The sequence below is a fragment of the Variovorax sp. RCC_210 genome (assembly GCF_041355175.1).
Classification (GTDB): domain Bacteria; phylum Pseudomonadota; class Gammaproteobacteria; order Burkholderiales; family Burkholderiaceae_C; genus Variovorax.
Window position 1 is genome coordinate 171,284 of sequence record NZ_JBFUPJ010000011.1, and the last position, 105,587, is coordinate 276,870.

Here is a 105,587-nt window from a genome sequence, read left to right on the forward strand (position 1 = left end):
CGGCCACGGCGCGCAGCGCCAGCAGGTAGCCGCCCACGCCGAGCCCGCAGATCACGCCCGTGGCCGCCAGCGAGACCAGCGAGTGCCGGTACTGCGGCTCGCGCCGGTGGATGTTGGTGATGTGCACTTCCACCACGGGCCGGCGAACCAGCTTCACCGCGTCGAGCACGGGAATGGAGCCGAACGAGAAGCCCGCGGGGTTGATGATCACCGCAGCATCGCGCTCGAAGGCCTCCTGCAGCCATTCGATCAGCTGGCACTCGCTGTTGGTCTGGCGAAACACGCACTGCAGGCCGAGTTCGGCGGCCAGCGCCTCGGTGCGCTGCTGCACTTCGGCCAGCGTGGTGGTGCCGTACAGGTGGGGCTCGCGTTTGCCGAGCATGTTGAGGTTCGATCCGTTGAGGACGAAGACGGTGCGCATTCTTGTTTCCTGGAAGGTGGGGAGTCGGCGGGCCGCGGGCCGGGCGCCGCTCAGCGCGGGCCGCCCACCGCGCTCGCCGGGTCGACCCGGTTCATGTCGATGCCGCGCGTTTCCGGGCTCGTGAGGATCATGGCCAGCGAGATCACGTTGAGCACCGCGCACACCGCCACCACGCCCCAGGGCGAGCCGTGGAACACGCTGACCAGCCACACGGCCACCAGCGGCATCGGCCCGCCGGTGAGCAGGTTGGCGCCGGTGTAGGCCAGGGCGGAGCCCGAGTAGCGCACGTTGGTCGGGAAGGCTTCCGCGAACCACACCGGGTGGATGCCGCTCTGGAACTGCGTGAAGCCCAGGAAGAGGCCCATGATCGCGAGCATCGGGAAGAAGCTCCTGGTGGCGAGCACGCCGAAGTACACGAACAGGATCACCAGCGTGCAGATGGAGCCCAGCGCCAGCGCCTTGCGCCGGCCGATGCGGTCGCTCAGCATGCCGCCAAGCAGCGCGCCCACGATGGCGCACACGTTGGCGCCCATCAGCAGCATGAAGCCGGTCTGCTTGGGCACGCCGAGGTCCTTGGTGATGTAGCTCAGCGAGAACACCACGATCAGGTAGAACAGCGCCGCCGGCCCGCAGAAGAAGAACATCAGCCGCAGGATGGTGCGGTGGTGCAGCCGCACCGCATCGCGCAGCGGGCTGCCGGCCTGCGCCACCTGGGTCTTCTGCAGCTGCACGAAGGCCGGCGTCTCGTTGACCTTCAGGCGGATGTACACCCCGACGATCACCAGTACGAAGCTGATGATGAACGGCAGGCGCCAGCCGTAGCGCTCGAAGGCCTCCGGCGTGAGCACCGACGACAGCAGCAGCAACACGGCGTTGGCCAGTATCTGGCTCAGCGGCGAGCACAGCCCCAGCAGCCCCGAGTACTTGCCGCGCCGCGCGGGGTCGGCGTGCTCCAGCGCCATGAGCTGCGCCCCGGTCGACTCGCCCCCCAGCGCGAAGCCCTGCACGATGCGCAGCAGCACGAGCAGCACCGGCGCCCAGATGCCGATCTGCGCGTAGGTCGGCAGCAGCCCCATGAGCACCGAGGCCAGCCCCATCACGCTGACGGTGCCGAGCATCAGGTTGCGCCGCCCGAGCTTGTCGCCCAGGTGGCCGCAGATGATGGCGCCCAGCGGCCGAGCCGCCAGCCCGACCCCGAAGGTGGCCAGCGAGGCGAGCAGCGCCGAGGTCGGGTCCATGGAAGGGAAGAACAGCTTGGGCAGGATGGTGGCCGCGACCGTGCCGTAGAGCGTGAAGTCGAACCACTCGAGGGCGGTGCCGATGGTGGCCGCGGTGACGGCGCGCGTGGCCATCGCGTCGCCAGGCTCGGCGCGGGGCGGGCTTGCCGCATAGCCCTGCGCGGCAGTGTGTGGGGTCATGTACGTGTCTCTGTTGTGTGTGGTTCTTGGGACAATCGCCCCGCGTCACCGCAGGACGGAAGCGATTGTTGGGCTTGCGAGCGCACGCCATTCCAGGTTGGAATTGGCTTTCATATCGCAGGATGGGGCACACCGATGAGCACGGCACTGGACCGGGGATTGCAGATTCTTGAACTGCTGGGCCACGGCGCGAACGGCATGCCGCTGGCATCGATCGCCGATGCGCTGGAGCTCCCCCGCAGCGCCTGCCACCGGCTGCTCGACGACCTGGTGGCGCGCGGCTACGTGCGCCAGGTTCGCGAGCGCGGCGACTACGTCATGACCACCAAGCTGCCCGCGCTGGGGCTGAGCTTTTTGAGCAGCTCGGGCCTGGTCGACATCGCGCAGCCGATGATCGAGACGCTGGCCGAGCGCTCGGGCGAGCTGGCGCGCCTGTCCATCGTCGACCAGGACCGCCTGACCTGGGTCGCGAAGGCCGAAGGCAACCGCAAGGGCTTTCGCTACGACCCCGACATGGGCATGAACGCGCGGCTGTCGTGCACCTCGTCGGGCCACGCCTGGCTGATGACGCTGTCGGACGAACACGCGATGGCGCTGGTCTCGAAGCAGGGCTTCGGCACGCCGGAAGAATACGGACCGAAGGCACCGGTCACGGTGAAGGCCCTGCTGGGCTTTCTGCACGCGGCGCGCGTGCGCGGCTACGCCATGATCGACGAGGTGTTCGCGCCCGGCATGTCGGCCGTGGCGGCGCCGGTGCGCCGCAGCCCCCAGCATGCGGCGCTGGGCGTGATCAGCCTCGCGGGGCCGCGCAGCCGCCTGGGGCTGCAGCGCATGAACGCCCTCGGCCCGGTGCTGCTGGAAACGGCGCGCGAGCTCGCGACCATGAGCAGCTCGTCGGGCCTGTTCTCCAGGCCGCCGCTGGGCAAGGCCTGAGCTAGCGCCACGCCGGCTTCAGCGTGCGCAGGCGATCGACTTCGCTTCGCTGCATCGCCCCACCCGGCAGCCTGCGCAGCGGCCCTCGCAGCCGCCCCGTGAACCGCGCGCCGACCCGCCGGGCGTCCATCACTTCCGGCCGCGCGCCGGTGCGTCGCTGCGCCCGCATCAGAACTTGCCGAGCACGTTCAGGAACCAGCCCTTGCTGCGGTAGCTCATGTCCGTGAGGTTGTCGGAGTAGTCGGTGAAGTTGTAGCCCACGCCCACCTTCAGGTTCTCGTTGACGTGGTAGTACGCGGCGGTGACCCAGCCGTTCTTGCGGTCCTTGAGCTCGCGTGCGCGCAGGGTACGCCACTCGACCATCCAGTCCCAGTTGCGCACCAGCTTCCAGTCCACGCGCAGCACCGCGAGCTCGGCCGAGCTCTTGAACCACGGCGCGCTGCTGTCGCGGCTCGCGCGCAGTTCGCCGCGCCGCCAGGCGTACTTGCCGCCCAGCGTCCAGCGCTCGTTCAGGTCCCAGGTGGCGTCGATGGCGAACACATGGCTGCGCTGCTGGTAGTCGATGCCGGTGGTCGAGACGGTGCCCAGGCTGGAGTCGATGCCGCCCGACACCACCTGCCCCGGCGAGGACAGGTCGTACAGGTAGGTGTACTTGAACAGCAGGTTGAGCCGGTCGTTGAAGGCCGGGCGCAGCGCGTAGCCCAGCATGGCCTCGGTGTACTTGGCCGCGGCCAGCGTGCCGGTGGTGCTGTCGCTGTCGGCCCAGTTGAACTTGCCGACCCAGCGCGCGTCGTCGTCCACCTTCCAGGCGAAGGAGTTCTTCACCAGCCAGCTGGTGCGGGTCTCGGCCGTGGTGCGGTCCTTGCGGTATTCGAGGCCGCCGCTGTACTTCAGCTGCTCGCTCGAATAGCCGGTGGTGAAGGCCACGGCCTCGCGGCGCGTGGCGCCCAGCGTCTCGGCGCCGACCCAGCCGTTCTCGAAGTTCACGCCGAAGGTCCAGCGCGTGTCGGGCGCGTACTGCACGCCGTAGGCATGCGTGAGGCCCGGCTGCGTGCCGGTGGCCTGGCGGTGCTCGGTGAACAGCGTGAGGCCGTCGCCCACGCGCGAGCGCACGCCCGTCACCAGGCTGCCACCGCGGCCGATGAGGTTCTCGTCGGTGCGGCCGGTGTCGGCCACGTAGGTCATGTAGAGGTTGGAGCGGTCGTCGTACTGGTAGTCGACGCCGGCCTTGCCGGCCAGCCCGCCGTCGCCGGTGGAAAGCTCGCCGCGCAGCGCGAGCTTGTCGTTCACGCGGTAGCGCCCGCCGAAGCCCAGCCGGTCGTTCTCCAGCCGCGTGCCGGTGCGCCGCAGCGTCTTCTGCGCGAAGCCGTAGGCGCTCCAGGTGTCGCTGCCGGTGTACTCCAGCTGCACCGCGGCGTCGGCGCGCTCGCCCGTCACGGCCTGCGTGGTGGGCAGCGACGGGCTGGTGATGAGCGCGTCGCCGGTCTTGTCGTCGTAGCGCATGCCCAGGCCCAGCTTCCAGTGGGGCGACAGGGCCACGGCGTACTGCGCGTCGAGCACGCTGGCGTTGTAGCCGTCGCGCTCGTCGCGGCGGTCGGCCTTCAGGCGCAGCTCGCCGTTCTCGCCCTTTTCTCCGAACGGCACCGTGCCCTGCACGCCGACCTGGCGCGTGGCGTTGCTCGCGTACTGGCCCGGCGCGGAGAAGCCCGCGTCGCGCGACTGCGCATAGGCGCTCACGCGGCCGCCGCCGCGGATCTCGTAGTCGCCCAGGTCGGCCTGGCCTTCGAGGCGCCAGGCGTTGGCGTTGCCGGTGGGGCCATTGCCGAGCGAGTTGCCGAGCGACCCGTTGCGCCCGGTGAAGCTGAAGCCCCCGTCCAGCGAATCGAGCTGGCTGGTGCCCGGCCCCTTGCTGCGCGCGAACTCGCCCTTGACGTAGGTGTTCTCGGTCTTGCGCAGCGTGATGTCGGCGCCGGCCAGGCGCTGGTCGCCGCCGATCTGGTCCTGCCGCGACGCGGTCACGCCCACGCCCACGTGGTCGTTGGCCCACCACGACACGCGCCCGCCCACGGCCAGCGTGTCCAGCGAGGTGGCCAGCGGCGTGTATTCGTAGTCCACCACCAGGTAGGCCGGCATGCCGGTGAAGCCGCCGGCGCGCACCAGCGCACCGTCGTCCGACAGGCTGGGCAGCGGCGCGGACAGCAGCACGCGGCCCTGCAGGTAGTCGATCTCGTAGTCGGAGCTGGGCACCAGCGGCGTGCGCTTGAGCACGAAGCCGGAGTCGCGGTCGCGAATCTCGAGCGTCACGCGCTCGGCGCCGCGCGTGATGTCCTGGTTGCGCAGGTAGTACAGCGAGCCGCCGGTGCCGCGGAATTCCTCGCGCGCGGCCAGCGTGCCCGGCTCGGCCGCGAAGGCGTCGATCTTCAGGCGCGCCTCGCCGAAGGCGGTCGATTCCTCCCCCAGATAGCGGCCATGAAAGCCGTACAGCGCGCGGCTCACGCGCGTGAGCTCGGTGTCGCCGAAGTTGAGCTTGAAGTTGCCCCACATGGCCTGCGAGCGGCCGTCGTCCACGCGCAGGTAGAAGCGGCCCTGCGTGGGCGCGTCCTCGATGGTGGTGGAGTCGTCGCCGAAGGTGCTCCACGAGTCCTCGGGGTCGAAGCGCCTGAACAGCGAGGTCGGGTCCTTGCGGTCGAGGTTGCGGAACAGCTCCTTCAGCGGGCGCTCCTCGGTGTCCACGCTGGCGGTGAGCGTCCAGCGGTCGTTCAGCTGGCCCTTGGCGTAGCCGGCGATGCGGCCTTCGCTCCAGCCGCCGCCGCCGTAGCGGTTCTTGTCGTTGGTCATGATCGCGGCCGGCCCGCTCACGCTGTTGCTGCCCACGGTGAGGTCGGCCTGGCCCACGAAGAACCAGTCGCTGGCGGGCAGCTCGAAGTCGCGGCGGTAGGCGCGCGTGGCGCCCTGCGCGTCGGTGACGGCGATCTCGCCGGTCTGCACGCGGCGCGGCACCAGCTGCTGGAACACGAAGCGGCCGTTGTCGTCCACCGGCACCGCGAAGCCCAGCGCGCGCACGCTCTCGCCGGGGCGAATGGCCGCGCCGCTGGCGGTGACGGTGCCCGCGCTCAACGGAATGTTGGCAATGGCGATGTTGTTGTTGCCGTAGCCGCGCAGCAGCTCGCGCGCGGGGTCCGGCGGCAGGCCGGTCTCCGGCTTGTGGCGCTTCGCGAGCGTGAGCGACAGGTCGTCGGTTTCGTCGAAGCGGCCCTGGCGGTCGTACACGCGCACGCGGTAGTAGAGCTTGGCGGTGGCGTCGGCTGCCCCCTCGCCCAGTCCGCCCAGGCGCTCGGCCAGCGCCTCGGGCACCTGCCACTCGCCGTGCAGGCCGGCGTCCAGCGGCACGGTCGCGACCAGGCGGCGCTGCATCACGTCGTTGGCGCTGAACACGCGCAGCTCGGCCTTGCCGGTGAACAACAGGTAGTTGCTGTAGCCGGCAAAGCGCACGGTGTCGCCCGCCACCACGGTGGTGGGCCAGGCGCTGGCGCTCAGGCGCCGCGGCTGCGAGAGGTTGTCGTACTGCAGGCGCAGCTGGTTGCGCTCGAGCTGCACGTCGACGCAGCGCTGGCGATCGGCACTCGTGGTGCCCTCGCCCGCGGGCAGCTTGCCGTCGGCCGACAGCAGCTGGCCGTCCACGCTCAGGCGCAGCGGCGCGTCGTCGGTGCCGAAGGCGGTGAAGGTGCGGCACACGCCGGGGTCGGCCGGTGCGGGCGCGGGTGGGGCCACCGCCACGACGGCGTCGCGCCAGTACACGCGCACTTCCACGCGTCGGTTGGCGGCCCAGTTGGCGGGGTCGGCGGCCGGCGTGGCCACGGGCGCGTCGGGGCCGCGCGAGCTGGCCGACGCGGCGGCCTCGGGCAGGCCCAGGCGCTGCGTGAGGTAGCGGCCCACCTGCTGCGCGCGGGCCAGGCCCAGCGCCTGGTTGTCGGCGAAGCGCTCGCGCGACTTCGCGCTCAGGCGCTGCGTGTCGGTGTGGCCGACGATTTCGAAGCGCAGGCCGTCGCGGCCCTTCACCTGCGCGGCAATGCGCTCGAGCTGCGCGCGGTCGGCGTCCGACAGCGCATCGACGCCCGAATCGAAATGCGGCGTGCCGCTGTCGTTGCGTTCGGCGGGCGTCGCAGGCAGGGCGACGGGCAAGGCTTGAACAGCCTCCGGCGCGCGCTCGTCGCCGAGCACGAAGGTGGCCTTGGGCAGCTCGCGCTCGCTGCTGCGCGGCGGGCGGCGCGCGCCGTCGATCTCCACGGCGCGCGGGTCGGCGCCGGCGTGGTCGAGCATGCGGCCGCGCACGGCCGTGTCCTGCGCGGCGGCCAGGCCCATGCTCAGGCAGGCGGCGGCAACGGCGCCGGCCAGGGTCATGCGCTTCGGAAGCTGTCTTCTCATGTCGGCTCGCTGGATCGGGTTCGGGGTCTGGGGGCGGGTCATGGCGGGGGTGCGTGCGCGCGTCATGGCTTCGCCGCGTCCGGGGCGGTGCCAGCCGCCGTGGCGGGCACCCGCTCGACCTCGATGTCCAGGTTGAAAAGCGGCTCGTTGCCGTTGCTGTTGCCCTGTTCGGCGCGCTGCTTGCCCAGCGCCTTCCAGCGCGCCAGCACCGCGGCCTTCATCGCATCCACGCGCTGGCGGCCCAGCGATTCGGGCTCGCCCGGGGCGGCCTTGTAGGCCAGGCGCAGCACCGAGGGCTTCTCGGACAGCACCTGCACCGTGCGCTCGAGCTCGCCCGCGAAGGCGGCGCGCAGCGTGGCCGCGCCGTCGTCGAAGGCTGCGCCCTGCAGCGCCAGGCGAACCACGCGGTGCACGGTGGCGCCGAAGTTCACCTTCAGCACCTTGCCGCGCGTGGCGCGCTCGGCCGCCGGGTTCTCGCTGGTGGTGCGGTAGCCCGAGGGCAGCGTGCGCTCGTCGAGCTTGAGCACCAGGTTGCTGCCGGTGCCTTCCTTCGGAATGGCGGCGCAGGCGATGTGGTATCGGCCCTGCGCGTCGGTGGTCACCAGCACGCCGTTGACGGTGGCGATGCGCACGTTGGCCAGGCCGGGTTCGCCCTCGTCCTGGTAGCCGTTGGCGTTCTTGTCGTCGTAGACCTTGCCGATCACGTCGGTGCAGTCGAACAGCGCGTCGGGCACCACGCGCACGGTGGCGGTGGCCAGGTTCGACAGGGTGCGTCCGCCCACGCCCTGCAGCGCGACGACCTGGTTGACGAACTCGCCCTCGCCCACGCCGACCCCCACGCCCGCGACCATCAGGTATTCCTTGGTCTCGTTGGGCGCGAAGTTCTGCCCGGGCACCACGAGCTGGCGTCCGTTCACCTGCGGCACCACCGGCAGCGCCGCGCCGCCGGGCAGCGTGCGCACGCTGAGCGAGCCCTGGATGTAGCGAAAGCCCGGCGGCAGCGTGTCGACCACGGCCACGCCCGGCACGGGGTTGCCGCGCGTGTTGCGCGCCGTGATGCGGTACGGCAGCAGCTCGCCCTTCTTCACCGTGAGCTTGGAGGTGGTCTTGCGCAGCTCGATGAGCGTGGCGTCCGACGGGTCCAGCGGAATGTTGTTGGCCACCACGTGCTGGCCGCCGCCGGCCGGCATCTGGAACGACAGGTAGTAGCCCGCGCCCGGCACCAGGGCCGCGCCGGGGCTCACCACGCAGGGGTTGCTCTGCGCGGGCGCCGGGCCGTTGGCCGGCGCCGCGCACGACTGCGTGCCCAGCGCGCCGGCCGCGGCCGGGTAGATGGACGACGGCAGGTAGGCACCCGGCGGCGTCACCGCCAGGCGGTACTCGCCGGCCGGCGCGCCCGGCAGCAGGAAGAAGTCGTAGTAGCCGTTGGGACCGGTGGTGTAGGTGTCGCGCCCGTCGAACAGGTGCTGCGCGGGGTCGAAGCCGCTCGGGCCCACCAGGCGCACCACGGCGCCGGGCACGGGGGTGCCGCTGACGCTGTCGTACACCACGCCGCCCGGGTCGTACGGCAGGTCCTGCTTCTGCACGTTGGCGCCCGCGCTCACGCGCACCTTGATGCTGAAGCGAGGGTCGCTGGCGGCCGGCGTCGGGTACGGGCCGCTGGCGCCGTTCTGCGCGGCGTCGGTCGGCCACACGCCGCCCACCACGCGGCCGTCGGGCGAGCGGAAGCGCACGCGGTATTCGCCGGGCACCAGGTCGCCGAAGCGGTAGCCGCCGTCGGCGCCGGTGGTCACGGTGTAGACCACGGTGGCGGTGTTCTCGCTGCAGGCGTTGCCGCCGTCGGCGCAGCGCAGCAGCTCCACCGTCCAGCCTTCGCCCTGGCCTTCGCCCGATTCGCGGCTGCGGTTGTGGTTCTGGTCGAACCACACGGTGCCGCTGAGCGAGGCGGGCTGGTTGCTGTGCTCGTTGAAGTCGTAGCCGGTGCCGTGCGCGTCCAGGCCGGTGAAGTTCACGCGGATCTGGTTCGGGCCCTGCGCGGTGCCGCCCAGGGTGCCGGGCACGGCAATGCCTTCGTCGTAGCCCGCGGGCTGCGTCTCGGTGATGGTGTAGCCGCCGGTGCCGGGCAGCGGCAGGCCGGGCAGCTCGTAGCGGCCGTTGGCGTCGGTGACGGCGGTGCGCGTCACCGGCTGGCCCGCGGCGTCGGTGCCGGTGAGCGTGAGGGTCACGCCCGCGATCGGCAGGTCTTGCGCCTCGCGCGTGCCGTTGCGGTTGGCGTCGTTGTAGACGGTGCCCGCCAGCGACGCGCCGCGCTCGCCGAAGTTGTAGTTGTCGCCGTTGCCGCCGCGGTAGGCGATGGCGCTGACCACGTCGTTGCCCAGCGTGCCGCTGGCCGTGCCCTCGAGCGTGCCCACGGCGTCCAGGCCGTCGGCGTAGGTCGGGGGCTGCGTCTCGCGAAGGGTGTAGCCCGCGGCGTCCGCCGGCAGCAGGCCGGTGAACACGTAGCGCCCGCTGGCGTCGGTGACCGCGGTGGCGTTCACCACCAGGCCGCTGGCCGAGCGGCCGGTGAGCGTGAGCGTCACGCCGGCGATGCCGGCCTCGGTGGGCTGGCGGATGCCGTCGTTGTTGGCGTCCACGTACACCCAGCCTGCGATCTGGCCGCCGCGCTCGCCGAAGTTGTAGTCGATGCCCACGTCTTCCGACACCAGCGCCAGGCCGCCGAAGCGGTCGTTGGTGCCGCCGGGGTTGGCGCTGCCGCGCGGCGCGCCGCCCACGGTGCCCAGCGACTCGGCGCCGTCGGCCACGCCGGCGGGTTGCGTCTCGTCGATCTGGTAGGTGCCGGGCGTGAGCGCGTCCACCAGGTAGCGTCCGTCGGCGGCGGTCTGCACCGTGCGCTCGACCGCGTTGCCCAGGAAGTCGGTGCCGCTCACGCGCACCGTGGTGCCGGCAATGCCGGGCTCGCCGCTGTCCTTGGTGCCGTTGGACGGCGCCACGTCGGCGTACACATAGCCCGAGAGGCTGGCCGGCTTCACGGCCGAGAAGTTGTTGCCGGCCGAGCCCGCGCCCACCGCGCCGAGCACGATGTTCTGGATGACGTTGGCCGTCGAGCCGTTGGGCCCGCTGGTCACGCCGCTGCCGGCGGTGGGCACGGCGCCGGGCGTGCTGCCCGCGCCGCTGACGTTGCCGGCGCGCGTGATGCCGGGCTGGTAGCCCGCGGGGCGCGTCTCGGTCACGGTGTAGCTGCCCGGCGCGAGGTTGGGAAAGCTGTAGTCGCCGTTGCCGTCGGTGGTGGTGGTGCGCGACACGGGCTGGCCGTTCACGTCGGTGCCGGTGAGCGTGATGGCCACGCCCGCCAGGCCCGGCTCGGTGGCCGGCGCGCCCTGCGCGCCGCTGCCGTCGCGGTCGTAGTACACGCGCCCCGAGATGCCGCCGGGCAGCAGCTCGCCGAAGTAGTAGTCGCCCTGCACCAGCGGCACGTTGGTGCCCGCCACGGTCACGCCGGTGATGGCGTTGCCGCCGCCCTGCGGCGTGCCGGGCTGGCCGTTGTTGTTGGCCTTGCCGGGCGCGTAGTTGGCCGGCTGGGTCTCGGTGATGGTGTAGCCGCCCGCGTTCGACGGCGGCACGTTGCGGAACTCGTAGCCGCCGGGCGTGCCCGTGGCCACCGCGGCGATGTTCACCGGGTTGCCCGCGGCGTCGGTGCCCGTGAGGCGCAGCACGACGTTGTCGATGCCGGTGTCGCCGGCCTGCGGCACGCCGTCGTTGTTGGCGTCCACGAACACGCGCACCGGAATGCGCGTGAGCAGCTCGCCGAAGTCGTAGCCGGTGCCGCTCACGTTGGAGCGCAGCGCAATGGCGCTCACCACGTCGTTGCCCACGGTGCCGCCGGCGGTGCCGGCCGCGTCGCTGCCGTCGGCAAAGGCCGCGGGCTGCGTTTCGGTCAGCGTGTAGCTGCCGGGCACCAGGTTGGCGAAGGCGTAGGCGCCGGTGCCGGTGGCCGTGGTGGTGGTCTTGCTGACGGCGTTGCCGAACATGTCGGTGCCGCTGAGCGTGACGGTGACGCCCGCGATGCCGGGGTCGCCCGCGCTGGCGGCGCCGTTGTAGTCGGCGTCCTGGTACACGCGCCCGGCCAGGCTGGCCGCGCGCACTTCGCCGAAGTTGTTGGCCGCGGAGCTGCCGCCGGTGCCCAGCACGATGTTGTCGATGCGGTTGGCGTTGGAGCCGACGGGCCCGTTGGTGATGCCCGCGCCCGCCGTGGGCACGGTGCCCGGCGTGCTGCCCACGCCGCTGGCGCTGCCGGCCTTGGTGATGCCGGGCAGGTAGGCCGCCGGCTGGACCTCGACCACGCTGTAGGTGCCCGCGGGCACGGTGAAGGCCCAGTTGCCGTTGGCGTCGGTGGTGGTGGTGCGCGTGACCGCGTTGCCCGTGCTGTCGGTGCCCGAGAGTTGCATGGTGACGCCCGCGATGCCGGGCTCGCCGCCGTCGATCAGGCCGTTGCCGTTCAGGTCTTCGTACACGCGGCCCGACAGCGCGCTGTTCTGCACGGTGACCTTGCCTTCGTTGAAGTTGTTGCCGGCATCGGGGTCGGCGCCGCCGTTGGTGTCGCCCGAGCCGGTGGTGACGATGTGCGCACGGTTGGTGATGTCGGTGCCGTTGGCCGGCGCGGCGCCGCTGAAGCGCACCGGAATGCGCACGGTGGCCGTGCCGTTGGCCGGCATGGAGGTGATCGCGCAGCTCACGGCGCTGCCGCCGGCCGTGCCGGTGCAGCTCGGGGCGGCGGGCACGAAGGTGCCGCCGGTGACCGTGAAGACCGGCGTGCCGGCGAGCACCAAGGGCGCGGGCAGCGTGTCGGTGAAGCTGGTGGTTTCCGCGCTGTCGGGGCCGTTGTTGCGCAGCTGCACGAGCCAGTCGAAGGTCTGCGTGGACGACACGGTGGTCAGCGCCGTGGCGCTGCCGGTGGCCACGGCCGCCTTGGAGACCACCTGCACGTCGGCCTTGAAGCGGAAGGTGGTGTTCTCGGCCACCGTGTTGTTGCCCTGCACGGTGTCGTACACGTTGCGCGCGGCGTCGAAGAAATCGACCCTGGCGTTGTTCTGGAAGGTGCCGCGCGAAACGCCCTTGAGCACCACGCGGAACTGCAGCGTGTTGGGCTCGCCGGTGGACGTGGCGCCCGCGCCGCCGAGCTTGGGAATGGTGAACACGATCTGCCCGCCGGAGGCGCCGAGCGCCGCGCCGTTGGCCAGCGCGAAGGTGGTGCCCGCGGGCGCCGTCACCGACACCAGCGAGGGCGGTGCCTCGCCGAGCGGACCGGGCAGCGGCAGCAGGTCGACCAGGCGCACGTCTTCCGCGGTCGACGCGCTGTTGTTCGACACGGTGATGGTGTAGCCCACGTCGTCGCCCACGTTCACCGGGTCGACGTCGTCGCGCTTGGTGACCACCAGGTCGTACACCGGCGGCGTGATGGTCGCGGGCGCCGAGGCGCTGTTGTTGGTCGTGTCGTTCTCGGGCGTGACGGTGCTGACCTGCACGTTGTTGGTCACGACGGCGCCGTTGAGCGCGTAGAGCGGGCGCACGCGCACCGTCACGGTCTGCTGCACGGTGCGGTCCAGCGCGCCCAGCGCGCACACGAGCTGGTCGTTGCCCGGCCCGGTGGGCTGGGTGGTGGAAGGTTGCGTGGCGCAGCTGCCCGTCGAGGGCGTGGCCGAGATGAACATCAGGTTGGCCGGCAGCGTGTCGCTCACGCGCACGTCGTACGCGCGGCTGCGGCTGCCCTGCGCCAGGGTCTGGTTGCGGGCCGTGAGCGTGTAGGTGAGCAGCTGTCCCACGGGCACCGAGTTCGGGCTTGCCGACTTGGTGACCGTGACGTCGGTGCGCGCGACCAGGTAGGCCGTGGCGGCGCCGTTGTTGTTGGCCAGGTCGGGGTCGGCCGGCGTGAGCGCGACGGCGCGCGCGGTGTTGTTGATTTCAAAGCCGTCGTCGGTGGCCGAGCGGCCGTCGCCGTAGTGCGTGGCAACGACGCGCACCACCGGGCACAGCGGCAAGGCGCTGGGCGCGTCGGTGCTGGCGCGGCACACCGGCAGCACCGACAGGGTGCAGCCCGTGAGCGCGACGGTGCCACCGCCCGTGGTGGGCAGCGCGCAGGTGCCCGCGAAGGTGCCGCCGTTGGGGGTCTGCGTGACGGTGCTGGTGCCCACGACCTGCGCGAAGCTGTCGGTGACGGGCACGCTCTGCGCCTCGGACGGGCCGGTGTTGACCACCTCGATCTCCCAGGTCACGGGCAGGCCCGCGACCTGGCGGTTGCCGGCGCTGTCGCCGATGCCCACCACGCGCTTGAGCACCTTCACGTCGGCCGCGGTGGCGCTGGCGTCCGCGCCGGTGCCCAGGTCGACGCAGTCGTTGCCGGTGTTGGCGTCGGGGTCGGTGCCCGTGGCGAGCGCCACGTTCACGCACATGTGGTTGACCACCAGCCCGCCGGGCGGCAGCGCCGGGATGGTGACGTTCACCAGCACGTAGCCGCCGTTGCGCGCGGTGGTGGAGGTGTCCACGCCGATGTCGGCGGTGAGCGTGCGCGTGCAGTTCAGCTCGGCGGGGCCGGCCACCGGCGCGGCCGGCGTCGGGTTGACGGGGGCGCCGCCCTGGGTGAGCGTGCAGCTGTAGCCGTCGCGCTGCGTCACGCTGTTGATCAGCACGCCCGAGGGCAACTGGTCGAACAGTTTGAGGGTGCTGCCCGCCAGCAGGCGCGTGGGGCCGAGGTTGGTGGAGCCCACCTGGTAGTCGAAGGCCTGGCCCAGCGGCACGTTGTTCTGCGGCCAGCCGCGGCGCTTGTCGGCCTTGAAGTCGGTCTCGGACACGGCCACGTCGGCCGGCACGCTGCCGGTGGCGGAGGCCACGATGGGGCCGGTGGCGCTCACGGTGGCCTGGTTGACCACGCCGGCGCCGGCGCTGGTCGCAACCACCGGGATCACGATGTCGCCCAGCGCCACGTTGGCGCCGCCGGTGACGATGTTGCTGCGCGTGCAGTTCACCGTTTGCCCGGCGACCGAGCAGCTCCAGCCCGCGGGCGGGACTATGGGCGCCTGGATGGCGAAGTTGGCCGGCACCGTGTCGCTCAGCGTGACGCCCGTGGGCGCGCTGCCGCTGAAGCTGGGCTTGAGCGTGAAGTTGAAGCGCTGCCCCACCAGCAGCTGGCCGCCGTCGTGGCTCTTGGCCAGCGCCAGCACGTAGCCCGCGGTCACGCCGGTGTTGGCGGTGGCGGTGTTGTTGGTGGAAACGCCGTCGCCCACCGTGCCCGCCGGCGCCACGGCCGTCTGGTGCGTGATGGTCGAGCCCGTGCCCGCGGTGACCACGCCGTTGATGGTGAAGGTGCGCGTGTTGTTGCCGGTGGTGGCTGGCGTGACCGGTACGTTGCAGGTCAGCAGGCTGCCGCTGACCGAGCAGCCCGAGGGCAGGCCCGAGCCCGAGACCGACAGCCCGGTGGGAATCGGGTAGGTCAGCGCGGAGCCGGTGCTGTCGTCGGGGCCGTTGTTGGTGACGGTGAACACGATGGGCACCGTGGCGCCGCTGGGGGCGGTGGCGGGCGCGCTGATGGCCACGGCCATGTCGGCGCCGCGGTTCACGGTGATGGCCTTGGTCTCGCTGGAGCCGCCGCCGCTGGGCGTGGCCTTGACGCTGAGCGTGCCCTGGGTGAGCGTGCGCAGCAGCACCTCGAAGCTGCGCAGCTGGTTCGCGCCCAGCGTGATGCCCGTGCAGGTGAGCGTGCCGGAGCCGGCCGCGCCCACGGCCACGTCGGCCGTGCAGCTGCCCACGGGCACCGCGCCGGTGCCCATGTAGACCGAGTTCGGGGGAATCGTGTACGTGAACGAGGCGCCGGGCGCCGTGATCGGCAGGCTGTCGGTCTCGGCGATGGTCACGGTGCTGGTGACGGTGCCGCCGGCGGGAAGGATGTCGGGCGCGTGCACCAGGCTGGAAACCTGCGGCACGGCGTGGGCGGTGGCCGCCAGCAGCAGGCCGGCGGCCAGGCCCGCCAGGCTGGCAAGCAGGCGGGGCCGGCGGCGAACCGGTGCGGGCGCCGCATGGGTAGACACGTCGCGGCACGCCAGGGCGGCGGCCGACAGATTCGTTGGGGTGCTGGACATCCCGTCCCTCGTGATGGCTCTGATGGACCGGGCACCGTTCGTCGGTGTCGCCACAGGGCGTGGCGGGGTGCTCCGGAAAGAGCGGGAGTCTTGGGCCGGCCCGACTGGCGCACCTTTGCGATTCCGGACAAAAGGTTTGCTTGAGATGACTTTTGTTTACAAATGCAACGTAACGTGAAATTAATCACGCTGCTTTTCGGCACTGCGCGCCTACCCTCCACGGCATGTCCTACTGGTCGACCACGCCGCCCCGCCGCGCACACATCCTTCTCATCGACGACAACATCGAAGAGCTGCAGCTGCTGCTGGGCGTGCTGCGCGAGGCGGGGCACCGCATCAGCCTGGCCTTCGACGCCATGCAGGGCTACCGCCGCGTGACGGCGCTGCAGCCCGACCTGGTGCTGCTGGACGTGCGCATGGGCGGCAACGACGGCTTCACCACCTGCCGGCTGCTGAAGGCCGACCCCGCGACGGCGCGCATCCCGGTGATCTTCGTGACCTCGTCGAGCACGGTGGAAGAACGGCTCACCGGGCTGCGCGAGGGGGCGGTCGACTACATCCTGAAGCCCTTCGAGCCGGCGGAAGTGCTGGCGCGCGTGGCGGTGCACCTGGCGCTCTCGGGCAGCCAGCAGCAGGCGCGCGCCTGCATGGCCGAGGCAGAAAGCGCGCTGGAGAACGCGGCCCGCGGCGAGCGCACCGACCGCGTGATCGCGCAGGCGGTGGAGCGGCTGGTGCGCGCCGACCTGGCGCAGGTGCCCGCGCTGCCCGAGCTGGCGGCGCGCGTGGGCACGCACGAAAAGCGGCTGTCGCGCGCATTCCGCGAGCAGACCGGGCGCACGGTGTTCGAGTTCGTGCGCGACGCGCGGCTGGCCGAGGCGCAGCGTTTGCTGGGCACTTCGGCGCTCAGCGTCGAAGAAGTGGCTCTGGCAGTGGGTTTTTCGGGTGCGGCCAATTTCTCGACGGCGTTTCGCGAGCGCTTCGGGTGCACGCCGACGGCGTTTCGCCAGGCGCCCCTGTCGTGCACCGCGGCACAGTTCGCGCGGCCGGCATGACCACTGACCTTGCCACCGACCTTGCCATCGACGTGACCGCTGTCATGCGCCGGCGGTGACCGCCCCGCGCGGGTTCGGCGCCCTGCTGCTGTGCGTCGTCTTCTGGCTGGCTGGCGCGCTTTCGGCGCAGGCCGGCACGCTGCACCTGGACGACAGCGCGCAGTGGCCCATCGCGCTCGACAGCGCGTTCGATGTGTTCGAGGACACCGGCGCGCAACTGTCGCTGGACGAGGTCGATGCGCTGGAGAACGGCAAGGGCATGGGCATCGGCATCGGCACCGCCGATGGCTTCCAGCCCGGCACGCCCGCGCGCATGCGGCAAGGCTTTTCGAAGTCGGCCTTCTGGCTGCGGCTCACGCTGTCGAACGACGGCACCATGCCCCGGTCGCTGCGGCTGGTGCTCAACGCGACGTGGCTGCAGCACGTTGAATTTCATGTGCAGCGCGCCGTGGCGGGCCGCGCCGTGTGGTCGCATGAAGAGGCCGGCGTGTCGGTGCCGCTGCACGGCGAGCGCGACCGCGTGCCCACGCTGTCGCTCGACCTGCGGCCCGGCGAGCAGGTGCGCGTGCTGGTGCGGGTGCACACGCGCAGCAGCGTGAAGCTGGCGCCCGAGCTGCACACCGCCGACAGCTGGCGCGAGGCCGAGAGCAGCCACGCGCTGCTCGACGGCCTGCTCATCGGCGGGCTGCTGGTGCTGTCGGTGTATTCGCTGGCGCTGTGGTTCATTTCGCGCAGCCTGCCGATGGCACTGCAGAGCCTGGGCTTCGCGATGGTGGCGCTGTACGAAAGCGTCTACCGCGGCCATGCGCGGCTGGCGCTGTGGCCCGACAACTTCGAGTGGAGCTACCGCGCCGCCGGCGTGACCGCGGGCTGCTGCGTGCTCAACCTGATGTTCCACCTGTACGCGGTGTCGCGCCGCGGCCCGGTGCGCGCGCCCGGCCTGCCGGTGCTGCTGGCGCTCGCCGCGCTGCAGTGCGTGGTGGTCGCGGGCATGGCCTGGGGCCCCTACGGGCCGGCCGCCAAGCTCGGCACGCTGAGCGGGCCGCTGGCGGTGGTCGCGCTCACGGCCAGCACCTTCGTCTACATGCGGCGCGCGGGCCCGGGCGGCCAGCTGGCGTTCGTGGTGATGGCCACCGTCACCGTGGGCATGGGCCTGCGGCTCACCGAGCTCGTGCTGCCCGCGCACATGATTCCCGGCTTCGACGCCTATGCGCTCGGCTTCCCGGGCATGCTGGTCGGGCTGGTGGCGCTGGCCGCGTGGACGCAGCATCTCTCGCGCCAGCGGCTCGCGGCGCAGCGCACGCTGGTGCACTGGCAGGCCGACGAACAGCTGCGCCTGCGCGAAGAGGTCGCGCGCAAGACGCAGGCGCTGAACGCCGCGCTGGAGCAGGCCGAGCACCAGGCGCGCGAGCAGACGCGGCTCATGGCCTACATCAGCCACGACCTGCGCGCGCCGCTGGCCACCATCATCGGCAACGTGCGGCTGCTGCAGGACCAGAGCCTGCCGCCGGCCGAGCGGCTGCAGTCCATCGAGCGCAGCGCCACCTACCAGCTCGCGCTCATCGACGACCTGCTCGACTACGCCAAGGGCGAGCTGCTGCCCTTCTCCTTCGAGCCCCGGCCGGTGCGCCTGCGGGCGCTGATCGACGACATCGCGCAGTACGCCGACACGCTCGCGCAGCGCCAGCACAACGGCTTCGAGCTGAGCGTGACCGGCGCGCTGCCGGTCGCGGTGTACCTGGACAGCAAGCGCTTCCAGCAGCTGCTGCTCAACCTGCTGTCGAACGCGGCGAAGTTCACGCGCGACGGCCGCATCGGCCTGCGCGTGGAGGCCAAGCCGCGCGCGGATTCGTGGCGGCTCAAGTTCGAGGTGTGGGACAGCGGCGTGGGCATCGGCAAGGAAGACCAGGCGCGCATCGCCCAGGCCTTTGCGCAGGGCGCGGCCAGCGCGGACGGCAACGGGCTCGGGCTGGCGATTGCACGGCGCATCGTGCAGCACATGGGCGGGCGGCTGCTGCTGGAGAGCCACAGCGGCCTGGGCACGCGCGTGCGCTTCTCGGTGATCGTGAAGGACGCGCCCAAGGAGCTGCTGCCGGTGCTCGCCGCCAGGCCGCAGCCTGCGCGCGTTGCGCCTGGATTGCCCGCGTTGCCCAGGTTGCCCGCCTTGCCGGGCCGGCGGCGGCACCCACCCACGCCGGCGATGGCGCCGCTGCCGGCGGCGGCGCGCGACGAGCTCGAAATGCTCGCGCGCGACGGCCGCTGGAGCGACCTGCACGAATGGGCCGACCGGCTGGCCGTCGACGCGCGCCATGCGGCGCTGGTCGAGGCGGTGCGCCATGCGCTGCAGCTGCTGGACTTCGAGCACATCCGCCTGCTGGCACGCGCCACGCCCAGCGACTAGTCAATAGCCTCGCAGTGCTTTGCCTGCGCGCCCCGCCCTGGCTACGATGGCCGCATCGATTCGCCAGGAGACATGTTCATGCACGACATCGCCACGCTCCAGCAGCTGCTGGACACGCTGTTCCCCGGACTCATGGGCGTGAAGCTGCGCGAGCTGACGCCCGAGCGCGTGGTTGCGCAGATGGAGGTGCGGGCCGACCTGTGCACCGCCGGCGGCATCCTGCACGGCGGCGCGTACATGGCGTTCGCCGACACGCTGGGCGCGGTCGGCACGCTGGCGAACTTGAACGAAGGCCAGCGCACCACGACCACCGACTCGAGCACCAAGTTCATCGCGGGCGCCAGGCTCGGCAGCACGGTGACGGGCACCTGCGTGGCGCTGCACCGCGGACGCACCACGCACGTGTGGCAGACCACCGTGACCAACGCAGAGGGCAAGCTCTGCGCGGTGGTCACGCAGACGCAGCTGGTGCTTCAGGCGTGAAGGGTTCCTGCGCGAGGCCTGCCTGGGTGCGGCCTGCCTGGGCGCTGCTTGCCTGGGTGCCGACTACCTGGTCAGCCTCCTGCGGGTGGCTCGCCGCGTAGCGCTCCAGGAACAGGTACAGCAGCAACCCGCCGGCCAGCGGCAGCAGGTAGTACAGCGCGCGGTACGCGAGCACCGCGCCCATCAACGCGCCCTGCTTCACCGTGCCCGACAACAGCGCGAGGTACACGGCCTCGAGCACGCCGAGCCCGGCCGGTATCGGCGTGATGACGCCGACGATCGATGCCGCGAGCAGTACGCTCAAGGTGGTCGCGTACGGCACCTGCTGGCCCAGCAGCAGGTACATGGCGGCACCCATCAGTGCCCAGTTGCTGCACGACAGCGCCAGCTGCACCAGCGCCAGCCGCGCGCCCGGCAAGGTGAGCCGCTTGCCCCTGAACGTCCATTGCCGCCCTTGCGCCACGGCGCAGGCCACCACGTAGGCCAGCGCCAGCAGGATCATCGCCACGCCGAGCATGCGCAGCGCGAGGTCGCCGATGTGCGCCTGCCGCGGCGGCTCGATGGCGCCGGCCGCGAACAGGCCGCCGGCCAGCAGGCCGTAGCCGAGCCAGTTGGTCACGAGGCTGAGGCCGACCACCTGCGCGACGGTCGCGTCGTCGAGGCCCGCGCGTGCGTACAGGCGCGCGCGCATCGCGATGCCGCCGACCAGCGAACCGAGGTTGAGATTGAAGGCGTAGCTCGTCACCGCGATGGCCCAGGTGCGCCACGCGGGCAGGCGGTGTTTCAGGTGACGCCTGCCGATGAGGTCGAAGCAGCCGTAGAGCGCATGGCTGGCGGTGGCCAGGCCGAGCACGGCGAGCAGCAGCCAGGGGGAATAGCGTTGCAACGCGTGCCACGCGCCGGCCCAGTCGACCTTGTGCGCGTGCGAGAGCAGCAGGCCGAGTACGGCGATGCCGAGCAGGGGGAGCGCCCATTTGCGGCAGCGCTGCCAAAGGGATGGCGAAGTGGTCGAACCGGAGGTGCCGGTGTCCGACGTGCCGACTTGAGGAATGGCCTCGGCGGAAGTTGCCGCGTGCGCGGCCTGCAGGCTCATGGCGGTGTGGCGGGTCAGGCGGGGTCTTGCTTGCCGCTTTGCTTCGGCGCCTTGTCGGATGCGTTCTCCGGCGTCTTGTGATCGGCGGAGCCCTTGTCGTGGAGCTTGCGGTTGCCCACGTCCTTCATCAGTGCCTCGCCCTCGGTGTCGCGGCCGTCGGTGGGCACGGACTCCTCCTGGGTGACTTCAGGTTCTTCGTGCGCCGAATGTGCGGACTTGGGTGCGGGCTTGGGCGTGGACATGTAGCGGCTCCTCGGGCTCTATGGATGCCTTCGAGTCTTCGGGGTCCGGGGCAATCGCATCGCCATCCTTGGGCGACGACGGGTGCAGGACATTTGCCATACGCGGCGCATTGCGCAGCTGCGCACCAGACGTCTCGTGCCCTGTTCGCTTGCAAGATCCGTCTTTGGAAATTTTCAGTTACATTTCCTGCGCCCATTTCGGGCGGAGGAGACACACAAATTGAATAGCGTGAGGAGACTGCTTCTTGCAGCCATGGCTGTCTCGGTGTTCACGAGCGGCTGCGCGGTCAATCGCACCAAGGCCACCGTCGATCCCTCGGCCGGACTGGACAAGCTGCGCGTGGTGCAGGTGCGCAAGCTCGAGGGCGAGGACGGCACGATCCACCAATTGGTCGCGGCCAACCTGCGTGCGCGCGGCATGCGCGTGGTCGAGGACGGCAAGGCGCCCGAGCGGGTCGACGCCGTCGTCACCTACGTCGACAAGTGGACGTGGGACATCACCATGTACCTGCTGGAACTCACGGTCACCATTCGCGAGCCCAAGACCGACTACCCCCTGGCCACCGGCCATTCGCTCCATACCTCGTTCACCCGGCTCTCGCCATCGCAGATGGTCGACGAGGTGATCGGGAACATCTTCAAAGAATCGGAAAAAAACAAATGATCCATCACACCCTTCGCCGCGCCGGCGCGCTGGCCCTCCTCGCCGTGGTCGTCGCGCTCGCAGGCTGCGCCTCCCCGGCCAACCGCGACGCCATGACGACCACCAGCGTCGCGTCGAGCAAGAAGCTGCCGTTCTCGGTGTCGGTGAAGACCGGCGGCGGCAGCGAAACGAATCCGCTGTGGACCGCCGACATCTCCGACGACGACCTGCGCGCCGCCATCGAGAAGTCCATCACGCAGACGGCCCTGTTCAAGGAAGTCGTCAAGGGCAAGACCGGCGACTACGAGCTGTCGGTCTCGATCGTCAAGCTGAGCAAGCCCACGTTCGGCGCGGCGTTCACCGTCGACATGGAAGCGGGCTGGTCGCTGGTGAAGCTCTCGGACAACTCGGTGGCGATGCGCCGGGTCGTCAAGTCGACCTACACGGGCGGCGCGTTCGACTCGCTCGTGGGCACCACGCGCCTGCGCATGGCGGTGGAAGGCGCGGCGCGCAACAACATCAAGCAGGGCCTGGAAGCCGTGTCGGCGCTGAACCTCTGAGCGAACGGCAAGCAGTTCGCGCCACCTGAAAGCAGCGGCTGGCGATGAGGGACCGGACATCCGGCCCGCATCGGCCAGCCGCTTTTTTTTCGGGGTAGCCATGACTTTCGTGACTGGCGAGCGCAGCGGCGCGCTGCTAGATTGCCGCCGCTGTCACGCATCGTCATCGCCCACCTCGCACTGCAGGGCTCAGTATGGGGCGCTACCCGAGCTCCACGCCGATAGCAAGACCACGGCGAAGATTTACGACCGATCCCGCGCATCGAAGCGAAAAGGCCTGAATTAGTAATCGATTCGAAAGCGTCCTTGGCCGAACCGCAATTGCACCCGGTTCAAAACGTCTCGCCCGATTAGCCCGTAGATCATCTCGTTGAAGAAGGGGCGTCCGATCACTTCCAATGCCGGAAAGGTCAACGGTTGATCCCCGTAGGTTCGCAACTCGAATTGCACGTCATACGTCGGGCAAGAGGTCGGTTCAATTCGAGTCGTCGAGCCAACAATCATCCTGGCCCCGCGATCGGGTATGCCTAGATGACGCATCGTGTCCTCGCTGACCATCGACGAGTCGGCACCCGTATCGATCAAAAACGGGAGCTTGATCGGTTGAGGAACTTCAAGGCGCTTTGCCCGCAGGACGCGAGCACGCGGTTCGCTGACACCTATCCAGATGTCCAGTATTGCGCCTCTGGAACCGTAGCTGCCAGTTAAATGGGGCACGGCCCAAGATCGCGCATGAAATGAACCACGTCTTGGTCCTCGGCCACCTTCTTCACGAAGAAGTGGTCAAGCCCAAAAGTCGCGTAAGCCCAATCAAGAGCGTCTTGGTAGGTAGGCGAAAAATGAACGGTCTGGGTATCTTTGATGACCACGTATTGGCCATCGTATGAAGACAGCATGGCTGGAAGCTGCTCTTGGTACGTTTGGAGTTCGGCCCGAGGCTCAACCATAGGCCGCCGCCGTAAGGAAGTACGTCATTTGTGTCACCCCATTTATATATTTATTCACCGACTGCCCACAGAGTTATCCACAGCCGTGCCGCGAAGAGTACCGAATTAGGAACGCCGAATCAATGGGGCAATGCCTCAACTTTGGCGACCGTCGATTGAGTGTCTCGATTTCGCTGAAATCCCAGGGTGGGAATAAAACGAAAAAGGCGCTACAACTTTGATAGCTGTAGCGCCTCTCGAAATATGGTGGCCTGGGGCGGAATCGAACCACCGACACGCGGATTTTCAATCCGCTGCTCTACCAACTGAGCTACCGGGCCATTGTGTGCAGCCTCGAATTATACAGCGCTTCTGCGCCCTCTTGAGAGATCCACACCAAGTTGTTTAAGTTTTCTGTAGAGATGGGTGCGTTCGAGGCCGGTTTTTTCGGCGACACGGGTCATCGAACCGTTCTCCATCGCCAGGTGGAACTCGAAATACGCCTTCTCGAAGCCGTCGCGCGCATCGCGCAGCGGGCGGTCGAGGTCGAAGCTCTGCGTGGACTGCGGGCCGATGTCCGCCACGGGCACCGCGGCGAGCGACGCCATCATCAGGCTGTCGCCCGTGGTGGTGATGGCCGCGGCCTGCGAGCCGGTGGCCGGCGTGGGCACCACGCCCGCGGCGGCGCGGCGTGCGCTCTCGCGCGCCAGGCCCTGCTCCACTGCCTTGAGCAGCTTCTGCATGGTGATGGGTTTTTCGAGGAACGCGAAGGCGCCGATGCGCGTGGCGTCGACCGCGGTGTCGATGGTGGCGTGGCCGCTCATCATGATCACCGGCATGCTCAGCAGGCCCGCGGTGGACCATTCCTTGAGCAGCGTGACGCCGTCGGTGTCGGGCATCCAGATGTCCAGGAGCACGAGGTCGGGCCGGGCGCGCTGGCGCGCGGCGCGTGCTTCGGCGGCGTTTTCCGCGAGCTCCACGTTGTGGCCTTCGTCATTGAGAATTTCGAAGAGCAGGTCCCGGATGCCCAGCTCGTCATCGACCACGAGAATGTTTGCCATGAGTGCTGCTTGTTGTATGCGCTGGTGTCTGCAATGGTGTGTAGGAGTCTGCCGGCACATCCCTCGCCTGGGCGACGGATTCGTGCGGCTCAGGCGGCGGAAGACTTCGAATCTTCGGTGTGAGCGACCGCTGCCCGCGGCTCGCTTGCCAGCGCGAATGATAGCGAGACTTGCGCCCCTGCCACAGCCCCATCGACCACGCGATTGGAAAGCTCGATGCGCGCACCGTGTTCGTCCGCGATCTTCTTCACGACCGCAAGGCCCAAACCGGTACCTTTTGTTTTCGTGGTGACGTACGGTTCGAACGCGCGCTTGAGAATATTTTCAGCAAAACCCTTGCCGCTGTCCTGCACCGTCATGCGCACGCGCTGGCCCGAATCGCCCAGCCGCGTGCGGATGACCACCTCGCCCGGCTTGCCCGTGCCGCTGGCCGCGGCCTCGGCGGCGTCCTGCGCGTTTTGCAACAGGTTGTGTATGACCTGGCGAATCTGCTGGGCATCGCCGCGTACTGGCGGACAGCGCTCGTCGAGTTCGAAGCGCAGCGTGATGGGCAGGCTGTCGGCGTTGTAGAGCTGGAGCACGTCGGCCAGCAGCGCATTGAGGTCGACCGGCTTCAGGTCGGCCGCGGGCAGGCGCGCGTAGTCGCGGAACTCGTTCACCAGCCGCTTCATCGCATCGACCTGGTCGACGATGGTCTTCACCGACTTCACCAATATGGCCTGCTCGGGCGGCGGCACCTTGCCCGACAGCTTCATCTCCAGCCGCTCGGCCGAAAGCTGGATGGGCGTGAGCGGGTTCTTGATCTCGTGCGCCAGCCGGCGCGCCACCTCGCCCCAGGCCTGCGCGCGCTGGGCGGAGACGATTTCCGAGATGTCGTCGAACACCAGCAGCCGCGCAGCGCCGGGCAGCTCCGCGCCGCGCGCGACGATGTTGATGGCGCCGTCCTGCTGCGGCAGGTCGTTGCCCGAGGCGTGCAGCTCGAAGGCGTGCTGCCAGTGGTCGAGGCCGTGCTGCATGCGCTCGACGAGGAAGTCGTCGAACTGCTGCTGCACCTTGGCGCCGAAATCGGCCAGGCCCGGCACGGCCACCAGCGCCTGGCCTTCGTAGGCGGCCATCGGTGCGCGCAGCACGCGCGTGGCGCCGGGGTTGGTCGACAGCACGATGCCGCGGGCGTCGAGCACGATCACGCCCGAGGTCAGGTTGTCCAAAATGGTCTGCAGGTTGGCGCGCGCCGCGTCGAGCTGGCCCATGGTCTTCTCGACCGCGCCGCGGGCGTCGGCCAGTTGCTGCGTCATGACGGCGAACGAGCGCGTGAGGCCGCCCAGCTCGTCCTTGCCCTGCAGCACGGCGGTGGGCCGCAGGTCGCCGGCGGCCACCTGGCGCACGCCGTCGGCCAGCACCAGCAACGGCCGGGCGAGCTGGTTGCCGAACAGCACGGCCAGCAGCACCGCGCCGAATACGGCCAGGAACAGGCTCAGCGTGAGCGTGCCGATGTACATGCGGCGCAGGCCTTCTCGCGCGAGCGCCCTTTCCTGGTATTCGCGGTTGGCCTCCTGCACGGCGAGCGCGTTGGCCACCACCGCCGGCGGCAGCGGCCGCGTGACCTGCAGGTAGCGCGGGGCGGTGTCGAAGTCGAAACCCGGGCGTTGCACCATGGCCAGCGCGCGCACGCTCGCGACCGGCGGCGGCGCGCCGGGGGCGGCGGTTTCGTCCAGCCCTTCGACGTGCGACACGGCGCGCTCGGGGCGCACCTGGCGAAACTGCTGCGCCGTCGGCCGCTCGGGGTTGAGCTGGAAGCGCGAGGTGCCGGCGCTGGCCACCAGCTGCCCGGTGCCGGTCCACAGGATGACGTCGGTGGCCTCGAGCTGGTCGCGAATGCGCTCCAGCTGCAGGCCCGCGCTGGCATCAGGCACCTGCGCGAGCTGCGCGCTGGCGCTGCGCGTCTTGGCCGCCAGGTCGTCGGACAGCGAATCGAGCGTGGCCCGCCCCAGGTTCAGGCCGGCGTCGAGCGCGCCCTCCACCTTCACGTCGAACCAGCTTTCGATCGAGCGCGCGACGAACTGGTAGGACACCACGTAGACCAGCGCCCCGGGCACCACACCCACCAGCGCGAAGATGGCCGCCAGCTTGATGAGCAGACGGCTGCCGAACTTGCCCTGCCGCAACCGCCGCAGCAGCCGGAAGGCGACCCAGCCGATCACCAGAACCAGCAGCACCGCCACCACCACGTTGATGCCGAACAGGCGCACGTAGTAGCGCTCGTACAGCGCGCGGTTGTTGGTGGCCTGCGCGAGCAGGAACATCAGCACCAGCCCGATGGCCGTGACCAGCGCGGCCCCCACGCCGATGGCCCAGCGCATGGCGCGCGCGCGGCTGGCGGCCGGCGTGGCCGCTGCGCCGCTGCGCGCCGACGTGCTCACTTCTGCTTCTCCACGGCGAGCCGGGCGGTGCGCTCGGCGGCGATGTTCCAGTCGGACTGCCCGACCACGCCGATCTGGAACGGCCGCGGCAGCTGCGAGGTGTCGAGCCGGAAACGGAAGGTGACCTGGTGCAGCGGGTCGTCGCCGATCTCGGCGGTGTCGCCCAGCCGCAGGCGGCCGACGCGCTTGATGGCGTCCAGCGCGTCGGCCAGCGTGTCGAAGTTCTGGTTCAGCGAAATGCCCAGGCCGGCCGCGCCGGTCATGGGCGCCGCCGACACGTTCAGGCGCCAGCGCCGCGTGAGCGGCTGGTAGGCCAGCCGCATGTGGCGCGTGACCTGGGCGACCTTGCGGTCGGTCCAGTACCAGCGCTCCTGGAAGATCTCGGCCTCTGCCACGAAGTAGATGGCGATGCCCTTGTCGAGCACCTCCTCGACCAGCGAGGGCAGCTCGAACTGAACGGCGGCGCTGAAGTAGACGCCGTCGTCGGACTGCTCCAGCCGCATCTGGCTGATCGATGTGCCGGCACGCCCCTGCGCCACCGCCGGGGCCGGCAGCCAGGCCATCCACAGCACCCACACCCAGAGCAGCACGGCCAGCAGGACCGGCCGGCGCGGTTCAGTGCGAGCGTTTTTCGAGCAGTGCGTAGAAGAAACCGTCGTGGTCACCAGAGGGATTGTCCGGGACGCTGCGGCCATTCGACCCGTTTTGGGGCAGCAAATGGCCGGGCGACGGCAGCAAACGTGCGTCGGTGTTGTGTACAAGAAACGCATCAATTTGTTGCGAACCTTCTTCGCGAAACACGGAGCAGGTGCAGTAGAGAAGACGGCCGCCGGGCTTCACGAGCGGCCAGAGCGCCGCCAGCAACGCGGCCTGCTGGGCCGCGAGCTGGCCGGTGTCGCTCTCACGGCGCAGCCAGCGCACGTCAGGGTGGCGGCGCACGATGCCCGAGGCGGTGCACGGCGCATCGAGCAGGATGGCGTCGAAGGGCGTGCCGTCCCACCACTGGGCGGGACGCGCGGCGTCGGCCACCAGCACCTTGGCGCTCATGCCGATGCGCGCCAGGGTCTCGTCGATGCGGCGGCTGCGCACGGCGTCGACTTCGAGGGCGGTGACGTCGATGGCGCCAGGGCTCGCCAGCTCGAGCAGGTGCGCGGTCTTGCCGCCGGGGGCGGCACACGCGTCGAGCACGCGCAGCGGGGCGGCGGAGGCGGACCGGGCCGCCAGCAGGCCGTCGAGCAACAGCGGCGCGGCCATCTGCGCGGCGGCGTCCTGCACCGACGAAGCACCCTCTGCAAAACCGGGCAACTGCTGCACCGGCCGTGCACGCGCGAGCTGCAGGCCCGAAGGACCGACGCGCGTGGCCGACAGCCCCACGGCTTCGAGCTCCGCCAGGTAGGCGACCGGGTTCGATTTCTGCGCATTCACGCGCAGCGTCATCGGCGCCTGCGCGTTGTCGGCACCCAGCACGCGTTGCCACTCGCGCGGATGGTCGCGCTTGAGGCGCTCGATCCACCAGCGCGGATGGTTCCACTGCGCCACCGGTTCGCTGTCGGTGATGGCCACCAGCTCGTCGCGCTCACGCAGAAAGCGCCGCAGGCAGGCATTGATGAAGCTGGCCTGCGCGCGCGTGGCGGGGTTGCGCTTGGCGGCCTCGACCGCCTGGTCGACCAGCGTGAAGGGCTCGTAGGGCGCGCGCTCGGTGTCCCAGGCCAGCGCGAGCGCCGTGCACAGCAAGGCATCGGGCAGCGGCGGCGGCGTGCGCTTGGCCAGGTGGCGGCGCAGGGCCTCGGCGCGGCCCAGCCAGCGCAGCACCTGGAAGCCGAGCGCCTGCACGCCGGGGCGCAGGGCGGGTTCGACCGCCTCGAACGCGACCGAGCCCGAGGTACCGGCGCGAATCGACGCCAGCGCCACCGCGGTCAGTTGCAGTTGGCGCCAGAGCGGGGGTTGCAGCGACGGCGCGCCGCCGCTGCTCGAAGAATCGGAATGTAGGTCTGACAAGTTGGGGCGATGGTAACGGGCGCCCGCAAGCCGGACGCCGTGCAATGGAAAGAAAAAGGAAGCCGCGCCTGACGCTCAGAGCAGCGGCGCGGCCGCACGCAGACGCACGGCCCATGCCACCAGCATCGCGGGGAACTGCGCGATGGCCGCGTTGTAGCTCGCCACGGCCTGGTTGAACTGGTTGCGTGCAATTTCCGCGGCGGCCGAAGGCTCGGGCCACGCGATGGGCTCGGCCACGCTCGCCGCAGCGATCGACGATCCCGACGCTCCCGACGATCCAGGCATCAGCGGCACCGGGCGCGACAGCGTGCCGTCAGCGTCGAACACCGTCACATCGTCCGGGTGCTGGCGCCGCCATGCGCCGATCCACACCTGCAGGGCGGTGGCCAGCGCCGCCATGCCGCCGGCGTCCAGCGGATGCAGCCGCGTGGCGCCCAGCAGCGTCGACAGCTGCGTGGTCGCGGCCTGCAGCGGCGCAATGGACGACAGCGATTCATTCAGCACCGCCTCGGGTGGCGAGGCAGCGATGCTGGCCTGCACGAAATCGAGCTGCTTGCCCAGGGCCGCATCGAGCGCCCCATAGGCCTGCAGCACGGTCGCGCGCAGGCGCACCAGCCGGTTGTAGGCGCCGACAAACCAGAACAGCAGCACCGCGATCACGATCCAGCTGGCCAGCGATTCGGGCAACAGACTCATCGACAACAAGGCCTCATGGACAACACAAAGAAAAACGCCCCCCGACCGGGGCCGGTCGGGGGGCGTGTGTACCGGTCATGGCCGGTGATGCTAACCAGTTATTCGGTCGCAGCGCCTTCGCTGGCGTCCACCGTGGTCGCTGCATCGCTGGCCTCGTTGGAGGCTGCCATGTCGGCGGCCTCCGACTCGGCAATAGCGCGGCGCTCGGCTTCGTCCATCGCGTCCTTGACCTTGCGTGCCTGGTGGTACGCCATGCCGGTGCCCGCGGGAATCAGGCGGCCGACGATCACGTTTTCCTTCAGGCCGCGCAGCTCGTCGCGCTTGCCCATGATCGCGGCTTCGGTCAGCACGCGCGTCGTTTCCTGGAACGAAGCTGCCGAGATGAACGAGTCGGTCGACAGCGACGCCTTCGTGATACCCAGCAGCAGGTTGGTGAACGTCGCGGGGATCTTGCCTTCGGCGCGCAGGGCGTCGTTGGTGTTGAGCATTTCGCTGCGTTCGACCTGTTCGCCGGAGATGTAGCCGGTCTCGCCGATGTTGTCGACCACGACGCGACGCAGCATCTGGCGAACGATCACCTCGATGTGCTTGTCGTTGATCTTCACACCCTGCAAGCGGTACACGTCCTGCACTTCGTCCACGATGTAGCGCGCGAGTTCTTCCGAACCCAGCAGGCGCAGGATGTCCTGCGGGTCCGCCGGGCCGTCGACCACGCTTTCGCCCTTGTTCACCACCTGGCCTTCGTGCACCAGGATGTTCTTTTCCTTCGGAACGAGGTCTTCGTAGACGCCGCCTTCGGGATCGGTGATCTGCAGGCGGATCTTGCCCTTCGTTTCCTTGCCGAACGACACCGTGCCGGTCATTTCGGCCAGCATGCCCTTGTCCTTCGGCGAACGGGCTTCGAACAGCTCGGCCACACGCGGCAGACCGCCGGTGATGTCGCGGGTCTTCTGGCCTTCGACCGGAATACGCGCCAGCACTTCGCCGGGGCCCACGTCCTGGCCGTCGCGGATCTGCACCAGCGAGCCGATCGGGAAGCCGATCGTCACCGAGTGGTCGGTGCCCGGGATCTTCACTTCGGCGCCGGAGGCGTCGATGAGCTTCACCTGAGGGCGAACCACCTTGGCGGCGCCGCGGCGCTTCGGGTCGATCACGACCAGGGTCGACAGACCGGTCACTTCGTCCACCTGCTTGGCGACCGTCAGGCCTTCCTCGACGTTCTCGAACTGCGCCTTGCCGGCGAACTCGGTAATGATCGGGCGGGTCAGCGGGTCCCAGTTGGCGAGCACGTGGCCGGCCTTGATCTGCTGGTCGGCCTTGACCGTCAGCGTGGCGCCGTACGGCACCTTGTGACGTTCGCGCTCACGGCCGTGCTCGTCATGAATGACGATCTCGCCCGAACGCGAAATCACGACCAGGTCGCTCTTGCTGTTAGTCACGTAGCGCATCGTGGCGTTGAAGCCGATCGAGCCGTTCGACTTGGCTTCCACGCTCGAGGCTATGGCGGCGCGCGAAGCGGCACCACCGATGTGGAAGGTACGCATCGTCAGCTGCGTGCCGGGTTCGCCGATGGACTGCGCAGCGATCACACCGACGGCTTCGCCGATGTTGATCAGGCCGCCGCGGCCCAGGTCGCGGCCGTAGCAGGTCGCGCAGATGCCGAAGCGGGTTTCGCAGGTCAGCGCGGTACGCACCTTGACCTCGTCGACGCCTTGCGCCTCGAGCTCTTCGATGTTGTCCTCGTCGAACATGGAGCCGGCCTTCAGCAGCACCGAACGGTTTTCCGGGTGCAGCACGTCGTCCGCGGCCGAGCGGCCGAGAATACGGTCGCGCAGCGACTCGATCACTTCACCGCCTTCGACGATGGCGCGCATCAGGTAACCGCCGTGCGTGCCGCAGTCCTGTTCGGTCACGACCAGGTCTTGCGTCACGTCGACCAGACGACGGGTCAGGTAGCCCGAGTTCGCCGTCTTCAGCGCCGTGTCGGCCAGACCCTTACGGGCACCGTGGGTGGAGATGAAGTACTCCAGCACGTTCAGGCCTTCGCGGAAGTTCGCGGTAATGGGCGTCTCGATGATCGAGCCGTCGGGCTTGGCCATCAGGCCACGCATGCCGGCCACCTGGCGAATCTGGGCCGCGGAACCGCGGGCGCCGGAGTCGGCCATCATGTAGATCGAGTTGAAGGACTCCTGCTCCACTTCCTTGCCGTGGCGGTCGATGACCTTCTGCTTCGACAGCTTGGCCATCATGACCTTCGACACTTCGTCGCCGGCCTTGCCCCAGATGTCCACCACCTTGTTGTAGCGTTCGCCGGAGGTCACGAGACCGGAGACGTACTGCTGTTCGATCTCCTTCACTTCCTTGGCCGAGCGCTCGATGATGCCGTGCTTTTCAGCGGGCACCAGCATGTCGTCGATGGCGATCGAGATGCCGGCCTTGGTCGCCAGGCGGAAGCCGTTCTGCAGCAGCTTGTCGGCGAACACGACCGTCTCTTTCAGGCCGCACTTGCGGAACGAGACGTTGATGAGCTTGGAGATTTCCTTCTTCTTCAGCGCCTTGTTGATGTTCGAGAACGGCAGGCCCTTCGGCAGGATCTCGGACAGCAGGGCACGGCCCACGGTGGTGTCCACGAGCGAGGTCGACGGCGTGAACACGCCGGTTTCCTTGTCCTTGGTGTACTCCGTGATACGCACCGCGACCTTGGCGGTGAGCTCGACCTCGTTGGCGTCCAGCGCGCGCTGCACTTCACCGATGTCGGAGAAGATCAGGCCCTCGCCCTTGCCGTTGATGCGGTCGCGGGTCGTGTAGTACAGACCCAGCACCACGTCCTGCGAAGGAACGATCGACGGTTCGCCCGATGCCGGGAACAGCACGTTGTTGGAGGCCAGCATCAGCGTGCGGGCTTCCATTTGCGCTTCCACCGACAACGGCACGTGAACGGCCATCTGGTCGCCGTCGAAGTCGGCGTTGAATGCCGCGCAGACGAGCGGGTGCAGCTGGATGGCCTTGCCTTCGATCAGGATCGGTTCGAACGCCTGAATGCCCAAACGGTGCAGCGTAGGCGCACGGTTCAGCATGACCGGGTGTTCCTTGATCACTTCTTCCAGGATGTCCCACACCACCGGCGTGCCCGATTCGACTTCCTTCTTGGCAGCCTTGATCGTGGTCGCGATGCCCATGGCTTCCAGGCGCGAGAAGATGAAGGGCTTGAACAGTTCCAGCGCCATCAGCTTCGGCAGGCCGCACTGGTGCAGCTTGAGCGTCGGGCCCACCACGATGACCGAACGGCCCGAGTAGTCGACGCGCTTGCCCAGCAGATTCTGGCGGAAGCGGCCGCTCTTGCCCTTGATCATGTCGGCCAGCGACTTCAGCGCGCGCTTGTTGGCGCCCGTCATGGCCTTGCCGCGACGGCCGTTGTCCAGCAGCGAGTCCACAGCTTCCTGCAGCATCCGCTTTTCGTTGCGCGCGATGATTTCCGGAGCCTTCAGCTCCAGCAGGCGGCGCAGGCGCGAATTGCGGTTGATGACGCGGCGGTACAGGTCGTTCAGGTCGGAGGTCGCGAAGCGGCCGCCGTCCAGCGGCACCAGCGGACGCAGGTCCGGCGGCAGCACGGGCAGCACTTCGAGCACCATCCACTGGGGCTTGATGCCCGACTTGCGGAAGGCTTCCAGCACCTTCAGGCGCTTGGAGTTCTTCTTGACCTTGACTTCGGAGCCGGTCAGGTCACCGCGCAGGCGTTCGATCTCGCTGTCGAGCTCGATGCCTTCCAGCAGGTCCTTGATGCCTTCGGCGCCCATCTTGGCAACGAATTCGTCGCCGAATTCCTTGCGCTTCGCGTCGTAGTCGTCCTCGGACATGATGCCGAACTTCTTCAGCGGGGTCATGCCGGGGTCGGTGATCACGTAGGCTTCGAAATACAGCACGCGTTCGATGTCGCGCAGCGTCATGTCGAGCACCAGGCCCAGGCGCGACGGCAGCGACTTCAGGAACCAGATGTGGGCGCAGGGCGCGGCCAGGTCGATGTGACCCATGCGCTCGCGACGCACCTTGGTCTGCGTGACTTCAACGCCGCACTTCTCGCAGATCACGCCGCGGTGCTTCAGGCGCTTGTACTTGCCGCACAGGCACTCGTAGTCCTTGATGGGGCCGAAGATCTTGGCGCAGAACAGGCCGTCGCGCTCTGGCTTGAACGTGCGGTAGTTGATCGTCTCGGGCTTTTTCACTTCGCCGAAAGACCACGAACGGATCTTCTCGGGCGACGCCATGCCGATCTTGATCGCATCGAAATGCTCGTCGGGCGTGAATTGCTTGAACAGGTCGAGTAATGACTTCATGTGACTCTTTCCTTGTTGCTTAAGAACGTTCGAGTTCGATGTCCAGGCCCAGGGAACGGATTTCCTTGACCAGCACATTGAACGATTCCGGCATGCCGGCTTCGATGGAGTGTTCGCCCTTGACGATGCTCTCGTACACCTTCGTACGGCCTTGCACGTCGTCGGACTTCACCGTCAGCATTTCCTGCAGGACGTAGGCGGCGCCGTAAGCTTCCAGCGCCCACACTTCCATTTCCCCGAAACGCTGGCCGCCGAACTGCGCCTTGCCGCCCAGGGGCTGCTGCGTGACCAGCGAGTACGGGCCGGTCGAGCGGGCGTGCATCTTGTCGTCCACCAAGTGGTGCAGCTTCAAGAAGTGCATGTAGCCGACGGTAACCGGACGCTCGAACTGGTCGCCCGAGCGGCCGTCGTACAGGTACGCCTGGGTGCGCGTATCGGTCAGGCCCTTGAGCTTGGCGATGTCGTCCGGGTAGGCGAGCTTGAGCATGCCGCGGATTTCTTCTTCCGAGGCGCCGTCGAACACAGGCGTCGCGAAGGTCGCGCCGTTCTGCAGGTTCGCCGCCATCTCGAGCAGCTCGGTGTCGCTCAGCGAACCGAGGTTTTCCTGGCGGCCCGAGCCGTTGTACAGCTGCTCCATGAACTTGCGCAGCTCGGCCACCTTGGCCTCCTGCTGCAGCATGTCGCCGATGCGCTGGCCGATGCCCTTGCCGGCCCAGCCCAAGTGCACTTCCAGCACCTGGCCCACGTTCATCCGCGAAGGCACGCCCAGCGGGTTCAGGCAGATGTCGCACGGCGTACCGTCGGCCATGTGGGGCATGTCTTCGACCGGAACGATCTTCGACACCACGCCCTTGTTGCCGTGGCGGCCGGCCATCTTGTCGCCGGGTTGCAGGCGGCGCTTGACGGCCAGGTAGACCTTGACCATCTTCAGCACGCCAGCGGGCAGCTCGTCGCCCTGCGTGAGCTTCTTGCGCTTTTCTTCGAACGACAGGTCGAAGCTGTGGCGCGTCTGCTCCAGCGAGTTCTTGATCGACTCGAGCTGCGTGGCCACTTCGTCTTCCGCCGGGCGGATGTCGAACCAGTGGAACTTCTCGACCGACGACAGGTAGGCCTTGTCGAGCTTGGTGCCCTTGGCCAGCTTGTTCGGGCCGCCGTTGGCGACCTTGCCGGTCAGCAGCTTCTCGATACGGTCGAACGCGTCGGCTTCGACGATGCGAAGCTGGTCGTTCAGGTCGAGGCGGAAGCGCTTGAGCTCGTCGTCGATGATCTGCTGGGCGCGCTTGTCGCGCGTGATGCCTTCGCGGGTGAACACCTGCACGTCGATCACGGTGCCTTGCGAGCCCTGGTCCACGCGCAGCGAGGTGTCCTTCACGTCGGAAGCCTTCTCGCCGAAGATGGCGCGAAGCAGCTTCTCTTCAGGCGTCAGCGTGGTCTCGCCCTTCGGCGTGACCTTGCCCACCAGCGTGTCGCCTGGCTGCACTTCGGCGCCGACATAAATGATGCCGGATTCGTCGAGGCGGTTGAGCTGCTGCTCGGCCAGGTTCGGGATGTCGCGCGTGATTTCTTCGGCGCCCAGCTTCGTGTCGCGTGCCATCACCACCAGTTCCTCGATGTGGATCGAGGTGTAGCGGTCTTCGGCGACGACGCGTTCGGAGATCAGGATCGAGTCTTCGAAGTTGTAGCCGTTCCAGGGCATGAACGCGATCAGCATGTTCTGGCCCAGGGCCAGTTCGCCGAGGTCGGTCGATGCGCCGTCGGCCACCACGTCGCCCTTGGCGATCTTGTCGCCGCGCTTGACGATGGGGCGCTGGTGGATGTTGGTGTTCTGGTTCGAACGCTGATACTTGATCAGGTTGTAGATGTCCACACCCACTTCACCGGCTGCCGCTTCGGCATCGTTCACGCGCACCACGACACGGGTCGCATCGACGTAGTCGACGATACCGCCACGGGTGGCCGTGACCACGGTGCCGGAGTCGACCGCGGAGACGCGCTCGATACCGGTACCGACCATCGGCTTCTCGGGGCGCAGCACAGGCACGGCCTGGCGCTGCATGTTGGCGCCCATCAACGCGCGGTTCGCGTCGTCGTGCTCCAGGAAGGGCACGAGCGATGCGGCCACCGACACGATCTGCGCGGGCGACACGTCCATGTACTGGATGCGCTCGGCACCGACCAGGATCGATTCGCCGGCTTCACGCGCGGAGACCAGGTCGCCGGTCAGCACGCCGTCCTTGTCCAGGGCCGCGTTGGCCTGGGCGATGACGTACTTGCCTTCTTCGATGGCCGACAGGTAGTCGATCTCGTTGGTGACCTTGCTGTCCGCCACGCGACGGTACGGGGTCTCGATGAAGCCGTATTCGTTCAGGCGGGCGTACAGGGCCAGCGAGTTGATCAGGCCGATGTTCGGGCCTTCAGGCGTTTCGATCGGGCACACGCGGCCGTAATGGGTCACGTGCACGTCGCGCACTTCGAAGCCTGCACGTTCACGCGTCAGACCACCCGGGCCAAGGGCCGACACGCGGCGCTTGTGGGTGATTTCGGACAGCGGGTTCGTCTGGTCCATGAACTGCGACAGCTGCGACGCACCGAAGAATTCCTTCAGCGCGGCCGAGATCGGCTTGCTGTTGATCAGGTCGTGCGGCATCAGCGGCTCTTGCTCCGCTTGGCCCAGGCGTTCCTTCACGGCCTTCTCGATACGTGCCAGGCCGGTGCGGTACTGGTTCTCGGCCAGTTCGCCGACGCAACGCACGCGGCGGTTGCCCAGGTGATCGATGTCGTCGACTTCGCCGTTGCCGTTGCGCAGGTCGACGAGGATCTTGACCACGGCCAGGATGTCTTCGTTGGTCAGCACCATCGGGCCGGTGGATTCGTCGCGGCCGACCTTGGCGTTGAACTTCATGCGGCCCACGCGCGACAGGTCGTACGTGTCCGGGTTGTAGAACAGGCGCTGGAACAGGGCCTGCACCGCGTCTTCCGTCGGCGGCTCGCCGGGGCGCATCATGCGGTAGATGGCCACGCGCGCGGCGAACTCGTCCACCGTTTCGTCGATGCGCAGGGTCTGCGAGATGTACGCGCCCTGGTCGAGTTCGTTGGTGTAGATGACCTGCACGTCCTGCACGCCTGCCGTGCGCAGCTTCTTCAGCAGCGCTTCGGTCAGCTCGTCGTTGGCCTTGGCCAGGATTTCACCCGAGTCGGCGTCCACGATGTTGCGGGCGATGACGCGGCCGATCAGGAAGTCTTCCGGCACGCTGATGTGCGTGGTGCCGCCCTGCTCGAGTTCGCGCGTGTGGCGCGCGGTGACGCGCTTGTCCTTGGCGACCACGACCTTGCCCGACTTGTCGGTGATGTCGAAGCGCGCGACTTCGCCGCGCAGACGCTCGGAGACGAACTCCATCTGCGCGCCGCTGTCCATCAGGCGGAAGTTGTCGTTCACGAAGAAGTTCGCGAGGATCGATTCCGGGTTCAGGCCGATGGCCTTCAGCAGGATCGTGACCGGCATCTTGCGGCGACGGTCCACGCGGAAGTACAGCATGTCCTTCGGGTCGAATTCGAAGTCGAGCCACGAACCGCGATAAGGAATGACGCGGGCCGAGAACAGCAGCTTGCCCGAGCTGTGCGTCTTGCCCTTGTCGTGTTCGAAGAACACGCCCGGCGAACGGTGCAACTGCGAAACGATCACGCGTTCCGTGCCGTTGATGATGAACGAACCCTTTTCGGTCATGAGCGGCACTTCGCCCATGTAGACCTCTTGTTCCTTCACTTCCTTGACCACCTTCGACTGCGAGGTCGACGACTCGCGGTCATAGATGATGAGCTGCACCTTGGCGCGCACGGCCGAGGCGAAGGTCAGGCCGCGGGTCTGGCATTCGCGCACGTCGAACGCCGGCTTCGCCAGGTTGTACTCGAGGAACTTCATCTCGACAAAACCGTTGTGCGAGACGATCGGGAAGGCGGCGTCGAACGCGGCCTGCAGGCCTTCGACGGTGCGCTGTTTGGGGGCGATGCCGGCTTGCAGGAACGCGGTGTACGCGTCTTTCTGCATCTGCAGCAGGTAAGGGATTTCGACGACGCTGTCGCGGTTACCGAAACTTTTTCGGATGCGCTTGCGTTCGGTGTAACTGTACGCGGACGATTGGGCCATGAGAGCTCCGGTGCTTGAGATCTTCAGCGACTTGTCAGCAGTGCCTAGGCACCACTGCTTGGCGGCTGGCCACTACCAGCCGTTGGCGGACGGCGATGCGTTGCACATCGCCCGAACCAAGGGGTCTTCTGCAGTCGGGGTCAGAAGACACTCAAAAACCGTCGCGTTTGGGCTTTTCCGTCGACCTGAAGGTCTCCGGGAAAGCCGGCAACGAGCCGGCTTTTGGGTGCGCTCTGAAAGCGGCAAAGGCTGGAGGGCCTTTTCAGGCACCTCCAGCCCTCTAGGGGGACTGAATTACTTCAGTTCCACCTTGGCGCCAGCTTCTTCCAGCTTCTTCTTGGCGGCTTCAGCGTCAGCCTTGGACAGGGCTTCCTTGACAGCCTTGGGAGCGGCTTCCACCAGGTCCTTGGCTTCCTTGAGGCCCAGGCCGGTGATTTCGCGCACGGCCTTGATGACCGACACCTTGTTCGCGCCGACTTCAGCCAGCACGACGTTGAATTCGGTCTGTTCTTCAGCCACGGCAGCAGCAGCACCGCCACCAGCGCCAGCCGGAGCAGCCATTGCAGCGGCGCTCACGCCGAACTTCTCTTCGATGGCCTTGACCAGGTCGTTGAGTTCCAGGACCGTCATGCTGTCGAGCGCGGTCAGAAATGCGTCTTTATCGAATGCCATTTTTGTTTCCTAACAATTGGGTTGAATATTTCAAACGCAAGCTCAAGCGGCTTGCGCTTCTGCCGGTGCATCGGCGGGTGCAGCTTCGCCTTCGCCACGCTTCGCAGCCAGCGCCGCGAGAACGCGTGCCGTACGGGAAACGGGGGATTGCATCAAGCCCAGCAATTGGGACAGCAGCACTTCCTTCGAAGGGATGTTGGCCAGTTGCTTCACGCCGTTGACGTCCAGGGCCTTGCCGCCGAACGCACCACCGCGAATCACCAACTTGTCGTTGGTCTTCGCGAAGTCGGCCACCACCTTGGCGGCGGCCACTGCGTCTTCGGAAAAGCCGTAGATCAGCGGACCGGTCATCTGGTCACCGACGACTTCGAATGCGCTACCAGCCACAGCACGGCGTGCCAGCGTGTTCTTCAACACGCTGAGCGTCACGCCCTTGCTGCGAGCTTCGCTGCGCAGTTTGGTCATATCGGCAACCGTGATACCACGGTATTCCGCCATCACGAGCGTTTGAGCTTTTGCGGCGAGGCTGGTCACATCACTGATGACCGCTTCTTTCTCACTGCGATTCAGACTCAAGGTCTACTCCTTTTAATGCGACCTTCGGCCGGGGCCTCGGATCGCGCTTCATGCAGCGACCAACTGTTTCGGAACAAAAACAAATTCCTTGCAGTGGGGTCGCCATCTGCGCTGGTCACCGGACAGGAAGGTCCGGCGATTAAGTGCAGCACCCTGCACACCAGCGGTCTTGGATGGCTCGCGGCAACCGAAGCCGCCGCGACCCACCACATTCGCCTCACCCTTTCGGGCGAGGCCAATCTCTTCAGCTCGCCGAGATGGTTTGCGTGTCGACGCGGACACCCAGACCCATGGTCGACGACACCGCCACCTTGCGCAGGTACACACCCTTGCTGGTCGCGGGCTTGGCCTTGACCAGAGCGTCGATCAGCGCGGCGAGGTTGCCTTGCAGCTTGTCGTTGTCGAACGAGCGACGGCCGATCGTGCCGTGCACGATGCCGGCCTTGTCGACGCGGAACTGAACCTGGCCAGCCTTGGCGTTCTTCACGGCCGTGGCGACGTCCGGGGTCACGGTGCCAACCTTGGGGTTGGGCATCAGGCCGCGCGGGCCGAGGATCTGACCCAGCGTACCGACGACGCGCATGGCGTCCGGTGCGGCGATCACGACGTCGAAAGGCATGTCGCCAGCCTTGACCATGGCAGCCAGGTCGTCCATGCCGACGATGTCGGCGCCGGCGGCCTTGGCTTCTTCAGCCTTGGCGCCTTGGGCAAACACGGCGACGCGCTTGGTCTTGCCGGTGCCGTTGGGCAGCACGACGGCGCCACGCACAACCTGATCCGACTTCTTCGCGTCGATGCCGAGCTGCACGGCCACGTCGATCGATTCGTCGAACTTGGCGGTGGCCGCGTCCTTGACGATGACGATCGCGTCAGCCAGCGGGTACAGCTTGTTGCTGTCGACCTTGCCTTGCAGCGACTTTTGCTTCTTGGTGATCTTGGACATTTACACGCCCTCCACATTCACGCCCATCGAGCGGGCCGAGCCGGCGATGGTACGAACTGCTGCGTCGAGGTCGGCGGCAGTCAGGTCCTTCATCTTGGCCTTGGCGATTTCTTCGAGCTGGGCGCGCGTGATCTTGCCGACCTTGTCGGTGTGCGGGCGGGCCGAACCCTTGTCCAGCTTGATGGCCTTCTTGATCAAGGTGATCGCCGGGGGCGTCTTGATGATGAAGGTGAAGCTCTTGTCAGCGAACGCGGTGATGACCACCGGCAGCGGCAGACCCGGCTCGACGCCTTGGGTCTGCGCGTTGAACGCCTTGCAGAACTCCATGATGTTCAGACCGCGCTGACCGAGTGCGGGACCGATCGGGGGGGACGGGTTGGCCTTACCAGCTGGGACTTGCAGCTTGATGAAGCCGACGATTTTTTTCGCCATGCTTTGCTCCTTGCGGGTGATATCGCCTTGGCTTGCGGCCGAGGCTCCCCGGGGTTGAACGACTCTTCGAGATCAAGGCCGCGCGCCGAGTCGGACAACGCGCAGCCGGAATTGAGGCGGGCCTTTCGGCCCGCGGCTCAGGTCTTCTCGACCTGGCTGAATTCGAGTTCCACAGGCGTCGCGCGGCCGAAAATCATGACCGACACACTGACCTTGCTCTTCTCGTAATTGACTTCTTCGACCGTGCCGTTGAAGTCGGTGAACGGGCCTTCCTTGACGCGCACGAATTCGCCAACGGTGAACTCGACCTTGTGGCGCGGCTTCTCGGTGCCCTGCTGCATCTGGCTGACGATGTCCTCGACCTCTTTCTGCGAGATCGGGGCCGGACGGTTCTTGGCACCGCCCACGAACCCGGTCACCTTGTTGGTGTGCTTCACCAGGTGCCAGCTCTCGTCGTCCATGATCATTTCGACCAGCACGTAGCCCGGGAAGAAACGACGCTCGGTGGTGCGCTTCTGGCCGTTCTTGATCTCGACCACTTCTTCGGTCGGGACCAGGATGCGGCCGAACTTGTCTTGCATGCCGGCGCGGTTGATGCGCTCGGTGATGTTGCGCTCCACGGCCTTTTCCATGCCCGAATAGGCATGCACCACGTACCAACGCAGATCAGGGTTGGCGGCAGGGGCCAGGATCGGAGTGTTCTCCTCTTCCGGCGTGGTTTCAACTACGTCGTCGGTCATTGCTTATTTTCTCCAGCCCAGAATGAGGTCGAAGAACACCCATTCGAGCGTCTTGTCGGTGAGCCAGAGGAAGACGGACATGATCGCCACGAAGGCGAACACATAAGCCGTCATTTGCATCGCTTCCTTGCGGGTCGGCCACACGACCTTCTTGACCTCGCGCCACGAGTCGCGGCCAAAGGCCCACAACTGACGGCCATTCTCCGAACTGCCGAAAGCAGCCACCGCAGCGGCCAGGCCGACCAGCAGCGCCGCCCATTGCACCAGCGAGCCCTGGCGCGACAGCAGGTAGAACGCCACGATGGCGCCCACTGCCAGCACGACCGCCACGGCCAATTTGGCCTTGTCGGCGCCGGTGCTCACGGTTTCGATTTGAGAAGTGGCCATGTTCGGCTGATTTCCTGTGGCCCGGAGGCCTTCAATTCATTGCGTCTCTTCAGACGCCGAAGCCCGTCGGGACACGACGGGCTTTTTTCGGGGTGCCACCTAGGTGGCAGGGGCAGTAGGAATCGAACCTACAACCTTCGGTTTTGGAGACCGACGCTCTGCCAATTGAGCTATACCCCTCCGGTACTTTTTGCGCCCGACTTAGATGTCGAGGATCTTGGCGACGACGCCCGAACCCACGGTACGGCCGCCTTCGCGGATGGCGAAGCGCAGGCCTTCTTCCATCGCGATCGGGTTGATCAGCTTCACGGTGATGCTGACGTTGTCGCCAGGCATGACCATTTCCTTGTCCTTGGGCAGCTCGATCGCGCCGGTCACGTCCGTCGTGCGGAAGTAGAACTGCGGGCGATAGTTGTTGAAGAACGGCGTGTGACGGCCACCTTCGTCCTTCGACAGGACATACACCTCGGCGGTGAAGTGCACGTGCGGCTTGATCGAGCCGGGCTTGCACAGCACTTGGCCGCGTTCGACTTCTTCGCGCTTCGTGCCGCGCAGCAGCACGCCCACGTTGTCGCCGGCTTGACCCTGGTCCAGCAGCTTGCGGAACATTTCCACGCCGGTGCAGGTGGTCTTGACCGTCGGGCGGATGCCCACGATTTCGATTTCTTCACCAACCTTGATCACGCCGCGCTCGACAGCGCCGGTCACCACGGTGCCGCGACCCGAGATCGAGAACACGTCTTCCACGGGCATCAGGAACGTGCCGTCCACGGCGCGCTCGGGCGTCGGGATGTACGTGTCCAGGGCCTCCGCCAACTTCATGATGGCGCCTTCGCCCAGTTCGCCCTTGTCGCCTTCGAGGGCGAGCTTGGCCGAGCCGTGGATGATGGGGGTGTCGTCGCCGGGGAATTCGTACTTGTCGAGGAGTTCGCGAACTTCCATTTCGACCAGCTCGAGCAGTTCCTTGTCGTCGACCATGTCGCACTTGTTCAGGAACACGATGATGTAGCCCACGCCCACCTGGCGAGCCAGCAGGATGTGTTCACGGGTCTGGGGCATCGGGCCGTCGGCGGCCGAGCACACCAGGATGGCGCCGTCCATTTGAGCGGCGCCCGTGATCATGTTCTTCACATAGTCAGCGTGACCGGGGCAGTCGACGTGTGCGTAGTGGCGGTTGGCCGTTTCGTACTCGACGTGCGCGGTGTTGATCGTGATGCCGCGGGCCTTTTCTTCAGGCGCAGCGTCGATCTGGTCGTAGGCCTTGGCTTCGCCGCCGAACTTGGCCGACAGCACCGTGGCGATCGCAGCCGTCAGCGTGGTCTTGCCGTGGTCGACGTGACCGATCGTGCCCACGTTCACGTGCGGCTTGGTGCGGGTGAATTTACCTTTTGCCATTTTTCGACTCCGAAAAAAACGTTTTCAACGTATGCAGATGGGTTGCAATGCTGCATTTGCAACCCCCAAAAACTGGTGCCCTTTGCGGGAATCGGACCCGCGACCTCTCCCTTACCAAGGGAGTGCTCTACCACTGAGCCAAAAGGGCTTTTGTAACAAAGTTACGAATTCACATCGCCTCAACAACGAACCAAGTCTCTGGAGCGGGAGACGGGAATCGAACCCGCGTCATCAGCTTGGAAGGCTGGGGTTCTACCATTGAACTACTCCCGCATCGGGGGCACTTCAAGGCACCCAAAGCGCTAGATCCAATCGCTCTTAGAAACCAAATTCATCGCTGGTGGAGAGGGCTGGATTCGAACCAGCGTACTCGTAAGAGGGCAGATTTACAGTCTGCTGCCATTAACCACTCGGCCACCTCTCCGGCGAACCTCGAAATATAGCACGTTTTTGTGACTACTCAGAAATCCCTGCATCTCAGCGATGCGGAAGAACTGCTCGAGGAGCGAATCCTCCGATTATTAACCAACTTCAGCCCTCGATCCGCTGAGCCTCGCGCCAAGCACGCGCTTCTCCGAAATGTCCGCATCCGATGAACGGAACCGGCGGACGCATCGCGGAAAGCGGCGACGGATGATTCGACATCAGCACCTTATGGCGCTCAACATCAATCAACGCACGCTTACTTTGGGCATGCGCACCCCATAGCATAAAAACAACAGGCTTCGCGCCAGCCGAAACGTGTCGAATGACGGCGTCCGTTAGCACCTCCCAGCCCTTGCCGGCGTGGCTGGCCGGCTGGGCCTCTTCCACCGTCAGGCAGGTGTTGAGCAGCAGCACGCCATGGGTCGCCCATTTCACGAGGCTGCCACCCGGATCGGGGAATGGCGGCGGCGGCGTGCCGAGGTCGCGCTGCAGCTCCTTGAAGATGTTGCGCAGCGATGGCGGCAGCGCCACGCCGGGTGCCACCGAGAAGGCCAAGCCCTCGGCTTGGCCACGCCCGTGGTACGGGTCCTGCCCCAGGATCACCACGCGCACATCGTCGGGCGGCGTCAGTTCGAGCGCCCTCAACGGCTGCGGCGGAAAGATCACGGCGCCCGCATCCAGGCGCTCGCGCAAAAAGCCCTGCAGCTTCTGCCCCACCGCGCCGGCGAAGAACCCGTCGACCAGCGCCTGCCAGCCCGGCGCCACCGGCCAGTCGGCACCGTTGCTGCTCGACAGCTGATCGGGCCGGCTCATTGGAACAACGCAGCGAGGGCCTCGCCGGGTTCCTTGGCGCGCATGAAGGCCTCGCCGACCAGGAAGGCGTTGACGCCCGCCGCACGCAGCGTGGCCACGTCTTCCCGCGTGCCGATGCCCGACTCCGTCACCGGCAGGCGGTCTGCGGGCAGCCTCGGCAGCAGGTCGATGGTCGCCTGGATGGAGACTTCGAAATTGCGCAGGTTGCGGTTGTTGACGCCGATCAGCGCCGTCTTCAGCTTGAGCGCGCGGTCGAGCTCGGCCGCGTCGTGCACCTCCACCAGCACCGCCATGCCAAGGCCGCGCGCAATGGCTTCGTAGTCCTTCATCTGCGCATCGTCGAGGCACGCGGCAATCAGCAGGATGGCGTCGGCACCCATCGCACGCGACTCGTACACCTGGTACGCGTCGATGATGAAGTCCTTGCGCAGCACCGGCAGGTCGCAGGAGGCACGCGCCTGCTTGAGGTAGTCGACACCGCCCTGGAAGAACTGCTTGTCGGTCAGCACCGAGAGGCAGGCCGCGCTCACTGTGCCGTCGCCCTCCGCATAGCTCTGCGCAATGTCGGCCGGAATGAAGTCTTCGCGCAGCACGCCCTTGCTCGGGCTCGCCTTCTTCACTTCGGCGATCACGGCGGCGTGGCCGGCGGCGATCTTGGCGCGCAGCGCGGCTTCGAAGTCGCGCGTGAGCACGCGGCTTTCGGCGTCGAAGCGCACCGCTTCGAGCGGCGCGCGCTTCAGGGCAGCGGCCACTTCCTGGCGCTTGACGGCAACGATCTTGTCGAGGATGTCGGACATGGGTTCGGGTTCTCTCTGGTGGGGTCTCAGACGGTCGTGGAAGCCTTGACCAGTTCGGCCAGCTTGGCCTTCGCGGCGCCCGAGGCGATGGCGCCGCGCGAGCGCTCCACGCCCGCGGCAATGGAGTCGACAACGTTCGCCGCATACAGGGCCGCGCCAGCGTTCAGCAGCACGATGTCCAGCGCGGGGCCGGCCTGATTGTCGAGCACGCCCCGCAGCATCGCCATCGACTGCTCGGGCGTTTCCACGCGCAGCGCGCGGTTGCTCGACATCTGGAAGCCGAAGTCCTCGGGGTGCAGTTCGTACTCGCGGATCTCGCCGTCTTTCAGCTCGCCCACCATCGTGGCGGCGCCGAGCGAGATCTCGTCCATGCCGTCGCGCCCGTAGACCACCACCGCGTGCTCGGCGCCGAGCCGCTGCAGCGCGCGCACCTGGATGCCCACGAGGTCGGGGTGGAACACGCCCATCAGGATGTTCGGCGCGCCCGCCGGGTTGGTCAGCGGCCCGAGGATGTTGAAGATGGTCTTGATGCCCAGCTCCTTGCGCACCGGCGCCACATTCTTCATGGCCGGATGGTGGTTGGGCGCGAACATGAAGCCGATGCCGCACTCCTCGATGGAGCGCGCGATCTGCTCGGGCTTCAGGTTGATGTTCACGCCCAGCGCTTCGAGCACGTCGGCGCTGCCCGACTTGCTAGACACGCTGCGCCCGCCGTGCTTGCTCACCTTGGCGCCCGCCGCGGCCGCGACGAACATCGAGCAGGTCGAGATGTTGAAGGTGTGCGAGCCGTCGCCGCCGGTGCCCACGATGTCCACCAGGTGCGTGGTGTCCTTCACGGGCACCTTGGTCGACACCTCGCGCATCACCTGCGCGGCGGCGGTGATCTCGCCGATGGTTTCCTTCTTCACGCGCAGGCCGGTGATCAGCGCGGCCATCATCACGGGCGAGCACTCGCCGCTCATGATGAGACGCACGATGTGCAGCATCTCGTCGTGGAAGACCTCGCGGTGCTCGATGGTGCGCTGCAGCGCTTCCTGGGGGGTGATCATGATGGGGTCTCCTCGAGAGTGAATCAGCGGCCGATGCGAACGGCCGGCGCGTCGGTGAACGCGAGCTTGAGGCCGAAGCCGATGAAAAGAACGCCGGCGGCGCGGTCCAGCCAGTGCATGCCCTTGCGCACCGCGCCGCGCCGCGCCATCCAACCCGCTGCCAGAGCCCATCCGATGTTGACGGGCACGGCGTTGAGGTTGAACAGCACGCCCAGCAGTACGAAGTACAGCGCCTTGTCGTCGGCGCCCGGTGCAATGAACTGCGGCACGAACGCCAGGAAGAACAGCGCCACCTTCGGGTTGAGCACGTTGGTCCAGAAACCGCCCATGAAGACGGCCTTGAGGCCGCGCTCGCCGCCAGCGTCCACCGCCTGTTCGATGTCGGCCGACGGGGTCGGCGGGGCCGGGCGCGACAGCACCATGCGCACACCCAGGTACAGCAGGTAGGCCGCGCCGATGTACTTGAGCACCGTGAAGGCCGCTGCCGATGTCGCCATCAGCGTGCCCACGCCGACCGCCGCCGCGAAGATGTGGACGAAGCAGCCCGCCGTGATGCCCAGCCCCGCCACGATGCCGGCGCGCACGCCCGAGCGCAGCGAGTTCGTCACCACGTACAGCACATCGGGTCCCGGCGTGAGGTTCAGCAGCCAGCCGGCGGCGATGAAAGCGAGCAGATGGGGAAGATCAGGCATCGCGTCCTCGCGGGGCTCAGGCGTTGAAGAAGCCGCGGATCGCGGCGACGGCCCGGTCGACGCCGGCGGCATCGACGTCGAGGTGCGTCACGAAGCGCAGGCGGTAGAGCCCCGTCGCCAGGATGCCTTGCTGGTTGAGGCTGGCGATCAGTTCCGACGAGCGCGCGTGCGCGGCGCCGGCGAGGTCCGCGAACACGATGTTCGTGTGCGGCGCCTCGACCGTCAGGCCCTCGATGCCTTCGAGCCCCTGCGCAAGCCGCTGCGCCAGTGCATGGTCGTCGGCCAACCGGTCGACGTGGTGGTCCAGCGCATGCGACGCCGCCGCGGCCAGCAGGCCCGCCTGGCGCATGCCGCCGCCGGCCATCTTGCGGATGCGGTGCGCGCGCGCGATGAACTCGCGCGAGCCCACCAGCGCCGAGCCGATGGGCGCGCCCAGGCCCTTGCTGAAGCACACCGACACGCTGTCGAAGCACTGCGCGATGCGGCGCGCTTCCGCGCGGATGTCGCTGCGACCGTTGCGCGCCGCCTGCGCGGTGGCGGCATTGAAGAGCCGCGCTCCGTCCAGGTGCCGCTGCAGCCCCTTGCGCTTCGCCAGGTCGGTCGCGGCCTGCACGTAGTCGAAGGGCAGCAGCTTGCCGCCCAGCGTGTTCTCCAGCGCCAGCAGCCGCGTGCGCGCGAAGTGCGCGTCGTCGGGCTTGATGGCCGCTTCGATCTGCGCGAGCGGCAGCGTGCCGTCGCCCGCATGGTCCAGCGGCTGCGGCTGCACGCTGCCGAACACCGCCGCGCCGCCGCCCTCCCAGCGGTAGCAATGCGCCTGCTGGCCGACGATGTACTCGTCGCCGCGGCCGCAATGCGAAAGGATGGCGCACAGGTTGCTCTGCGTGCCGGTGGGCACGAACATCGCCGCCTCGAAACCCAGCAGCGCCGCGATCTTTTCCTGCAGCGCGTTCACGCTCGGGTCGGTGCCGAAGACGTCGTCGCCCAGCGGCGCGGCCATCATGGCCTCGCGCATCGCGGGCGTGGGTTGGGTGACGGTGTCGCTGCGCAGGTCGACGAGGGAGGTGCTGTCGGTCATGGTGGGTCAGTCCAGGAAGTTCTTGAGCATGGCGTGGCCGTGCTCGGTGAGGATCGATTCAGGATGAAACTGCACGCCTTCGATGCGCACGTCGTGCGCGTACCCGGTGTGCCGCACGCCCATGATCTCGCCGTCGTCGGTCCAGGCGGTGACAGCCAGCGCCTTGGGGCAGCTCTCGCGCTCGATCGACAGCGAGTGGTAGCGGTTGACGACGAACTTCTGCGGCAGCCCCGCGAACACGCCCTCTTGCGTGGTCGTGATCTCGCTGGTCTTTCCGTGCATGAGCTGCTGCGCGCGAACGATCTTGCCGCCGAAGGCCGCGCCGATGGCCTGGTGGCCCAGGCACACGCCCAGGATCGGGAGCTTGCCCGCGAAGGCCTCGATGGCCGCCACCGACACGCCCGCTTCCGCCGGCGAGCAGGGCCCCGGCGACACCACCAGCCGCGTCACGCCGGAAGCAACCAGCTCGCCGATCTGCGCCACCGTGATCTCGTCGTTGCGATGCACCTGCACGTCCGCGCCCAACTCGCCGAAGTACTGGACGATGTTGTAGGTGAAGCTGTCGTAGTTGTCGATCATCAGCAGTTTCATGGCTTGCTCGCAATCCGGTGCACGCCCTTCACCACGGGGAACACATTGAAGTTGATGAGAAGGCCCAGCTTCAGGCCCGACAGCCGCAGCGCGGCCAGCACCTGCGCGCGGTGCAGGTCGGTGAGCACGTCGACCGCCTTGAGCTCCACGATGACCGACTGCTCGATCACGAAGCCCGCGCGGTACACCTCGCCCAGGGAACGGCCCTTGTAGGTGGCCGCGAGCGCCACGTCGCGCGTGAAGCCGATCTCGCGTTCGGCCAGCTCGATGGCCAGCGCCGCGGCGTAGGCGCCCTCGTCGAGCCCCGTGCCGAGCACGCGCTGCACTTCGACGGCCGCGCCGATGATCTCGTGCGAAAAGTCGTTCTGAATATCGGGTGCGTTGCTCATGCTTATTCCAGGCCTTCCTCGACCAGTTCGGCGGCACGCAGGAGTGCGCGCGCCTTGGCTTCCGTTTCTTTCCACTCCAGCTCGGGCACCGAGTCGGCCACCACGCCGGCCGCGGCCTGCACGTGCAGCATCTGGTCCTTCACGATGCCGGTGCGAATCGCAATGGCCACGTCCATGTCGCCCGCGTAGCTGATGTAGCCGCACGCGCCGCCGTACAGGCCGCGCTTGGTGGGCTCCAGCTGGTCGATGAGCTCCATCGCGTGCACCTTGGGCGCGCCGGTCAGCGTGCCGGCCGGGAACGTGGCCTTCAGCACGTCGATGGCGGTCATGCCGTCCTTCAGCGTGCCTTCGACGTTGCTCACGATATGCATCACGTGGCTGTAGCGCTCCACCGCGAAGGCCTCGGTCACCTTCACGGTGCCGGTCTTGGCGATGCGCCCGATGTCGTTGCGCGCCAGGTCGATCAGCATCACGTGCTCGGCGCGTTCCTTCGGGTCGTTGATGAGCTCCACCTCGGCCGCCTTGTCGAGCTCCAGCGACGCGCCGCGCGGGCGCGTGCCGGCCAGCGGGCGGATGGTGATCTTCTGCTCGCCGTCGCCGGTGTTCTCCTGGCGCACCAGGATCTCGGGCGACGCGCCCACCACGTGGAAGTCGCCCAGGTGGTAGTAGTACATGTAGGGCGAGGGGTTCAGCGAACGCAGCGCGCGGTACAGCGACAGCGGCGACTCGGTGTAGCGCTTGCTGATGCGCTGGCCCACCTGCACCTGCATGAAGTCGCCCGCGGCGATCATTTCCTTGGCGCGCTCCACGGCCGCGAGGTAGTCGGCCTTGGCGAAGCTGCGCTCCGGCGGATGCGGCTGCGTGGGCTTCACCACGGGCGCGCTCACCGAGTACTTGAGCTTGTCCTTCAGCTCGCGCAAGCGGCGCTTGGCCACGGCGTAGGCCTCGGGCTGCTTCGGGTCGGCGTAGACGATGAGGTACAGCTTGCCCGACAGGTTGTCGATGACCGCGAGTTCCTCGCATTGCAGCAGCAGGATGTCGGGGCAGCCCAGCGTGTCGGGCGGGCAGCTTTTTTCGAGCTTGCGCTCGATGTGGCGCACGGTGTCGTAGCCGAAGTAGCCGGCCAGGCCGCCGCAAAAGCGCGGCAGCCCCGGGCGCAGCGCCACCTTGAAGCGCTGCTGGTACGCGGCCACGAAGTCGAGCGGGTTGCCCCGCGCGGTCTCCACGACCTGGCCATCGGTCACCACTTCGGTGACGGCCTCGTCGCCGAAGCCGGAGGCGCGCAGCAGCGTCTTCGCTGGCAGTCCGATGAAGCTGTAGCGCCCGAAGCGCTCGCCGCCCACCACCGATTCGAGCAGGAAGCTGTGCTTGCCGCCGCCCTGCGAATGGGCCAGCTTGAGGTAGAGGGACAGGGGGGTTTCGAGGTCGGCAAAGGCCTCGGCCATCAGCGGAATACGGTTGTAGCCCTGGGCGCTGAGGCTCTTGAATTCAAGTTCGGTGATCACGGATTCGTTCTCCAGTTGCCGCTCGGCGCTCTCTGGCCGGGGGCAAGGTCATTCACTGGTGGTCCGGAGCGGGTGTGCAGATCCGGAACCGCGGGCGCACGGCGTGCGCCGTGCAATCAAACAGTCAGCGAAGTATGGCTACGCCAGGGCCAGGCTCCCCGGCCTTGACCTGTCTGAATGATGTGATGAACGAACATGAGGCGCGGAGTTTAGCCCACGAAAACGCCGAACGCGTGCAATACGGCTGTCAACGGCCTTCTTCAGGGTTCCCCCGGAGCCTTGTGCGTAAAACGAAAAGATACATTCGCACGACCGTTCGCAAAATTCCAAGGAGACTCCCGTGCCCGTTCCATCGCTCTCGTCCGTGTGCGTCCGCCTTGCGCTGCTGGCATCCTTCGCCGCCGCTCTGGGCGCCTCTTTCGGCGCCGGCGCCGCGCAGGTCGACGTGGCCGGCGTCAAGCTGGAAGACCGCATGGACCTGCGCGGCACCGCCTTGCAACTGAACGGCGCGGGCGTGCGCTACAAGGCCATCTTCAAGGTCTACACGGCGGGCCTCTACGTGGGCCAGAAGGTGTCCACGCCCGAAGAGGCGCTGGCCGCGCCCGGCCCCAAGCGCGTGGCCATCACCATGCTGCGCGACATCGACGCCAACGAACTCGGCAAGCTCTTCACCAAGGGCGTGGAAGACAACTCGCCCAAGAGCGAGATGCTCAACCTCATTCCGGGCCTGCTGCGCATGGGCCAGATGTTTGCGGACCAGAAGCAGCTGAAGACCGGCGACACCTTCACCATCGACTGGCTGCCCGGCACCGGCACGCTCATCACCGTGCGCGGCGTGCCGCAGCCCGACCCGGTGAAGGAGCCGGCGTTCTTCAATGCGCTATTGCGCATCTGGCTCGGGCCGAGCCCGGCCGACTGGAAGCTGAAGGACGCGATGCTCGGCAAGCAGTAGCCGGCGCGGCCAGAGCAGAACGAACCAGGCAGGCGCCCCGCGTTCAGCCCGCTGCCGGCACCAGCTCGGCCAGCGAATCCACGAAGCCGTCCGCGTCCACGCCGCGCACCGGCTCGCCGTGGTTGTAGCCGTAGCTCACCAGCACCACGGGGCAGCCGGCGGCACGCGCGGCCTGTGCGTCGTTGCTCGAGTCGCCGATCATCAGCGTGCGCGCGGGCACGGTAGCCAGCGCCGCGCAGGTCTTCAGCAGCGGCAGCGGGTCGGGCTTCTTGCGTTCGAAGGCGTCGCCGCCGAACACCAGTTCGAAGAAGCCGTCCAGCCCCTTGGCGGCCAGCAGCGGCACGGCGAACGAGCCCGGCTTGTTCGTGAGGCACGCCAGCCGCACGCCCCGCGCGCGCAGCGCCGTCAGCCCCTCGACGACACCGCCATACACCGCCGAATGCTGTCCGTTGATGGCCAGGTAGTGGTGCTGGTAGCGCTCCCAGGCCGCGTCGAACAGCGCGCGCGCCTTGGCCTGCGCGCCCTCCGGGTCGGTCGGCTTCAGCACGTGCACGAGCGCGGAATGAATCAGGTGCTCCGAGCCCTTGCCCACCATCCGCTCGATGGCGGCGGGCGCCACGGGCGGCAGCGACAGGTCGCGCAGCATGCGGTTCAGGGCCTCGGCAAAGTCGCCGAGCGTGTCGACCATGGTGCCGTCGAGGTCGACGATGGCGGCGTCGAAGCGGGTGAAATCGAAGCGAAAGGGGTTCAAGGCAGGCAGCGAAAGTAGGAGCCGCAGGAGTTTATGCGGCCCGGCTCTGTCGAAAACGCGCCAGAAACCCGCCGAAAGCCGCGCCGGAAACTTTTTGCGGCTTTCGCACACCTACAGGGCGTACCCGTCCCGCGCGTCCAGCGCCGGACATCCCTTCACCGCCTTGCCCCGCAAGGCCCATCCACGAGGAATACTCCATGCGTCTGACGACGAAGGGCGGCTTCGCCCTGACGGCCATGATCGATGTCGCGCTGCGCGAGAGGGACGGCCCCGTGCCATTGGCGTCGATCAGCCGGCGGCAGCACATCGCCCGCTCCTCGCTCGAACTGCTGTTCAGCAAGCTGCGCCGGCATGCGCTGATCAAGGCCACCCGCGGCCCCGGCGGCGGCTACACGCTCACGCGCCGCGCCTGCGAAATCACCGTGGCCGACATCCTGGCGTCGGTCGACGCCCAGGTGCCCACCGAGGCCGAAGCCCCGGCCGACAAGAACGGCGCCGCCGAAGTCGGCTGCTATTCGACCGAAGCCCTCTGGGCCTCCGCCAAGCACCACGTGATGGAGTTCCTGGGCTCCGTCACCCTGCAGAGCCTGGTCGACGACCAGCTCGCCAAGGGCCTGCGCGTGGACGACGAACCCGTGCGCAAGAAGGCGCCGCCCCCGCGCAACGAACCCAGCCTGCGGCACGTGAACGCGCCGAACTCGGTGTTCGCCTGGAACGGCGTGTTCGCCAAGCGTTGAAGAAAAAACTGCCATGAACGAAATTTCCCTCGCACTTTTCGGTTTCAGCGCGCTGCTGCTGTACCTGGCCTGGCGCGAACGTGCCGGCGCGAACCACCGCGACGCCGGGCTGCTGGCCGGTAGCGCAGGCACCGCGGGCCTGGCGGGCGCGGTGGCCGCCATCGCTGGCGTTTTCGACTGAAGCCGGGCGCCCGGCACCGGGGCGTGCCGGCTCAACGCAGCGTGGCGTGCGGATGCAGCGGATGCGCCAGCGTGTCCGCGATGAGCCGCAGCGCCTGGTCGCACTGCTCGCGCGTCATCGGCCCGCCGAGGCAGATGCGCACCGCGTCGGGCGGGTCGCCGTCGGTGGAAAAGGCGGCACTCGCCACCACGCCCACGTTCTGCGTGCGCAGGTAGGAGGCGAACTCCACCGGGCTCCAGCCCGGGGTGAGCGGCAGCCACGCATGAAAGCCCTCGGGGTGCGCCTGCAGGCCGCTGTCGCCCAGGTAACGCGTGGCCAGCAGCTGGCGCGCCACCGATTCGGCGCGCACCGCCTGCAGCATCTCCTCGGTGGTGCCGTCTTCCACCCACAGCGTGGTCAGCGCATTGGTGATCGGCGAGGCCATCACGGTGGTCGCGCGCATGGCGCCGGCCAGCCGCTGCGACTGCACCACGGTGGGCGAGCACACATAAGCGCTGCGCAGCCCGGCGCCGAAGCATTTCGAGAAGCCGCTCACGTAGTAGGTGAGCCCCGGCGCCAGCGTGGCCAATGACGCGGGCGTCTGGCGCGGCAGCATGCCGTAGGCGTCGTCCTCGATGATGGGCACGGCGTAGCGCAGCGCCACGTCGGCCAGCGCCTCGCGCCGCGCGCGCGACACCGTGGCCGCGGTCGGGTTCAGCAGCGTGGGGTTGCAGTACAGCGCCTTGGGCTTGAGCGTCTTGCAGGCATGCTCGAAGGCATCGGCGATGGGGCCGTCGTCGTCCATCTGCAGCGCGTGCAGCTGCACGCCCAGCTGTGCCGCGATGGCCTTCACGCCCGGGTACGTGAGCGACTCCACGCACACCAGTTCCCCGGGGCGCGCCAGCTGCGAGAACAGCGCGGTCAGCACCGCGTGGATGCCCGGGCACACCAGGATGCGGTCCACGCTCGCGTGCGGCACGAAGGGCCGCAGCCACCGCATGGCCACCTCGCGGTCGTGCGCGGTGCCGCCGAAGTCCTGGTAGCGCAGCAGGTCGTGGAAGTCGATTTCCGCGAAGGCGCGGCTGGCGCTGTCGTGCAGGCGCGCCATCAGGTGGGCGTCGTCGGGCTCGGGCGGCATGTTCATCGTCATCTCGGCGCCGCTGCCGCCGCGCAGCCGCAGGCTCGGGCTGCCCGAGCGAATGAAGGTGCCCGTGCCCGCGCGCGAATCGATCAGCCCGCGCTTGCGCGCCTCGGCATAGCCGCGCGCCACCGTCGTGTAGTTCAGCTCCAGGTCGCTCGCCAGCTCGCGCAGCGTGGGCAGGCGGTCGCGCACGCCCAGCCGGCCTGTCTTGATGTCGTCGGCGATCAGGTCGGCCATCAGCAGGTAGGCCGGCTTGGCGGCGGTGCGCAGCTGCCTGCGCCAGTGGGCGGTGATGGTGGTCATCGGCGGGTGTCCTGGCGAAGTTGATTGCATCCATTGATTGCATCGGGCCACCGATCAACACGCAGGAATCGCGCCCGCATCCCGCCCGCCTCCCGCCTGCTCAGGCCCGCAGCCGCCGTGGCGAATGCTTCGATCAGGTGCGATCAACCCCATTGATCGGGTGCATTGATCGCACCGGATGTGCGTCGTCCCGGTGCGAAACGCGGAGCAGAGGAGCGCCCCGGCCGGCCGTCAACGGGTCTTTGGCGGCCACGCAAAAAAACTTTCGCCCGCCCGGCCCGCATCGCAGCGCATTGATCGCGAGTTGATCGCACGGCCGCCGCCGCGCGCTGGCACATCGCCTGCGAAGAGAAAGGCACGCAAGACCTGCGTAGTGCCCTCGTAGCCATCCACCCAACCCGGAGTACCCCATGCCCAAAGTCACCCGCCCCCGCAACGAAAAAGGCGAGTTCCTTGTCGACTACGAAGAGAAGGTGTTCGAAGACGTCAAGGCCGAGCCCGGCGAGAAGGCGCTCGTCACCTTCCACACGGTGGCCTTCGAAGGCTCCATCGGTTTCGTCAACCTGCTGCAGGCCACGCGGCTGCGCCGCAAAGGCTATGAGACCTCGGTGCTGCTGTACGGCCCCGGCGTGACGCTGGGCGTGCAGCGCGGCTTTCCCACGCTGGGCGACGAGGCCTTCCCCGGCCACCAGAACTTCAACAAGCAGATCGTCAAGTTCATGGAAGAAGGCGGCAAGGTGTACGCCTGCCGCTTCGCGCTGCAGGCGCTGTACGGCCACGGCGAAGGCGCGCTCATCGAAGGCATCAAGCCGATCAACCCGCTCGACGTGCTGGACATCGTGCTGCTGCACAAGAAGGCCGGCGCCGTCATCCTCGACACCTGGACCCTGTAAGGCAGCGCGAGCGATGGCTTCCCCACCCCGCACCGTGCGCGCCGCCGCGATCCAGATCGCGCCCGACTTCGAGCGCCCCGACGGCACGCTCGAGCGGGTGTGCGCCGCCATCGACGAGGCCGCCGCCCGGGGCGCGCAGCTGGCGGTCTTTCCCGAGACCTTCGTGCCCTACTACCCCTACTTCAGCTTCGTGCTGCCGCCGGTGCTGCAGGGCGCGCCGCACCTGCGGCTGGCGGAGCGCGCGGTGGTGGTGCCCGGCCCGGTCACGCAGGCCGTGGCCGAGCGCGCCCGCGCACGCCGCATGGTGGTGGTGCTCGGCGTGAACGAGCGCGACCACGGCAGCCTCTACAACACGCAGCTGGTGTTCGACGCCGACGGCACCCTGGCGCTCAAGCGCCGCAAGATCACACCCACGTACCACGAGCGCATGGTCTGGGGCATGGGCGACGCCGCGGGCCTGAAGGTGGTCGACACCGCCGTGGGCCGCGTCGGCGCACTGGCCTGCTGGGAGCACTACAACCCGCTCGCGCGCTACGCGCTGATGGCGCAGCACGAGGAGATCCACTGCGCGCAGTTCCCCGGCTCGCTGGTGGGCCCGATCTTCGCGGAGCAGATGGAAGTGACCATCCGCCACCACGCGCTGGAGTCGGGCTGCTTCGTGGTCAACGCCACCGGCTGGCTCACCGACGAGCAGATCCGCGCGGTCACGCCCGACGCGCAGCTGCAGAAGGCGCTGCGCGGCGGCTGCCACACGGCCATCGTCTCGCCCGAGGGCAAGCACCTGGCGCCGCCCCTCACTGAAGGCGAAGGCATGGTGGTGGCCGACCTCGACATGGCGCTGATCGCCAAGCGCAAGCGAATGATGGATTCGGTCGGCCACTACGCGCGGCCCGAGCTGCTGTCGCTCGCCATCAACGACCGCCCGGCACAGACCACGGTGCCGATGCACGCGACGCACGCGATGCACTCGCCTCAGGCGATGCACTCGACGCACGCGCTGCACCCCACGCAACCCTTCGCCTCCAGGAGCCCCGAACATGAGCACCACCACGACACAGCCCCACAGCCGGCAACTGATGACCGAGCTGCAGTCCTTCGGGTTGCGGCTGGTTGACCCTTCGGCCGGTGTCGCCAGCCGCCGCGGCGGCGCGGGGCCCTCGGACCACAAGGCCGTGACGGTCGACGGCCACACGATCATGGTGCCGGTGCACACCTCCACCGCCTGGCACTCACCCTTCACGGCCGAGGCGCCCGACGCGCAGGGCATGAGCCGCGTGATGCGCGGCAACATTCCCATCGCGCGCATCAGCTTTCCGAAGCAGCCGCGCTTCTACGCCATGCAGACCTTCGACGGCGTGCCCTACTCGCACATTGCCACGCTGCACGGCGCGGACGTGCTGGCCACCACCGTGCTGCAGACCTGCATCCGCTACGAGAGCCGCAAGAAGAGCTGCAAGTTCTGCGCAATCGGCCAGTCGCTCGCGGCCGGGCGCACCGTGGCGCGCAAGACGCCCGAGCAACTGGCAGAGGTGGCCCGCGCCGCCGTGCTGCTCGACGGCGTGAAGCACATGGTGATGACCACCGGCACGCCCAACGCCACCGACCGCGGCGCGGCCATCCTCTGCGAGAGCGCCTTCGCCATCAAGGCTGCGGTCGACATTCCCATCCAGGGCCAGTGCGAGCCGCCCGACGACGACCAGTGGTTCCACCGCATGAAGGCCGCGGGCATCGACACGCTGGGCATGCACCTGGAGGTGGTCACGCCCGAGGTGCGCGAACGCATCATGCCGGGCAAGGCCGGCGTGCCGGTGTCGCGCTACATGAGCGCCTTCGAGGCGGCCGTGGGCGTGTTCGGGCGCGGGCAGGTCAGCACCTACATCCTGGCCGGGCTGGGCGACACGCGCGACGCCATCCTCGACACCTGCGACCAGCTCCTCGCACGCGGCGTGTACCCCTTCGTGGTGCCCTTCGTGCCGATCAGCGGCACGCCGCTGGAAGACCACCCGGCCCCCTCGCCCGAGTTCATGAAGTCGCTGCTCGCGCCGCTGGGCGAGCGCGTGGTGGCGGCGGGCCTGCGCTCGGCCGACATCAAGGCCGGCTGCGGCAAGTGCGGCGCCTGCTCGTCGCTGTCGATCTACGAAAGAGAAAGCGAAGGCTGACCATGCTGTGCATCGACGACCTCTGCGAAATGGCGGACCACTACGCGCCCGTCGAATACCTGGTGCGCGAAGCCGCGCAGCAGTGGGAGCACGACCAGGCCATGGCGCTGCGCCGGGCGGTGTTCTGCATCGAGCAGGGCATCTTCGCGCGCGACGACCGCGACGCCGTCGACGACCATGCGCAACTGCTGGTGGCCATGTCGTGCAACGGCGGCATGCCCGAGCAGGTGGTGGGCACGGTGCGCATCCACCGCGGCCCAGGTGCAGGTGACGATGGCGAATGGTGGGGTTCCCGCCTGGCCGTGCACCCGGCATTCCGCAGCCAGGGCCACCTGGGTGCCACGCTGATCCGCCTGGCCGTGTCGCGCGCCCATGCGCTGGGCTGCACCACTTTCCTGGCGCAGGTGCAGATGCAGAACGTGCCGCTGTTCAAGAAGCTGGGCTGGCAGCTGCGCGAGGAAACCAGCGTGCACGGCCGGCCGCATGCGCGCATGCAGGCCGACCTGGGCTGGTACTCGCCGTGCCACGACCCGGTCAGCGGCTTCGTCACGCGCGCGAAGGTGGCCGCATGACCGAGCCCATCGATGTGCGGGCGGTGGCCGAGGCGCTGCGCGCCACGCGCGGCTTCGCCCACAAGCGCGACATCAGCGACGTGGTGGCCGCGTTGGGCCGCTCGCTGCCCGGCGGCCATGCCGCGCTGGCGCAGGCGGTGCCCATCGGCGACGACTGCGCGGCCATTCCCGACGGCCACGGCGGCTACCTGCTGTTCGCCATCGAGGGGCTGGTGGAAGACTTCATCGTGCGCATGCCCTGGTTCGCGGGCTACTGCGGCGTGATGGTGAACGTGAGCGACATCTACGCCATGGGCGGGCGCCCCACCGCGGTGGTCGATGCGCTGTGGAGCACCGGCATGAACCCGGCTGACGACGTACTGCGCGGGCTCGCGGAGGCTGCCGTGCGCTACGGCGTGCCCATCGTCGGCGGCCACAGCAACAACCGCAGCGAGCGGCCGCAACTCGCGGTCGCGATCCTCGGCCACGCGCGCAAGCTGCTCACCAGCTTCGACGCCAGGCCGGGCGACCTGCTGGTGATGGCCGCCGACCTGCGCGGCGAATACCAGGAGCCCTTTCCGTACTGGAACGCATCGACCAGCGCGCCCGCCGCGCGACTGCGCGCTGACCTCGAAGTGCTGCCCTTGCTGGCCGAAGACGGCCTGTGCCGCGCGGGCAAGGACATCAGCATGGCCGGCGCCGTGGGCACGGCCATGATGCTGCTCGAATGCTCGGGCGTGGGCGCGCGCATCCACCTCGACGCCCTGCCGCGGCCCGACGGCGTGCCGCTGCTGCGCTGGCTCTCGTCGTTCCCGAGCTACGGCTTCGTGCTGAGCGTGGCGCCCGCGCAGGTGGCCGGCGTGCTGGCGCGCTTTGCCGCGCGCGACATCGCCTGCGGCGTTGTCGGCGAGGTCGATGCGTCGCGCCAGGTCCGGTTGCGCGCCCATGGCGAAGAAGCCCTGCTGTGGGACTTCGGCAGCGACGCCTTCATCCAGCCGCCCGCCCTGGCCGAGGCCGTGCCATGCCCGTGACGCACTTCCACGTGCGCTGGCCCGACGGCAGCGAAACGCGCTGCTACTCGCCCTCCAGCGTGGTGCGCGAGCACCTGGTGCCCGGCCAGCGCTACGCCCTGGGCGACTTCCTGCACCGCACGCGCGAGGCGCTCGGCATCGCCTCGGAGCGCGTGCGCGCCAAGTACGGCTTCGCCTGTTCGCAGGCGATGGACCAGCTCGGCGACATCGAGCACATCGCGCTGCGCTTCAGCGACACGGCCGGCGCCGAGGTGACCGTGCTCGCGTTCGACTGACGCTCCCCATTCAAGAGAAAGAAGCACCCCATGTCCCACCCCACCCACCCTTCCTTTCCCCACGGCGGGCGCAGCCACTACAGCGTCGTCATCGTCGGCGGCGGCCAGGCCGGCCTCTCGCTCAGCCACTGCCTGCAGCAGCGCGGCATCGATCACCTCGTCATCGAGAAGCGCAGCCTCGTGCACACCTGGCGCACGCAACGCTGGGATTCGTTCTGCCTCGTCACCCCCAACTGGCAGTGCCAGCTGCCAGGCTGGGGCTACACCGGCGCCGATCCGCACGGCTTCATGGTCAAGGACCAGATCAATGAATGGCTCGCCGGCTTCGTCGACCACGTGAAGGCCCCGGCCATCGAGGGCGTGACCGTCGAGCGCGTGTTCCGCATGCCGGCCAGCGGGGAACGTGACCGCTTCAGCGTGCAGACCGACGCCGGCACCTACACCGCCGACCAGGTGGTGGTGGCCTCGGGCGGCTACCACCGCCCCATCGTGCCGCGCCTGGCTGAGAAGCTGCCCGCGAACGTGGCGCAGTTCCACTCCGCGCAATACCGCAACGCAGCCCAGTTGCCCGAGGGTGCGGTGCTGGTCGTGGGCTGCGGCCAGTCGGGCGCGCAGATTGCCGAAGACCTGCACCTGGCCGGCCGCAAGGTGCACCTGGCCACGGGCCATGCACCGCGTTGCGCGCGCTTCTACCGCGGCCGCGAGGTGGTCGACTGGCTCGCCGACATGAAGTACTACGACATGCCCGTGACCGAGCACCCGCTGCGCGAGGGTGTGCGCGACAACACTAACCACTACGTGACCGGGCGCGACGGCGGCCGCGACATCGACCTGCGGCGCTTCGCCCTCGAGGGCATGCAGCTGTACGGCCTGCTGAGCGGCTTCGACGGCGGCAACTTCGAGTTGCAGCCCAACCTGCGCGACAACCTGGACAGCGCCGACGACACTTACAACCGCATCAACGCCTCCATCGACAAGTTCATCGCCGCGCAAGGCATCGACGCGCCCCCACCTTCGGTCTACACGCCCGTGTGGGAACCTGCTGAAGAACGCACCCGGCTCGACCTTGCGGCCGCCGGCATCACCAGCGTGGTGTGGTGCATCGGCTTCTCGCCGGACTTCGCCTGGGTCGATGCCCCGGTGTTCAATGGCCGCGGCGCGCCGGTGCACCTGCGCGGCGTGACGAACGAGCCCGGCCTGTACTTCCTGGGCCTGCCATGGCTGCACACCTGGGGGTCGGGCCGTTTCTCGGGCGTGGCGCGCGATGCGGAATTTCTGGCCGAGGCCATCGAGGAACGAAAGACGGGCTTGAGTGAAAGCGCAACGCAGGCGCCGCCAGCTCCAACGCTCAAAGCAGCCTAGGCACAAGCCAGGGCGCCCGCATCAGCGACGTGCCAGCGCCGTGCCCTGTGCACCCGCCCCGAAAAACGAAACCCTGAAAACAGCAGCCCCTCAGGCCTGCTGCGCCTCGGTCAAAGCCTGCGCCGCCACCACCGCCTCGGTGCGGTTGCGCACGTTCAGCGCGCGGAAGATCGCGGCCAGGTGAATCTTGACGGTGCCTTCGCTGATGCCCAGGCTGCGCCCGATCAGCTTGTTGGGCTTGCCCTGCGACAGCAGCTGCAGCACTTCGACCTGGCGCTCGGTGAGCACGTTGCGCAGGTGCTCCAGCGTCTGCGTGCCGCCGCCGTTGCCACCCGTGCTGCCGCCACGCGCCAGCGCTTCGGTGCCCGCCTGCGGCGCCATGCCCGCCACGATGCCCGGCGGCAGCGCCGTCAGCATCATCGGCGGCACGTACACCCCGCCGGCCAGCACCAGCCGCACCGCCGACAGCATCACCTCGGGTGAGTAGGCCTTCGGAATGAAGCCCAGCACGCCGCGCTCCAGCGCCGCACGCATGATGGCCGGGTCTTCGTAGCCCGACAGCACGATCACCGGCACCGCGGGATGGCGGCGGCGAATGTCGTCGATGTGGGCCTGCCCGTCGGCACCGGGCATGTTGAGATCGATCAGGGCCAGGTCGAGGTCGTCGGTGGCTCCGGCAAGCAATTCGTCGACGCTCATCGCCAGGACGAATTCGATGCCGGGTTCCAGCTCCGACAACTTGGCTTTGACCGCCTCGATGACGAGCCTGTGGTCGTCGGCGATCAGGATTTTCATGGCGTTTCCCCGTGTCCCAGCGTTCAGTGCACTTGCAGCCGCCGAAGATACCGGCGAATGCCCCGCACCACAAGGGCGGCGGCCCCACCAACGGCATAGACCCCAAGCGGTATGGCGCACGCGGCGCCCCCCTTGAAAGAATGGCCCCCTACTCGAAGGAACCGGGGACATGGGCATGTGCCAACTGAGCAGACGCCGGTGCAAGGCATCCTTCGCAACCCTCGACTGAGCGGGCAGCGCCCATGGCTCGCCTGTACGACTGCTTCTCCGCCCTCATCTCGTTCGGCCTGGCGCTGGACGCGTCGATCGCGGCCGGCGCGCCCGCCCTGCCCCATGCCGAGGCCCAACGCGAAGCCCGCCGCCTGCTGGAGGCCGCGCGCTGCGACGCCGACGCCGCCGGCACCCCCGCCGCGCAGGTCGAGCTGGCCGCCTTCGCCATGGTCGCGTGGATCGACGAGATCCTGGCGCGCCACCCCGGCGCCAACGGCACCGCGCCGCTGCAGGCGCAGCTCTTCAACTCCACCAACGCGCACAGCGAGTTCTTCCACCACCTGTCGGCCCTGGGCCCCGACGACGACGCGGTGCGCGAGGTGTACTGGCACGCGATGGCGCTGGGCTTCAAGGGCCAGTACTACTTCGAGGAAGGCGACCAGGGTGAGCTCGGCAAGCTCAAGGACCTGCATGGCCGCCAGCTGAACCTGCAGCCGCCCGGTGACGACCTGGCGACCTTGGCCCAGGAACACATCACGCCGCAGCCCTACGGCGTGGCCGACCCGCGCGGCCCCAACGACACCCGGCGGCGCGATCGCACCCTGCTGCGCAGCGCCGCCGCGCTGGCGCTGATGCTGCCGCTGCTCTACCTGCTGTGGCTGTGGTCCACCGGCCCGCCGGCCGCCGCCACCGGCCTGGGCCAGCGCATCGAGCAGCACCTGCAAGGCTTTGCCTGCGCCGACCTCTCGGCCACGGTGGACCCCGAAGGCGGCACCCATGTGCGCGGCTTCGTCTCCCTGCCCGAGGACGTGCCCCGCGTGGAGCGCGAGGTCGCGGCCATGCCCGGCGTGAAGTCGCCGCAGTTCGACATCGGCCTGCGCGTGTGGCCGCACTGCGAGGTGTTCTCCATCCTGAAGCCCTACCAGGTGCGCAACATCGAGAAGGCCTACGGCCTCGACGTGGAGGCGCCCTCCGCGCACGACGGCAAGCTGCGCGAAGGCGACAACGTGCGCGTGCAGGTGGTGGCGCCGCGCCACGACAGCTACATCTGGGTCGACTACTACACCGTCGACGGCTCGGTGATGCACCTGAACGCCGGGCAGGCGCCCGTGCTGCTGCACGCCGGGCAGACGCTGGACTTCGGGCGCGACATTCCGTCGAGCTGGCTGGTGAGCCCGCCCTTCGGCAGCGTGCTGGTCACGGTGCTGTCCGCGCCGATGCCGTTCGCCGAGACCTCCGACCGCCCGCCCTTCGAGCTGGCCTCCGCCTACCTGCTGCGCGTGCGCGAGGCGCTGGCGGCCAGCAAGAACAGCGAGCGGCTCATCGCCGACTTCGTGTTCCTGCAGACCGTGCCCCGCTGACACCGCATGACCACCATGACCGCCACGAGACCGCTCCCATGCTGACGCCCGCCCTGCGCTTCTGGCTGCTGCTGTCGCTGTGCCTGCTGGGCTTCGGCCTGCTGTACGCGGTGGTGCACGACGCGGGCTGCGGCGCGCGCCGACGCGCGGTGCAGCGTCGCATCGCGGCGCTCGGCGCGCCGCTTGATGCCGCCGACGAGGTGGCGGTCGAATCGCTGCGCGACGCGATGGCGCAAGCGCAGCAGGCGCTGCGGCGTATGACGACGGCGGCCGGAGCGAAGCGCGCAGCGCCCGTGCCCTGGTTCCTCTGCTTCGGCGATGCGGCCGCCAACCTGCCCGGCCTGCTGGCCACCGCGCGCGGCCAGCGCGTGCCCCCGGCCGAACCGGTCGTGAGCGTGCCGTTCACCGACACCTGGTGGCACTGGTGGCTGACCGGTGCCACCGTGGCCATCGAGCTGCATCCCGCCGCGGTCGGCGACACCGCGGGCACGCCGCCGGTGCGCGCGATGTGGCTGCAGTCCTTGCTGGCCCTGGCGGTACGCCGCGACCGCTTTCCGCTGAACGGCCTGGTGGTCGGCGTGGCGGCCAACGAGCTGCTGCAGGCCGACGGCACCGAGCTGAAGGCCCTGGCCGCGCGCATGCGCCACCTGCTCGACGAAACCGGCGACACGCTGCGCCTGCAGCTGCCCACCTACCTCGTGGTGACCGGCCTGGAGCGGCTCGACGGCTATGCCACGGTGCGCCGCGCGCTGCCGCCCGAGGTGCTGTCGCAGGTGCTGGGGCACCGGCTGACGAACCCCTCCGCCTTCATCGAGACACCGGCGGGCGAGCGCTTCGATGCCGTGTTCGAGCCGCTCGCGCAGCACCTGCATGCGTTGCGCGCGGCCTTGCTGCGCACGCAGCACGAGGCCACGGGCCGGCTCGCGGTGCATGAGTTCGTGGAAGCGCTGCGCGCCCTGCAGCCCGGCCTGCGCCAGTTCGCGCAGGTGCTGTTCGAGCCCCACGGCAAGGGCGTGCGCGCGCCGCGCTGGCGCGGCCTGTACCTCACGGCCAATGCATCGCCGGTGGGCGACGGCGCGTTCGTGAACGACCTGTTCGAACGCTTCCTGCCCGCCGACCAGCCGCTGATGCGGCCGGGGCGCCCGTCGTCGAACACGGGCCACGCATCGCGCGTGGAGAACACCGAGCACACGTCCACCACCATGATGGGCACGCTTTGAACGCGACGGCGCCGCGCGTTCCCTTGCCCCTGCCGTTGCCTTGGCCCTCGGCCTTGTCCTTACTTGGCGTCCACGCGCATCTGGCGCGCGCCGAAGGTCACGTCCAGCGACTGCGCCTTGCCCGTGGTCACCGGGCGCACCTCGCGCCAGCGCGCGCGGTCGAGGTCGCGGTACGCGGCCATCACGCCGATGGACTTCGCATCGGCCGGCAGGTTGAAGTCGAGCTTGCGGCTTTCGCCGGGCCGCAGCAGCACCTCTTCGCGCTGCACCAGCTCGGCGCCGAGCGTGGCCTGGTCTTTCTCGAACAGCGAGAAGAAGTCGGCGCCCTCGAATGGCCCGGGCGACTTCATGGCATAGACGCGCACCGTGAGCGGCGATGCGCGCCCGCGCGCGTCGGGGTTGGCATCGGTGCCCGCCGTGAGCGTGACGGCCACCGTGGTGACCACCGGCTTGGCCGCGCACCCCGCCATCAGAAGAGCCGCTCCAGCAAGGCCGAGAACGGCGATGCGGCGTCGCATCGGGGCGGCAATGAAGCCTTCATAGGACGAATGGTGTGTACCCAGCGTGCGCATGCTATTCCCTTCGTTGCATTGACCGGTTCAGGTGCTTCTTTGATTATCACCAGCCAACTCGAACAGGCAACATGCTGACTCCAGAACTTGCAGACACGCTGCTCGCGCCCATCGGCGAAGCAGCGCCGTGCGGCGACGATCTCGAATACGACGCGGACTTCATGGCCCTCGTGGCCGCCGCGCAAGGCAAGGCGGAGCAACAGTTCGGCGACACCGTGATCCCCGCGGTCGAGCCCGAGTGGCGCGACGTGGGCGAGCGCGCCGAAAGCGTCCTGCGCCGCAGCAAGGACGTGCGCGTCGCGGTGCTGCTGCTGCGTGCCTCCGCGCGCATGCAGGGCGTGCGCGGCTTCGTGGCCGGCATGCAGTTGCTCGACCGCCTGCTCGACTCTTTCTGGGACGGCATACATCCAAAGCTCGATGCCGACGACGACAACGACCCGACGATGCGCCTGAACGCACTCGCGCCGCTGACCGACGAGGCTATGGGCCTGCGCGACCTGTACGAAGCGCAGGTCGGCATCGCGCGTGGCGTGGGGCCGATCCGCGTGCGCGACATCGCCATTGCGCACAACGCGCTCACCGCCGTGGGCGGGGAGGCCACCTACTCCACCGCACAGGTGCAGGGCGGGCTCGAGGCCATCCAGGCCGAGCAGCCCGAGGCGATCCAGGCGGCCGTGGGCCTGCTGGCGCTGGTCGACCGGCTGCAGGCGCTGGTGGTCGAGCGCACCGGCCGCGCCGACGTGGTCGATCTCGATGCACTGCGCACCATTGCGCGGGTGCTGCACAAGGCCGGCGCCGCCGCCAGTGGCGCGCCGGCCGATGCGGCGCAGGACGCTGCTGCGGCAGACGGCGACGCGGACGCACAGGCGGGCAACGGCAGCGGCAACGCATCGCGCCCCGCCGCCGCGCGCGGCGAGATCCAGAACCGCCAGGACGCGGTGCAGATGCTCGACCGCGTGATCCGCTACCTCGAGCAGGCCGAGCCCGGCAACCCCGCACCGCTGCTGATCGAGCGCGCCAAGAAGCTCATCGGCGTGAGCTTCCTCGAGATCATGGCCAACCTCGCGCCGAACGCGATGGACACCATCGAGACCGTGACCGGACGGCGTCCGTCCGATTGATTCACCGCTTTCCTCGTTCTCTCTTTTTCTCTTCCCGTTCTTCCCGTCTTCAGACACCGCCCCATTCACCCCCGCAAGGAGCATCTCCATGGCCAAGAGCAGTCAGAAATTCATCGCCCGCAACCGGGCGCCCCGGGTCCAGATCGAGTACGACGTGGAGCTCTACGGCGCCGAGAAGAAGGTGCAGCTGCCCTTCGTGATGGGCGTGCTGGCCGACCTGTCGGGCAAGCCGGCCGACCCGCTCGCGCCGGTGGCCGACCGCAAGTTCCTGGAGATCGACGTCGACAACTTCGACTCGCGCATGAAGGCCATGAAGCCGCGCGCCGCCTTCGCGGTGGAGAACTCGCTCACCGGCGAGGGCGACCTGAAGGTGGAGCTCACCTTCGAGAACATGGAAGACTTTTCGCCCGCCGCAGTCGCCCGCAAGGTGGGCGCGCTGAACAAGCTGCTCGAGGCGCGCACCCAGCTGTCGAACCTGGTCACCTACATGGACGGCAAGGGCGGCGCCGAAGACCTGCTGGCCAAGGTGCTCGAAGACCCGGCCCTGCTGCAGACGCTGGCCGCCAGCAAGAAGCCCGAAGACGGCAGCGCACCCGCCGCCTGAACCCCATCGTCAGAACACCGGTTAACCGAGGAGTAGAACCACCATGGCCGAAGCACTCGAACAGGGCGCGCTGAAAGACGTCGCCTACGCGGGCAGCGACTTTTCATCGCTGCTGCAAAAGGAATTCAAGCCGCGCAGCGACGAAGCCAAGAGCGCCGTCGAAGCCGCGGTGCTCACGCTGGCGCAGCAGGCGCTGGCCAACAGCACCGTCATCGGCAAGGACGTGACCAAGTCGATCCAGGCCATGATCGCCGCGATCGACGCCAAGCTCACCGACCAGGTGAACAAGATCATTCACCACCCCGACTACCAGAAGCTCGAGAGTGCATGGCGCGGCCTGCACTACATGGTGAACAACACCGAGACCGACGAGCACCTGAAGATCCGCGTGATGGACATCTCCAAGGTCGAGCTGGCCAAGAACCTGAAGAAGTTCAAGGGCGCGGCCTGGGACCAGAGCCCGATGTTCAAGAAGATCTACGAGCAGGAGTACGGCCAGTTCGGCGGCGAGCCCTTCGGCGCGCTGGTGGGCGACTACCACTTCGACCAGAGCCCGCCCGACGTGGAGCTGCTCGGCGAGATGGCCAAGATCGCGGCCTCCGCGCATGCGCCCTTCATCACCGGCGCCAGCCCCAACCTGATGCAGATGGAGTCGTGGCAGGAGCTGGCGAACCCGCGCGACCTGACCAAGATCTTTCTCACGCCCGAGTACGCCGGCTGGCGCTCGCTGCGCGAATCGGACGACGCCAAGTACCTGGGCCTGTGCATGCCGCGCTTCCTGGCGCGCACGCCCTACGGCGCCAACACCAACCCGGTGGAGGAGTTCGACTTCGAGGAAGACACCGCCGGCGCCGACCACGGCAAGTACGCCTGGGCCAACGCGGCCTACGCCATGGCCACCAACATCAACCGCTCGTACAAGCTGTACGGCTGGGGCTCGCGCATTCGCGGCATCGAGTCGGGCGGCGCGGTGGAGAACCTGCCGCTGCACACCTTTCCCAGCGACGACGGCGGCGTCGACCAGAAGTGCCCCACCGAGATCGCCATCAGCGACCGGCGCGAGGCCGAGCTGTCGAAGGCCGGGCTGCTGTCGCTCATTCACCGCAAGAACTCCGACTTCGCGGCCTTCATCGGCGCGCAGTCGTTGCACAAGCCGGCCGAGTACGACGACCCCGACGCCACCGCCAACGCCAACCTGGCCGCGCGCCTGCCCTACCTGTTCGCCTGCAACCGCTTCGCGCACTACCTGAAGTGCATCGTGCGCGACAAGATCGGCAGCTTCAAGGAGCGCGAGGAAATGCAGCGCTGGCTGAACAAATGGATCATGAACTACGTGGACGGCGACCCCGTCAACTCGTCGGAAACCACCAAGGCGCAAAAGCCGCTGGCGGCCGCCGAGGTGGTGGTGGAAGAGGTCGAGGGCAACCCCGGCTACTACACCTCCAAGTTCTTCCTGCGCCCGCACTACCAGCTCGAAGGCCTCACCGTGTCGCTGCGGCTGGTGTCGAAGCTGCCGTCGGCCAAGGGTGGCAAGTAAGGCATTTGATTTTTTAAGGGGACCGCGTCTTCGTGTTTGAAACGCGCGCTCCTCCTTCGTTCTAGATACAGCCGGCCAGGAACCGCAACGAACGCACCGCCCGGCACAGGTCGAAGGACCGCCTCGAAGCAATTTCATCAACCGGCCACCCCATCGACTGGCCACCAAGGAGAACCGACATGAGCATCGATTGCCATCTGAAGCTGGACGGCGTGAAGGGCGAATCCGCCCACAAGGACCACAAGGACGAGATCCCGCTGTTCAACTGGAGTTGGGGCGTGCACAACGCCTCGTGCACCGTGGGCGGCGGCTCGGCCGTGGGCAAGGGCACGCCGGGCATGCTGAGCTGCTCGAAGAAGTACGACAGCGCCTCGCCCACGCTGGCCAAGTTCTGCGCCAACGGCAAGCACTTCGACACCGCCACGCTCACCATGGCCAAGTCGGGCGAAGGCCAGCAGACCTTCCTGACGGTGAAGCTCAAGGAGGTGTACATCTCCGACGTGAACATCAGCGCCGCGCAAGGCGGCGAAGTGCACGAGACCGTATCGATCTCGTACGGCGACATCGAGTTCGCCTACAAGCCGCAGAAGCCCGACGGCAGCATGGGCGGCGACATCAAGTTCGGCTGGGACACGCGCAGCACCGAGACCCGCTGAGTCCGCCGCGCGGCGCCCCGCCCCGAGGGCGGCCAAGCGCCGCGCGAGGACCCGGGGCACCGCCGCCATGGCACTCGTCATCACCCGCTCCGTGGGCTTCGGAGGCGTCAACCTCCCGGCCGACGTGGGCATCATCCAGGGCGCGCTCAACCTCGTGCCCCGCACCCGGGGCGGCCCCAACGCCGCCCTGGCGCTCGACGGGCTCTGCGGCCCGATCACCATCGGCGCGATCCGCCTGCTGCAGACCGCCCTGCGCGTGCCGGCCATCGACGGTCGCATCGACCCCCTGGGCGCCACGCTGGCCGCGCTGGCGCAGCTGCTGGCCTCTTTGGGCATCGACCCGAACAAGCCGCCGCCGGTGCCGGTGCTGCAACGCGTGACACCCACGCCGGCCTGGGGCCTGCTGAACAAGCCGCAGGCCCTGCTGAGCGACAGCGTGCATGTCGCCAGCACCTTCCGGCTGAACTTCAACGGCGACACCCATGCGGGCGACGCCTTTCCCACCTTCGCCTGGCGGCTGGCGGACCACCCCGCCGCGCATGTGGTGGCCACCGCGCGGCCGGGCACGAAGACGCCCAAGGCCTACCTGATCTACTTTCACCACGACGCCTTCGCGGGCGGCCTGGCCAACGGCATGGGCGACATGCTGGTCGGGCGCTTCCAGATACGCAACCAGCTCGCGCTCTCGGGCACAGACGTGGTGGCGCTGGTGCCCGAGCCCGGCGAGGGCATCAAGCTGTTCACCGGCCTGGCCAAGGCCAGCGCCAGCGTGAGCGCCACCGGCGAGCAGCGGCTGCTGCAGGCGCTGCGCCAGATCGACCGCGAAGTGTGCGGCGCGGGCGCGGACCGGGAGCTTCCGATGCTGCTGCTGGCCTGCTACAGCAGCGGGTTGCGGCACATCAAGACCTTCGTGGACAACTGCCCCACGCTCGCGGCCAAGGTGCGCTTCGTGTACGACTTCGACGGCATTTTGATGGCCGACCAGAGCTGGCAGGCCGACTTCGCGTCCTGCGCCGCGCCCGACCGCATCCTGGTGCGCTACATCGGCGACAAGAGCACGCCTTTCCTGAAGGGCGAGACCCCGCAGCAGTGGTTGGCGCGCTACCCCACCACGGCACCGCCGAACATGCGCTATGTGTGCCTGCCGCAGGCCCGCTGGGCCAACCGGCCGCACTTCTTCCAGGTGCAGCAGAACCTGCACGGCCAGATGCCGAGCTGCACCCTGCACCACGCGCTGGGCACCACGCCCGGCCTGTGAACGACACAACCAACAAAAGGGACACACCATGGCCATGCTTGCCTTTTGCGGTCACGAAGGCTGCAAGAAGATCCAGTCGCTCACGGGCGGCGCCACCCTGGGCCTGAGCGCGCCTGTGGGCCAGGCCGCGCGCTGCCGCAACCTCGCGCCCGACGTGTTGAAGGTGCAGAAGGCGCTCAACCGCTTTCCGCTGCTCGAAGGTGGCCCGAATCCCAAGCTGAAGGAAGACAGCATCCACGGCCCGCTCACGCAGAAAGCGATCGTTGCCTTCCAGAAAAAGCACTTCGGCCCGGCCGCCGCCGACGGCACCATCGACCCCGGCAAGCAGACCGACCGCGAGCTGTGCCATGCGAGCGCCACCTACACGGCGCTTCCGGCCGAGATGATGACCAACCGGGCACGCGCGCTCGGCATCATCAACATCGCGCGCGGCGCGCTCACCTCGGCGCGCCACTTCAAGGAAGGGTTTCCCGACTTCACCGGCATCGGCAAGTCGAACTGGAACAAGCTGGTGCTGCACTTCCAGGTCGACCGCTTTCCCGGCGCGCGCGGATGGAGCGGCGCCATCGACTTCATCGACAGCATCTACGTGAACATGCAGACCGCGCTGGGCCACATCCCGCAGGGGCTGGTGCTGCTGGAAGACGAGCCGCTCGACAGCAACGTGGGCGCCTATGCCTTCACCTTCTCGGGCGGCTACGCGCTGGAGCAGCGCAACAAGACCTGGAACGGCATCCCCATGGGCACCATCTACCTGTGCGCGCGCATGCAGAACCTGGACAGCGACGCCTTCGCCTATGTGCTGATCCACGAAGGCGCGCACTATGCCGGCCCCATCGAAGGCAGCGGCAACGACATCGACGACCACGCCTACGCGCACAGCAAGAACGGCAAGTACGCCAAGCTGCTGCCATGGCAGCGCACCCACAACGCCGACTGCTACGCGCAGTTCGCGTTCGCGGCCAGCGGCATTCCGTTCGACCTGGATGCGCACCTGCTCGTGAGCCAGTGAGCCAATGAGCGCGCGGGCGGCGCGCGAAAGCGCGTCGGCCGCTCGCTCGGTCGCCGTCAGTCGCCCGACGGTGGTTGCGGCCCCTCGCCCTCCGGCCCCCCCATCCCTTCCATCGGCATCAACCGCGTCGCGTCCGCGTCCTCGTCGATCACCCACAGCGTGAGCGCCGTGTAGTTGTCGTAGCCGGGCTTGGCGTTGGCCTTGACCTGCGCGTCGAGCAGCGCGGTCCACTGGCTGGGGGTGCGCGAGGCGTGCAGCGTGTCGACCAGGCGCTCGTCGCCCAGCGGCTCCCACACGCCGTCGCTGCACAGCAGCAGCACGTCGCCGGGCAGCAGGCGCATGCGGTCGGACACCGCGATGTCGGGCGCCTCGTCGACCGAGCCGAGCGCCGACAGCAGCATGTTGCGCTGCGGATGCAGGCGCGCGCCCTCTTCGTCGAGCATGCCGCCGGCCACCATCTGCTGCACCAGGCTGTGGTCGGTGGTGCGCGCCACGATGGCGCCGCCGCGAAACAAATAGGCCCGGCTGTCGCCGCTGTGCACCCAGGCCAGCGCCTGGCTCTCCAGGTCGATGGCCGCGAACACGATGGTCGAGCGCATGCCCGCCAGCGTGCCGCCTTCGGCCTGGCGCGTCACCACGTCGAGGTTGGCCTGCGCCACCAGGCCGCGCAGCGTGGGCTCGTCCAGCCCCGGTGCCGCGGCAAAGCCCGCCAGCACGCTGGCGCGCGCGGTGGCGGCCGCCACGTCGCCGCCGCCATGGCCGCCGGCGCCGTCGGCCACCAGGCAGGCGACGTAGCGCTCGTCGTGCCAGTGGCCGTGCACGTCTTCGTTGTAGGTGCGGCCACCCTGTCGGGAGAGCGTGACGATTTCGATTTCCAAGCGGGTGCCTCGCTTCAGCTGGGGGGGTTGGCGTCGCCGTGGTTCTTCAGGCGCGCCATCTGCTCTTCGTAGGCCTGCAGGAAGGCCTTGCCGAAGAGCGTATGAAAGTCGTCCTCGGCCTCGCTCGCGATGCCGCCGTACAGCGACACGAACTGGTCCCAGAGCTTGGCCTTGCGGTTGGCGCTGAAGAGCGCGTCCAGCGCCGTCTTGGCGCTGATCTTCTTCTCCAGCTCCGCCGGCTCGAAGCGCGCGATGACATGGGCCAGCGCCGCGCGCAAGCCCACCATCACGCCGAACTGGTGGGCGCGCAGGTCGTCGAAGGCGTCGCGCATCGCGGCCTCCGGCGGCATGAAGCCGCGCACGCCCGGGCCCAGCAGGTGCGCGAGCGCCACCTCGACCGTGGGCGAGAACTTCAACGGGTTGTTGGCCTGCGCCGCGATCATCGTGACCTCGGCGCGCACCTCGCGCTTGAACTCCTGGCGCGTGAGCAGCAGCTGCAGCGTGCCTTCGGTGGCGCTGCGCAGCATGGAGCCGACACGCTCCATGAGCCCCGGCGTGAGCGTCGTGGGAGGCTGGTGCGTGCTGGCCAGGCCGCGCAGGAAGGCGGCGAGCAGCTCGTCGTCGGTGGCTGTGCGCTCGGCCGCCGGCGCGGCGGGGCGCGGGGCCGGCGCGACATACGCAGGTGGTGGCGGTGGGGGCGGCGGTGAAGCAGGCAACGGCTCGAAGGCCTTGCCCGAACTGTCGGGGCCGACGATGCGGATCGGCTGGCCCGTCATGTCGTCGAACTGCGCAAGGGGCTGGACCGGTGGAGCGGGTGGAGCCGAAGGAGCAGGCGCCGACGGCACCACCGCCTTCGGCGGATTGAAGCCGAACTGGTCGATGGGCAGGTGGTCGCCGCGCGGGCTCGGCGTGGCGGGCGCGGCGCGCTGCAGGGCGGCGAGCGGATCGGCATCGGACGCGGTGTTGGGCTGCAGCAGCGGATCGGCCAGCGGCGACAGCGCCAGCGGATCGCCGCCGATGCCGCCACCCGCACCCATGCCGCCGAACAGGTCGTCGATGCCGGCCGCCTTGCCGTGCGCGGACGGTGCGCCGAGGTCAGAGAAATCAGAGAAGGCGGAGAAGGCGTCCGGTGCGCCGGCGGATCCCCCCCCGCCGCTACCAGCGCCACTGCCGGGGCCGAGCAGGTTCGCAAACGGATCGACCTTGTCGGCCTGCGCATTGCGCGAGCCGCTGGCCATCGGGTCGGGGAACAGCAGCGAATCGACCGGCGCGGCGGAAGGCCGGGGCGCAGGTGCCGCAGCGGGTGCCGCTGGCGGCGAGAGCCCCGCGAGCAGGTCCGCGAAGGGGTCGTCGCTCGAAGACGTGCCGGCCTGTGCACTCATTGGCGTATTCATCGGTGCATTCATCGGTGCACCGAGCATCGTGTCCGGAATGATGGGCGCGCCCGCCGGCGCCCCACGCGCGGCCATCGCGGGTGCCGCCTGCACGCGCACCGTGAGCTCGAAGCTGCCGATCACCAGCCGCGCGCCGTCGGCCAGTGCGGCCTCCTTGCCCGAGCCCAGCGACACGCCGTTGCATTGCATCGGGTTGCTGCCGCGGTCGATCACGAAGTAGCGGCCGTCGCGGCACAGCACCTGCGCGTGCACGCGCGAGACGGTGCGGTCGGGGTCGTCGAGCACCAGGGTGTTGGTGTCGGCGCGGCCGATGGTGCCGCCGTCGGGCCCGAAGTCCGCGGCAATGGACTGCCCCGCCGGAGCGCCTTGCCGGGTGATGACAGCGATATGGATCATGAATGGGCCCCCGAAGGCTCCGTGGCTGAATGCGCCCGAACGAGCTCGCAAGGAGTATTCATTCCGAGGTGCATGTTGGCAATCTCGCCTTAAGAGGTATGCCATTGCAGCCAGGCTGCGACGGCGGTGAAGATGAGGGCGATGAGGAGCCAGGTGCGCACCGCCGGGTCTCTGGCGCCACGCCCGCGCACGTACCGCCCGCCCGCCGCAACGAGAAAGGCCAGTGCGAGCGCGGCAAGAACGTACTTCGCTGCCATCGGTGGGCCTGCTTCATTCCTCGGGCATCTGCGCCAGCCAGCGCTCCTGGCGCCATGCGGGCGCGCCTATAGGGAAGAGCTGCGTGCCCGGCCGCAGCAGGCACAGGTACGCCGCCGCCGCCGCGCGTTGGCGTTGGCAGCCCAGGCGCAGCACCCGCAGGCAGTGCGGCCAGGAAGGCGGCTGTCCCATGAAGCAGCGCTCGCCGGCAGCAGGGTAGCGCGAGGCGTTGGCCTCCCACCAGTGCATCAGCCGTTCGGGGTCGGGCCATGGCAGGCCTTCGTCTTCGTCCATGGCGACGTCCGCGGCCTCGGGGTCGTCCGCATCCGGCGCGAGCATCTGCTGCGATGGCTTGCGTTCCAGGTCGTTCCACGCCAGGTCGACCCCGGTGAGGGTCGTGAAGGCCTCGCCCGCCAGCCGCGCGAGCGCGGGCTCCGCCATCTGCTCGACGAGCCACGGCACGGCCTGCACGTCGCCGACGGCGCCCACCGCGCGGATCGTGTCACGCAAGCCCTCCGGCTGCGCGACCAGCGTGCGCAACAGCGGCGCGGCGCGCGCGGCATCTGCAAGTTGCAACAGCAGTTCCAGTGCCTGCGTTCGAAAGAGCCCGCCAGGCACGCGCACCACCTCCAGCAGCGCAGGCACGGGTTTCTGGCGCTCCCCCAGCAGCACCGCCGACCGCGCGGCCCAGAAGCGGCAGGCCGCGTCTTCGTCCCCGAGCGCGGCGATGCAGCGCGCCACCAGGTCCTGGCGGCCGCAGTCGCCTGCGGCCTGCAAGGCCTGCGCGCGCAACAGCGCACTGGCGTCGGACATCGCTTCGGCGAGCATGCCGCCAGGATCGACGCGATGGAAGTCGCAGGCGGCAATGCCGATGGCGCGGCGCAGCGGCTCGGGCGACACCAGCAGTTCACCGACGATGCCGCGCAGCGACTGGGCCGAGGCCCAGCCGACCGCCAACGCCGAAGCCTCGCGCGCGTCGGCGACGGTCTCGGCCAGTGCCAGCATGTGCGCGATGCGCCGGTCGTCGCGGTTGTCCAGCGCCAATGCGAACGAGGCGAACACTTCGCCGGGCCCCAGGTTGGCAAGCGCCTCGTCGGTGGCCCGGCTACCGGCTTCGCCCGCCACGCCAAGGCCGTCGAGGTGTGCCGCCAGCCGGTCGTCGAGCCGGCGCAGATGGTGCAGCCTCACGTGCCCCGCGCGCACGAGGAAGAAGCGCTGGCTGCAGAGCAGCGCCGCTTCCTCGGCGTGGCGTGCCACGACGGTCGGGTTGGACGCGGAAACGAACGTGCCGGCCACGGTGTTCATGAGGTCCCCACGCAGCTCAGTCGAAGGTGCGCCATGCGGCACCATCGAACGATGCCACGTGCGCGCGCCCCACCGACCACAGCACGCCTTCGGCGACGGACAGGCTGTAGCAGGTCGCCGGACCGGTGTCACCGAAATCGACGGGCACCAGCACGTCCCGGTCCAGCGTGTAGAGCGCCGACATGGTCGCCACGTAGAGTCGGTCCTGGAACCAGCACAGGTCCCACAGGTCGGCGGAAACTTCGTCCTGCCATGGCACCAGGGACCATGCGTCGTGGCGACCGCGCAGCATCACGCCGCCCTGCCCTGCCGCATAGACGACGCCGTCCCCCGCGCAGCACACGGCCGTGAGGATCACGTTGGTAGGGCTGGCGCGCTGCACCCACGCCGCGGCGTCGTACTGCCAGACCTCGCCGCCCCATCCCACGGCGTAGATCTCGTCCCTGGCGAAGCCGTCGATGGCCTCGAAGCCGTACTTCTCGGTGTCGCCGGCGCGCGGCGCGCTGCGGTCCACCCATTGGCCGTCGAGCCGCTGGAACACCTGCCGCTTCATGCCGCAGGCGTACACGCGCCCGCCGATGTCGCGCGCGTTGCGGATCATCACGGGCGGCGGCACGATCGCCTCCTCGCTCGAATTGCCGCCCGCGTAGGTCACCACATCGCCGTCTTCGCCGATGAGCACCACGCACTCCTCGGGGCCGCGCGCGATGGCGATGGCGCTCGCGTCCCAGTCGGTGTCGACGGCGTCGCTCCACAGCCCCTGGTCCACCGCGACCAGGCTGGTGTGCGCAATTTCCTGCGCCACCAGCGAATGGCTCTTGCTGATGACGTAGACCAGGTCGTGAAAGCGCGCGGCGCCGCGCACGAATTCGCGCGCATCGGAAGCTCGGGTGGCCATACAAAATTCCTTTCCGTTGTCAGCGTGCCGCCCGGCCAAATTTGGCCAGCGCGGCGGCAATGGTCTTTTTCAGTTCGGCGAACCTCGACATCTCGTTCTTGCCCGTGGGCGAGTACTTCACCGCCTTGCGCTGGTCGCCCATGCCCTTGTGCCCCTGGCGGAGCTGCGCCTCGATGCATTCCTTGCTGCATTGCGGCGCGACCTCCTTGGCCCCCGCGGCGCAGTGCGCGACCTCCGCGTTGAAAGAGCGGTGGTCGCCGGGCGACACGCCGGGCCCCGCCGTCGTCTTGTGGTGCGCATGCCGCAGCCCGTGCGTTCCGGAGCAGCTGCCGCCCTCGGTGCACATGCAGGGCGCCTTGCCGATGTCGTACTTCTCCCAGCCGGGCATCTTCGTGCCGTTCTTCACCGAGCTCACGAAGAACGAACTCTTGGGCACGATGTGGTCGCCGGTCTGCGCGGGGCAGCACCCGGAGATGCCGTCCCTGGGCTCGGCGTCGTACGAGGTGAGGCGGCAGCGTCGCGCGGCCGAGCACGGGTTCTCGCTGGCGTTGCGCGCACGCGTGGTGGTCGCGCCCTTGCTGCGCGTGAACGCGCTGCCGAGCCCGGCCTCCTCGCACACGTCCTTTCCGGGACCTCCCGCCTTCTTCTTGTAGCCCTGGCAGGCGGTCTTCTCCTGTTCGCGGTCCTTGTCGCACAGGGCCTTGATCTCCGCGTCGGCCATCGAGTCGACGAAGGGCCACGGGATCGACTCGTTGGCGATCGGGCTGCCGTGGTTGTTGGTGGTCTTGTCGAGATGCCGCACCGCGTTCTCGCCCTCGAACTTGACGTTCATCGACCAGTCGATGAAATAGACCTTGCCCTTGTTCTTGCTCGACACCACGCCCTTCTTCGCGGCGCAGCCGGCCTCGTCGCCGGTCGAGGTCTTGAAGTACGACTTGTTCTTCAGCATGACCTCCTGCCCCGATATCTGCACCGTGCGGCTGCCGTCTGTGGTGTCCGAGGCGAGGCCGGTGTTCGGGTAGGGCACGGGCACGCCGGGCGGCGTCGCCGGGTTCTCGGGCGGCGTCATGCAGACGTCGGGTGTCGCGCAGATGGTCTTGCCCGCGCCGGCCTTGCAGGCGACCTCCCGGCCGTTGGCGAAGACCTGGTTGGCCATGCCGTTCAGCCTCCGTCGCCCGCTTGCCAGGAGAACACCATGGCCGCGCGCCTGCCGTCGTCGTTGCCCAGGTGCAGCAGCGCGTTGGCGCCGCGCGCGTAGGCTTTCTCGCTGGCCGCCTTCAGCACGGCGATCATCACCGCGCCGATGGGCGCGCCCACCTCGCCGATGCAGTCGGCCGGGTGCCACACGTCGAACTCGCTGCGTTTCGTGCGGTCCAGGCGGCCGAACGCGAGCGTGGCCTCCTTGAATGCGTACTGCCCGCCCGAGGCGTCGATGATCTTGAAATCGAGAATGCCTTCGCCGCAATCCGCGTCGCGCAGCGACTGCCGGATGGCTTCGGTGAGGCCGTCCGCGCGCAGCGGCTCCTCCGAATCGATATGGGCGTGCTCCAGCCCGAAGCCCAGGCCCCGGCATAGCAACTGCGGTCCCGCCTGCGCATTCACCGGTTGCACGAGCAGTGCCGCGGCACCCTCGCCGGGAATGAAGCCATCGGAGTTCTCGCTCGTCAGCAGCCGGTCGCGCGCCTCGCAGTCGGCCAGCGTGGCGCCGGACAGCATGCTGTCGGCGGCAACGACCAGCACGCGCGGCATGCGCAAGCCGGCGATCAGCTGGCGGGCCTGCAGAAGCGCGACGGCCACCGACACATGGCCCTGCGCCACGAGCGCCGAGCGTTCATGAAAGCGCAGGCCGAGCTCGTCTTCCAGGGCCGCGAAGAAACGCGCATCGTCCGGCACCAGCCGGCCGGGGCGTTCGGCCTCGGGCAGGCACAGCAGCAGCGGCATGGCCTCGCAGTCCACCCGGTCCAGCCCGGCCAGGCACTGGGAGACGGAAAGCGCGGCCATCTTCAGCAGCTTCTTCTCGCCGCGCCAGGCCGCAGGCAGCGAAACCTCGCAGCCCATGAGCCACTCGCCGGCCGTGTCCCTGAAGCCGGTCTGCTGGAAGTTGTCGATGGCCCCGCGAATGGCGGCGCAGGTGGACGCCGCGTCGAGCCCCACGCCCGTGACCAGGCCCGCGCGTGCGATGGCGATGGGCACCGCGCCCACCGGCCCGTCGGCGCTCATGCCTCGTCCTCCATTGCTTCGCGCCGGGCGCGCACCAGGTCGGCGAGCGACGGATGCCATTCCTTTCCCAGCTCGCGCGCACGCCACCAGCCGCTCGACATGCGCCCGGCGAGGATGTTCGACACCTCGAAGATGCTTTTCTTCAGAGGCAGCGTGGCACGCCACGCCAGCGTGAGAAAGCCCTGCTCGGCATCGATCGCGACCGTGTCGAGCGTGGCCATGATTTCCTCGTGGCCGCCCTTGCGCCGGAAGAAGGTCACCGGGACTTCGCGGCGCGGCAGGCGGAAGCGGGTCTGCCCCTCGGGCCTGAGGTTCATCAGCACGACTTCTTCACCGCCGAGCGGGAATCCGATCTGCTGGTCGGCCGGAGCGGCCTGGTAGTAGGCCTCGTCGAAGTCGGCCGGCAGGAACGGAAACGCATGGTCGAGCCACGCCTGGTCGTAGGTGCCCGCGTGCGGCAGCCGCCCGGCCCAGTGGCGCCCGACCGGGCCGAACGCCATGGGCGCGAACGCGCCGTCGGGCGTGTCCACGGGATGGTCGATTTCCTCGGTATGGGGCAGCGGCGCACCATCGACGTAGCGGGCCTGCAGATGCCGATGCCAGCCACGCCCCACGGGATTGCGCATGTAGGCGCCATGCTGCGCGGGGTCTTCATGGCGCGCGTCGACGCCGCCGAAAGCCACGTCGTAGGAGATGCGCCGCGTGACGAAGGGCTCGGGCGCCGAGGCCCGGGCGCCCGACAGGCCGCAGAGCCACTGCCGGTCGCCCGTCACCGCGAAGGCCTTGCGCCAGTGGCCGATCCGCACGCCGACCAGCACGCGCCCGGCGGGCTCGCCGTGCGGTGCGTGCGCAACGCCGGAAACGAGCACGTCGCAGCGGTGCTTGCGCGGCGCGAAGTCCACCTCCTCGGCCGGCGCCGAATAGCCGGGCTCGCCCGTGAAGGTGTCCGCCACGATCAACGGCCGCTGCACCGCATGCGGCTGCGCCGGTGCATCGGCATCGTCGAACGGGCCGGGAATGGCGAAGGTGCCTTTCACCACCACGACCAGCAGTTCGCGCCCCGAAGGCTCGACGCCCTGCGTGTAGCCGACGGTCATGCCCGTTGCGTTGACAACTTCCATGGTGTTCGCGCTCCGTCGGTTGGCTCGGTCGGTCGGGCCGGTCAGTTGATCTGCACCGCGCCGCCCTTGAGCCGGTTGACGCCCGTCGAGCGGCTGAGCACATAGCTGCCCTGGATCAGCACCTTGCCCGCGCGCGTCAGCGTGATGCTGGCCTTGCCGCAGCGCAGCACCATCTGCGTCCGCGCGCTCACGAGGAGCCGTTCGCCGTCGGCATCGACCTCCACCTGCGCGGGCGCGGGCACCTCCGGCCGGGGCCAACCCCTGGCGTCGCGCAGCACGCCCATCACGATGGGCCTGGCCGGATCGGCCCGCTCGAACATCAGCACCACGGCCCGTCCGATGTGCGCGCCGTGCAGGTCGATCACGCTGCGCGCGCGCAGCGCCGCCGTGCCGGGCTGCCCCGCGAACACGACCAGGGGGGTGCTTCCTTCATCGGCGATGGCCACCAGTTCGCCGATCACAGCGGCCTGCCATGGGCCCGCGACCGGCTCCTGCGTGGCGTTTGCCGCCAGTTGCGTCTCGATCAGGTCTCTGCCGCTCATGGTCGATCTCCCAAGTGAATCAGTTCTGCAGAATCTTCGAACCCTTCATCACGATGTCGCTGCTCGCCTTGACGTTGATCTTTCCCGAGCCTTCGATCGTGATGTCCTTGCCCTTGATGACGATGGTTCCGTCCTTCTTCATCGTGATGCTCGCGCTGCCCGTGGTGATGGAAATGGAATCGCCCGCGGTGATGACCAGGTTCTTGCCCACCGAGAGCGAATCGTCCTTGCCCACGCTGGCCGTGCGCGCCTCGCTCACGCTGCGCGTCTCGTTCTTGCCCACGTTGGTCGAAAGGTTCGCCCCCACGTCCACCGAGCGGTTCGCGCCGATGCTGCTCGACTGGCTCGCGCCCACGCTGATGGTCTGGCTCGCCCCTACGGTCACCGCCTGCATCGCACCCACGGTGATCTCCTGCGCCGCGCCCACGGTGATGGTCTCGTTCACGCCCACGGTGTGCGTGCGCTGCAGCGCCACGGTGGCCGCTTCGCTCGCGCCCACGGTGATGGTGCGGTTCTGGCCGATGGAAATCGTCTCGTTCAAATCCACCGTTTCCGTGCGGTTCTGGTGGATGGTGATGGTCTCGTTCTTGTCGACCGTTTCCGTGCGCTGGCCGTGCACGGTGATGGTCTCGTTGTTGTCGACCGTCTCGGTGCGGTCGTGCTTGACGTGCACGGTCTCGTCGTGGTCGATGGTCTTGGTGCGGTCGTGGCCGACCCAGTGCGTCTCGTCGTTCTCGACCTCGATGTCCTGGTTCTTCTCGGCATGCAGGTACACCTGCTCCGAGCCCTTCTTGTCCTCGAAGCGCAGCTCGTTGCAGTTGGCCGCGCTGCCCTTGGGCGTGGAGCGCGTGCGAAAGCCGCTCTGCGTGTGGGTGCCGAAGGGAATGGGCTGGTCGTCGTTGTACACGCGCCCGGTGATCAGCGGCCGGTCGGGGTCGCCGTTCAAGAAGTCGACGATCACCTCCTGCCCGATGCGCGGGCAGAAGTAGCCGCCCCAGCCCTTGCCGGCCCAGGGCTGCGACACGCGCACCCAGCAGGTCGACTTCTCGTTGCTCTTGTCGTAGCGGTCCCAGTGAAAGTGCACCTTCACGCGGCCGAAGTCGTCGGCGTGAATCTCCTCGCCCGCCGGCCCCACCACGATGGCCGACTGCGGCCCCGGCATGACCACGCGCGGCGTGAGGCGCGGCGGGCGAAACGGCACGTTCACCGGGAACACGGTGAGCAGGAAAGTGCTGGCGCCCGGCAGGGCCGCCTGCAGCGACGGCGTGCGCGCCACCACGGCCTCGAACGCGGCGCGGGTGTCGGCCAGCACGGCGTCGTCCGCGAGCGCCTCGCGCAGCACGTCGTTCACGCTCATGCTCACGTGCTGTGCCTCGACGTCGGCGCCCTCGTAGCCGGGGTGGCTGGCGACGAAGGTGCAGGCCGCGATCACATAGTCGCTGTCGCGCGTGCCGTCGGGGTCGTCCTTGAAGGTGAAGCTGCGCCCGGCGGCCACGTCGGGCCAGGGCGTGAGCGCCCAGTGGCGCTCGCGGCGCGCGCCGAGTTCTTCGCCGCGCAGCTTGCCCTTGTCGTCGGCGTCGCCGCCGCTGAAGTAGCCGCCCGCGAACTCGAAGGCCTCGAACTCGGCCAGCTCGTGCTTGTCGGGCGTGCCGCCGGCGGCCTCCAGCTTTTTCTTGATGGCCTTGAAGTCGCTGTCGGTGGAGGCGTACTTTCCGGTGTCGAACTGGCGCTCGCCCACCCAGCGCGACACCTCGTTGAAGCGCGCCTCGGCCGCGTCGCCCGGCACGTAGCGCAGCGTGTCGGCCACGGGCAGCTTGTCGTGCGCCAAGTCGCTGGCGTCCGACAGGTGCATGGTGCCCGGCGCGTCGTGCGCGTCGAACCAGTAGTAGATGCCCTCGTCTTCCAGCAACCGCGATGCGAACTGGTAGTCGCTCTCCTGGTGCTGCACGCAGTAGCGGCGCGGCTTGTGGGTGCCGATGACGTTGTCGCTGCGCGTCTTCTTGAAGCGCTTGATGGGGCTGTCCTCGAACACCGCGTCGAGCACCTCGAGCACCGGCTTGTCCTGCAGGATGCGCGAGTTGATGCGCCGCGTGAGCAACCCGAACCACGAGCGCAGCGTGAAGCGGTATTCGAAGAAGCGCCCCACATGGCCCGCGCGCACGAAGCGAACCGCGTGGCCCTGGCAGTGCCGCTCGTGGCGGCCGCCGTCGGCGTCCTCGAAGCCGATGACGATGTCGAACGCGCGCCCGAGGATGTCCCTGGCGTCGATGGCCTTGTTCTCCGACAGCACAGTGAGCTCGTAGGTCGAGGGGCGCGCCAGGGCCTCGTGGCCCACCACGCGCCAGAACATCAGCTCGCCGTTGGCGGGCGAATCGCTCTCGATGCGGAACTCGTGGTCGGCCATGGCCCTGCTCCTTGGCGGCGCGCCGCGCTACGGCGCCAGCAGCAGCACCAGCGTCTGGCTGGGCACGGTGCGCACGCCGGGGCAGTTGGTGCTGTTCTGCAGCGACACGCTGGTCAGGCGCGTGGCGGGCATGCCGTTCCACAGCACGGTGAAGGCGCCCGTGAGATGGCGGCTGGGCCCCATCACCGTGCCCGAGGCCACGCCCAGCAGCACGCCGGCGTTGTCCCCGTTGGTCATCGGAATGGTGGTGCCCAGGTTGTGGGCGGGTGCGCCCATGACCAGGATCGTGGGGCAGTTGGGAATGGCCATCGGCCCCATCGCGATGTTGGGGTACGGCACCGGAATGGGCGACGGCGCGGCGGGCGTGATGCAGACATCGGGAAAGCCCATGTCGGTGCCCATCAGCTGGCAGTTGGCGAACATTTTCTGGCGGCTCCGGGTGGTGTGGCCGCTTCAGCCGAAGTGAATCTGCGCGCCCCGCGCCTTGATGAGCTCGCGGCCGTTCACCAGCGTGTGCTCGCCTTCGAGCCGCAGCACCTGGCTGGCCTCGCGCTCCACGTGCGTGGCGGCCACGCGGTCGATGCCGTCGGTGGTGCGCAGGTAGTGCTTGCTGAAGTGCTGCACGCGGTCCATCACCGAGGACAGCACCGAGCCGACCAGCTTGAGGGTCGTGCCGACCAGGTGCAGTTCGCGGCCCACCACCTCGGCGCTGTCGGTGACCACGCGGGTCTTCTGGGTGGCGACATCGAGCGCACCGGCCTTCAGGCCGACGCGCGCGGCCTCCAGCTCGAGCGCGCCGCCGTCCACGGCGATGCGCAGGTTGCCGGGGCAGTCGAGCACGTTGGGGGTGCCCTCCTCGCGTTGCAGCACGGCCATGATCCAGACCTCGTCGGGCGCGATGCGCAGGCAGGCCACGCTGTCGCCGTCGGCGGGCGCCAGCAGGCAGCTGGCGGCGCGTTGCGCGCGCAGCCGCAGGCCGCCGCTGGCGACGACCCGCGCGCCGCTGGCGTCGGTTCCCAGGATGCCCACGCACCATTCGCCGGCAATCGCCTGGGGGACAGGCTGGCGACGGCGGCTGGCGGGCCTGGATGTGGCGGGATTGGTGTAGCTCATGGCATGTTCCTCTGTGTCTGTGTTCGTGCGCTCAGGCCACCAGCGGCTGCCAGCGCTCGGACTGCGCCAGCTCGGGGTCGGTTTCCAGCGCGCGCGCGCGGTCGGTCGCCTGCGCGTCGTCGGTGTTGGCGCCGTGCAGCACGGTGCGCAGCAAGCTCGCGCGGCGCAGGTCGGCGCTGCCGAGGTCGGCATGGCGCAGGTCGGCATAGGTGAGCTCGGCGCCCGTGAAGTTGGCGCCGCGCAGCATCGCGCCCGCGAAGTGCGCCTGGTAGAGGTCGCAGGCGCTGAAGTCGGCCTGCGGCAGCACGGCACCGGTGAACATCGCTTGCCGCAGCCGCGCGCCCGCGAAGTCGACCCCCTTGCCCGTGGCCGCGCAGAAGATGGCCTGGGGCGCGGTGGCGCCGGCGAACTTCGCGCCGTCGAGCTTGGCGCCCTGGAAGTTGCATTGCGCAAGCGCCACGCCGCTGAAGTCGGCGCCGCCCAGGTCGGTCGATGAAAACTGGCAGCCCTCGAGCGTCAGGCCCGCGAACGACTTGCCCCGCAGCGAGGTCTTGAAGAACACGTTGCGCAGCATGCGCGCGCCGCTCCAGCTCAGGTGGGCAAGGTCGCACTCGGTGACGGTGGTGTAGTGCCAGCGGGTGTCGTCGGCGCACACGTCGAGCAGCACCGATTGGCTGATCACCGCCGAGTCGAGCAGCACGCCGCGCAGCACCGCGTGGTCGAGCCTGCAGCGCGACAGCGTGGCCATCGTCATGACCGATTGCGCCATCTGCGCATGCGCCATGTCGCACTCGGTGAACACCGCGCCGTGCAGGTTGGCATCGCGCAGGTCGACGTGGTCGAGCGTGCAGCGGTTGAACACGGCCTTGCGCAGGTTGGCGCCCGAGGCCAGGGCACCGCGCAGGTCGCACTGGTCGAACACGGTTTCGCGCAGGTCGGCGCCGCGGAAGTCCGTGCCGGCGAAATCGATCCGCGAGAAGATCCCGCCGCCCAGCGACAGGCCGGCATAGGCGCCCTTCTTCAGGTCGAGCCCTTCCAGGGTCTCGCCGAGGCCGACGGCCATCGTCAGCAGCTCGGGGCTCATCGCTGTACGCGGCGCCGCGCTCATGGCGCCGCCTGCTGTTCGGGGGTGAGCCGCGGCCACGTGCGCGCCCGCTTGAGCAAGGCGCCGTCGAAGCTCGTCGAGCCGTCCAGGCGCACGCGACCAAGGTCGGCGCCGAAGAGGTTGCTGCGCCGCAGGTCGGCCCCGCGCAGGTCCGCCGACTGGAAGATCGCGTCGCTGAAGTTCACGCCCGACAACAGCGCGCGGGTGCAGACAGCCTTTCGCAACAGCGCGCCCTTGGCGCTGGCGAGCCGAAGGTCGGCTTCTTCCAGCCGCGCCTCGCAGAGATTGGCGCCGTCCAGCAGCGCGCGGACCAGCTTGGCGCCGCGCAGGTCGCCCGCGCCGAAGTTGAAGTTGCGCAGGTCGGCCTGGCTCAGGTCCGCGCCCGCCAGGCTGCAGCCCTTGACCGCCACCGCGCTCTTGCAGCGGGCCGCCGTCATCAGGGCGCCGTCGAGCTTGCTGGTGACGAAGGTCGCGTTCTCCAGCGTCGCCAGGTGCATGTCGACGCCCGAAAGATCCGACTCGATGAAGCTGCACGCCGACAGGTTCGCCTCCGGCCAGCGCATGCCCTTCAGGTCGAGCTTGTGGAACACCTGCTCGCCCAGGTCGGCGCCCGACCAGTCGGCGTCGCCCCACGTGGTCTCCAGCAGGTTGGCCCGGGCGAAACGGGCGCGCCGCATCTGCGTGCCGGCAAAGGCGCAATGCATCAGCATCGCGCCCGAAAAATCCGATTCATCGAAGACGCCCCCCGCCAGCACGGCCTTGCCGAGGTTGGCCTTGGCGAACCGCGTGCCGATGGCGATCACGCCTTCGAGGTTGGCATGGGCCAGCACCGCGCCCGAGAAGTCGGCGCCCGAGAGGTTGCTGTTGCGCAGGTTGGCGCTCTCCAGCCAGGCGCCCACGAAGTTCACATTCCGCAGGTCGAGCCCGGAAAAATCCGCGCCGGTGAAGTCGATGCCCGCGAACAAGCGGATGCCCGCCGCCACCGCGCGCGCCATCTCGTCGCGCAGCGCGGCGGCCTGCTCGTGCGGCATGGCAAAGGCCGGCGGCTGCATGTGCGCGCCGTGCAGGTAGCCCGTGCGGTGCGCGTCCTCGGCGTGGCACAGCCCGGGAAAGAGCGGCGTCGGGTCGAAGGGTGGCGTTCCGGCACCGGCCTGCACGCGCAGTTGCGCCATCTGGTGGTCCGCGTTCCAGGTCGGCGGACCCCGGTGCTGTACCTTGGCCAGGTCGATGTTCATCGCCTGCGACATGGCCATCGCCCGCTCGATGGCGCCGACCGCTTCCTCGACCGCCGCCCACTGCAGGGCCTCGGCCTCCTTCAGCTGTTTTTCCAGGTAAGGCGGCAGCGCGTCGCCCACCGGCACGTTCTCGCGCGGCGGCATGCGGATGCCCAGCGCGTCCGGGTCCTTGCCCATGGCCACGGCCTTGTCGCGCGCCAGCGTCACTTCCATCTCAGCGCGGCGGCGCTGGGCTTCGCCTTGCAGGCCTTCGGCGGCGAACGGTTCCTTGGCGGCCTCCACGTCGGGGTCGAGGGTGCTCACGCCCTGCGGCAGCAGGTCGCTGTCGACAAGGGCGTGGATCGGGCCCATCTTCGGGTCGGCGCGCTTTGCTGCAGCGTCGAGGTAGTGCGCGTCGGAGCGCGCCTCGCCGATGCGCTCGATGGCGCCCATGAGGCTGACCACGTCGCTGCCGTCGTCGGTGCCGACTTCCGCCAGCCCCTGGAAGATGGCGATGCAGCGCTCGGCATGCGGAAAGAACCACACCGTCGTCAGCCGCAACGGCACCTCGCGCACCTTGGGCTCGCCGGCCGCCATCCTGTAGCCGGCGAACACACGCGCGCGCAGGCCCGGCAGGCGGCCTTCGACCAGGCGCTTTTGCGGGTGCATGTTCTCGAACGAGAACGCCTCGTCGCCCGCGAGCGCGCCGTCCATCCATTGGTCGGGCGGCGCCAGGTTGAAGTAGCGCCAGTCGGTGTCCGGCGCGAAACCCGGCGCGTGCTGCTTCAGGTAGTCGGCGTCGTAGGTGCCGCGGTATTGCACGCGCTGCGGGTGCATCGGGTCCAGCGCGCCCAGGCCGGCGGGCGCGATGGCCTGGTCGGGGCGCAGCAGGCGGTCGTGCGGCAGTTCGATGTTGGGCAGCCACACCGCGCCGCCCGCCTGATCTCGGCCGCGGCCGCCGGTGTTGGCCGGAAAGTCCGGCCCGCCGTAGGCCCTGGACCAGTCCAGCGGCATTTCCTCGAAGGGCCGGGCCTCGCTCGGGTTGGCGCCGTTCCAGTAGCGGTCTCCCAGCACCAGCAGCGTTTTCTCCCGCGTGCCGAAGCGGGCGCGCACCGCGCAACCGGAGGGCCGGTCCGGCGGGGCGAATGCCTTGCCGTGCACCAGGAACTCCGGCGTGAGCTTGGCCACGCCCTCGTCGATCAGCGGCTGGGCCATCTCCTTGGCCAGGAACGACCACATCGATTGCTCGGCCCACAGCGTGCCGTGCTCGGCCTGCGCGAACGGCAGGTGCAGGCAGGCGCTGATGCTCAGGCCGAAGCGCTTGCGAAACTCGATGGGGCGCGTCGACAGGCCGAGCGACTGGGGCTTGAGGATCTGCATCGCGGCGTGTCCTTGCGCCTACAACCCACCACCGCCCGAGCCGCCACCCGAACCCCCGCCCGATCCGCCGCCCGATCCGCCGCCAGATCCCGCAGGCGGCGCCCACGGCGCGGCCGAGCCGCTGTCGTCTTTCGAGGCGGTGCGCGAGCCGTCGGCGTTGGCGGGCACGTTGCCGGCCAGGTCGCTCGCACCCGCGTCGTCCGTGGCACTGGTGGCCGCAGCGGCGGCACCCATGGCCATGAACAGGGGCAGTGCCGGCGGCATGAAGATGCCGGCCGCGGCCGTGCCCGCCGCCATCAGGCCTTGTTCGCGCCGCTTGCGCGTAATGCCGGCCAGCGAGGACAACCGGCCGGCGAGCCCGGGCAGCCCCGCGGCCGTCGCCTCCGCGGACGCCCGGTCCAGCGCTTCGGCCGCATCGGCGTACTGCTGCAGCGTGGCCGCGATGCCCATGACCGCGGTGGCCGCGCCGGACACCGCGCCGATCACGCCGGCCACCGCGCCCGCGGTGGCGGCGCCACCGCCGCCGCCCGGGCTGATGACCTTCAGCGGCGTCAGGTTCACGTCCGCGGTGGAAATCGACTTGATCTCCGGCGCCGCGCAGTTGATGAGCTTCACGGCCAGCGTGTTCTCGATGGCCACGCCCACGAAGTTGCTCATCGCCAGCGACACCGAGTTCTCGATGCTCATGCCCATGAAGGTGGAGCTGGTGATGCCCAGGTTGGCCTCGGAGTTGTTGCCGATGTAGCCGCTGGTGTTGGGCCCGAGGATGGTGGTGTTCGAGCCCACGGCCGTCTGGTCGATGTTGCCCGCGGCCATCATCTCGATGCCGGTGTTGCTCATCAGCTTGATCTTGTTGGCCATCAGGTGCAGCGGCCCGGTCGGCACGGTGATGTACTTGGAGCTCGAGCCCGTCACCAGCCAGTCGATGTGGCCGGCCTCGAAGCTCATCTTCGCGGCCTTGTAGGTGAGGTTGCCGCTGACGGTGATGCTCTGGTTGCCGATGACGTTGCGGGTTTCCCCGGCGCGCGAGGTGTCGGTGCGGGCACCGGTCACGTCGCTCAGGCTGGTGCCCGTGACCATCGTCTTGTCGTCGCTGTCGACGAAGCTGGTGCGGTTGCCCACCACCTGGTTGTTCTGGTTGCCCTTGACGGTGTTCTTCTGGTCGACCACCACCATGTTGGTGTCGTTGCGCGTCACGGTGCTCTTGCGGTCGCGGTCCACGTGGCTGGTCTGGTCCCGCTTGACAGTGATGCTCTGGTCCCGGTCCACCGAGGTCGAGTCGTCCAGCTCCACGCTGCGGCTCATGTTGCGCTCGGCGTGGATGTTGATGTTCTCCTCGCCCTTCTTGTCCTCGAACATGATCTCGTTGTAGTTCGCGGGACCGCCGCCGGGCGTGGAGCGGGTCTTGAAGCCGCTCTGCGTGGGCGACTTGTACGGAATGGGCTGGTCGTCGTTGTAGACGCGGCCCACGATGATGGGGCGGTCAGGGTCGCCGTTCAGAAAGTCGACGATCACCTCCTGCCCGATGCGCGGAATGAAGTACCCGCCCCAGCCCTTGCCGCCCCAGGGTTGCGACACGCGCACCCAGCAGGTCGACTTCTCGTTGCTCTCGTCGTAGCGGTCCCAGTGAAAGTGCACCTTCACGCGGCCGTGGTCGTCCACGTGCAGCTCGTCGCCCTTGGGGCCGACCACGATGGCGGTCTGCGGGCCGGGCATGGTCACGCGCGGCGTAAGGCGCGGCGCGCGGTACAGGCGCTCGGCCGGCATGGCGGTGACGAGGAACACGCTGGCGCCGGTCTGCGCCGCGGCCAGCGCGGGGGTGGCGGCCATCAGCTCTTCGAGCACGGGCAGCGTGTCGGCGTTGACGGCGTCGTCGCGCAGCACCTCGGCCAGCGCGTCGCGCACGGGCCGCGCCGCGGCGGAGGCGCTGGCGCTCACGCCTTCGTAGCCGCGGTGGCTGGCCACGAAGGTGCAGGCCGCGACGATGTAGTCGCCGTTGCGCGTGCCGTCGGGGTCGCCCTCGAACCTGAAACCGCGCCCGGCGGCCACGTCGGGCCAGGGCGTGACGGCCCAGTGGCGGTCGCGGCGCGCGTTGAGCTCGTCGCCGCGCAGCTTGGCGCGCGCCTCGCCGTCGTCACCGCTGAAGTAGCCGCCGGGAAACTCGAACATCTCCAGGTTGGCCAGCTCGTGGTCGTCCGACGAATCGATGTCGGCACCGAGCTTTTTCTTGATGGCCTTGAAGTCGCTGTCGCGCGACGAATGCTTGCCGGTGTCGAACTGGCGCGCGCTGACCCAGCGCGAAATCTCGTTGAAGCGCGGCTCGGCGGCGTTGGTGGCCATGTGGCGCAGCGTGGCGGCGGCGGGCAGCTTGTCGTGCGCGATGTCGCTGGCGTCCGACAGGTGCATGGTGCCGGGTGCGTCGTGCGCGTCGAACCAGTAGTAGATGCCTTCGTCCTCGAGCAGGCGCGACAGGAACTGGTAGTCGCTTTCCTGGTGCTGCACGCAGTACCGTCGCGGCTTGTGGGTGCCGATGACGTTGTCGGCCTTGGTCTTCTTGAAGCGCTTGATGGGGCTGTCCTCGAACACGGCGTCGAGCACTTCGAGCACTTTCTTGTCCTGCACGATGCGGGAGTTGGTGCGTTTGCCGAGCAGCCAGAACCACGAGCGCAGGGTGATCCGGTATTCGTGGTGCCGGCCCATGTGCCCCGCGCGCACGAAGCGCACGGCGTGGCCCTGGCAGTGCCGCTCGTGCGTGCCGCCGTCTTCGTCCTTGAACACGATGACGACATCGAAGGCATGGCCGAGGATGTCCTTGGCGTCCAGCGCCTTGTTCGTCGACAACACCGTGAGCTCGTACGCCGACGGACGCGCCAGCGCCTCGTGCCCCACGATGCGCCAGAACATCAGGTCGTCCTTGGCGGGGGAATCGCTTTCTATGCGGAACTCGTTGTCGGCCATTTTCTTATTGCGCTGGTGGTGTTGTTGTTCGGGGCGTGTGAACAGGCCGCCTCAAAGACAAACAGCAGTCCATCTCAGTCGAACGCGTAGGTGAATTCCGCGTCCTTCACATCGAGCGCGACACGGCGAATCTCGCCGCCGGAGGCCAGCCGCTGCAGGTACTCGACGGAGATGGTCGGCAACACGGTGTTGGTGAGGATGGCGTCGATCACGCGCCCGCCCGACTCCGGGTCCTGGCACCGCGCGACCACCTGGTCGACCACCGCGTCGCTGTAGTCGAACGGCACGCCGTGGTTGGCCTCCACCCGCTTCTTGATGCGGCCCAGCTGCAGCCGCACGATCTTCTTCATCATGTCCGGCGACAGCGGGTAGTAGGGAATGGTGACGATGCGGCCCAGCAGCGCGGGCGGAAACACCTTCATCAGCGGCGCCTTCAACGCATCGGCCAGGCTGTTGGGCTCGGGCAGCAGCTCGGGGTCGCGGCACATGCTCATCACCAGCTCGCTGCCCGCGTTGGTCGTCAGCAAGATGATGGTGTTCTTGAAGTCGATCATGCGGCCCTCGCCGTCTTCCATCCAGCCCTTGTCGAACACCTGGAAGAAGATCTCGTGCACGTCGGGGTGGGCCTTCTCGACCTCGTCGAGCAGCACCACGCTGTACGGGCGCCGGCGCACGGCCTCGGTCAGGATGCCGCCCTCTCCGTAACCCACGTAGCCCGGGGGCGCGCCCTTGAGCGTGGAGACGGTGTGCGCCTCCTGGAACTCGCTCATGTTGATCGTGATGATGTTCTGCTCGCCGCCGTACAAGGCCTCCGCAAGCGCCAGCGCCGTCTCGGTCTTGCCCACGCCCGAGGTGCCGCACAGCATGAACACGCCGATGGGTTTCTGCGGATTGTCCAGCCGGGCGCGCGAGGTCTGGATGCGCCGCGCGATCATCTCCAGCCCGTGCTTCTGGCCGATGACGCGCTGGTTGAGCGTGTCGGCCAGCTTCAGCACCGCCTCGACTTCGTTCTTCACCATGCGGCCCACCGGAATGCCCGTCCAGTCCGCGACCACCGAGGCCACGGCCTGCTCGTCGACCGACGGAAGAATCAGCGGGCTCTCGCCCTGCACCGCGTGGATCTTCGCTTGCAGCTCGTGCAGTTCCGCCAGCAACGCCGCGCGGTCTTCGCTCGCTCCCCCGCTGGGAGAGGGCTGGGGTGGGGGCACGTCGGCCTTCGCATCGCTCGCGGCGCCGGGCGCATCCACCGGCTTGCTCCCCGCCCGCAGCTTCGCGCGCAACTCCAGCAGCCGGTCGACCAGCCCCTTCTCTTCCTTCCACCGGGCGTTCAGCCCGTCGAGCTGCACCTTCGACTCGGCCAGCAGCGTGCTCACCTGCGCCGCGCGCTTGGTCACGTCGATGCCGATGGCTTCTTCGCGCCCGATGATTTCCTGCTCGACCGTGAGCCCCTCGATGCGGCGCATGCAGTCTTCCACCTCGGGCGGCGTGGCGTGCTGGCTCACGGCCACGCGCGCGCAGGCCGTGTCCAGCAGGCTCACCGCCTTGTCGGGCAGCTGGCGCGCGGGAATGTAGCGGTGGCTGAGCTTCACCGCGGCCTCGATGGCCTCGTCGAGCAGTTGCACGCGGTGGTGCTTCTCCAGCACGCTGGCCACGCCGCGCAGCATCAATATCGCCTTCACCTCGTCGGGCTCGGGCACCTGCACCACCTGGAAGCGGCGGGTGAGCGCCGGGTCTTTCTCGATGTATTTCTTGTACTCGGCCCAGGTGGTCGCGCCGATGGTGCGCAGGTTGCCGCGTGCCAGCGCGGGCTTCAGCAGGTTGGCCGCATCGCCGGTGCCGGCGGCGCCGCCCGCGCCCACCAGCGTGTGGATCTCGTCGATGAACAGGATGATGGGCGTGGGCGAGCTCTGCACCTCGTCGATCACCTGGCGCAGCCGCTGCTCGAACTCGCCCTTCATGCTCGCGCCGGCCTGCAGCAGGCCGATGTCGAGCGTGAGCAGCTTCACGTCCTTCAGCTGCGGCGGCACGTCGCCGCGCGCCAGGCGCTGCGCGAAGCCTTCCACCACCGCGGTCTTGCCGACGCCGGCCTCGCCGGTGAGCAGCGGGTTGTTCTGGCGGCGGCGCATGAGGATGTCGACGATCTGGCGGATTTCCTCGTCCCGCCCGGTCACCGGGTCCATCTCTCCCTTCTTCGCTTTTTCCGTGAGGTCGACAGCAAACTTCTTCAGCGCGTCGCCCTTGCCCATGGCGGCCGGCGCCATGGCGCCCGTGTCTTCTCCCGGCGCGCCGCTGCCCATGCCGGTGCCGTCCTGCGCGCGCATCTGCGCCTCGGGAGAGGCATCGCACACCTTGGCGAAGTTGTCGGCCAGGTCTTCGACCTTCACCTTCTCGAACTGCTTCGACAGGTTGAACAGCGGGTTGCGCAGGCTCTGCGTCTTCAGCATGCCCACCAGCAGGTAGCCGGTGCGCACCTGCGCCTCGCCGAACTGCAGGGTGGCGTAGGTCCATGCACGCTCGATGGCGTTCTCGATGTGCGGCGAGAAGTCGCTGATGGCGGTGGCGCCGCGCGGCAGGCGGTCGAGCGCGGCGGTCATGTCCTTGGCGATGACGGACACGTCCAGCCCGTAGTGCTGGATCACGCGGTGCAGGTCGGAGTCCTGCGCCTGCAGCAGCTGGGCGAACCAGTGCTCCAGCTCCACGTACGGATTGCCCCGCATCTTGCAGAACACCGTCGCGCCTTCGATGGCCTTGTAGGCCAGCGCGTTGAGTTTTCCGAACAGGGCGGTGCGGCTGATTTCGCTCATGGGAGGACTCCGTATCTCTTCTAGACGAATGAAGCTGTGACGATTGAAAGGCCCGCGCGCATCAATGCGCACCTGCCGGTTGACTGCCGATGCGCACGTCGGCCGCATCGCGCTGGCGCGGCCGCTCGCCGAGCCACGAGACCCAGCCCAGGCGCGGCGCGTTGCCCCTGGCGCTGCCCAGCCGCGTGGAGGGCACCTGGGCCTTTTCGAGCATCAGCTCGGCGTCCCACTCGAGCTCGTCGCCCAGCAGCTGCTGCATCCAGCGCTGCAGCACGGGGCGCGCGTTGCCCACCTCGGCCGTCGGCAGGAACATGCGGTATTGCGCGAGCGTGAGCGGCCCCAGGTGCAGGCGCACGCGGTGCTGGCGGTCCCACGCGCGCGTGCCCAGCATCGCGCCCATGCCCATGGAGCGCGAGCTGTCGCCCTGCCCCAGCCGCGTGAGCTCGTCGGCGGGCAGGCGCATCCAGTGGCCGACCCAGCGCTCCAGCGTCACGGGCACGCCGAAGTAGCTGCACAGCACGCGCTCCACGCTCTCCACGTTGTGCACGCGGCGCGCGAGCCAGCCCGAGAAGTGCAGGCGCGCGTCGTCGTGGATCTCGTCGCGCTGCGTGCGCCCCGGCGTGCCGATGCCCACCAGCGCGCCCACCTGCAGCCTGAAGCGGTCTTCGCCCGGACGGTCCAGCGCCACGGCCGGGCGCGACTGCGCCCACGCGCGGTAGAAGTGCAGCGAGAAGCGGTGCGAAAAGCTGTCGAGAAACGCCAGCCACGTCGGGTCGCCGAAGTTCAGGCTGCGCTCGCGAATGAAGTCGCTCAGGTGCACCGGCAGCGGCCCGTTGGGGCCGATGTAGCCGAAGAACTGCTGGCGCAGCCGCGGCGGCGAATGCGCGGTGGCGGGCTCGAAGCGGCTGAAGCTCGCGGGCGCGAACGACAGCGAAGGCTCCTGCCCCACGCGCACCGGCTCGGCGCCGGGCAGCAGCGCCCGGCCCCAGCGCGGCGTGGTGCGCGCGACCGATTCCAGCCGGCGCATCACCGCGAAGTAGTCGTACGCCCACGGTTGCGCCGACCACGCCTGCAGCGCCGCGTCGACGCGGGTGCGTACCGACTCCCCCGGGGCTTCGTCCCCCCCCTCGCGGACGAGGGGGCGATCGCCTTCGGGCGGCCGAGGGGTGCTCACAGGATCTGCCGCGTTCCGCACAGCGGCCTCCAGCGCATGGTCTCGCCCTTGCCCGCCACGCGCAGCACGGTCTCGACGAAATGGTTCACCTCGACATGGCGCGACAGGAAGCGCGCGAGCACGGCACCGAACAGGAACGCGCTGTGGCCGTGAAAGGCGTCCTTGTCGACCTCCAGCGTCACCTCCAGCCCGCGGCCGAAGGCGATAGGGCCCTTCAGCGGCAGGCGCCGCGCCACCGGCTTGCTCTTGACCGACAGCAGGCCGCGCACCTGGCCCTGGCGCATTTCGTCGGCATGCACGGCGTAGAGCATCAGTGTTTCGCGCAGCGCGGCGGCGCCCTGCTCGGGCGTGCTGTCGGACAGCGACAGGTAGTTGAGCGCCAGGTGGTCGACCACGCGCCAGCCCAGCCCCTGGCTCACCACCGGCGACACCGGCCGCGAAGGGCCGCGCACCATGCGCACGCGCTGCACGGGAAAGGAGTCGACGCAGTCGAAATCGTTCTCGCGGCCCAGCGGCATCAGCAGCGGCAGGTCGCGGTTGGTGCACAGCGCGGTCACCGCCAGCTGGCGCAGCGTGGCCGCGTACGGCGCCTGCTGCGGATCGACGATCTGCATGTAGACCTCGGAGCCGATGTGGCTGCTGCGGTGGCCCTCCGCGCGCTGGCGCACCGACAGCATGCGCGGCTCGCGCGTGGTCGTGAAGTAGGCGGGGTGGCTGCTGCGGCTGCCGTGAAAGGCCGAGTAGAAGGGCAGGAAGGGCTGCTCCGCCGCCGTCGCGGCATCGGGGCCCGGCACGCCATGGCCGATGACCTCGGTCACGGTGTGCACCTCGAAGTCCTGCGGGCGCGTGCGGTCGGGCACCAGGTGGAACTGGCTTACGCCCTCGCTCATGGGCACGCGGTCCAGCCGCTTGGTGAACAGGTTGACGGCCGGCACGCAGTGCAGCTGCACGTTGTCGGCGCTCACCAGCTTCTCGAGCGCCGCGTCGCCGCGCGAGAACAGCAGCACGATCTCGACCTCGTTCACCGGCATGGCCGCGAGCAGCGCCTTCAGCCCACCGACCCGCACGAACTGGAAGCGCTGCGGAAACGCGAAGTACTCCTGCAGCAGCCTGAAGCCAGAGAAGCCCGTGGCCGTGGTGGGCAGCAGCGCCTCGTCTTCCTCGAAGCCGACCGCGCCGATGGCGCTGGCCGGCAGGCTCTGCGCCGTGCCCTGCAGGGCACCGCCGGGGCCGAGCGGACGAACCAGCACGCCGATGGGCTGGCCCAACGCGCATTCATGCAGCTGCCAGGCCACGTCTTCGGCGCCGCCGAAGTGCAGCACCAGCTCGTCGAGCGCGATCTGGCTGAAGTCCAGCCCCGCCGTGGCGCGCAATGCGATGCGCAGGCCGCCGCGGATGGCGCGCGACTGCGGGTGCGCGTTCAGCGGAAGATCAGGTGCGTAGGTGAAGTACTGCGCGCGCTGCACCTCGACGGGCCAGATGCGCAACGCGCTCGCGGTACGGAACTCGCAGTGCGTGTTCTGCCCCACCGCCTGCCGCGCGCGCAGGCCGCTGCCGCGTGGCAGCAGCGGACCGGTCGCGAGGTTCGCGTCTTCAGGGTCGGGCACGAAGTTGACGACCACCATCGCCGGCGTGGGCGCGAGGAAGTGCGGATAGACGATGTCGAGCAGGTGGCCCGTGAAGCGCGGGTACTCCGCATCGAGCTTCAGGCCCACGCGCGCCGAAAGAAATGCGGTCGCCTCGATGAGCCGCTCCACATACGGGTCGGCCACTTCCTGGCCCTCGATGCCCAGGCGGTGCGCGATCTTCGGGAACGCGCGCGCGAACTCGGCGGAGCTTTCGCGGAAGTAGCGCAGTTCCTGCTCGTAGAGACTCAGCAGCCGAGGGTCCATGGCGGACTACTCACCTTGGGTTTTGCGCCATGTCCACGATCTCGATGCGTCCCTCTTCGAGGTCTACGCGGCTTCGCATCAGGAACTCGAGCGGTACCGGCTGCGCCCACAGCATGCCGCGTATCTGCAGGCCGATGCTGTTGTGGGAGTCCAGTGCCGGGCCTTCCATGACGAGTTCAACTTCGAGGGTGCGGGACAAAATGCGCGGCTCGAACTGCAGGATTGCGTTCTTCAAAGCCTGTTCCATGCTGACACGCTGCACCGACGAGGTGAACTGGCCAGACAGCATAGGCAATCCGTAGTTGATGACCGAGCGTGCCGCGTTGGGGTACTGCTTGTCGTCCATCGACAGGCCATGGCCCGTGGCGTTGAAGAGCCAGCCCAGGTCGCGCAGCACGGCCTGCCGCAGCGCCTGCTTGGTCAGCGTGCGCTTCTCGTCGCCCTCGCGCTGCTCGTCGGGCGCGTGGTCGACGAGGCGGTCGAGCAGCGAGGGCTGCAGCCGCTCCTGCGCGGTGAGTTCAGGCATCGCGCGTGCCCTCACTTTCGCTTTCGTTCCCGCTCTCTCTCTCGCTCTCGCTCTCATTTTGGGCTTGGGTGAACAAGATCTCGCGCACGTCCATCAGCGCGTACTCGCCGGCATCGCTGCCCAGCACGCGCTGGCCGTGGCCGGCCCACACCTCGGGGCGCAGCTCGCGCCATTCGGTCTTGCGCGCAAGGCTCAGCTCGCCGTCTTCGCACTTCTCGGTGCCTTCGTAGCGCGTGGGAATCAGCGCCAGCGTTTCACCGCCGTTCTCGAACTGCAGGTGCGCGGGCATCCACACGCAGTCGCGCAGGTCCTCGGGCGGTTCGATCTTGATGTGCGCGAGCCGCGCGTAGGGAATCCAGTAGTACTTGCCGTTGACGAAGGCCTCCAGCACCGGGCCCAGGCGCATGTCGGCATCGGCGAGCCATTCGAAGGGCACGCCGTCGATGGTGCCCGCGATGGCGGGCGCACCGTCGAAGGCGCGCTGGCGCAGGTCTTCGGCCAGCGCGCTTTCACCGCGGCCCTGGCGCAGCAGCGACTCGATGAGCAGCGCCAGCCACTCGTCGGGCTGGCCGAAGATCATCGGCGTGCGCGTGCCCGCGAACACCTCGGCGCGCAGGCCTTCGCAGCGCACGGCCTCGCCGTACACCTGCTTCATGGGCACGGCCAGCGCATCGAGTTCTGCCGCCACGGTGAGCTGGTTGAGCGCGCGCTCCCACTGCCCCAGCACGCACAGCAGCTGCGCCATGAACACGCGGTGCTTGCTGTCGGCGGGCTTGGCGCGCACGTCGTCGCTCAGGGCCTTCAGGGCGGCCACCGGGTCGGCGGCCTTGAGGAATTCGGCGGCGGTCGTCATGGGGTGTGCTCCTTGAATGGGTGCATGGGGTGCGGCTGCATCGCGTGCGGGGTCATCACGTGCGGTTTCTTCATGCGCGGGTGAACTGGCATTCGCGCACCGCGCCGCGCGCGCCGGTCGACTTCTGCGGCGCCGACTTGAGCTTCAGCGTGCGGTAGCTGATGGAGATGAGCTCCGACGGCACGCCCCAGTTGCCGCCGGAGTTGAGCACCAGGCGGCACACGCGCGCGTTCTCCAGCACCATCTCGAAGATGGGCTGCGCCTCGGTGGAGCGCTGGTCGCCGCCGGCCTTGAAGGCGCTGACGATGACCTTCAGGTCTTTCTCCTGCGCGCGCAGCAGGCTGGCGATGGTGGCGGTGGCCGCGTCGCTGCGGCGCGCGACGATCAGGTTGTTGGGCACCACCTGGTTCTGCGCCGACGACTCGGGCACCTGCACCGACCAGTAGTAGCCGCCGATGCTCAGGCGCGCCTTGCCGTCTTCGAAAGACCGCTCGAGCTCGCCTTCGACGGGTGCGCCCTTGTTCTCGATCATCATGACCAGGTCGACCTCTGCGGAGCCGGTGCCCACCAGGTCGTAGAAGCGCCGCGCGTCTTCGGGGCTCCAGGAGCCGTCGTCTAGAAATGCCATATCACCTCCGGTGTTCGAAAAGAAACTGAATCGGAAACGGGTGCGCTTGCCTCATGGCCGCGCTCCGCCGTCGGGCCCGGTGCCGCGGCGCAGCAGCGCGGCGAACACCTGGCGCTCGCTGCGTTCGGCCGGCGGCTGGCCACCGCGCACGCGCACCTGCGCCACCTCGGCCTGCACGCCTTCGGCCTGCGCGGACGCCATGCCGAACAGGCGCGGCGCGCTGTAGGGCGTGGCGGGCACGGCCATGACCAGCAGGCGCGCGTCGCCACCCGCGTCGAGCCACGGCAGGTCGAAGCGCTTGACCGCGGGCTGCTCGGGCGTGCCGCGCTTGAAGCGGTTGCTCTCGCCGGGCTCGTCGGGGTACACCGACTGCAGCGTGCCGCGCGCGTCGATGCCGGCCACGACCAGGTCCAGCGAGCGGCCGCTGGTGTTGCGCACGTTCAGGCGCAGGCGCTCGCCGGTCGCGAGCCCGGGCAGCGCTGGCAACGCGCCGGCGGCTTGCGCGACCGGCGTGCTGCGCAGCATGCGATCGGCGCTCCAGACCTCCAGCGCGGCGTCGAAGCCGTCGAGCTGGCCCTCCTTGGCATAGGCCTGCAACTGGGCGAGCCACTTGAGCTGCGCCAGCGCCTGCAACCGGCGGCGCAGCGCGGCGGTGTCGGGCACGACCACGGCGGACACCGTGGTGCCGAACATCGGCGCGAGCAGCTCGATGCGGTGGCCCGCGGCGCCCAGGTCGGTCCAGCGCACGTCGGCGTTCGCTGCGTCCTCGGCCGTGCGAATGGCGGCCGGGTAGTCCAGGCTCAGGCCGGCGGGCAAGGGCTTGTCGGCGCGCACGCGCAAGGCGATGGCGGCGGGCTCGGTGAGCGGCGTGACGCTCCAGAAGGCGCTGCCGGCCACGTCCTTCAACGCGGCGGGCACGGCGAGCCCCGCGGCGCCCAGCCTGGCCTGCGCGACCGTGCCCGGCGCGCTGCGCACCGTGCCGTCATCGAGCGTGGCCAGTACGCGAACCGGCAGCTGCGGCGCGAGCCCGTCGAGCAGGCCCGCGCCGATGGCCAGGCTGTCGCCGCTGCGCTGCGCGCGCCACACCGGGCGCGTGGACGCGGGCGCGCCGCTGTTGGCGAACAGCGGCGCATCGAGGTTGCCCTCGGCCACCGGCGAAGGCAGCTCGCGCGTGGGAAAGCGCTGCGCGAGCTCGTCGATGACCGGCGGGTACAGCGCGAGCACGCCGTCGAACAGGTCGCGCCAGGTGGCGGGCTTGCGCGACAGCGCCTCGACCACGGCCCAGGTCAGCAGGCCTTGCGCGCGAGCGTTGCGCGCCTTGCGCGGCAGGCGCAGCTCGGGCGTGATCTGGTGGCTCTCGGAGGCGAAGAAGGCGACGTAGCGGGCGCGCGGCACGGACTCGGCCGGCAGGGGCAACACCGGCACGGGGGTTGCGCGCGCGGATGATGGCGCGGACACGTTCCCGCCGGTGAGCTGCATCGAACGCAGGCCGCGCCAGCGCACCTCGTCGTCGCCCGCGCCTTCGGCGGTGGCCGGCGCATCGACGCTGCCGCGCGTCATGGAGTTGGCGGAGCAGGTGTCGAACACCGAGGCGACGAACACGTTCTTCGCGAGAAAGGCCTGGATCCATGCGTCGAAGTCGGCGTCGCGCAGGTCGCCGCTGAGCACGGTGTCGGCGCCGAGCGTGCCGCGCACGTCGCGCGCGAGAAAGTTCTCGGACAGGCCGTCGGGCTCCTGGTAGCGCTTGGCCACGTCGCGCAGGCGCGTGCCGTGGCCGGAGAAATACAGCAGCACGAAGTCGCCGCTCTTCGATTGCGCGAGCAGGCGCGCAAGCGCTTCGTGGATGGCCTGGGCCTCGGGCAACGCGGCGCCGGGCACGCCGTCGGCAAGCGTGGCGATGTCGGGCGCGGCGAAACCTTGCTTTAGCAGGGCTTCGCGCATGAGCATCACATCGTTGCGGGGAGCCTGCAGCCACAGGGCCTGCGGCTGGTTGACGAGTTCGGAGACGCCGACGAGCAAGGCGCGCGGGGTGGCGAAGGCGAGGCTGCCGCAGGCAAGCAGCCAGAGCACGAGCAGCGCCTGCAAGATGCGCTGCTGTCTTGCTCCTTCCCCCTTTGGGGGAAGGCTGGGATGGGGGCACGCAGGGCGCTCGACAGACACGCCGCTTGCCCCCACCCCTACCCTCCCCCGGAAGGGGAGGGAGAAACGCAGGAGCAGGGCGGCGCGCGTCATTGCCGCTCCGACGCCGGCCCCGCCGATTCGACCAGCGGCGATGCCGCCAGCACCGCCAGCGCATCCACCGGCTCCGGCACGCGCAGCAGCCACGCCCCATTGCCGCCGGGCCCGCCCACCACGTCCGCGGAGATCGACTGCAGCAGCCGGTCGGCCTCGTCCATGCGCACGCCTTCTTTCCAGCGCATCACGAGATCGACCCTGACGGTTGCAGCCGCAGGCGCGGCCGGCACGTCGCGAAAGCGCACCTCGTCTTCGTCCGACGCGTCGCGCCCGCCCAGCAGCCCGATGTTCTGCACCAGCACGCACAGCGCCAGCACCGCGAAGGCCGGCCGGGCCCAGCCCTCGGCGCCGAACCAGCGGCGGATGCTGCCCCACCAGCCGCCCTCGGGCCTGGGCTGCGGCCTCGCGCGCGCAGGAGCGACGTCCTCCCCTGCATCGACCTGCGGCTGCACCCGCGCCCTGCCCAGTTGCAGCCCCGCATTGCGGTACAGCCCCTGGTAGTCGATCCGCGGATCGTGCGGGCCCAGCGGCGTGCCCGACAGCACCGAAAACGCCCCGCCCACCTCGCGCAGCGCGATGCGCCCCGGCTCGGGCGCGATGTCCGGCGCGGCATGCGCGGCCCATTCGTCGTGCACCGCGCGCATCGCCGCGAGCCGCGTGGCCGAGAGCTCGCCCAGCACGCGCGCGCGCAGTTGCGGGCCGGGTTGCAGCGTGACCACGTTCCAGGTCTGCACCACGCCGAACATCGGCTCGAAGGGCTCGTCGTCGGGTTCCAGCAGCACGTCGAAGGCGCCGGCCCAGTCGGCCTCGCCGGCGGCCATCCAGCCCTGCCAGCGCTCGCCGTCGGTCTCGATGCAACGGTCGAGCAGCACGCCGAGCAGCCGCCCCTCGTGCACCACGCTCACCAGCCGCCCCGGCGCCCAGCGCGCGGGAAAGGCACGGCGTGCGACGGCCTCGCGGCGCCGCGCCAGTTCGGCCAGCGGCATCAGCAAATCGACGGCGCCGTCCATGCCCGCGGGTTCGGCGCCCGGAACGGAGGTCGAACCCGTGGGCATGGCGACCACGGCCACGCCAGGCACGTCGTCGGCTTCCGCTTCGGGCACGGCCGCGCCGGTCTCCAGCGCATTGCGAATCACGCTGAGCGGGGGCCAGAGGTCGGTGGTCATGGCGTCTGTTCCTGAATGGCTATGTCTTCAGGCATAAGACGCTTCAGCCCCCAGGATTTTGAAAACCTGCAGGATCGCGGCCATGTTCTCGGGCGCCAGCGCGATGCCCAGCGTCTGCTGCAGCCAGCCGCCGAGCCGGGTCTTTCCGTAGTCCGCGGTGAGCCCCTCGCGCTTGTGCACCAGCCCCAGGCGCCCCGCGCGGTAGTGGTACGAGGCAATGGCGTGGCGCGACGCAATTCCCGACAGCCCGCCCTCGGCCTCCTGGCCGAAGCCCTCGCACAGCAGCAGGCGCTCGGGCTCGGGCAGCCCGGCGATGAAGGCGCGCGCGGCCAGCTGCACGGCCTGCGCGCTCAGGCCGTGCTCGGCCAGGCAGCCGTCGAGGTCGTTGCCCGCGCCGAGCGCGTCTTCGAGCTGCGCTTCGCTGACCTGGTCGCCGATGGAGAGCTTGCGCCGGAACGAGCTGGCGCGCGTGCAATCGATGAGGTAGCGGCGAAAGTACGCGCACAGCGCGAAGGCCGTCGACGGCGCGCTGTGGGCCGCGCGGTCTTCGGCTTCATCGCCTTTTTCTGCTTCGGCTGCGTTGGGGTCGGCGGCGTCGATGTTCAGCCGCAGCACCTTCACGTAGATGAACTGCGCCACCAGCTCCTGCCGCCCCTCGCCCAGCACCTGCAGCTCGGGCGGGTTGCAGGCCCGCAGCGCGTCGCCCACGATGCGGTACATCGCGCCCATGTCGTTCGGCGACAGCGCCTGCCGGCGCCGCCAGAGGCGCACGAGCTCGCTGCTTTGCGCGGACGAGAGCGTTTCCTGCATGAGGGGTCGAAGCCGCGCGGCCCGCTCAGTCGTCGACGCAGCTGCCTTCCGACGGCACCAGGCACTGCGGCAGGTCGGCGCCCACCGCGGCGCCGCGCGTGCGAATGGTGGAAGACACCGCGGCCTGCGCCACGGCCAGGCCGCGCGGCAGAAGAATCCACAGCTGGCCGCGCTCCTTCATGCGGCGCGCGTTGGTCGCGGCCTGCTGGCCGTTGCCGAAGAAATAGTCGGCCCGCACCGCGCCGCGAATGGCGCCGCCGGTGTCCTGCGCGATGGTCAGGCGCTGCATCGGCGCGCCGCTGCCGGGCGTGCGCGTGGACACGAACACCGGGTAGCCCAGCGGCGTGCTGCGCGGGTCCACCGCAATCGAGCGCCCCGCCGACAGCGGCACGCCGAAGGCGCCCACCGGTCCGCCGACCGGCGAGGTGGCCTCCTTGAAGAACACGTAGCTCGGGTCCTTGATGCCCGAGCCCGCCACCGCGCCCGCGGCACGGCGCCCCGGCACGACGACCGGCCCGCTGGCCACCGGCCGCGCGAGCGTGAAGCCGCGCGTGCGAATGGCGCCGCTGTCCACGGCGCCCGCAGCCCCCGCAGCGCCCGCGTCGTCGTCATCGCCGTCGTCGAGCTGCAACTCGATGGACGAGCCGCGCACCTTCACCGGACTGCGCGGCTTGCCGTTGGCCGCCTGCGCCAGCACCGGGCGGAAGGGCTGGCCGTTCTGCTCGGCGTAGGCCACGCGCACGATGTCGCCGTTGGCCATCTTGATGCGGCCCGAGCCCTGGATCTGCATCTCGTACAGCGCGGTGGCGCTGCTCACGAAGGCCAGCACCTTGGCGTTGGGCGCGCCCTTGGTCTCGATTTCTTCGCGCGTGTAGTACGGCAGCAGCTGCTTGCCCTCGATGCGCAGGCGCACCTTGCGGTCGAGCGTGTCGCGCGCGATGCCCGACAGGTCGAGCACGTACAGGCCCGGCGCGCCCATGTCGCGCGTGCTCAGGCCGGTCTGCACCAGCACGTTGCGGCCTTCCACGCGCGCGGCCACGGTGGTGTTGCCCGCGGGCAGCTTGCGCGCGTCGGCGAACAGCATGTCTTCCGGCTGGCCGTACACGGGGTAGATGAAGGGCGCGCCGTACTGGCGCGCGCCCGCGATCTCGGGCTCGAAGTAGCCGGTGACCACGCCGTCGGGGCGGCGGTCGTCGTCGCGGATCTGGTACGCCGAGAACTCGCTTTCGAAGAAGCCCCGGATGGCGTTGGTGCTCTTGCCGTCGACCCGCAGGGCGCGCGCGCACACATCCTTCCACTCCGCACCGCGGCCGGTGAGCACCTTGCAGCTGCCGAGAAAGGCGGGCCAGCTCTCGGAGAAGTCGTCGCGCGACCAGCCCGGCACCGCGTCGAAGCTCACCGAGGTGTAGGTGGCCAGCTGCGTGGAAAAGGTGCGCGCCTGGCCGGCCACGCTCGCACCCGCGGGCGGCGAGGGGCGCGGGCTCGCGGTGTCAGGTGGCGTGGCCGCGGCGCTGGTGGTGGCGGCCGGTGGCGGCGCGGCGCAACCGGCCAGGGACGCCAGCGCGGCGGCCGCGGCCCAGCGAAGTGCGCAAGAGACGAGCGGATGCTGCGGGGTGTTCATGAAAGCCTCCTTGGTCCGTAGATGGGCGGCCCGGAGGCCGACGCCCTACAGACGATTACTTCTCGACGATTTTGAAATTCGCGACGCCGTAGACGTCGTTGCATGGGGCGCCGCCCGAACCACTTGCACCACCTGAACCGGCCGGGCACACCGGCTTGCCCAGCAACGGCGAAGGCCCGCTGCCGCGCGTGGCCTCCAGCGCGGCCAGCACCGGCAGCGGAAACACGGGGAACACGCCGTCGTTCTGCACGCCGGCGGCGCTGAAGTCGCGCTCGTGCTCGCTCACGAGCACCGCGAACTGGTCGGTGCCGGCCGGGCCGCCCGCGTCCATCGGCCACGAGGCGCGCGGCAGCGACAGGGTGCCGCCCGCGGTGATCTTGTTGTACTTGTCCAGCAGGTTGGGGAACAGCAGGAACATCTCGCCGCCGCTGGACAGCAGGAACACGTAGACGAAGCCCTCGCGCTTGCTGCGCACCTCGAAGGCCAGGCGGTCCTTGCCGATCGTGACCTCGGGCTTCCTGGGCGCGGCCGTCACGTCGAAGCCGGCGGCGGCGCCGGCCGCGAGCGACAGCAGCGACTCGGTGGGCGTGCGCGGGGCCGGGGGTGGCGCCGGGGCAGGCGGTGGCGGCGGCGGTGGTGGCGCTTCGGCGACCTTGGTGTCGGTTTGCTGCTGCTGGGGCGGCGGCGCTGCGACCACGGACGGCTTCGTGCCGTCGCCGGCACCGGAACGCCCCTGCAGCCACCACCAGCCACCGCCGGCCGCGACCGCGAGGACGGCGAGCGATGCGAGAACGGCGACGGTCTTGTTGCTCTTCGTGCCTGCGCTGCCCGCGTTGCCCGCGGATGAAGAGGCCGGTGACGGGGCTGGTGCCGGTGCCTTGCCACCCGACTTGTTGATAGCCTTGTTGCCGCTGGCGATGACGGTGGCCGCGTCGGCATTGGCCGCACCGGTGCCCGTGCCTGCGCTGCGCGGCGGTTGCGTGCGCGGCATCTGCGCGATGGTGTGCCCTGCATCGAGGTCGAGCGCCTCGCGCAGCTCGGCCATCGACTGCGGGCGTTGCTCGGGCCGCACGCCCAGGCCCGCGTCGATGGCTTCCAGCAGCCGCGGGCTGTAGCGCTGGCGCAGGATGTCGTTGCCCGCCAGCGGCACGTAGCTGTCGGACAGCAGGCGCGCCACCGACGGCGGCGGCGCGCGCCCGCACACCGCCACGTGCATCACCGCGGCGAGCGCGTACACGTCGGTCCATGCGCCTTGCGACATGTCGGGCATTTCGGCGTACTGCTCGATGGGCGCGTAGCCGGGCTTGAGGATGACGGTGATGGCCTGCGTCTTGTCGGTGATCACGCGGCGCGCGGCGCCGAAGTCGAGCACCACGGGCCGGCCCGAGCCTTCGAGCAGGATGATGTTGTCGGGCGCGATGTCGCGGTGGTAGCAGTTGGCGCCGTGCATCACCGCCAGCGCCTGCGTGACGCCGTCCATGATGCGCAGCAGCCAGCCCTCGTCCACGCCCGCGGGAATGGCCACCAGCGCCTCGCGCAGCGTGTCGCCGCGGTAGAAGGGCATGACCATGTATGTGGTGCCCTTCTCTTGCCAGAAGCGGTAGACCTTCAGCAGCGAGGGGTGGTCGAACTGCGCGAGCAGGCGGGCTTCGTTGATGAAGCTGCGCATGCCGAGGTCGAAGGTTTCGCGGTGTCTTTCCGACAGGGGGACCACGGTGCCGTCGTGCTGTCTCGTGGACAGGGAGGTCGGCAGGTATTCCTTGATGGCGACGACGCGTTCCAGCGTGTGGTCCCAGGCTTCGTAGACGACGCCGAAGCCGCCCTGGCCTATGACGCGGGTGACTTCGAATTCTGCGAGGCGGCTGCCTACGGGGAGGAGGCCGGCTTCGTGAGGGGACGATGTTGTCGATGCGCCGGGGGCTGGCGCGGTGCCTGAATGGCTGGTGGTTGCGGCGCCGGCTGTGATGACTGTGGCGGATGTGTCGACTGTTGCCGTTGTCGGCTGCGGCTGCTTGGGTACAACGCGGGTGCGGTCGTCTTCGGAGTTGTCGGGGGTCATCGACGGGCTCCTTTTTTTGTGCTGTCTTGAGTTCTCTTTCCGGGGCCGGGTCTCGCCCCGGCGGGCGATCTACTTTCTTTTGCTTCGCCAAAAGAAAGTAGACAAAGAAAAGGC

The 105,587-nt window shown here is 68.8% G+C and carries 84 protein-coding genes and 5 tRNA genes (1 of these 89 cut by a window edge); 24 read left to right on the forward strand and 65 right to left on the reverse strand.

The window, feature by feature from the left end:
- Positions 1–421: the 5' portion of a type II 3-dehydroquinate dehydratase gene (locus AB6807_RS26850; protein ID WP_286517056.1), read on the reverse strand. The gene continues 44 nt to the left of window position 1, outside the view; 421 of the gene's 465 nt are visible here — the first part of the coding sequence; it begins with the start codon at positions 419–421; the stop codon falls past the left edge of the window.
- 50 nt (positions 422–471) lie between these two features.
- Positions 472–1,773: an MFS transporter gene (locus AB6807_RS26855; protein ID WP_371086990.1), complete on the reverse strand. Its 1,302-nt coding sequence runs from the start codon at positions 1,771–1,773 to the stop codon at positions 472–474.
- Between the two features lie 201 nt (positions 1,774–1,974).
- On the opposite strand from AB6807_RS26855, the gene AB6807_RS26860 reads away from it, so the two are divergent.
- Complete coding sequence (locus tag AB6807_RS26860; RefSeq protein WP_286517058.1) at positions 1,975–2,772, forward strand: IclR family transcriptional regulator; 798 nt, start codon at positions 1,975–1,977, stop codon at positions 2,770–2,772.
- A gap of 168 nt (positions 2,773–2,940) precedes the next feature.
- Here the strand turns inward: AB6807_RS26860 and AB6807_RS26865 are convergent, their stop codons facing one another.
- Together AB6807_RS26865 and AB6807_RS26870 are read right to left on the reverse strand one after the other, a co-directional pair.
- Positions 2,941–7,197, reverse strand: a complete 4,257-nt coding sequence (locus tag AB6807_RS26865; protein ID WP_371086942.1) for an OmpA family protein — start codon at positions 7,195–7,197, stop codon at positions 2,941–2,943.
- A gap of 62 nt (positions 7,198–7,259) precedes the next feature.
- A complete protein-coding gene (locus AB6807_RS26870) occupies positions 7,260–15,326 on the reverse strand; it encodes an SdrD B-like domain-containing protein (RefSeq protein WP_371086943.1) in 8,067 nt (2,688 codons plus the stop codon).
- Between the two features lie 224 nt (positions 15,327–15,550).
- Between AB6807_RS26870 and AB6807_RS26875 the strand changes: the two genes are divergently transcribed.
- The 3 genes from AB6807_RS26875 (at position 15,551) to AB6807_RS26885 (ending at position 19,262) form a co-directional block, all read left to right on the forward strand.
- Complete coding sequence (locus tag AB6807_RS26875; protein WP_116910784.1) at positions 15,551–16,378, forward strand: helix-turn-helix domain-containing protein; 828 nt, start codon at positions 15,551–15,553, stop codon at positions 16,376–16,378.
- A gap of 55 nt (positions 16,379–16,433) precedes the next feature.
- Positions 16,434–18,779, forward strand: a complete 2,346-nt coding sequence (locus AB6807_RS26880; RefSeq protein WP_371086944.1) for an ATP-binding protein — start codon at positions 16,434–16,436, stop codon at positions 18,777–18,779.
- Between the two features lie 78 nt (positions 18,780–18,857).
- Positions 18,858–19,262 (forward strand): PaaI family thioesterase, encoded by a 405-nt coding sequence (locus AB6807_RS26885; protein WP_371086945.1) that lies wholly within the window; start codon positions 18,858–18,860, stop codon positions 19,260–19,262.
- Here AB6807_RS26885 and AB6807_RS26890 read toward each other — a convergent pair.
- Positions 19,231–20,355, reverse strand: coding sequence for a lysylphosphatidylglycerol synthase domain-containing protein (locus tag AB6807_RS26890; RefSeq protein ID WP_371086946.1), 1,125 nt, complete (start codon positions 20,353–20,355; stop codon positions 19,231–19,233). The genes AB6807_RS26885 and AB6807_RS26890 overlap by 32 nt on opposite strands.
- Positions 20,356–20,369: 14 nt before the next feature.
- Complete coding sequence (locus tag AB6807_RS26895; RefSeq protein ID WP_371086947.1) at positions 20,370–20,597, reverse strand: hypothetical protein; 228 nt, start codon at positions 20,595–20,597, stop codon at positions 20,370–20,372.
- A 229-nt stretch (positions 20,598–20,826) separates the two neighbouring features.
- Here AB6807_RS26895 and AB6807_RS26900 point away from each other — a divergent pair, with 229 nt between their 5' ends.
- A complete protein-coding gene (locus AB6807_RS26900; protein WP_286517073.1) occupies positions 20,827–21,261 on the forward strand; it encodes a hypothetical protein in 435 nt (144 codons plus the stop codon).
- Complete coding sequence (locus AB6807_RS26905) at positions 21,258–21,800, forward strand: hypothetical protein (protein WP_286517075.1); 543 nt, start codon at positions 21,258–21,260, stop codon at positions 21,798–21,800. The genes AB6807_RS26900 and AB6807_RS26905 overlap by 4 nt, the downstream gene beginning before the upstream one ends.
- A gap of 282 nt (positions 21,801–22,082) precedes the next feature.
- Here AB6807_RS26905 and AB6807_RS26910 read toward each other — a convergent pair whose 3' ends face one another.
- The 29 genes from AB6807_RS26910 to trpE all read right to left on the reverse strand — a co-directional run bounded on the left by AB6807_RS26910 (position 22,083) and on the right by trpE (position 49,861).
- Positions 22,083–22,517 (reverse strand): aspartyl protease family protein, encoded by a 435-nt coding sequence (locus tag AB6807_RS26910; protein WP_371086948.1) that lies wholly within the window; start codon positions 22,515–22,517, stop codon positions 22,083–22,085.
- Positions 22,505–22,747, reverse strand: coding sequence for a DUF5678 domain-containing protein (locus AB6807_RS26915; protein ID WP_371086949.1), 243 nt, complete (start codon positions 22,745–22,747; stop codon positions 22,505–22,507). The genes AB6807_RS26910 and AB6807_RS26915 overlap by 13 nt, the downstream gene beginning before the upstream one ends.
- Positions 22,748–22,991: 244 nt before the next feature.
- A tRNA-Phe gene (locus tag AB6807_RS26920) sits at positions 22,992–23,067 on the reverse strand.
- An 18-nt stretch (positions 23,068–23,085) separates the two neighbouring features.
- On the reverse strand, positions 23,086–23,787 hold the full coding sequence (locus AB6807_RS26925; RefSeq protein WP_116910792.1) for a response regulator: 702 nt from the start codon (positions 23,785–23,787) through the stop codon (positions 23,086–23,088).
- Between the two features lie 89 nt (positions 23,788–23,876).
- Positions 23,877–26,207 carry an ATP-binding protein gene (locus AB6807_RS26930; protein ID WP_116910793.1) on the reverse strand — a complete coding sequence of 777 codons (2,331 nt, stop codon included), beginning with the start codon at positions 26,205–26,207 and terminating at the stop codon, positions 23,877–23,879.
- On the reverse strand, positions 26,204–26,770 hold the full coding sequence (locus tag AB6807_RS26935; protein WP_207786737.1) for a DUF4390 domain-containing protein: 567 nt from the start codon (positions 26,768–26,770) through the stop codon (positions 26,204–26,206). The genes AB6807_RS26930 and AB6807_RS26935 overlap by 4 nt, the downstream gene beginning before the upstream one ends.
- Positions 26,771–26,822: 52 nt before the next feature.
- Positions 26,823–28,205 (reverse strand): 16S rRNA (cytosine(967)-C(5))-methyltransferase RsmB, encoded by a 1,383-nt coding sequence (gene rsmB, locus AB6807_RS26940; RefSeq protein ID WP_371086950.1) that lies wholly within the window; start codon positions 28,203–28,205, stop codon positions 26,823–26,825.
- Positions 28,206–28,280: 75 nt separating this feature from the next.
- Positions 28,281–28,901, reverse strand: a complete 621-nt coding sequence (locus AB6807_RS26945; protein WP_371086951.1) for a lema family protein — start codon at positions 28,899–28,901, stop codon at positions 28,281–28,283.
- A 98-nt stretch (positions 28,902–28,999) separates the two neighbouring features.
- Positions 29,000–33,235, reverse strand: a complete 4,236-nt coding sequence (gene rpoC, locus AB6807_RS26950; RefSeq protein WP_116910796.1) for a DNA-directed RNA polymerase subunit beta' — start codon at positions 33,233–33,235, stop codon at positions 29,000–29,002.
- A gap of 19 nt (positions 33,236–33,254) precedes the next feature.
- Positions 33,255–37,379, reverse strand: a complete 4,125-nt coding sequence (rpoB, locus tag AB6807_RS26955) for a DNA-directed RNA polymerase subunit beta (RefSeq protein ID WP_116910797.1) — start codon at positions 37,377–37,379, stop codon at positions 33,255–33,257.
- A gap of 294 nt (positions 37,380–37,673) precedes the next feature.
- Positions 37,674–38,051 carry a 50S ribosomal protein L7/L12 gene (rplL, locus tag AB6807_RS26960; protein ID WP_116910798.1) on the reverse strand — a complete coding sequence of 126 codons (378 nt, stop codon included), beginning with the start codon at positions 38,049–38,051 and terminating at the stop codon, positions 37,674–37,676.
- 42 nt (positions 38,052–38,093) lie between these two features.
- Positions 38,094–38,627 (reverse strand): 50S ribosomal protein L10, encoded by a 534-nt coding sequence (gene rplJ, locus AB6807_RS26965; RefSeq protein WP_116910799.1) that lies wholly within the window; start codon positions 38,625–38,627, stop codon positions 38,094–38,096.
- 244 nt (positions 38,628–38,871) lie between these two features.
- Complete coding sequence (gene rplA / locus AB6807_RS26970; RefSeq protein ID WP_116910800.1) at positions 38,872–39,570, reverse strand: 50S ribosomal protein L1; 699 nt, start codon at positions 39,568–39,570, stop codon at positions 38,872–38,874.
- Positions 39,571–40,002: a 50S ribosomal protein L11 gene (gene rplK, locus AB6807_RS26975; RefSeq protein ID WP_056584627.1), complete on the reverse strand. Its 432-nt coding sequence runs from the start codon at positions 40,000–40,002 to the stop codon at positions 39,571–39,573.
- A gap of 137 nt (positions 40,003–40,139) precedes the next feature.
- Positions 40,140–40,742, reverse strand: a complete 603-nt coding sequence (gene nusG, locus AB6807_RS26980) for a transcription termination/antitermination protein NusG (protein WP_007831050.1) — start codon at positions 40,740–40,742, stop codon at positions 40,140–40,142.
- A gap of 3 nt (positions 40,743–40,745) precedes the next feature.
- Positions 40,746–41,129, reverse strand: a complete 384-nt coding sequence (gene secE, locus AB6807_RS26985) for a preprotein translocase subunit SecE (RefSeq protein WP_093057178.1) — start codon at positions 41,127–41,129, stop codon at positions 40,746–40,748.
- A gap of 104 nt (positions 41,130–41,233) precedes the next feature.
- Positions 41,234–41,309 (reverse strand) — tRNA-Trp (locus AB6807_RS26990).
- Between the two features lie 21 nt (positions 41,310–41,330).
- Positions 41,331–42,524: an elongation factor Tu gene (tuf, locus tag AB6807_RS26995; RefSeq protein WP_108143266.1), complete on the reverse strand. Its 1,194-nt coding sequence runs from the start codon at positions 42,522–42,524 to the stop codon at positions 41,331–41,333.
- 73 nt (positions 42,525–42,597) lie between these two features.
- Positions 42,598–42,672, reverse strand: a tRNA-Thr gene (locus AB6807_RS27000).
- A gap of 51 nt (positions 42,673–42,723) precedes the next feature.
- A tRNA-Gly gene (locus AB6807_RS27005) sits at positions 42,724–42,797 on the reverse strand.
- Between the two features lie 65 nt (positions 42,798–42,862).
- Positions 42,863–42,948, reverse strand: a tRNA-Tyr gene (locus AB6807_RS27010).
- Between the two features lie 107 nt (positions 42,949–43,055).
- The gene (locus AB6807_RS27015; RefSeq protein ID WP_371086952.1) at positions 43,056–43,763 is read right to left on the reverse strand and encodes a uracil-DNA glycosylase; all 708 of its coding nucleotides are present in this window, start codon (positions 43,761–43,763) and stop codon (positions 43,056–43,058) included.
- Positions 43,760–44,560: an indole-3-glycerol phosphate synthase TrpC gene (trpC, locus tag AB6807_RS27020; protein ID WP_116913996.1), complete on the reverse strand. Its 801-nt coding sequence runs from the start codon at positions 44,558–44,560 to the stop codon at positions 43,760–43,762. Before trpC ends, AB6807_RS27015 begins: the two co-directional genes overlap by 4 nt.
- A 26-nt stretch (positions 44,561–44,586) precedes the next feature.
- Positions 44,587–45,609, reverse strand: a complete 1,023-nt coding sequence (trpD, locus tag AB6807_RS27025) for an anthranilate phosphoribosyltransferase (RefSeq protein ID WP_116913995.1) — start codon at positions 45,607–45,609, stop codon at positions 44,587–44,589.
- A gap of 23 nt (positions 45,610–45,632) precedes the next feature.
- The gene (locus AB6807_RS27030; protein ID WP_371086953.1) at positions 45,633–46,301 is read right to left on the reverse strand and encodes a LysE family translocator; all 669 of its coding nucleotides are present in this window, start codon (positions 46,299–46,301) and stop codon (positions 45,633–45,635) included.
- Between the two features lie 16 nt (positions 46,302–46,317).
- Positions 46,318–47,376: a low-specificity L-threonine aldolase gene (gene ltaE, locus AB6807_RS27035; RefSeq protein ID WP_371086954.1), complete on the reverse strand. Its 1,059-nt coding sequence runs from the start codon at positions 47,374–47,376 to the stop codon at positions 46,318–46,320.
- 6 nt (positions 47,377–47,382) lie between these two features.
- The gene (locus AB6807_RS27040) at positions 47,383–47,967 is read right to left on the reverse strand and encodes an aminodeoxychorismate/anthranilate synthase component II (RefSeq protein ID WP_116913992.1); all 585 of its coding nucleotides are present in this window, start codon (positions 47,965–47,967) and stop codon (positions 47,383–47,385) included.
- Positions 47,964–48,356, reverse strand: coding sequence for a GxxExxY protein (locus tag AB6807_RS27045; protein WP_116913991.1), 393 nt, complete (start codon positions 48,354–48,356; stop codon positions 47,964–47,966). Before AB6807_RS27045 ends, AB6807_RS27040 begins: the two co-directional genes overlap by 4 nt.
- 2 nt (positions 48,357–48,358) lie before the next feature.
- Positions 48,359–49,861, reverse strand: a complete 1,503-nt coding sequence (gene trpE, locus AB6807_RS27050) for an anthranilate synthase component I (protein ID WP_116913990.1) — start codon at positions 49,859–49,861, stop codon at positions 48,359–48,361.
- 340 nt (positions 49,862–50,201) lie between these two features.
- Here trpE and AB6807_RS27055 point away from each other — a divergent pair, with 340 nt between their 5' ends.
- Positions 50,202–50,813 carry a chalcone isomerase family protein gene (locus AB6807_RS27055; protein WP_371086955.1) on the forward strand — a complete coding sequence of 204 codons (612 nt, stop codon included), beginning with the start codon at positions 50,202–50,204 and terminating at the stop codon, positions 50,811–50,813.
- 43 nt (positions 50,814–50,856) lie between these two features.
- Here AB6807_RS27055 and gph read toward each other — a convergent pair whose 3' ends face one another.
- Positions 50,857–51,564 carry a phosphoglycolate phosphatase gene (gene gph / locus AB6807_RS27060; protein WP_371086956.1) on the reverse strand — a complete coding sequence of 236 codons (708 nt, stop codon included), beginning with the start codon at positions 51,562–51,564 and terminating at the stop codon, positions 50,857–50,859.
- 197 nt (positions 51,565–51,761) lie between these two features.
- Between gph and AB6807_RS27065 the strand changes: the two genes are divergently transcribed.
- Both AB6807_RS27065 and AB6807_RS27070 read left to right on the forward strand, forming a co-directional pair.
- The gene (locus tag AB6807_RS27065; RefSeq protein ID WP_116913987.1) at positions 51,762–52,301 is read left to right on the forward strand and encodes an Rrf2 family transcriptional regulator; all 540 of its coding nucleotides are present in this window, start codon (positions 51,762–51,764) and stop codon (positions 52,299–52,301) included.
- A 13-nt stretch (positions 52,302–52,314) separates the two neighbouring features.
- Positions 52,315–52,482, forward strand: a complete 168-nt coding sequence (locus AB6807_RS27070) for a hypothetical protein (RefSeq protein ID WP_165840545.1) — start codon at positions 52,315–52,317, stop codon at positions 52,480–52,482.
- A 31-nt stretch (positions 52,483–52,513) separates the two neighbouring features.
- On the opposite strand, the gene AB6807_RS27075 is transcribed toward AB6807_RS27070, so the two are convergent.
- Positions 52,514–53,905, reverse strand: coding sequence for a PLP-dependent aminotransferase family protein (locus tag AB6807_RS27075; RefSeq protein WP_371086957.1), 1,392 nt, complete (start codon positions 53,903–53,905; stop codon positions 52,514–52,516).
- Between the two features lie 410 nt (positions 53,906–54,315).
- Between AB6807_RS27075 and AB6807_RS27080 the strand changes: the two genes are divergently transcribed.
- Genes AB6807_RS27080 through AB6807_RS27110 form a run of 7 tightly spaced genes read left to right on the forward strand, consistent with a single transcriptional unit; the run spans position 54,316 to position 60,176 of the window.
- Positions 54,316–54,798: an MSMEG_0572/Sll0783 family nitrogen starvation response protein gene (locus AB6807_RS27080; protein ID WP_093126909.1), complete on the forward strand. Its 483-nt coding sequence runs from the start codon at positions 54,316–54,318 to the stop codon at positions 54,796–54,798.
- A 13-nt stretch (positions 54,799–54,811) separates the two neighbouring features.
- Positions 54,812–55,912 (forward strand): Nit6803 family nitrilase, encoded by a 1,101-nt coding sequence (locus tag AB6807_RS27085; protein WP_371086958.1) that lies wholly within the window; start codon positions 54,812–54,814, stop codon positions 55,910–55,912.
- Positions 55,875–56,957, forward strand: coding sequence for an MSMEG_0568 family radical SAM protein (locus AB6807_RS27090; protein ID WP_371086991.1), 1,083 nt, complete (start codon positions 55,875–55,877; stop codon positions 56,955–56,957). The genes AB6807_RS27085 and AB6807_RS27090 overlap by 38 nt, the downstream gene beginning before the upstream one ends.
- 2 nt (positions 56,958–56,959) lie before the next feature.
- Positions 56,960–57,529 carry an MSMEG_0567/Sll0786 family nitrogen starvation N-acetyltransferase gene (locus tag AB6807_RS27095; RefSeq protein WP_371086959.1) on the forward strand — a complete coding sequence of 190 codons (570 nt, stop codon included), beginning with the start codon at positions 56,960–56,962 and terminating at the stop codon, positions 57,527–57,529.
- Complete coding sequence (locus AB6807_RS27100) at positions 57,526–58,539, forward strand: sll0787 family AIR synthase-like protein (RefSeq protein ID WP_371086960.1); 1,014 nt, start codon at positions 57,526–57,528, stop codon at positions 58,537–58,539. The genes AB6807_RS27095 and AB6807_RS27100 overlap by 4 nt, the downstream gene beginning before the upstream one ends.
- On the forward strand, positions 58,530–58,814 hold the full coding sequence (locus AB6807_RS27105) for an MSMEG_0570 family nitrogen starvation response protein (protein WP_286517234.1): 285 nt from the start codon (positions 58,530–58,532) through the stop codon (positions 58,812–58,814). Before AB6807_RS27100 ends, AB6807_RS27105 begins: the two co-directional genes overlap by 10 nt.
- A 30-nt stretch (positions 58,815–58,844) precedes the next feature.
- A complete protein-coding gene (locus AB6807_RS27110; protein ID WP_371086961.1) occupies positions 58,845–60,176 on the forward strand; it encodes an MSMEG_0569 family flavin-dependent oxidoreductase in 1,332 nt (443 codons plus the stop codon).
- Between the two features lie 90 nt (positions 60,177–60,266).
- On the opposite strand, the gene AB6807_RS27115 is transcribed toward AB6807_RS27110, so the two are convergent.
- Positions 60,267–60,971 (reverse strand): response regulator transcription factor, encoded by a 705-nt coding sequence (locus AB6807_RS27115; RefSeq protein ID WP_116913979.1) that lies wholly within the window; start codon positions 60,969–60,971, stop codon positions 60,267–60,269.
- Between the two features lie 242 nt (positions 60,972–61,213).
- Between AB6807_RS27115 and AB6807_RS27120 the strand changes: the two genes are divergently transcribed.
- Together AB6807_RS27120 and AB6807_RS27125 are read left to right on the forward strand one after the other, a co-directional pair.
- On the forward strand, positions 61,214–62,542 hold the full coding sequence (locus AB6807_RS27120; RefSeq protein ID WP_286517232.1) for a DotU family type IV/VI secretion system protein: 1,329 nt from the start codon (positions 61,214–61,216) through the stop codon (positions 62,540–62,542).
- Positions 62,543–62,580: 38 nt separating this feature from the next.
- Complete coding sequence (locus AB6807_RS27125; protein WP_371086962.1) at positions 62,581–63,762, forward strand: type VI secretion system protein; 1,182 nt, start codon at positions 62,581–62,583, stop codon at positions 63,760–63,762.
- Between the two features lie 59 nt (positions 63,763–63,821).
- On the opposite strand, the gene tssJ is transcribed toward AB6807_RS27125, so the two are convergent.
- Positions 63,822–64,334 carry a type VI secretion system lipoprotein TssJ gene (tssJ, locus tag AB6807_RS27130; protein ID WP_116913976.1) on the reverse strand — a complete coding sequence of 171 codons (513 nt, stop codon included), beginning with the start codon at positions 64,332–64,334 and terminating at the stop codon, positions 63,822–63,824.
- A 71-nt stretch (positions 64,335–64,405) separates the two neighbouring features.
- Between tssJ and tssA the strand changes: the two genes are divergently transcribed.
- The 6 genes from tssA (at position 64,406) to AB6807_RS27160 (ending at position 70,522) form a co-directional block, all read left to right on the forward strand.
- On the forward strand, positions 64,406–65,455 hold the full coding sequence (gene tssA / locus AB6807_RS27135; protein WP_371086963.1) for a type VI secretion system protein TssA: 1,050 nt from the start codon (positions 64,406–64,408) through the stop codon (positions 65,453–65,455).
- Between the two features lie 88 nt (positions 65,456–65,543).
- Positions 65,544–66,059, forward strand: coding sequence for a type VI secretion system contractile sheath small subunit (tssB, locus tag AB6807_RS27140; protein WP_116913974.1), 516 nt, complete (start codon positions 65,544–65,546; stop codon positions 66,057–66,059).
- Positions 66,060–66,102: 43 nt separating this feature from the next.
- Positions 66,103–67,596 (forward strand): type VI secretion system contractile sheath large subunit, encoded by a 1,494-nt coding sequence (tssC, locus tag AB6807_RS27145; RefSeq protein ID WP_116913973.1) that lies wholly within the window; start codon positions 66,103–66,105, stop codon positions 67,594–67,596.
- A gap of 179 nt (positions 67,597–67,775) precedes the next feature.
- The gene (locus AB6807_RS27150; RefSeq protein ID WP_371086964.1) at positions 67,776–68,252 is read left to right on the forward strand and encodes an Hcp family type VI secretion system effector; all 477 of its coding nucleotides are present in this window, start codon (positions 67,776–67,778) and stop codon (positions 68,250–68,252) included.
- 67 nt (positions 68,253–68,319) lie between these two features.
- Positions 68,320–69,510 (forward strand): hypothetical protein, encoded by a 1,191-nt coding sequence (locus tag AB6807_RS27155; protein WP_371086965.1) that lies wholly within the window; start codon positions 68,320–68,322, stop codon positions 69,508–69,510.
- Between the two features lie 28 nt (positions 69,511–69,538).
- Positions 69,539–70,522 carry a peptidoglycan-binding protein gene (locus tag AB6807_RS27160; protein ID WP_371086966.1) on the forward strand — a complete coding sequence of 328 codons (984 nt, stop codon included), beginning with the start codon at positions 69,539–69,541 and terminating at the stop codon, positions 70,520–70,522.
- A 56-nt stretch (positions 70,523–70,578) separates the two neighbouring features.
- Here AB6807_RS27160 and AB6807_RS27165 read toward each other — a convergent pair whose 3' ends face one another.
- From AB6807_RS27165 to AB6807_RS27290, 26 genes are all read right to left on the reverse strand, one after another.
- On the reverse strand, positions 70,579–71,400 hold the full coding sequence (locus AB6807_RS27165; protein WP_371086967.1) for a PP2C family serine/threonine-protein phosphatase: 822 nt from the start codon (positions 71,398–71,400) through the stop codon (positions 70,579–70,581).
- Positions 71,401–71,414: 14 nt separating this feature from the next.
- Entirely contained in the window at positions 71,415–73,190 is a 1,776-nt protein-coding gene (gene tagH, locus AB6807_RS27170; RefSeq protein ID WP_371086968.1) for a type VI secretion system-associated FHA domain protein TagH, read from the reverse strand.
- A gap of 89 nt (positions 73,191–73,279) precedes the next feature.
- Positions 73,280–73,447 carry a hypothetical protein gene (locus AB6807_RS27175; RefSeq protein ID WP_165840544.1) on the reverse strand — a complete coding sequence of 56 codons (168 nt, stop codon included), beginning with the start codon at positions 73,445–73,447 and terminating at the stop codon, positions 73,280–73,282.
- 13 nt (positions 73,448–73,460) lie between these two features.
- A complete protein-coding gene (locus AB6807_RS27180) occupies positions 73,461–74,750 on the reverse strand; it encodes a TIGR02270 family protein (RefSeq protein ID WP_371086969.1) in 1,290 nt (429 codons plus the stop codon).
- A 16-nt stretch (positions 74,751–74,766) separates the two neighbouring features.
- Positions 74,767–75,648: a hypothetical protein gene (locus AB6807_RS27185; RefSeq protein WP_371086970.1), complete on the reverse strand. Its 882-nt coding sequence runs from the start codon at positions 75,646–75,648 to the stop codon at positions 74,767–74,769.
- A gap of 19 nt (positions 75,649–75,667) precedes the next feature.
- Positions 75,668–76,804, reverse strand: a complete 1,137-nt coding sequence (locus AB6807_RS27190) for a PAAR-like domain-containing protein (RefSeq protein ID WP_286517222.1) — start codon at positions 76,802–76,804, stop codon at positions 75,668–75,670.
- 5 nt (positions 76,805–76,809) lie between these two features.
- Complete coding sequence (locus AB6807_RS27195) at positions 76,810–77,868, reverse strand: hypothetical protein (protein ID WP_371086971.1); 1,059 nt, start codon at positions 77,866–77,868, stop codon at positions 76,810–76,812.
- Positions 77,865–78,989, reverse strand: a complete 1,125-nt coding sequence (locus tag AB6807_RS27200; RefSeq protein WP_371086972.1) for a DUF2169 domain-containing protein — start codon at positions 78,987–78,989, stop codon at positions 77,865–77,867. The genes AB6807_RS27195 and AB6807_RS27200 overlap by 4 nt, the downstream gene beginning before the upstream one ends.
- A 41-nt stretch (positions 78,990–79,030) precedes the next feature.
- Positions 79,031–79,531 carry a DUF6484 domain-containing protein gene (locus tag AB6807_RS27205; protein WP_371086973.1) on the reverse strand — a complete coding sequence of 167 codons (501 nt, stop codon included), beginning with the start codon at positions 79,529–79,531 and terminating at the stop codon, positions 79,031–79,033.
- A gap of 19 nt (positions 79,532–79,550) precedes the next feature.
- Positions 79,551–81,935, reverse strand: coding sequence for a type VI secretion system Vgr family protein (locus tag AB6807_RS27210; RefSeq protein WP_371086974.1), 2,385 nt, complete (start codon positions 81,933–81,935; stop codon positions 79,551–79,553).
- A 27-nt stretch (positions 81,936–81,962) separates the two neighbouring features.
- A complete protein-coding gene (locus AB6807_RS27215) occupies positions 81,963–82,358 on the reverse strand; it encodes a DUF4150 domain-containing protein (protein ID WP_286517217.1) in 396 nt (131 codons plus the stop codon).
- A 30-nt stretch (positions 82,359–82,388) separates the two neighbouring features.
- Positions 82,389–83,048 carry a DUF3540 domain-containing protein gene (locus AB6807_RS27220; RefSeq protein ID WP_371086975.1) on the reverse strand — a complete coding sequence of 220 codons (660 nt, stop codon included), beginning with the start codon at positions 83,046–83,048 and terminating at the stop codon, positions 82,389–82,391.
- 31 nt (positions 83,049–83,079) lie between these two features.
- Positions 83,080–84,156, reverse strand: coding sequence for a pentapeptide repeat-containing protein (locus tag AB6807_RS27225; RefSeq protein WP_371086976.1), 1,077 nt, complete (start codon positions 84,154–84,156; stop codon positions 83,080–83,082).
- Positions 84,153–86,747, reverse strand: coding sequence for a DUF2169 domain-containing protein (locus AB6807_RS27230; protein WP_371086977.1), 2,595 nt, complete (start codon positions 86,745–86,747; stop codon positions 84,153–84,155). The genes AB6807_RS27225 and AB6807_RS27230 overlap by 4 nt, the downstream gene beginning before the upstream one ends.
- 18 nt (positions 86,748–86,765) lie before the next feature.
- Complete coding sequence (locus AB6807_RS27235) at positions 86,766–89,705, reverse strand: type VI secretion system Vgr family protein (RefSeq protein WP_371086978.1); 2,940 nt, start codon at positions 89,703–89,705, stop codon at positions 86,766–86,768.
- Positions 89,706–89,779: 74 nt separating this feature from the next.
- Positions 89,780–92,509, reverse strand: a complete 2,730-nt coding sequence (gene tssH / locus AB6807_RS27240; protein WP_371086979.1) for a type VI secretion system ATPase TssH — start codon at positions 92,507–92,509, stop codon at positions 89,780–89,782.
- A 61-nt stretch (positions 92,510–92,570) separates the two neighbouring features.
- Positions 92,571–93,683, reverse strand: coding sequence for a type VI secretion system baseplate subunit TssG (gene tssG / locus AB6807_RS27245; protein WP_371086980.1), 1,113 nt, complete (start codon positions 93,681–93,683; stop codon positions 92,571–92,573).
- On the reverse strand, positions 93,680–95,575 hold the full coding sequence (gene tssF, locus AB6807_RS27250) for a type VI secretion system baseplate subunit TssF (RefSeq protein ID WP_371086981.1): 1,896 nt from the start codon (positions 95,573–95,575) through the stop codon (positions 93,680–93,682). The genes tssG and tssF overlap by 4 nt, the downstream gene beginning before the upstream one ends.
- 10 nt (positions 95,576–95,585) lie before the next feature.
- Entirely contained in the window at positions 95,586–96,101 is a 516-nt protein-coding gene (gene tssE, locus AB6807_RS27255; RefSeq protein WP_116913954.1) for a type VI secretion system baseplate subunit TssE, read from the reverse strand.
- The gene (locus tag AB6807_RS27260) at positions 96,094–96,954 is read right to left on the reverse strand and encodes a type VI secretion system accessory protein TagJ (protein WP_371086982.1); all 861 of its coding nucleotides are present in this window, start codon (positions 96,952–96,954) and stop codon (positions 96,094–96,096) included. Before AB6807_RS27260 ends, tssE begins: the two co-directional genes overlap by 8 nt.
- Positions 96,955–97,024: 70 nt before the next feature.
- Positions 97,025–97,582 carry a type VI secretion system tube protein Hcp gene (locus AB6807_RS27265; protein ID WP_116913952.1) on the reverse strand — a complete coding sequence of 186 codons (558 nt, stop codon included), beginning with the start codon at positions 97,580–97,582 and terminating at the stop codon, positions 97,025–97,027.
- Positions 97,583–97,633: 51 nt separating this feature from the next.
- The gene (locus AB6807_RS27270; RefSeq protein ID WP_371086983.1) at positions 97,634–99,667 is read right to left on the reverse strand and encodes a caspase family protein; all 2,034 of its coding nucleotides are present in this window, start codon (positions 99,665–99,667) and stop codon (positions 97,634–97,636) included.
- 143 nt (positions 99,668–99,810) lie between these two features.
- A complete protein-coding gene (locus tag AB6807_RS27275) occupies positions 99,811–100,983 on the reverse strand; it encodes a hypothetical protein (RefSeq protein WP_371086984.1) in 1,173 nt (390 codons plus the stop codon).
- Between the two features lie 27 nt (positions 100,984–101,010).
- Positions 101,011–101,793 (reverse strand): hypothetical protein, encoded by a 783-nt coding sequence (locus tag AB6807_RS27280; protein ID WP_371086985.1) that lies wholly within the window; start codon positions 101,791–101,793, stop codon positions 101,011–101,013.
- 25 nt (positions 101,794–101,818) lie between these two features.
- A complete protein-coding gene (locus AB6807_RS27285) occupies positions 101,819–103,414 on the reverse strand; it encodes a murein transglycosylase A (protein ID WP_371086986.1) in 1,596 nt (531 codons plus the stop codon).
- 55 nt (positions 103,415–103,469) lie between these two features.
- The gene (locus AB6807_RS27290) at positions 103,470–105,473 is read right to left on the reverse strand and encodes a protein kinase (RefSeq protein ID WP_371086987.1); all 2,004 of its coding nucleotides are present in this window, start codon (positions 105,471–105,473) and stop codon (positions 103,470–103,472) included.
- Positions 105,474–105,587: the final 114 nt, after the last annotated feature.

Bases quoted from the DNA above. Each gene is read 5' to 3' on its own strand.
- rplA (WP_116910800.1), bottom strand. From the start codon at position 39,570: ATGTCCAAGATCACCAAGAAGCAAAAGTCGCTGCAAGGCAAGGTCGAC.
- AB6807_RS27210 (WP_371086974.1), bottom strand. From the start codon at position 81,935: ATGGCCGACCACGAGTTCCGCATCGAGAGCGATTCGCCCGCCAACGGC.
- AB6807_RS27075 (WP_371086957.1), bottom strand. From the start codon at position 53,905: ATGACCACCATCACCGCCCACTGGCGCAGGCAGCTGCGCACCGCCGCC.
- rpoB (WP_116910797.1), bottom strand. From the start codon at position 37,379: ATGGCCCAATCGTCCGCGTACAGTTACACCGAACGCAAGCGCATCCGA.
- AB6807_RS27105 (WP_286517234.1), top strand. From the start codon at position 58,530: ATGCCCGTGACGCACTTCCACGTGCGCTGGCCCGACGGCAGCGAAACG.
- AB6807_RS26895 (WP_371086947.1), bottom strand. From the start codon at position 20,597: ATGTCCACGCCCAAGCCCGCACCCAAGTCCGCACATTCGGCGCACGAA.
- AB6807_RS27180 (WP_371086969.1), bottom strand. From the start codon at position 74,750: ATGAACACCGTGGCCGGCACGTTCGTTTCCGCGTCCAACCCGACCGTC.
- AB6807_RS27080 (WP_093126909.1), top strand. From the start codon at position 54,316: ATGCCCAAAGTCACCCGCCCCCGCAACGAAAAAGGCGAGTTCCTTGTC.
- AB6807_RS27205 (WP_371086973.1), bottom strand. From the start codon at position 79,531: ATGAGCGGCAGAGACCTGATCGAGACGCAACTGGCGGCAAACGCCACG.
- ltaE (WP_371086954.1), bottom strand. From the start codon at position 47,376: ATGACCGACAGCACCTCCCTCGTCGACCTGCGCAGCGACACCGTCACC.
- AB6807_RS27125 (WP_371086962.1), top strand. From the start codon at position 62,581: ATGCTGACGCCCGCCCTGCGCTTCTGGCTGCTGCTGTCGCTGTGCCTG.
- AB6807_RS26860 (WP_286517058.1), top strand. From the start codon at position 1,975: ATGAGCACGGCACTGGACCGGGGATTGCAGATTCTTGAACTGCTGGGC.
- AB6807_RS26915 (WP_371086949.1), bottom strand. From the start codon at position 22,747: ATGGTTGAGCCTCGGGCCGAACTCCAAACGTACCAAGAGCAGCTTCCA.
- rplK (WP_056584627.1), bottom strand. From the start codon at position 40,002: ATGGCGAAAAAAATCGTCGGCTTCATCAAGCTGCAAGTCCCAGCTGGT.
- AB6807_RS27030 (WP_371086953.1), bottom strand. From the start codon at position 46,301: ATGCCTGATCTTCCCCATCTGCTCGCTTTCATCGCCGCCGGCTGGCTG.
- AB6807_RS27275 (WP_371086984.1), bottom strand. From the start codon at position 100,983: ATGACCACCGACCTCTGGCCCCCGCTCAGCGTGATTCGCAATGCGCTG.
- AB6807_RS27265 (WP_116913952.1), bottom strand. From the start codon at position 97,582: ATGGCATTTCTAGACGACGGCTCCTGGAGCCCCGAAGACGCGCGGCGC.
- AB6807_RS27235 (WP_371086978.1), bottom strand. From the start codon at position 89,705: ATGGCCGACAACGAGTTCCGCATAGAAAGCGATTCCCCCGCCAAGGAC.
- AB6807_RS27015 (WP_371086952.1), bottom strand. From the start codon at position 43,763: ATGAGCCGGCCCGATCAGCTGTCGAGCAGCAACGGTGCCGACTGGCCG.
- AB6807_RS27185 (WP_371086970.1), bottom strand. From the start codon at position 75,648: ATGGCCACCCGAGCTTCCGATGCGCGCGAATTCGTGCGCGGCGCCGCG.
- nusG (WP_007831050.1), bottom strand. From the start codon at position 40,742: ATGACCGACGACGTAGTTGAAACCACGCCGGAAGAGGAGAACACTCCG.
- tssB (WP_116913974.1), top strand. From the start codon at position 65,544: ATGGCCAAGAGCAGTCAGAAATTCATCGCCCGCAACCGGGCGCCCCGG.
- AB6807_RS27095 (WP_371086959.1), top strand. From the start codon at position 56,960: ATGCTGTGCATCGACGACCTCTGCGAAATGGCGGACCACTACGCGCCC.
- AB6807_RS27085 (WP_371086958.1), top strand. From the start codon at position 54,812: ATGGCTTCCCCACCCCGCACCGTGCGCGCCGCCGCGATCCAGATCGCG.
- AB6807_RS27215 (WP_286517217.1), bottom strand. From the start codon at position 82,358: ATGTTCGCCAACTGCCAGCTGATGGGCACCGACATGGGCTTTCCCGAT.
- AB6807_RS27195 (WP_371086971.1), bottom strand. From the start codon at position 77,868: ATGAGCGCCGACGGGCCGGTGGGCGCGGTGCCCATCGCCATCGCACGC.
- AB6807_RS26890 (WP_371086946.1), bottom strand. From the start codon at position 20,355: ATGAGCCTGCAGGCCGCGCACGCGGCAACTTCCGCCGAGGCCATTCCT.
- AB6807_RS26865 (WP_371086942.1), bottom strand. From the start codon at position 7,197: ATGAGAAGACAGCTTCCGAAGCGCATGACCCTGGCCGGCGCCGTTGCC.
- rplL (WP_116910798.1), bottom strand. From the start codon at position 38,051: ATGGCATTCGATAAAGACGCATTTCTGACCGCGCTCGACAGCATGACG.
- AB6807_RS27045 (WP_116913991.1), bottom strand. From the start codon at position 48,356: ATGAGCAACGCACCCGATATTCAGAACGACTTTTCGCACGAGATCATC.
- AB6807_RS27040 (WP_116913992.1), bottom strand. From the start codon at position 47,967: ATGAAACTGCTGATGATCGACAACTACGACAGCTTCACCTACAACATC.
- AB6807_RS27200 (WP_371086972.1), bottom strand. From the start codon at position 78,989: ATGGAAGTTGTCAACGCAACGGGCATGACCGTCGGCTACACGCAGGGC.
- tuf (WP_108143266.1), bottom strand. From the start codon at position 42,524: ATGGCAAAAGGTAAATTCACCCGCACCAAGCCGCACGTGAACGTGGGC.
- AB6807_RS26935 (WP_207786737.1), bottom strand. From the start codon at position 26,770: ATGGCCTGGCTGCCGGCCCCGGCGGTGGCGCAGGGGCGTGCCGGCACA.
- AB6807_RS27115 (WP_116913979.1), bottom strand. From the start codon at position 60,971: ATGAAAATCCTGATCGCCGACGACCACAGGCTCGTCATCGAGGCGGTC.
- AB6807_RS27150 (WP_371086964.1), top strand. From the start codon at position 67,776: ATGAGCATCGATTGCCATCTGAAGCTGGACGGCGTGAAGGGCGAATCC.
- AB6807_RS26945 (WP_371086951.1), bottom strand. From the start codon at position 28,901: ATGAGTCTGTTGCCCGAATCGCTGGCCAGCTGGATCGTGATCGCGGTG.
- AB6807_RS27070 (WP_165840545.1), top strand. From the start codon at position 52,315: ATGAACGAAATTTCCCTCGCACTTTTCGGTTTCAGCGCGCTGCTGCTG.
- AB6807_RS26870 (WP_371086943.1), bottom strand. From the start codon at position 15,326: ATGTCCAGCACCCCAACGAATCTGTCGGCCGCCGCCCTGGCGTGCCGC.
- AB6807_RS27160 (WP_371086966.1), top strand. From the start codon at position 69,539: ATGGCCATGCTTGCCTTTTGCGGTCACGAAGGCTGCAAGAAGATCCAG.
- AB6807_RS27225 (WP_371086976.1), bottom strand. From the start codon at position 84,156: ATGAGCGCGGCGCCGCGTACAGCGATGAGCCCCGAGCTGCTGACGATG.
- AB6807_RS27100 (WP_371086960.1), top strand. From the start codon at position 57,526: ATGACCGAGCCCATCGATGTGCGGGCGGTGGCCGAGGCGCTGCGCGCC.
- AB6807_RS27280 (WP_371086985.1), bottom strand. From the start codon at position 101,793: ATGCAGGAAACGCTCTCGTCCGCGCAAAGCAGCGAGCTCGTGCGCCTC.
- AB6807_RS27110 (WP_371086961.1), top strand. From the start codon at position 58,845: ATGTCCCACCCCACCCACCCTTCCTTTCCCCACGGCGGGCGCAGCCAC.
- AB6807_RS27290 (WP_371086987.1), bottom strand. From the start codon at position 105,473: ATGACCCCCGACAACTCCGAAGACGACCGCACCCGCGTTGTACCCAAG.
- tagH (WP_371086968.1), bottom strand. From the start codon at position 73,190: ATGATCCATATCGCTGTCATCACCCGGCAAGGCGCTCCGGCGGGGCAG.
- AB6807_RS27230 (WP_371086977.1), bottom strand. From the start codon at position 86,747: ATGCAGATCCTCAAGCCCCAGTCGCTCGGCCTGTCGACGCGCCCCATC.
- tssC (WP_116913973.1), top strand. From the start codon at position 66,103: ATGGCCGAAGCACTCGAACAGGGCGCGCTGAAAGACGTCGCCTACGCG.
- tssH (WP_371086979.1), bottom strand. From the start codon at position 92,509: ATGAGCGAAATCAGCCGCACCGCCCTGTTCGGAAAACTCAACGCGCTG.
- tssE (WP_116913954.1), bottom strand. From the start codon at position 96,101: ATGCCTGAACTCACCGCGCAGGAGCGGCTGCAGCCCTCGCTGCTCGAC.
- AB6807_RS27090 (WP_371086991.1), top strand. From the start codon at position 55,875: ATGACCGAGCTGCAGTCCTTCGGGTTGCGGCTGGTTGACCCTTCGGCC.
- AB6807_RS27220 (WP_371086975.1), bottom strand. From the start codon at position 83,048: ATGAGCTACACCAATCCCGCCACATCCAGGCCCGCCAGCCGCCGTCGC.
- AB6807_RS27065 (WP_116913987.1), top strand. From the start codon at position 51,762: ATGCGTCTGACGACGAAGGGCGGCTTCGCCCTGACGGCCATGATCGAT.
- AB6807_RS27175 (WP_165840544.1), bottom strand. From the start codon at position 73,447: ATGGCAGCGAAGTACGTTCTTGCCGCGCTCGCACTGGCCTTTCTCGTT.
- AB6807_RS27155 (WP_371086965.1), top strand. From the start codon at position 68,320: ATGGCACTCGTCATCACCCGCTCCGTGGGCTTCGGAGGCGTCAACCTC.
- trpD (WP_116913995.1), bottom strand. From the start codon at position 45,609: ATGATCACCCCCCAGGAAGCGCTGCAGCGCACCATCGAGCACCGCGAG.
- tssJ (WP_116913976.1), bottom strand. From the start codon at position 64,334: ATGCGCACGCTGGGTACACACCATTCGTCCTATGAAGGCTTCATTGCC.
- AB6807_RS27285 (WP_371086986.1), bottom strand. From the start codon at position 103,414: ATGAACACCCCGCAGCATCCGCTCGTCTCTTGCGCACTTCGCTGGGCC.
- rpoC (WP_116910796.1), bottom strand. From the start codon at position 33,235: ATGAAGTCATTACTCGACCTGTTCAAGCAATTCACGCCCGACGAGCAT.
- AB6807_RS27260 (WP_371086982.1), bottom strand. From the start codon at position 96,954: ATGACGACCGCCGCCGAATTCCTCAAGGCCGCCGACCCGGTGGCCGCC.
- AB6807_RS26875 (WP_116910784.1), top strand. From the start codon at position 15,551: ATGTCCTACTGGTCGACCACGCCGCCCCGCCGCGCACACATCCTTCTC.
- secE (WP_093057178.1), bottom strand. From the start codon at position 41,129: ATGGCCACTTCTCAAATCGAAACCGTGAGCACCGGCGCCGACAAGGCC.
- AB6807_RS26905 (WP_286517075.1), top strand. From the start codon at position 21,258: ATGATCCATCACACCCTTCGCCGCGCCGGCGCGCTGGCCCTCCTCGCC.
- tssA (WP_371086963.1), top strand. From the start codon at position 64,406: ATGCTGACTCCAGAACTTGCAGACACGCTGCTCGCGCCCATCGGCGAA.
- AB6807_RS27190 (WP_286517222.1), bottom strand. From the start codon at position 76,804: ATGGCCAACCAGGTCTTCGCCAACGGCCGGGAGGTCGCCTGCAAGGCC.
- AB6807_RS27120 (WP_286517232.1), top strand. From the start codon at position 61,214: ATGGCTCGCCTGTACGACTGCTTCTCCGCCCTCATCTCGTTCGGCCTG.
- AB6807_RS26855 (WP_371086990.1), bottom strand. From the start codon at position 1,773: ATGGCCACGCGCGCCGTCACCGCGGCCACCATCGGCACCGCCCTCGAG.
- trpC (WP_116913996.1), bottom strand. From the start codon at position 44,560: ATGTCCGACATCCTCGACAAGATCGTTGCCGTCAAGCGCCAGGAAGTG.
- AB6807_RS26925 (WP_116910792.1), bottom strand. From the start codon at position 23,787: ATGGCAAACATTCTCGTGGTCGATGACGAGCTGGGCATCCGGGACCTG.
- AB6807_RS26885 (WP_371086945.1), top strand. From the start codon at position 18,858: ATGCACGACATCGCCACGCTCCAGCAGCTGCTGGACACGCTGTTCCCC.
- tssF (WP_371086981.1), bottom strand. From the start codon at position 95,575: ATGGACCCTCGGCTGCTGAGTCTCTACGAGCAGGAACTGCGCTACTTC.